This window comes from Stutzerimonas stutzeri, from assembly GCF_051028275.1.
In the GTDB taxonomy this organism is placed as follows: Bacteria; Pseudomonadota; Gammaproteobacteria; order Pseudomonadales; family Pseudomonadaceae; genus Stutzerimonas; species Stutzerimonas stutzeri_AS.
This window is the reverse complement of record NZ_CP069269.1, coordinates 519,045-634,387: the sequence shown is the minus strand read 5'-3', so window position 1 is coordinate 634,387 and position 115,343 is coordinate 519,045. Positions and strand designations below refer to the sequence as shown.

The 115,343-nt window shown below is 60.2% G+C and carries 100 protein-coding genes and 1 riboswitch (2 of these 101 cut by a window edge); of the genes, 34 read left to right on the top strand and 66 right to left on the bottom strand.

Features of this window, described 5'->3' with window-relative positions; all coding sequences use genetic code 11:
• The 4 genes from holA to lipA form a co-directional block, all read left to right on the top strand.
• Window positions 1–82: the 3' portion of a DNA polymerase III subunit delta gene (gene holA, locus JQR87_RS02815; protein WP_407292789.1), read on the top strand. Its footprint begins 947 nt before the window's first position; only the last 82 of its 1,029 coding nucleotides appear in the window; its start codon lies off the left edge, out of view; its stop codon occupies window positions 80–82.
• Between the two features lie 131 nt (window positions 83–213).
• Complete coding sequence (arfA, locus tag JQR87_RS02810; RefSeq protein WP_407292791.1) at window positions 214–372, top strand: alternative ribosome rescue factor ArfA; 159 nt, start codon at window positions 214–216, stop codon at window positions 370–372.
• A 60-nt stretch (window positions 373–432) separates the two neighbouring features.
• A complete protein-coding gene (locus tag JQR87_RS02805; RefSeq protein ID WP_407292793.1) occupies window positions 433–1,734 on the top strand; it encodes a lytic murein transglycosylase in 1,302 nt (433 codons plus the stop codon).
• Window positions 1,735–2,008: 274 nt separating this feature from the next.
• The gene (lipA, locus tag JQR87_RS02800; RefSeq protein ID WP_407292795.1) at window positions 2,009–3,061 is read left to right on the top strand and encodes a lipoyl synthase; all 1,053 of its coding nucleotides are present in this window, start codon (window positions 2,009–2,011) and stop codon (window positions 3,059–3,061) included.
• A gap of 91 nt (window positions 3,062–3,152) precedes the next feature.
• On the opposite strand, the gene lipB is transcribed toward lipA, so the two are convergent.
• The 11 genes from lipB to JQR87_RS02745 all read right to left on the bottom strand — a co-directional run bounded on the left by lipB (window position 3,153) and on the right by JQR87_RS02745 (window position 13,297).
• A complete protein-coding gene (gene lipB, locus JQR87_RS02795) occupies window positions 3,153–3,812 on the bottom strand; it encodes a lipoyl(octanoyl) transferase LipB (protein ID WP_407292797.1) in 660 nt (219 codons plus the stop codon).
• Window positions 3,813–3,873: 61 nt separating this feature from the next.
• Entirely contained in the window at window positions 3,874–4,158 is a 285-nt protein-coding gene (locus tag JQR87_RS02790) for a DUF493 domain-containing protein (protein WP_407292799.1), read from the bottom strand.
• A gap of 61 nt (window positions 4,159–4,219) precedes the next feature.
• Window positions 4,220–5,377 (bottom strand): D-alanyl-D-alanine carboxypeptidase family protein, encoded by a 1,158-nt coding sequence (locus JQR87_RS02785; RefSeq protein WP_407292801.1) that lies wholly within the window; start codon window positions 5,375–5,377, stop codon window positions 4,220–4,222.
• A gap of 73 nt (window positions 5,378–5,450) precedes the next feature.
• Window positions 5,451–6,446 (bottom strand): septal ring lytic transglycosylase RlpA family protein, encoded by a 996-nt coding sequence (locus JQR87_RS02780; protein ID WP_407292803.1) that lies wholly within the window; start codon window positions 6,444–6,446, stop codon window positions 5,451–5,453.
• Window positions 6,443–7,426 (bottom strand): lytic murein transglycosylase B, encoded by a 984-nt coding sequence (gene mltB / locus JQR87_RS02775; protein WP_407297847.1) that lies wholly within the window; start codon window positions 7,424–7,426, stop codon window positions 6,443–6,445. The genes JQR87_RS02780 and mltB overlap by 4 nt, the downstream gene beginning before the upstream one ends.
• Window positions 7,427–7,473: 47 nt before the next feature.
• A complete protein-coding gene (rodA, locus tag JQR87_RS02770; protein ID WP_407292805.1) occupies window positions 7,474–8,619 on the bottom strand; it encodes a rod shape-determining protein RodA in 1,146 nt (381 codons plus the stop codon).
• Complete coding sequence (gene mrdA, locus JQR87_RS02765; RefSeq protein WP_407292807.1) at window positions 8,616–10,505, bottom strand: penicillin-binding protein 2; 1,890 nt, start codon at window positions 10,503–10,505, stop codon at window positions 8,616–8,618. The genes rodA and mrdA overlap by 4 nt, the downstream gene beginning before the upstream one ends.
• A 16-nt stretch (window positions 10,506–10,521) precedes the next feature.
• Window positions 10,522–10,989 (bottom strand): 23S rRNA (pseudouridine(1915)-N(3))-methyltransferase RlmH, encoded by a 468-nt coding sequence (gene rlmH, locus JQR87_RS02760; RefSeq protein ID WP_407292809.1) that lies wholly within the window; start codon window positions 10,987–10,989, stop codon window positions 10,522–10,524.
• 9 nt (window positions 10,990–10,998) lie between these two features.
• Window positions 10,999–11,358, bottom strand: a complete 360-nt coding sequence (rsfS, locus tag JQR87_RS02755; RefSeq protein WP_407292811.1) for a ribosome silencing factor — start codon at window positions 11,356–11,358, stop codon at window positions 10,999–11,001.
• A 14-nt stretch (window positions 11,359–11,372) separates the two neighbouring features.
• Window positions 11,373–12,032 carry a nicotinate-nucleotide adenylyltransferase gene (nadD, locus tag JQR87_RS02750; RefSeq protein ID WP_407292813.1) on the bottom strand — a complete coding sequence of 220 codons (660 nt, stop codon included), beginning with the start codon at window positions 12,030–12,032 and terminating at the stop codon, window positions 11,373–11,375.
• Window positions 12,032–13,297 (bottom strand): glutamate-5-semialdehyde dehydrogenase, encoded by a 1,266-nt coding sequence (locus JQR87_RS02745; RefSeq protein WP_407292815.1) that lies wholly within the window; start codon window positions 13,295–13,297, stop codon window positions 12,032–12,034. The genes nadD and JQR87_RS02745 overlap by 1 nt, the downstream gene beginning before the upstream one ends.
• A gap of 229 nt (window positions 13,298–13,526) precedes the next feature.
• On the opposite strand from JQR87_RS02745, the gene JQR87_RS02740 reads away from it, so the two are divergent.
• A complete protein-coding gene (locus JQR87_RS02740) occupies window positions 13,527–14,846 on the top strand; it encodes a bifunctional DedA family/phosphatase PAP2 family protein (protein ID WP_407292817.1) in 1,320 nt (439 codons plus the stop codon).
• Window positions 14,847–14,859: 13 nt separating this feature from the next.
• On the opposite strand, the gene JQR87_RS02735 is transcribed toward JQR87_RS02740, so the two are convergent.
• From JQR87_RS02735 to JQR87_RS02725, 3 genes are read right to left on the bottom strand one after another with little or no spacing between them, the layout of a single operon-like run.
• A complete protein-coding gene (locus JQR87_RS02735) occupies window positions 14,860–15,450 on the bottom strand; it encodes an LON peptidase substrate-binding domain-containing protein (RefSeq protein WP_407292819.1) in 591 nt (196 codons plus the stop codon).
• Window positions 15,451–15,460: 10 nt separating this feature from the next.
• Window positions 15,461–16,171, bottom strand: coding sequence for an LrgB family protein (locus tag JQR87_RS02730; RefSeq protein WP_407297849.1), 711 nt, complete (start codon window positions 16,169–16,171; stop codon window positions 15,461–15,463).
• Between the two features lie 5 nt (window positions 16,172–16,176).
• Complete coding sequence (locus JQR87_RS02725) at window positions 16,177–16,539, bottom strand: CidA/LrgA family protein (protein ID WP_407292822.1); 363 nt, start codon at window positions 16,537–16,539, stop codon at window positions 16,177–16,179.
• 184 nt (window positions 16,540–16,723) lie between these two features.
• On the opposite strand from JQR87_RS02725, the gene JQR87_RS02720 reads away from it, so the two are divergent.
• From JQR87_RS02720 to JQR87_RS02710, 3 genes are all read left to right on the top strand, one after another.
• Window positions 16,724–17,179, top strand: a complete 456-nt coding sequence (locus tag JQR87_RS02720) for a MaoC family dehydratase (protein WP_407292824.1) — start codon at window positions 16,724–16,726, stop codon at window positions 17,177–17,179.
• A gap of 74 nt (window positions 17,180–17,253) precedes the next feature.
• Window positions 17,254–18,933, top strand: coding sequence for a C13 family peptidase (locus JQR87_RS02715; protein WP_407292825.1), 1,680 nt, complete (start codon window positions 17,254–17,256; stop codon window positions 18,931–18,933).
• 20 nt (window positions 18,934–18,953) lie between these two features.
• Window positions 18,954–19,595, top strand: a complete 642-nt coding sequence (locus JQR87_RS02710; protein ID WP_407292827.1) for an oxidoreductase — start codon at window positions 18,954–18,956, stop codon at window positions 19,593–19,595.
• Window positions 19,596–19,656: 61 nt separating this feature from the next.
• Here the strand turns inward: JQR87_RS02710 and orn are convergent, their stop codons facing one another.
• The gene (gene orn / locus JQR87_RS02705; protein ID WP_407292829.1) at window positions 19,657–20,199 is read right to left on the bottom strand and encodes an oligoribonuclease; all 543 of its coding nucleotides are present in this window, start codon (window positions 20,197–20,199) and stop codon (window positions 19,657–19,659) included.
• Window positions 20,200–20,227: 28 nt separating this feature from the next.
• On the bottom strand, window positions 20,228–21,037 hold the full coding sequence (locus JQR87_RS02700) for a class I SAM-dependent methyltransferase (protein WP_407292832.1): 810 nt from the start codon (window positions 21,035–21,037) through the stop codon (window positions 20,228–20,230).
• Window positions 21,038–21,163: 126 nt separating this feature from the next.
• On the opposite strand from JQR87_RS02700, the gene rsgA reads away from it, so the two are divergent.
• Window positions 21,164–22,195: a small ribosomal subunit biogenesis GTPase RsgA gene (gene rsgA / locus JQR87_RS02695; protein WP_407292834.1), complete on the top strand. Its 1,032-nt coding sequence runs from the start codon at window positions 21,164–21,166 to the stop codon at window positions 22,193–22,195.
• 27 nt (window positions 22,196–22,222) lie between these two features.
• Here the strand turns inward: rsgA and motB are convergent, their stop codons facing one another.
• Both motB and motA read right to left on the bottom strand, forming a co-directional pair.
• On the bottom strand, window positions 22,223–23,281 hold the full coding sequence (gene motB / locus JQR87_RS02690; RefSeq protein WP_407292836.1) for a flagellar motor protein MotB: 1,059 nt from the start codon (window positions 23,279–23,281) through the stop codon (window positions 22,223–22,225).
• Window positions 23,282–23,289: 8 nt separating this feature from the next.
• The gene (gene motA, locus JQR87_RS02685; RefSeq protein ID WP_407292838.1) at window positions 23,290–24,141 is read right to left on the bottom strand and encodes a flagellar motor stator protein MotA; all 852 of its coding nucleotides are present in this window, start codon (window positions 24,139–24,141) and stop codon (window positions 23,290–23,292) included.
• Between the two features lie 170 nt (window positions 24,142–24,311).
• On the opposite strand from motA, the gene JQR87_RS02680 reads away from it, so the two are divergent.
• The 5 genes from JQR87_RS02680 (at window position 24,312) to JQR87_RS02660 (ending at window position 31,695) form a co-directional block, all read left to right on the top strand.
• Window positions 24,312–25,832 (top strand): HDOD domain-containing protein, encoded by a 1,521-nt coding sequence (locus JQR87_RS02680; RefSeq protein ID WP_407292840.1) that lies wholly within the window; start codon window positions 24,312–24,314, stop codon window positions 25,830–25,832.
• 45 nt (window positions 25,833–25,877) lie between these two features.
• Window positions 25,878–26,693 carry a rhodanese-like domain-containing protein gene (locus tag JQR87_RS02675; RefSeq protein WP_407292842.1) on the top strand — a complete coding sequence of 272 codons (816 nt, stop codon included), beginning with the start codon at window positions 25,878–25,880 and terminating at the stop codon, window positions 26,691–26,693.
• Between the two features lie 11 nt (window positions 26,694–26,704).
• Window positions 26,705–27,607: an archaetidylserine decarboxylase gene (gene asd / locus JQR87_RS02670; RefSeq protein ID WP_407292844.1), complete on the top strand. Its 903-nt coding sequence runs from the start codon at window positions 26,705–26,707 to the stop codon at window positions 27,605–27,607.
• A gap of 145 nt (window positions 27,608–27,752) precedes the next feature.
• Window positions 27,753–29,567, top strand: coding sequence for a molecular chaperone (locus JQR87_RS02665; RefSeq protein ID WP_407292846.1), 1,815 nt, complete (start codon window positions 27,753–27,755; stop codon window positions 29,565–29,567).
• Between the two features lie 61 nt (window positions 29,568–29,628).
• Window positions 29,629–31,695, top strand: coding sequence for an EAL domain-containing response regulator (locus JQR87_RS02660; protein ID WP_407292848.1), 2,067 nt, complete (start codon window positions 29,629–29,631; stop codon window positions 31,693–31,695).
• A gap of 234 nt (window positions 31,696–31,929) precedes the next feature.
• On the opposite strand, the gene serB is transcribed toward JQR87_RS02660, so the two are convergent.
• Window positions 31,930–33,144, bottom strand: a complete 1,215-nt coding sequence (gene serB / locus JQR87_RS02655) for a phosphoserine phosphatase SerB (RefSeq protein WP_407292850.1) — start codon at window positions 33,142–33,144, stop codon at window positions 31,930–31,932.
• A 200-nt stretch (window positions 33,145–33,344) separates the two neighbouring features.
• On the opposite strand from serB, the gene JQR87_RS02650 reads away from it, so the two are divergent.
• Complete coding sequence (locus tag JQR87_RS02650; RefSeq protein WP_407292852.1) at window positions 33,345–34,889, top strand: AhpA/YtjB family protein; 1,545 nt, start codon at window positions 33,345–33,347, stop codon at window positions 34,887–34,889.
• 160 nt (window positions 34,890–35,049) lie between these two features.
• Here the strand turns inward: JQR87_RS02650 and JQR87_RS02645 are convergent, their stop codons facing one another.
• The 9 genes from JQR87_RS02645 to JQR87_RS02605 all read right to left on the bottom strand — a co-directional run bounded on the left by JQR87_RS02645 (window position 35,050) and on the right by JQR87_RS02605 (window position 44,366).
• Window positions 35,050–35,739, bottom strand: a complete 690-nt coding sequence (locus JQR87_RS02645) for a PqiC family protein (RefSeq protein ID WP_407292854.1) — start codon at window positions 35,737–35,739, stop codon at window positions 35,050–35,052.
• A 214-nt stretch (window positions 35,740–35,953) separates the two neighbouring features.
• Entirely contained in the window at window positions 35,954–38,212 is a 2,259-nt protein-coding gene (gene parC, locus JQR87_RS02640; RefSeq protein ID WP_407292855.1) for a DNA topoisomerase IV subunit A, read from the bottom strand.
• The gene (locus JQR87_RS02635; protein WP_407292857.1) at window positions 38,209–38,736 is read right to left on the bottom strand and encodes a retropepsin-like aspartic protease family protein; all 528 of its coding nucleotides are present in this window, start codon (window positions 38,734–38,736) and stop codon (window positions 38,209–38,211) included. Before JQR87_RS02635 ends, parC begins: the two co-directional genes overlap by 4 nt.
• Window positions 38,733–39,713, bottom strand: coding sequence for an esterase-like activity of phytase family protein (locus JQR87_RS02630; RefSeq protein ID WP_407292859.1), 981 nt, complete (start codon window positions 39,711–39,713; stop codon window positions 38,733–38,735). The genes JQR87_RS02635 and JQR87_RS02630 overlap by 4 nt, the downstream gene beginning before the upstream one ends.
• A complete protein-coding gene (parE, locus tag JQR87_RS02625; protein ID WP_407292861.1) occupies window positions 39,710–41,596 on the bottom strand; it encodes a DNA topoisomerase IV subunit B in 1,887 nt (628 codons plus the stop codon). The genes JQR87_RS02630 and parE overlap by 4 nt, the downstream gene beginning before the upstream one ends.
• An 18-nt stretch (window positions 41,597–41,614) precedes the next feature.
• Window positions 41,615–42,232 carry a YqiA/YcfP family alpha/beta fold hydrolase gene (locus tag JQR87_RS02620; protein WP_407292862.1) on the bottom strand — a complete coding sequence of 206 codons (618 nt, stop codon included), beginning with the start codon at window positions 42,230–42,232 and terminating at the stop codon, window positions 41,615–41,617.
• Window positions 42,233–42,338: 106 nt separating this feature from the next.
• Complete coding sequence (cpdA, locus tag JQR87_RS02615) at window positions 42,339–43,154, bottom strand: 3',5'-cyclic-AMP phosphodiesterase (RefSeq protein ID WP_407292863.1); 816 nt, start codon at window positions 43,152–43,154, stop codon at window positions 42,339–42,341.
• Between the two features lie 151 nt (window positions 43,155–43,305).
• Window positions 43,306–43,752 carry a DUF1249 domain-containing protein gene (locus tag JQR87_RS02610; RefSeq protein ID WP_407292865.1) on the bottom strand — a complete coding sequence of 149 codons (447 nt, stop codon included), beginning with the start codon at window positions 43,750–43,752 and terminating at the stop codon, window positions 43,306–43,308.
• Window positions 43,749–44,366, bottom strand: coding sequence for an NUDIX domain-containing protein (locus tag JQR87_RS02605; protein WP_407292867.1), 618 nt, complete (start codon window positions 44,364–44,366; stop codon window positions 43,749–43,751). The genes JQR87_RS02610 and JQR87_RS02605 overlap by 4 nt, the downstream gene beginning before the upstream one ends.
• A gap of 226 nt (window positions 44,367–44,592) precedes the next feature.
• Between JQR87_RS02605 and JQR87_RS02600 the strand changes: the two genes are divergently transcribed.
• On the top strand, window positions 44,593–45,321 hold the full coding sequence (locus JQR87_RS02600; protein ID WP_407292869.1) for an RsiV family protein: 729 nt from the start codon (window positions 44,593–44,595) through the stop codon (window positions 45,319–45,321).
• A gap of 247 nt (window positions 45,322–45,568) precedes the next feature.
• On the opposite strand, the gene thiC is transcribed toward JQR87_RS02600, so the two are convergent.
• Window positions 45,569–47,449 (bottom strand): phosphomethylpyrimidine synthase ThiC, encoded by a 1,881-nt coding sequence (gene thiC, locus JQR87_RS02595; RefSeq protein WP_407292871.1) that lies wholly within the window; start codon window positions 47,447–47,449, stop codon window positions 45,569–45,571.
• Window positions 47,450–47,552: 103 nt separating this feature from the next.
• Window positions 47,553–47,659: riboswitch (TPP riboswitch) on the bottom strand.
• 194 nt (window positions 47,660–47,853) lie between these two features.
• On the opposite strand from thiC, the gene JQR87_RS02590 reads away from it, so the two are divergent.
• On the top strand, window positions 47,854–49,305 hold the full coding sequence (locus tag JQR87_RS02590; protein WP_407292873.1) for a TolC family outer membrane protein: 1,452 nt from the start codon (window positions 47,854–47,856) through the stop codon (window positions 49,303–49,305).
• 139 nt (window positions 49,306–49,444) lie between these two features.
• On the opposite strand, the gene waaA is transcribed toward JQR87_RS02590, so the two are convergent.
• On the bottom strand, window positions 49,445–50,713 hold the full coding sequence (waaA, locus tag JQR87_RS02585; protein WP_407292875.1) for a lipid IV(A) 3-deoxy-D-manno-octulosonic acid transferase: 1,269 nt from the start codon (window positions 50,711–50,713) through the stop codon (window positions 49,445–49,447).
• A 144-nt stretch (window positions 50,714–50,857) separates the two neighbouring features.
• On the opposite strand from waaA, the gene JQR87_RS02580 reads away from it, so the two are divergent.
• From JQR87_RS02580 to JQR87_RS02565, 4 genes are all read left to right on the top strand, one after another.
• Window positions 50,858–51,190 (top strand): DMT family transporter, encoded by a 333-nt coding sequence (locus JQR87_RS02580; RefSeq protein WP_407292877.1) that lies wholly within the window; start codon window positions 50,858–50,860, stop codon window positions 51,188–51,190.
• A 68-nt stretch (window positions 51,191–51,258) separates the two neighbouring features.
• A complete protein-coding gene (locus JQR87_RS02575) occupies window positions 51,259–52,431 on the top strand; it encodes an NAD(P)/FAD-dependent oxidoreductase (protein ID WP_407292879.1) in 1,173 nt (390 codons plus the stop codon).
• A complete protein-coding gene (locus JQR87_RS02570) occupies window positions 52,431–53,243 on the top strand; it encodes an aldo/keto reductase (protein ID WP_407292881.1) in 813 nt (270 codons plus the stop codon). Before JQR87_RS02575 ends, JQR87_RS02570 begins: the two co-directional genes overlap by 1 nt.
• Before the next feature lie 38 nt (window positions 53,244–53,281).
• Entirely contained in the window at window positions 53,282–54,166 is an 885-nt protein-coding gene (locus tag JQR87_RS02565; RefSeq protein WP_407292883.1) for a metal ABC transporter ATPase, read from the top strand.
• 48 nt (window positions 54,167–54,214) lie between these two features.
• On the opposite strand, the gene hldE is transcribed toward JQR87_RS02565, so the two are convergent.
• From hldE to msbA, 4 genes are all read right to left on the bottom strand, one after another.
• The gene (gene hldE, locus JQR87_RS02560; protein ID WP_407292885.1) at window positions 54,215–55,636 is read right to left on the bottom strand and encodes a bifunctional D-glycero-beta-D-manno-heptose-7-phosphate kinase/D-glycero-beta-D-manno-heptose 1-phosphate adenylyltransferase HldE; all 1,422 of its coding nucleotides are present in this window, start codon (window positions 55,634–55,636) and stop codon (window positions 54,215–54,217) included.
• A 201-nt stretch (window positions 55,637–55,837) separates the two neighbouring features.
• The gene (locus tag JQR87_RS02555) at window positions 55,838–57,262 is read right to left on the bottom strand and encodes a PIG-L deacetylase family protein (RefSeq protein ID WP_407292887.1); all 1,425 of its coding nucleotides are present in this window, start codon (window positions 57,260–57,262) and stop codon (window positions 55,838–55,840) included.
• A 107-nt stretch (window positions 57,263–57,369) separates the two neighbouring features.
• Window positions 57,370–58,266: a GNAT family N-acetyltransferase gene (locus JQR87_RS02550; protein WP_407292889.1), complete on the bottom strand. Its 897-nt coding sequence runs from the start codon at window positions 58,264–58,266 to the stop codon at window positions 57,370–57,372.
• Window positions 58,263–60,077, bottom strand: a complete 1,815-nt coding sequence (gene msbA, locus JQR87_RS02545; protein ID WP_407292891.1) for a lipid A export permease/ATP-binding protein MsbA — start codon at window positions 60,075–60,077, stop codon at window positions 58,263–58,265. The genes JQR87_RS02550 and msbA overlap by 4 nt, the downstream gene beginning before the upstream one ends.
• Before the next feature lie 434 nt (window positions 60,078–60,511).
• On the opposite strand from msbA, the gene JQR87_RS02540 reads away from it, so the two are divergent.
• Window positions 60,512–62,029 (top strand): O-antigen ligase family protein, encoded by a 1,518-nt coding sequence (locus JQR87_RS02540; RefSeq protein WP_407292893.1) that lies wholly within the window; start codon window positions 60,512–60,514, stop codon window positions 62,027–62,029.
• Between the two features lie 236 nt (window positions 62,030–62,265).
• Here JQR87_RS02540 and JQR87_RS02535 read toward each other — a convergent pair whose 3' ends face one another.
• The 15 genes from JQR87_RS02535 to glnE form a co-directional block, all read right to left on the bottom strand.
• On the bottom strand, window positions 62,266–62,904 hold the full coding sequence (locus JQR87_RS02535; protein WP_407292895.1) for a CatB-related O-acetyltransferase: 639 nt from the start codon (window positions 62,902–62,904) through the stop codon (window positions 62,266–62,268).
• Window positions 62,901–63,791, bottom strand: coding sequence for a glycosyltransferase (locus JQR87_RS02530; RefSeq protein WP_407292897.1), 891 nt, complete (start codon window positions 63,789–63,791; stop codon window positions 62,901–62,903). Before JQR87_RS02530 ends, JQR87_RS02535 begins: the two co-directional genes overlap by 4 nt.
• Window positions 63,784–64,929: a glycosyltransferase gene (locus JQR87_RS02525; RefSeq protein WP_407292899.1), complete on the bottom strand. Its 1,146-nt coding sequence runs from the start codon at window positions 64,927–64,929 to the stop codon at window positions 63,784–63,786. The genes JQR87_RS02530 and JQR87_RS02525 overlap by 8 nt, the downstream gene beginning before the upstream one ends.
• Entirely contained in the window at window positions 64,929–65,834 is a 906-nt protein-coding gene (locus JQR87_RS02520) for a glycosyltransferase family 2 protein (RefSeq protein WP_407292901.1), read from the bottom strand. The genes JQR87_RS02525 and JQR87_RS02520 overlap by 1 nt, the downstream gene beginning before the upstream one ends.
• Window positions 65,831–66,808: a glycosyltransferase family 9 protein gene (locus JQR87_RS02515; protein WP_407292903.1), complete on the bottom strand. Its 978-nt coding sequence runs from the start codon at window positions 66,806–66,808 to the stop codon at window positions 65,831–65,833. The genes JQR87_RS02520 and JQR87_RS02515 overlap by 4 nt, the downstream gene beginning before the upstream one ends.
• Before the next feature lie 86 nt (window positions 66,809–66,894).
• Window positions 66,895–68,628 (bottom strand): carbamoyltransferase family protein, encoded by a 1,734-nt coding sequence (locus tag JQR87_RS02510; RefSeq protein WP_407292905.1) that lies wholly within the window; start codon window positions 68,626–68,628, stop codon window positions 66,895–66,897.
• Between the two features lie 14 nt (window positions 68,629–68,642).
• Window positions 68,643–70,091, bottom strand: coding sequence for a lipopolysaccharide kinase InaA family protein (locus tag JQR87_RS02505; RefSeq protein WP_407292907.1), 1,449 nt, complete (start codon window positions 70,089–70,091; stop codon window positions 68,643–68,645).
• On the bottom strand, window positions 70,088–70,834 hold the full coding sequence (locus JQR87_RS02500) for a lipopolysaccharide kinase InaA family protein (RefSeq protein ID WP_407292909.1): 747 nt from the start codon (window positions 70,832–70,834) through the stop codon (window positions 70,088–70,090). Before JQR87_RS02500 ends, JQR87_RS02505 begins: the two co-directional genes overlap by 4 nt.
• Window positions 70,831–71,565, bottom strand: coding sequence for a lipopolysaccharide kinase InaA family protein (locus JQR87_RS02495; protein WP_407292911.1), 735 nt, complete (start codon window positions 71,563–71,565; stop codon window positions 70,831–70,833). The genes JQR87_RS02500 and JQR87_RS02495 overlap by 4 nt, the downstream gene beginning before the upstream one ends.
• Complete coding sequence (rfaP, locus tag JQR87_RS02490) at window positions 71,565–72,371, bottom strand: lipopolysaccharide core heptose(I) kinase RfaP (RefSeq protein ID WP_407292913.1); 807 nt, start codon at window positions 72,369–72,371, stop codon at window positions 71,565–71,567. Before rfaP ends, JQR87_RS02495 begins: the two co-directional genes overlap by 1 nt.
• Complete coding sequence (locus JQR87_RS02485; protein ID WP_407292915.1) at window positions 72,368–73,489, bottom strand: glycosyltransferase family 4 protein; 1,122 nt, start codon at window positions 73,487–73,489, stop codon at window positions 72,368–72,370. Before JQR87_RS02485 ends, rfaP begins: the two co-directional genes overlap by 4 nt.
• The gene (waaC, locus tag JQR87_RS02480; RefSeq protein ID WP_407292917.1) at window positions 73,489–74,490 is read right to left on the bottom strand and encodes a lipopolysaccharide heptosyltransferase I; all 1,002 of its coding nucleotides are present in this window, start codon (window positions 74,488–74,490) and stop codon (window positions 73,489–73,491) included. The genes JQR87_RS02485 and waaC overlap by 1 nt, the downstream gene beginning before the upstream one ends.
• Window positions 74,491–75,525 carry a lipopolysaccharide heptosyltransferase II gene (waaF, locus tag JQR87_RS02475; RefSeq protein ID WP_407292918.1) on the bottom strand — a complete coding sequence of 345 codons (1,035 nt, stop codon included), beginning with the start codon at window positions 75,523–75,525 and terminating at the stop codon, window positions 74,491–74,493. It lies immediately after the preceding gene.
• 80 nt (window positions 75,526–75,605) lie between these two features.
• Window positions 75,606–76,529, bottom strand: coding sequence for a branched-chain-amino-acid transaminase (gene ilvE / locus JQR87_RS02470; RefSeq protein WP_407292920.1), 924 nt, complete (start codon window positions 76,527–76,529; stop codon window positions 75,606–75,608).
• Window positions 76,530–76,572: 43 nt separating this feature from the next.
• Window positions 76,573–79,518, bottom strand: coding sequence for a bifunctional [glutamate--ammonia ligase]-adenylyl-L-tyrosine phosphorylase/[glutamate--ammonia-ligase] adenylyltransferase (gene glnE / locus JQR87_RS02465; protein ID WP_407292922.1), 2,946 nt, complete (start codon window positions 79,516–79,518; stop codon window positions 76,573–76,575).
• Between the two features lie 274 nt (window positions 79,519–79,792).
• Between glnE and aceE the strand changes: the two genes are divergently transcribed.
• On the top strand, window positions 79,793–82,438 hold the full coding sequence (gene aceE, locus JQR87_RS02460; RefSeq protein WP_407292924.1) for a pyruvate dehydrogenase (acetyl-transferring), homodimeric type: 2,646 nt from the start codon (window positions 79,793–79,795) through the stop codon (window positions 82,436–82,438).
• Between the two features lie 27 nt (window positions 82,439–82,465).
• Complete coding sequence (gene aceF, locus JQR87_RS02455) at window positions 82,466–84,454, top strand: dihydrolipoyllysine-residue acetyltransferase (RefSeq protein WP_407292926.1); 1,989 nt, start codon at window positions 82,466–82,468, stop codon at window positions 84,452–84,454.
• 67 nt (window positions 84,455–84,521) lie between these two features.
• Here aceF and JQR87_RS02450 read toward each other — a convergent pair whose 3' ends face one another.
• On the bottom strand, window positions 84,522–85,010 hold the full coding sequence (locus JQR87_RS02450) for a hypothetical protein (protein ID WP_407292927.1): 489 nt from the start codon (window positions 85,008–85,010) through the stop codon (window positions 84,522–84,524).
• Between the two features lie 149 nt (window positions 85,011–85,159).
• On the opposite strand from JQR87_RS02450, the gene JQR87_RS02445 reads away from it, so the two are divergent.
• Both JQR87_RS02445 and msrA read left to right on the top strand, forming a co-directional pair.
• A complete protein-coding gene (locus JQR87_RS02445; RefSeq protein ID WP_407292929.1) occupies window positions 85,160–87,835 on the top strand; it encodes a sensor domain-containing protein in 2,676 nt (891 codons plus the stop codon).
• A 94-nt stretch (window positions 87,836–87,929) separates the two neighbouring features.
• Entirely contained in the window at window positions 87,930–88,577 is a 648-nt protein-coding gene (msrA, locus tag JQR87_RS02440; RefSeq protein WP_407292931.1) for a peptide-methionine (S)-S-oxide reductase MsrA, read from the top strand.
• Between the two features lie 434 nt (window positions 88,578–89,011).
• On the opposite strand, the gene JQR87_RS02435 is transcribed toward msrA, so the two are convergent.
• The 5 genes from JQR87_RS02435 to JQR87_RS02415 form a co-directional block, all read right to left on the bottom strand.
• Window positions 89,012–90,790: an acyl-CoA dehydrogenase C-terminal domain-containing protein gene (locus JQR87_RS02435; RefSeq protein ID WP_407292932.1), complete on the bottom strand. Its 1,779-nt coding sequence runs from the start codon at window positions 90,788–90,790 to the stop codon at window positions 89,012–89,014.
• Window positions 90,791–91,008: 218 nt separating this feature from the next.
• Window positions 91,009–92,817: an acyl-CoA dehydrogenase C-terminal domain-containing protein gene (locus tag JQR87_RS02430; protein WP_407292934.1), complete on the bottom strand. Its 1,809-nt coding sequence runs from the start codon at window positions 92,815–92,817 to the stop codon at window positions 91,009–91,011.
• Window positions 92,818–92,973: 156 nt separating this feature from the next.
• Window positions 92,974–94,266, bottom strand: coding sequence for a GGDEF domain-containing protein (locus JQR87_RS02425; protein ID WP_407292936.1), 1,293 nt, complete (start codon window positions 94,264–94,266; stop codon window positions 92,974–92,976).
• A gap of 150 nt (window positions 94,267–94,416) precedes the next feature.
• Window positions 94,417–96,222, bottom strand: coding sequence for a phenylacyl-CoA dehydrogenase (locus tag JQR87_RS02420; RefSeq protein WP_407292937.1), 1,806 nt, complete (start codon window positions 96,220–96,222; stop codon window positions 94,417–94,419).
• A gap of 234 nt (window positions 96,223–96,456) precedes the next feature.
• Window positions 96,457–96,711 carry a hypothetical protein gene (locus tag JQR87_RS02415; RefSeq protein ID WP_407292939.1) on the bottom strand — a complete coding sequence of 85 codons (255 nt, stop codon included), beginning with the start codon at window positions 96,709–96,711 and terminating at the stop codon, window positions 96,457–96,459.
• Between the two features lie 195 nt (window positions 96,712–96,906).
• Here JQR87_RS02415 and JQR87_RS02410 point away from each other — a divergent pair, with 195 nt between their 5' ends.
• Together JQR87_RS02410 and JQR87_RS02405 are read left to right on the top strand one after the other, a co-directional pair.
• Window positions 96,907–97,695, top strand: coding sequence for an SRPBCC family protein (locus JQR87_RS02410; protein WP_407292942.1), 789 nt, complete (start codon window positions 96,907–96,909; stop codon window positions 97,693–97,695).
• Complete coding sequence (locus JQR87_RS02405; protein WP_407292944.1) at window positions 97,695–98,864, top strand: zinc-dependent alcohol dehydrogenase; 1,170 nt, start codon at window positions 97,695–97,697, stop codon at window positions 98,862–98,864. The genes JQR87_RS02410 and JQR87_RS02405 overlap by 1 nt, the downstream gene beginning before the upstream one ends.
• Here JQR87_RS02405 and bioD read toward each other — a convergent pair.
• The 5 genes from bioD to bioB all read right to left on the bottom strand — a co-directional run bounded on the left by bioD (window position 98,854) and on the right by bioB (window position 103,397).
• Window positions 98,854–99,537 (bottom strand): dethiobiotin synthase, encoded by a 684-nt coding sequence (gene bioD / locus JQR87_RS02400; RefSeq protein ID WP_407292946.1) that lies wholly within the window; start codon window positions 99,535–99,537, stop codon window positions 98,854–98,856. The two genes, JQR87_RS02405 and bioD, sit on opposite strands and share 11 nt — an antisense overlap.
• Window positions 99,534–100,358 carry a malonyl-ACP O-methyltransferase BioC gene (gene bioC / locus JQR87_RS02395; protein WP_407292947.1) on the bottom strand — a complete coding sequence of 275 codons (825 nt, stop codon included), beginning with the start codon at window positions 100,356–100,358 and terminating at the stop codon, window positions 99,534–99,536. Before bioC ends, bioD begins: the two co-directional genes overlap by 4 nt.
• The gene (locus tag JQR87_RS02390) at window positions 100,355–101,077 is read right to left on the bottom strand and encodes an alpha/beta fold hydrolase (protein ID WP_407292950.1); all 723 of its coding nucleotides are present in this window, start codon (window positions 101,075–101,077) and stop codon (window positions 100,355–100,357) included. Before JQR87_RS02390 ends, bioC begins: the two co-directional genes overlap by 4 nt.
• Window positions 101,070–102,251: an 8-amino-7-oxononanoate synthase gene (gene bioF, locus JQR87_RS02385; protein WP_407292951.1), complete on the bottom strand. Its 1,182-nt coding sequence runs from the start codon at window positions 102,249–102,251 to the stop codon at window positions 101,070–101,072. The genes JQR87_RS02390 and bioF overlap by 8 nt, the downstream gene beginning before the upstream one ends.
• Before the next feature lie 87 nt (window positions 102,252–102,338).
• On the bottom strand, window positions 102,339–103,397 hold the full coding sequence (gene bioB / locus JQR87_RS02380) for a biotin synthase BioB (RefSeq protein ID WP_407292953.1): 1,059 nt from the start codon (window positions 103,395–103,397) through the stop codon (window positions 102,339–102,341).
• 94 nt (window positions 103,398–103,491) lie between these two features.
• Here bioB and JQR87_RS02375 point away from each other — a divergent pair, with 94 nt between their 5' ends.
• Window positions 103,492–104,199 carry a ComF family protein gene (locus tag JQR87_RS02375; protein WP_407292955.1) on the top strand — a complete coding sequence of 236 codons (708 nt, stop codon included), beginning with the start codon at window positions 103,492–103,494 and terminating at the stop codon, window positions 104,197–104,199.
• 66 nt (window positions 104,200–104,265) lie between these two features.
• Complete coding sequence (locus tag JQR87_RS02370) at window positions 104,266–105,240, top strand: serine/threonine protein kinase (protein WP_407292957.1); 975 nt, start codon at window positions 104,266–104,268, stop codon at window positions 105,238–105,240.
• A 239-nt stretch (window positions 105,241–105,479) separates the two neighbouring features.
• On the opposite strand, the gene JQR87_RS02365 is transcribed toward JQR87_RS02370, so the two are convergent.
• Window positions 105,480–106,319 carry a 23S rRNA (adenine(2030)-N(6))-methyltransferase RlmJ gene (locus JQR87_RS02365; protein ID WP_407292959.1) on the bottom strand — a complete coding sequence of 280 codons (840 nt, stop codon included), beginning with the start codon at window positions 106,317–106,319 and terminating at the stop codon, window positions 105,480–105,482.
• Window positions 106,320–106,462: 143 nt separating this feature from the next.
• Here JQR87_RS02365 and JQR87_RS02360 point away from each other — a divergent pair, with 143 nt between their 5' ends.
• Both JQR87_RS02360 and JQR87_RS02355 read left to right on the top strand, forming a co-directional pair.
• Window positions 106,463–107,506, top strand: coding sequence for an NAD(P)H-dependent flavin oxidoreductase (locus tag JQR87_RS02360; RefSeq protein WP_407292961.1), 1,044 nt, complete (start codon window positions 106,463–106,465; stop codon window positions 107,504–107,506).
• A gap of 92 nt (window positions 107,507–107,598) precedes the next feature.
• Window positions 107,599–108,132: a sterol desaturase family protein gene (locus JQR87_RS02355; RefSeq protein WP_407292963.1), complete on the top strand. Its 534-nt coding sequence runs from the start codon at window positions 107,599–107,601 to the stop codon at window positions 108,130–108,132.
• On the opposite strand, the gene JQR87_RS02350 is transcribed toward JQR87_RS02355, so the two are convergent.
• Genes JQR87_RS02350 through fni form a run of 5 tightly spaced genes read right to left on the bottom strand, consistent with a single transcriptional unit; the run spans window position 108,086 to window position 114,073 of the window.
• Window positions 108,086–109,018 carry a phytoene/squalene synthase family protein gene (locus tag JQR87_RS02350; RefSeq protein WP_407292964.1) on the bottom strand — a complete coding sequence of 311 codons (933 nt, stop codon included), beginning with the start codon at window positions 109,016–109,018 and terminating at the stop codon, window positions 108,086–108,088. The genes JQR87_RS02355 and JQR87_RS02350 overlap by 47 nt on opposite strands.
• Window positions 109,015–110,532, bottom strand: coding sequence for a phytoene desaturase (locus JQR87_RS02345; protein WP_407292965.1), 1,518 nt, complete (start codon window positions 110,530–110,532; stop codon window positions 109,015–109,017). Before JQR87_RS02345 ends, JQR87_RS02350 begins: the two co-directional genes overlap by 4 nt.
• Window positions 110,529–111,695 (bottom strand): lycopene beta-cyclase CrtY, encoded by a 1,167-nt coding sequence (crtY, locus tag JQR87_RS02340; protein WP_407292967.1) that lies wholly within the window; start codon window positions 111,693–111,695, stop codon window positions 110,529–110,531. The genes JQR87_RS02345 and crtY overlap by 4 nt, the downstream gene beginning before the upstream one ends.
• Window positions 111,688–112,977: a glycosyltransferase gene (locus JQR87_RS02335; protein ID WP_407292970.1), complete on the bottom strand. Its 1,290-nt coding sequence runs from the start codon at window positions 112,975–112,977 to the stop codon at window positions 111,688–111,690. Before JQR87_RS02335 ends, crtY begins: the two co-directional genes overlap by 8 nt.
• Window positions 112,978–113,023: 46 nt before the next feature.
• Complete coding sequence (gene fni / locus JQR87_RS02330; protein ID WP_407292972.1) at window positions 113,024–114,073, bottom strand: type 2 isopentenyl-diphosphate Delta-isomerase; 1,050 nt, start codon at window positions 114,071–114,073, stop codon at window positions 113,024–113,026.
• A 118-nt stretch (window positions 114,074–114,191) separates the two neighbouring features.
• Between fni and JQR87_RS02325 the strand changes: the two genes are divergently transcribed.
• Window positions 114,192–115,097, top strand: a complete 906-nt coding sequence (locus JQR87_RS02325) for a polyprenyl synthetase family protein (RefSeq protein ID WP_407292974.1) — start codon at window positions 114,192–114,194, stop codon at window positions 115,095–115,097.
• A 119-nt stretch (window positions 115,098–115,216) separates the two neighbouring features.
• Window positions 115,217–115,343 carry the start of an acyl-CoA dehydrogenase gene (locus JQR87_RS02320; RefSeq protein ID WP_407292976.1) on the top strand. 1,676 nt of this gene lie beyond the right edge of the window, so 127 of the gene's 1,803 nt are visible here — the first part of the coding sequence; it begins with the start codon at window positions 115,217–115,219; the stop codon falls past the right edge of the window.

The window sequence follows — 115,343 nt, the reverse complement described above, 5'->3', positions numbered from 1 at the left end:
CAAGGGTCAGGCTGAAGGCGACCCATGGGTCGGATTGTCCAATCTCTGTCTTCAGCTGAGCGGGCAGAGAATCCGTCTGTAGCCACCGCTAGACGACGATAACCGGGTCTTGGAGCGACGCCCCCGTGCTTTCACTCAAGCAGCACATCTGGACATTATTCGTACAAGACTTATGATGCCGTCGCCTGACGACAGGCACTCAGGAGTTAGAAGATGACCAAGCAACGAAAGCGGCCGAACAAGGCCAAATCACTGGTGGCGCAACCGAAGTTCCGCAGTCACTTGGAACAGCCGAAGAAAGGCAAAGGCAGCTACCGCCGTGAAGCCTCCCAGTCCAACAACTGGGAGGCTTCGGTCCTTCTGGCGGCTTGAAAAGCGAAGCCATCCAAAGCGTGATAATGTCACCTGCCGATGACAAGCCGAGAGTGGTGCATGCTTTACACCTTCGTTCCCGTTCTGCTGCTTCGCACCCTGATTGCCGGATCAGCTCTGAGCATCATGGTCGCGTGCGCTGCCGAACCAGTCTCGCAGACTACCCAGGCAGCCCCCAGCCAGCCAATCCCTACCGTCACCCAGGTCGTCTCCGCAGACAAGCCATCCGAAGCCGAGCCTGTACACCAGAGCTTCGAAGCGTGGCGCGAGGCGTTTCGTAGCGAAGCGCTTGAGGCCGGAATCACGGCCACTGTGTTTGACCGCGCCTTTGAAGGTGTTGCCCCCGATCCAAGCATCGTTGCTGCTGATCGCAGCCAGCCCGAATTCACTCGCCCGGTCTGGCAATACCTGGACGGCGCCCTATCGAAACAACGCGTAGATCGCGGCCAGCGCCTGCTGAATCAACATCAGGCAACGCTGGAAGGCATTGAGGCGCGCTACGGCGTCGATCGGAACACACTGGTAGCCATCTGGGGCCTGGAAAGCAGCTATGGGCAGATAATGGGCGACAAGGGCGTCATTCGCTCCCTCGCCACACTGGCTCATGAGGGCCGTCGGCCGGGGTTCGCCAAAAGCCAATTGCTGGCGGCGCTGGAGATCCTGCAGCAGGGCGATGTAAGTGCCGATCAGCTGCGTGGGTCCTGGGCCGGCGCGATGGGCCAAACCCAGTTTATCCCGACCACCTACAATACGCATGCAGTGGATTTTGACGGCGATGGCCGCCGAAACATCTGGAGCAGCGCCGCCGACGCTCTTGCATCGGCGGCGCACTATTTGCAGGCCTCAGGGTGGCAAGCTGGGCAGCCGTGGGGCTTTGAAGTCGAGCTTAAGGAAGGATTCGACTACGCACAGGCTGACAGCAGTATCCGTAGATCGGTAGCCGAATGGCGCCGCTTGGGCGTATCAGGAATCCCTGCCGGCGTGGACGAGGCGAGCGCAAGCCTCTTGCTGCCCGCTGGCTATCGCGGCCCTGCCTTCTTGGTCCTCGACAATTTTCGTTCGATCCTTCGCTACAACAACTCCTCATCCTATGCGCTGGCCATCGGGCTGCTGTCCGAACGTTTCGATGGGGCCGGCACCGTTCGCGCCAGTTGGCCAAGAGGTGAGCAGCCCTTGAGCCGCTCGGAGCGCCTCGAGCTACAGGAACGGCTTGCAAACCAGGGCTTCGACCCCGGCACCGCTGACGGCATCATCGGTGCGAACACACGCAACGCAATCCGTGGTTTCCAGCAGCAGTTGGGCTGGCCCGCTGACGGCCACCCAACCCAGGAGTTACTGGGACGGCTGCGCGCCGAGCCCTAGCGAGCGTGACGAAACGTATAACCATCCCCTGTTCTGCCCCAGCCCACGGCACCCATTGCCGTTTGGCTGGGCGAACAGCTCGATGTGGGCCGAACCACAGCAGGTGACGGGTAAAGAACAGCCGCGCGATCCATCCGGACGACGCTCCGCGCAGCGATCCCGATACCCACGACTGGCATCGCCAGCCGGACTGAACGGTCACCGCCTGTGATAAACTGCCCAGCGGCCGAAAGCCGCCTCGTCCCCGGAGCCTCTAGCGGAGCCCAGATTGCCGATGACCGATAACTCCCAGCCCAAAATCGTCTCCAGCGGCGAAAAATTCCGCACTAGCCAGGGCATCACCGCGATCAAAGACGGGCAAAAGCGCCGCGCCTCAAGCGAACCCCAGGTGTTTGAACCGAAGCCCAAGTGGCTGCGGGTCAAGGCGCCCAGCGGCAGCCGCTTCGAAGCCGTCAAGCGCAATGTCGGCGAACACCGTCTTAGCACCGTGTGCCAAGAGTCTCACTGCCCGAACATGGGCGAATGCTGGTCCAATGGCACTGCCACAATCATGCTGATGGGCTCGGTGTGTACCCGCGCCTGCCGCTTCTGCGCGGTGGATACCGGCAACCCCAACGGCTGGCTGGATCATGAGGAGCCGCAAAACACCGCCAAATCAGTCGAGCTGATGGCGCTGCGCTATATCGTGCTGACTTCGGTGGACCGTGACGATCTGGACGACGGCGGCGCCGCACATTACGCCGCCTGCGTACGCGCCATCAAGGAGCGCACCCCGCAGGTGGTAGTGGAAGCGCTGACCCCGGACTTCGACGGTGATCTGCAAGCCATCGAACGCGTGGCGGACTCTGGTCTGGAAGTCTTCGCGCAGAACGTCGAGACGGTCAAGCGTCTCACCCATGTAGTACGTGACCCCCGCGCTGGCTATGAGAAGACGTTGCGCGTGCTCGAGCACGCCAAGCGCCATCGCCCGGACATGCTGACCAAGACCAGCCTGATGCTGGGCTTGGGCGAAAGCGACGAGGAAGTGCTGGAAACCATGGATGACCTGCGAGCCATCGGCGTGGATATCCTGACGTTAGGCCAGTATCTGCAACCGACTCGCAACCACCTGCCGGTCAAGCGTTGGGTCAGTCCAGAAGAATTTAACCGCTTCCGGGATATCGGCCTGGAAAAAGGGTTCATGGAAGTCGCAGCAGGCCCGTTGGTGCGCTCCAGCTACCGAGCCGACCGGGTGTTCGAGAAGAACAACCTGGGCCTGGCCGCTCCGGTGCCGGTACCAGGACAACCGTTCGACAGTGCCCTGATTCCCGCCCTCAATCTGAGCTGATCGAGGCCGTCCAACGCCTGCTCCTGGCCTCGTCGGGTGCAGGCGTTTCATTTACCGCCATGCCTCGCCGCCAGCCCAGCGCTCGTTGCAACTAGCAGTCTAATACTTGGCCGGTCAGCGTCTGCTGCTGCGCGTAGCCCAGGTGCTTACCTAGTTGTTCAGCCAAGCGCGCACTGACCTCGGCGAACGCTATCGGCTCAGCGACCAGATCGGCCAACTGGGTCATGTTCATACCGGCATAGCCGCACGGATTGATTCGCCCGAAGGGCTCCAGGTCCATATCCACATTGAGCGCCAGGCCATGAAAAGAGCGCCCGTTACGAATGCGCAGCCCGAGTGACGCTATTTTTGCACCATCGACATACACCCCAGGCGCTTCTGGTTTAGCTGAAGCCTGTACATCGTAGCTGGCAAGCAGGTCGATCAGGCTTTGCTCGATTCGGCTGACCAGCTCACGAACACCGAAGCCCAACCGACGGACATCCAGCATCAGGTAGCACACCAGCTGCCCCGGGCCATGGTAGGTCACTTGCCCGCCTCGATCAGCCTGTACTACTGGAATATCGCCAGGCAACAGCAGATGCTCTGGTTTGCCGGCCTGCCCCTGGGTAAACACCCGAGGATGCTGCAGCAGCCAGATCTCGTCGACAGTGTCCGGCCCCCGTTCATTGGTGAAGCGCTGCATGGCTTGCCAGGCGATCGGATAGTCCACCAGACCGAGCTCACGCACCGCCAGCAGCGAGGCACTCATGACCGAGCACCCACCCATGCAGAATCGACCAAAACATGTGCGACGGTGGCTTGCGGGCTCATCACAACACCATGTGCACGCGCCCGGTAGCACGCAGGTCGACGTGGATCGCTTGCAATTGGTCAACGCTGGTAGCGGTGATCAGCACCTGCACGGACAGAAACCGCCCGTTACGACTGTCACGGGTCACAAGGGTGGTTTCGTCGAAATCCGGCGCATGTCGCCGGATCACTTCCACCACCGTATCGATGAAGCCCTCGCCTGCATCTCCGATCACCTTGATCGGATAGCGCTCGCACGGAAATTCGATTTTCGGTGGCTGTGTTTCGCTTTTGGTATCAGTCATGGCAACGGACTCATGATCCGCAAGGGCGGCCAGGCGTTGTGCCTGGACGCGCTCCAGAGGTTCAGTTGAAAAGATTGAAGAAGAACAGCTGAATGCTATCCCACAGACGACTGAACAGCCCACCCTCTTCAACGGCCTGCAAAGCGATGAGATCGGTACTCTGCAATACCTGGCCATCGAGAGTGACCTCGACCTTGCCTACGACATCACCTTGCTGAATGGGCGCCATCAGCTCTGGTTGGAAGCTGAGGCTGGCTTGAAGCTTTTCCATTTGCCCACGCGGCAGAGTCATGGTCAGGTCGTTTGCGAGCCCAGCGCTCACCTGGTCTTGCTGGCCTTTCCAGACGCGGGCCGTCGCAAGCTCCACACCCTTCTGATAGAAGGTGCGAGTCTCGAAAAAGCGGAAGCCGTACGTGAGCAACTTCTGCGTTTCAGCTGCACGTGCCTGCTCACTATTGGTACCGAACACCGCCGTGATCAAACGCATGTCATCACGAACAGCAGAAGCTACCAGGCAATATCCGGCCTCTTCGGTGTGCCCCGTTTTCAGGCCGTCTACAGTCTTGTCACGCCACAGCAGAAGATTGCGGTTGGGTTGCTTGATGTTGTTCCAGAAGAACTCTTTCTGCGCATAGATCCCGTAATGGGCGGGGTCTTCGTGGATGATGGCGCGGGCCAGCTTGGCCATGTCCGCTGCAGAAGAATAGTGATCCGGATGCGGAAGCCCCGTGGCGTTCATGAAGTGGGTATTGGTCATACCCAGTCGCTGGGCCGTGCTGTTCATAAGATCGGCGAACGCGTCTTCACTGCCGGCGATATGCTCAGCCATAGCGACACTGGCATCGTTGCCAGACTGGATGATGATGCCATGTAACAGGTCGTCCACCGAAACCTGAGTATTGACCTGAATGAACATCCGTGAGCCACCGGTACGCCAGGCTTTTTCGCTCACGGTGACCATGTCGCTTTCGGAGATCTGGCCCTTCTTGATCTCCAGAGTGGCGATGTAGGCCGTCATCAGCTTGGTCAGGCTGGCAGGTGGTAGACGCTCGTCACCAGCGCTCTCGACCAGTATCTTTCCGCTGGCCGCATCCATCAGTACGTAGGATTTGGCGGCAAGCTGTGGTGGCGACGGAATGATCGGCTCGGCCCAGGCGGCCGGCGCCACGGCCAGCACGGTGAGAAGGAACAGGCGGTGCACGAAGGTCGTGATAGTCATTGCGCTCTCAGAAATGGTGTGTGGCAAAAACGGTTGTCAATCAGCGTCGCGTGTCATTCAGCAAGATGAAACTTCAGTCGCCTCGCACCCGTCGGGGATTACCGAGATTGGCGAGACGAACGCTCTGCTCCAGTTTCGCGGCTTCATCCGCGGAGTCGATAGGTCCAAGACGAACTCGGTGGAGGATCTGCTCCTGATGCACGACCGAGCTGACGAACACCGGTGCAGCGGTCATGCTGCTGAGCTTGTCTCTCAGTAGCTGAGCCGCATCAGGGTTGGCAAAAGCACCGACCTGCAGGTAGACCCCGGCGCCGGATGCGGCAGGACTGCCCACAGCCGCAACTTCCATCGGCACGGTAGCGCCTGCGTGCTGCGCTGGAGGCGGCGTGTACTGCTCGACAGGTTGTGCCATTGCCGCGGCAGCAGGCTTCTGGGCGACCTTTTGCGGCTGTGCCAGCACCATCGGCGCCGGCCTACCCCGCTCGGCCCACCACTGCTCCGGATCGATGCCCTCGACCTTCACCCGCGCCGTTCCGGTTTCTGCATAACCCAGTCTTTTAGCCGCCGCGAAGGAAAGATCGATGATCCGATCGGAATAGAAGGGTCCGCGGTCATTGACCCGCAGCACCACGGTCTTGCCGTTGTCTAGGTTGGTCACCCGAACATAGCTGGGGAGCGGCAGCGTTTTGTGCGCCGCGCTCATACCGTACAAGTCGTATTTTTCGCCGTTTGCGGTGGGTTGGCCATGAAACTTGGTCCCATACCAGGACGCCGTTCCGGTCTCCCGGTAATTACGCCCGTCGCCGATCGGGTAATAGGTTTTGCCGAGCACGGTGTAGGGGTTCGCCTTGAACGGCCCATAATGCGGCGTAGGCGTCGCGTCCGGAATGCTTGAGACGTCCACATCCCACCAAGGCGCGCCGTCCTTGTGTGGCCGCGCGTAATCTTCCGGGCCACTGATGCCTGCGCTTTTTTTAGTCGGGGCCGGGGCCTGCGAAGGCGTGGGCGCTGACGAGCACCCGACCACCAGCAGAGCGACCGCCGCTATCGCCAGCGAACGATAGGTCATTGTGCCCCCCGCGCCTGGGCCAGCTGCTCGGCGAGTTGGTGCACTGCCATGGCATACATCACGCTACGGTTGTACCGGGTGATGACATAGAAGTTGGGCAAGCCGACCCAGTACTCGTCACCTTCGGCTCCCTCGAGACGAAACGCGGTTACTGCCGTATCCTCCGCCAGCTTCGGTTCGGTTTGCCATTGCCAACCCAATTCGCGCAGCTCAGCGGCAGTCTTGACCGGCTCAAGCCCCTCGGTCAGCCCTTCGCTGTGTCGATCTCCGCTGATCGTCGCCCGTGCGACAACTGGCGCAGCAGCCACCCACCCGTGCTGCTTGAAGTAATTGGCAGCGCTGCCTATCGCATCGACCGGGTTCTTCCAGATGTCGATATGGCCGTCCCCATCGAAATCCACGGCATAGGCCCGGAAACTGCTCGGCATGAATTGAGGCAGCCCCATCGCTCCGGCATAGGAGCCGGTTAGCGTCAGAGGATCGACCTGTTCTTCACGGGCCAGCAGCAAGAATTCCTTAAGCTGCTGTCGAAAGAATGGCTGGCGTGGCGGGTAATCGAAACCCAGTGTGGACAGTGCATCGATTACCCGGTAGTTGCCGGTGTTGCGGCCATAGAAGGTTTCTACGCCAATGATGGCGACGATCACCTCCGCTGGAACGCCAAATTCCTGCTCGGCGCGCGCGAGTGCTGCCTCGTTCTCGCGCCAGAAGTCTACGCCTTGAGCGATGCGCGAGTCGGTAATGAAGATAGGCCGGTATTCCTTCCACGCCTTGACGCGCTCCGCTGGCCGCGAGATCGCGTCGAGAATGACCTGCTTGCGCTCTGCCTGCGCCAGCACATCGGTCAGCTGCTCGCTTGCAAATCCGTAATCCTGCGTCATCTCGCGAACGAAATCGGCAACTTTTTCCCCCTCGTAATCGGCTGCAAGAGCCGCCGGAGCATTACCGAACGCTGCAAAGATACCTGCTCCACAGAGCATTCTTGTCAACCAGCCACGACGAAATGAGCTCAAGAAATTCTCTCTAGTCAAACCTGCGCAATCCACTTGCGATGGGTGTGGATCGACATCAAAACCCCGAACCCTGATAGCAGGGTTACCAATGAAGTGCCACCAAAACTGATAAAGGGCAACGGCACTCCAACTACAGGCAGCAGCCCACTGACCATGCCGATGTTGATGAACACATAGACGAAGAATGTCATCGTCAGCGCACCGGCCAGCAACTTGCCAAACAGCGTCTGCGCCTGAACCGTGATCACCAGCCCACGCGCGATCAACATCAGGTAAACCAGCAGCAGAAGACAGACGCCAACCAGGCCGAACTCTTCGGCCAGGACCGCAATGATAAAGTCCGTATGGCTTTCGGGCAAAAAATCGAGATGAGACTGGGTGCCGAGCAGCCAACCCTTGCCAAACACACCGCCCGAACCAATCGCCGCCTTCGACTGGATGATATTCCAGCCGGTTCCCAGCGGGTCGCTCTCAGGGTCGAGAAAGGTATGCACCCGTTGTTTCTGATAGTTATGCAGCACGAAATACCACATCGCCACGGCGATGGGCACCAACGCAGCGACCGCACTCAGAATCCACCGCCAGCGCAGCCCGGCAATAAACAACACGAACGCGCCAGAGACCAGCACGAGCAGCGAGGTGCCGAGATCCGGTTGCTTCAGGATCAACACGAAAGGCGTGAGGATCAGGCCCAAACTGATCATGGTGTGCTTGATGCTCGGTGGTAACGCACGTGCAGAGAGATACCAGGCGATCGTCATTGGCATGATGATTTTCATGAACTCGGACGGCTGGAAGCGGATCACCCCCGGTATGCTGATCCAGCGGGTGGCCCCCATGGCCGTGTACCCGACGAATTCCACCGCCACCAGCAGCGCGACGACAGCCAGATAACCAAGCGGGACCCAGCGCGCCATGAACCTCGGCTCGAGCTGAGCGATCACCAGCATGGCGCCCAAGCCGATCCCGTAGGAGGATGCCTGTTTCAGCAGTAGATCGACGTTCTTGCCACCGGCGGAATAAAGGACGAACAAGCTGCCTGTCGCCAATAGCAGCAACAGCAACAGCAACCACCCATCGATATGCATGCGCTGCAGCAGCGATGCCCGACGCCTCATCACGTCCGTCGTCGACAGCGTGCGATCAAATGTTCCACTCATTGCTTGGGGGCCTCGGCGGTCAGGGCTGGTGCGTACTCGGCCTTCAGCTCGCCCGCTTCGTTCAATAGCCAGGCATCCATGACCTGCTTTGCAACCGGGGCAGCAACACCGGAGCCGGACTCTCCGTTCTCGACCATTACAGCCACCGCAATCTGAGGATCGTGAACCGGCGCAAAAGCGACAAACAACGCATGGTCACGGTGACGTTCGGCGAGCTTGCCGCTGTCGTATTTTTCGCCCTGCTTGATGGCCACGACCTGCGCAGTACCGCTTTTACCGGCGATGCGGTAAGCGGCGGTATCGCCAACTTTTTTCGCTGTTCCACGGGCGCCGTGCAGCACTTGCACCATCCCGTCGATCGATGCATCCCAGTAACTGGGGTCGCGAAGCTGAATGTCCGGCATCGGTTGCGGATCGACAGGCTTTTCGCCCTCGATGCTTTTGGCCAGGTGCGGTCTGATCCACTTGCCGTGAGTCGCCATGAGCGCGGTTGCCTGGGCCAGCTGCAACGGAGTGGCCTGCATATAGCCCTGCCCGATGCCAAGAATGACCGTTTCGCCGGGATACCAGGCCTGACGATAACGCGACCGCTTCCAGTCGCGCGACGGCATCAAGCCAGCCGTTTCTTCAAACATGTCCAATGCAACACGCTGGCCGAGCCCAAAGCGACTCATGTAGTCATGCATTCGGTCGATGCCCATTTTATGGGCAAGATCGTAAAAATACGTGTCATTCGACCGCATGATGGCGATTTCTAGATCCACCCAGCCGTCGCCACCGCGATTCCAGTTACGGTACTTGTGCTTGACGTTAGGCAACTGAAAGAAGCCGGGGTCGAAAACACGGCTGTTTTCGGTGACTACACCGGTATCCAGGCCAGCCACCGCCATCATGGGTTTGATGGTCGACCCCGGCGGGTAGAGCCCGCGCAGGACACGGTTGAACAGTGGACGGTCTATGGAATCGCGAAGCTCCCCGTAGTCCTTGAAGCTGATACCGGTTACGAAGAGGTTGGGGTCGAAGCTAGGCTGACTGACCATCGCTAGCACTTCGCCGGTTTTCGGCTGCAATGCGACGACCGCACCACGGCGGCCACCCAATGCTGCCTCGGCGGCTTGCTGCAGCTCGAGATCGAGTGTCAGGGTCAAGTCCTTGCCAGGGATCGGATCGGTGCGCTTGAGTACCCGCAACACGCGCCCACGCGCGTTGGTTTCTACTTCTTCGTACCCTACCTGGCCGTGCAGCGAATCCTCGTAGAAGCGCTCGATGCCCGTCTTGCCGATATGGTGGGTACCGCTGTAATTCACCGGGTCAAGCTGCTTGAGTTCAGCCTCGTTGATCCGGCCAACGTACCCCACCGAATGAGCGAAATGCTCACCCTCGGGATAATGCCGGACCAGCTGGGCCGCGACCTCGACGCCCGGCAGACGGAACTGATCGACAGCAATCCGCGCAATCTGCTCTTCCGACAGCTCATACATGATCGGCACCGGCTCGAATGGCCTGCGCCCCTGAAGCACCCGTTTCTCGAATAGCTCGCGCTCTTCGCTCGAAAGCTCCAGAACCTCCACCACCGCGTCGAGCGTCTTGCGCCAGTCGCCGGCGCGCTCGCGCGTCACGGTCAGACTGAAGCTCGGCCGGTTATCGGCAATGATCTTGCCGCTGCGATCAAAGATCAGCCCCCGGGTGGGCGGTATGGGCTGCACATGGACCCGGTTGTTTTCCGAAAGCGTTGAATGATGCTCGTACTGAATGACCTGAAGGTAATACAGACGCGCAACCAGCACGCCGATCAGCAGCAAGACAAGAATCCCGCCCACGATTACGCGCTGACGCACCAGGCGGGCGTCTTTTTCATGGTCCTTGAGGGGAATCGGCTGGGACATCTTCGGTCTGGCTGTACTACTTGTGGTAAGGGTGGCCCGACAGCAACGTCCAGGCGCGATAAATCTGTTCGCCGATCAGGATGCGGACCAGCGGGTGCGGCAAGGTCAGCGGTGACAACGACCAACGTTGCTCACTGCGTGCACATACCTCCGGGGCCAGTCCTTCCGGTCCGCCCACCATGAGGTTGACGTTTCGCGCATCGAGCCGCCAACGTTCCAGCTCGCTAGCCAGCTGCTCGGTGCTCCAGGGGCGCCCCGTCACCTCAAGTGTCACGATTCGCTCACCAGGCTGGACTTTCGCCAGCATGGCTTCGCCTTCCTGGCGAATCAACCGCGCCACGTCGGCATTCTTGCCGCGAGTGTTTAGCGATATTTCATGGAGATCCAGAGGCAGCTCGGAGGGCAGACGCTTGGCATATTCGTGCCAGCCGTCCTCCACCCAGCGCGGCATCTTCGAACCCACCGCAATGAGCTTGATCCGCACGGGTCGGCCTTATTCCTGATCGCCTGCGTGCTGCGCGCGACTCTGTTCGGCGCCCTGCCACAAGCGTTCCAGATCATAGAACTGGCGAGTCGGAACCTGCATGACGTGAACGACCACCTCACCGAGGTCGAGCAGCGCCCACTCACCGCCATCCAACCCTTCGCTGCCGAGCGGACGAACGCCCTGCTCCTTGACCTTTTCCAGCACGTTGTCAGCCAGTGACTTCACGTGACGGCTGGATGTGCCACTGGCAATCACCATGAAATCGGTCACGCTGGTTTTGCCGCGCACGTCGATGGTGGTGATGTCGGCGCCTTTCAGGTCTTCCAGGGCGCTGATGGCCAGATTGACCAAAGAATCGTTTTGCATAGCTTGAAACAACCTCAGTTCGACGCCCGGTAAAGTCCGTGCGCATTGATATAAGCCAGTACAGCGTCAGGTACGAGAAAACGAACCGACCGGCCGCTGGCCAGAAATTGACGAATTCGAGTCGCGGAGACCCCAAGGGGAGCCTGCCAGACGAAGGCAATCTGCCCGCTGCCACCGGCCATGGTCAGCGGATCACTTACACTGCGCGCCGCAAGCAGGTCACGCAGCGCTTCGGGCGCCTCGCTGTCCGCATCCGGACGCTGCATGACCAACAGGTTGCAATGATGGAGCAGCTCATCCCAACGATGCCAACCAGGCAACCCACAAAAGGCATCCCAACCAACGATCAGGAAAAGTTGATCATCCGGAGCCAGCTCGCCCCGCAGCGACTCCAACGTATCGATGGTGTAAGACGGCTCGTCACGCTCCAGCTCACGCGCATCGACACGCAACACAGACAGGTCCTGCACGGCGAGCCGCACCATGGCAAGACGGTCCTGGGCAGAGCTGTTTGGCGTTTCCCGATGCGGTGGTCGAAAGTTCGGAGCCAGGCGAACCTCGTCGAGCCCAAACATCTCGGCCACTTCCAGCGCGCCGCGCAGATGACCTATATGCACCGGATCGAAGGTGCCGCCCAGCACACCGATGCGCCGTGGTCGGGGTGTCGAGGCCATCAGGTACGCACGTGGCCGTCTCCGAACACCACGTATTTCTCACTGGTCAAACCTTCCAGGCCAACGGGCCCACGTGCATGCAGCTTATCGGTCGAAATACCGATTTCTGCACCCAGCCCGTACTCAAAGCCGTCTGCAAAACGGGTGGACGCATTGACCATCACGGATGCCGAGTCCACTTCGGTAATGAAGCGCCGAGCATCGGTAAAGTTTTCAGTGATGATCGCGTCGGTATGCTGCGAGCCGTAGCGATTGATGTGCTCTATGGCATCATCCAGCGAATCGACAATGCGGATCGACAGGATCGGCGCGTTATATTCGGTGGACCAATCCTCTTCGCTCGCAGCTGACACATCGCTGCCGATCAGCTCACAGGTCCGAGCGCAGCCACGCAGCTCGACACCCTTCTCGCGGTAAATCGCAACCAGCGGAGGCAGCACCCGCTCCGCGATCGAGGCATGTACCAGCAGCGTCTCCATGGTGTTGCACGGTGCATAACGCTGCGTCTTGGCGTTGTCTGCGACGCGAATAGCCTTGTCGATATCAGCGGACTGATCGATGAAGACATGGCAAATGCCGTCGAGATGCTTGATCACCGGCACTCTGGCATCCCGGCTGATACGCTCGATCAGCCCCTTGCCCCCACGCGGCACGATGACGTCGACATACTCCGGCATGGTGATGAGCGCACCAACCGCGGCACGATCGGTGGTCTCGACGACCTGCACAGCCGCGGCCGGTAGCTCCGCTTCCGCCAAACCCAGCTGAATGCAGCGGGCAATGGCCTGGTTCGAGTGAATCGCTTCTGACCCGCCACGCAAGATCGTGGCATTTCCGGATTTGAGGCACAGGCTTGCCGCATCAATGGTCACATTGGGCCGCGACTCGTAGATGATGCCGACTACGCCCAACGGGACGCGCATCTTGCCGACCTGGATGCCCGACGGCAGGTAGCGCATATCGCGGATTTCACCAATGGGATCAGGCAGGGTTGCCACCTGTCGCAGGCCTTCGATCATGTCATCGATGCGCGCCGGCGTCAGAGCCAGACGATCGAGCATCGCGTCATCGAGGCCGTTGGCGCGCCCGGCCATGAGATCCTGCTGATTGGCTTCGACCAGCTCACTGCGGGCTGAGTCGAGCGCGGATGCGGCGGCACGCAACGCCCGGTTCTTCTGGGCGGTAGTGGCGCGCGCAAGCACACGCGACGCCTCGCGCGCGGCGCGACCGAGGCGGGTCATGTAATCCTGTACGGACTCGGTCATGGTCTGGACTTGCCTGACTGAAGGGAAAGCGACGGATTATAGCTACCCTGGAGCCTCGCGCACAGCAGCGCCCGGCGAATGGCTGTAACACGCGCCGCCAAAGCGCTTCGTGTATCAATGCCCGATCACTATCCTGTCGCATTTGTGCCGAGCGCTATGATGTCCACGTGAAACCCAGGCGCCGAGCGCCGGGTCGAAAGCCGTCTCGATTCAAGGAAAAACAAACACAATGCCTGAATGGCTCGCTGCACTCACTAGCTGGCTCGCCCATCATCCAGAGTGGCTTGGACTTAGCATCTTCGTGGTTGCCTGCCTCGAGTGCCTGGCCGTAGTCGGCCTCGTGATGCCCGGCACGGTGATGGTGTTCGCGATCTCTGTGCTTGCTGGCAGTGGCGTGCTGACTCTCGGGGAAACCTTGTTGCTCGGTTACGCCGGCGGCCTGCTCGGAGATCTGCTTTCATATGGCCTTGGCCGACGATATCACCAGAACATCAGAAATCTGCGAGCACTGCGCAGCCATCCCGAATGGCTGCTACGCGCCGAGGTCTATTTTGAACGCTACGGCATAGCCAGCCTGCTGGTGGGCCGCTTCATTGGGCCATTGCGGCCAATGCTGCCGCTCACTGCGGGCATGATGGACATGCCGTTCGGGCGCTTCCTGCTGGTCAGCCTGTTTGCCGCAGCCGGCTGGTCAATGGCCTACCTGCTCCCAGGCTGGGCCGCCGGCGCAGCGGTACGCCTGCCACTGCCGGAGGGCTTCTGGGGCGAAACGGGGGTTGTGATCGGCGCCTTGGCGATCCTGGCCGGCGGCATCGTGCACAGCAGCCTGCACCAGGTCCGCTGGGTCACACCAATAGCGGCGGGACTCTGCGCTGCGGTACTGGTCGGACTGTTTGTCGGCTGGCCCTATCTGGTCGCTTTCGACGAGGGACTGATGGAAGTCGTGCAGGGCGAGCGCAGCCCCTTCTTCGATCAATTCATGGTCGTCATTACCCGGGCAGGTGATTTTCATACGCAGCTCTGGGCTGCGGTGCTGCTATGCCTGCTCCTGTTCGCTACCCGCCAGATGCGTGCCGCCGCGTTCGCACTTGCTACCCTGCTCGGCACGGCACTGGCCAATGGTGCGCTCAAGGCCTTGTTTGGCCGAATCAGGCCAGAGATTTTGCTTGAGCCCTTGAGCAGCTACAGCTTCCCTAGCGGCCATAGCTCCGCGGCGTTCGCTTTTTTTCTGACTCTCGGCGTGCTTGCAGGCCGCGGCCAACCGCCGCGCCTCCGCCTGGCCTGGGTATTGCTGGCGGGGTTGCCGGCGACCGCTATCGCCCTCTCGCGTGTCTATTTAGGGGTTCACTGGCCGACCGACGTGATCGCAGGCGCAGTGCTGGCTGCAACCATCTGCGCGCTCAGCCTTACGCTGGCGCAATGGCGCAGCCCAATGCAGGCGATGTCGCCCAAAGTCTGGTGGTTGATCTTGCCCGCAACCCTGGGCCTGATTGGCGCATTCGCGATCTGGGCGCTGCCAGGCGCAATGCTGCTCTACAAATATCAATAGCTGCATCTGACGGCTATTCGCGAGAGTCGCCCTGCAACTGCTCAAGCCATAGCTGGATTCGCTCCAGCTGCTGCTGTGGCTGATCCAGCTGCAGCAGTTCGACTTTCTGCTGGGGCTGGAATGGCAGCAGATAAGCGAGTTGGTACGCCAGTGAACGCTGGCCACGCACGGCACCGGGCATCCCTAATGCCTGAACCAAAGGGTGCTGACCCAGCGCTTCCAGCAGGACGGCCAATTCGGCGTGCTCCTCGCCAAGCGGCGTTTCTTCTTCAGCACTGCGCCAGGCCACGTCAGCCACAGTGAGCTGATCGCGCTGCACTTCGGCCGCTTGAACATCGAAGCGACGACCGCCCTCGACTCGAATTCCCAACAAGCCATTAGGGCGCTGCTGCCAGTCGCGAATCAGCGCTTCACAACCGGTCGAGGCGTATTCGCTTGGCGCCAACCCCACCTCACTGCCCTCGATGAGGCGAACCACACCGAAACCGTGTCCCGCCTTGAGGCAGCTGCTGACCATATCCAGATAACGTGCCTCGAATATCTGCAAATCAAGGATGCACCCAGGGAACAGCACGGTATCAAGTGGAAACAACGGTAGTTTCATTCAGAACTCCTTACGCCAACATCAGCACGGCCAGTGGCAGCAGCACTGCAGTCATGACGCCCATCAGGCTCATCGCCAGCGCAGCGAAGGCTCCGCACTCGTCGCCTTCCTGTAACGCCTGAGCGGTACCCACCGCGTGCGCGGTCAGCCCCAACGCCATGCCTCGCGCAGCGGGATGCTGAACGCCAAACCTGCGCAACAGTTCCGGACCTATGATCGCGCCGATAATGCCTGTGATCATGACAAATACCGCGGCCAGCGCCACCACACCGCCGATCTGCTCGGCCACCAGCATGGCGATGGGCGAGGTGACCGACTTGGGCGCGAGGGTCATCAGGATCATCCGGTCGGCGCCAAAGGCCCAGGCCAGCACCATCCCCAGCGCGGTGGCACCGATACCCGCAACGAGCAAGGTGAGCATGATCGGACTGAATAACTCACGAATCCTGCGCAGGTTGAGATACAGCGGCACCGCCAGCGCCACCGTGGCCGGCCCGAGAAGCACGGTCAGCATCTGGGCGCTTTCGCGGTAATCCTGATAACTCAGCCCGCACAGGACAAGCGTGCCGACCACCACCACCATCGAGACCAGCACTGGCTGCAAAAACACCCAGCGGGTTTTTTCGTAGGCTGCATAAGCCAGCTGGAACGCCGCCAGGGTAATCGTCACACCGAACAGCGGATGGTGAATCACTGCATCCCACGCCGCCTGCCACTGCATCCCGATCATGCGCGGCCTGCCTTGCGCTGCTGACGGCGAATCAGTGTTTGCATCAACCAGCCGGTGAATACCAGCGACACCACCAGCGAGAGCACAAGCACACCGATGATCGCCCAGAAGTCCTCAAGAATCGCTTCGGTGTATGCCATGACGCCCACGGCGGGCGGCACCAGCAACAGCGGTAGATAACGCAACAGACTGCTTGCCGCAACCTGCAGCGACTCGCCGGCCTGTCCACGAGCCAGCAGCGCAACGAACAGCAACAGCAGTCCGATGATCGGGCCGGGCAGCATTGGCAGCACCATCACATTGATCACGGTGCCCATCAGTTGAAAAAGCAGCAGCCAGGTCAATCCGCGCAGCAGCATGTAAGCCTCCAGAACAAAAGGAGCGCAATTATAAGCATCCCGCCACAACGACACTCGTGATAGCTCACGATCAAGCTATAGCCCGCCATTCGCACGGACCATGCTTGGTTGATTCGTCATCAGCCGCGTGCTGATCTAGCGTTTGCGCCACATCCGAACAAAACAACAAGCGCCCGGAGGATATATGCCGCAAGTACCCGTAGCAGAACTCAAGGACTACATTGGCAAGGAGCTTGGTCGCTCCGAATGGTTCACCGTTGACCAACAGCGAGTCGATCAATTCGCCGATTGCACGGGCGACCACCAGTTCATCCACATCGACCCGATAAAGGCTGCGCAGACGCCGTTCGGCGGGACCATCGCCCACGGCTTCCTGTCGCTGTCGCTTTTGCCGATGCTGATGGACGAACTGATGATTCGACCCGAAGGCACCAAGATGGGTGTCAACTACGGACTCGACAGCCTGCGCTTCATTCAGCCAGTCAGAGTAGGCTCGCGAGTCCGTGTAGCAGCAACGCTCCTCGACGCCTACGAGAAAAATCCGGGGCAATGGCTGCTCAAGTCGCGCGCCGTAATGGAAATCGAGGGTGTCGATAAACCCGCCTATATTGCTGAGCCACTGGCGCTCTGCTTCGTCTGACCGGGCAGACCGGGCGGTTGCCGCCTCCCGCCGCGTTTGCGGCATACTGCGGCGTCGCCCTTCCGGATAGCCGCATGCGCCACTTCGCTCCACTCCTGCTCTCCTGTTTCCTGGCCGCGTGCGGTGATGGCGAGCCACTACTGCCTGCTGATGCTGTGCTGCCTGACGGTGGGCGCTACCGGGGCGACGTCATCGATGGGCTGCTGCAGGGCGAAGGACGTATCGACTACCCCAACGGCAGCTATTACCTCGGCTCATTCACGGACGGACAGTGGCACGGCCATGGCGTTTGGCAAGGCGCCAATGGGGATCGTTACGAGGGTGCTTTCAAACACGGATTGTTCGACGGCCAGGGGCGCTTCGGATACGCCGAGGGGGGCGTCTATGAAGGGCATTTCGAACGCGGAAGTTTAAACGGCGCAGGTCGCTATACCGAGCCTGGCCTTAGCTACGAAGGTGAGTTCGAGGACGGCCTCTATCACGGCATCGGCAAGCTGCAGGAGGCCGACGGCGTCGGTTATGAGGGTGCGTTCGTCAAGGGCCAACCCGAGGGCAAGGGCACCCGCAGTGATGCCAGCGGAGCGTTCAGCGGCACCTTCACTGACGGCCGCCTCAGTGGCGAAGGCCAATATCGCGGTAACGACGGCGAACATTACCTGGGCCAGTTCAAGGACGATCAATTTCACGGCCAGGGACGCTACGAAGATGCCGCAGGTAACGTCTGGCAGGGCGAATTCAAACAGGGCGAACTGAGCGGCCAAGGCAGCTACGCCGGCATTGACGGCACGCGTTACAAGGGTGGCTTCAAGCGCTGGCAGTACCACGGCAAAGGCGACCTCCAACACCGCGATGGCGCTCGCTACCAGGGTCGTTTTCAGTCAGGTTTGTACGATGGGCAGGGCACCCTCCTCCTCGCAGACGGCACCAAACAGAGCGGCACCTGGCGGGCGGGCCGGCTCAGCCAGGACGCCCAGGGTAGCCGGCTTGCCGACCCGCTGGAGATCGGCCTGTTGCGTCAAGGCCAGCTGCTCACGGACGCCCTCGATGCGGTGCCGCCATCGACCCCGGAGGCTGAGCTCTACACCCTCACTCTTGCAGGCGATGGTCAACAAAGTGTGTTCCTGCGCGAGGTCGACTACGTGGACGCGCTATTGGGCGAACGCTTCGGTGCCCGCGGCCAGATCAGCCTGGTCAACCACCGTGACCACATCGCCGACCGCCCCCTGGCCACTCGCGAGAATCTCTCACGCGCGATCGCCAGACTGGCCGAGCGAAGCGGCCCTGAAGACCTGATATTCATCTACCTGACCAGCCACGGCTCCGCGGACCATCAGCTGGTACTGGCGCAGCCCCGACTGGCCCTCGAATATCTGCCAGCCGCTGATCTGGCCTCGCTGATGCAGCCACTCGCCGAGCGCAACAAAATCATAGTCATCTCAGCCTGCTATTCCGGCGGCTTCATCGAACCGCTCAAGAGTCCGAACACGGCCGTGATTACTGCAGCGCGCCCGGACCGAGTGTCGTTCGGCTGCTCCGAGGAAAGCGATTTCACTTACTTCGGTCGCGCACTGTTCGCCGAAGCTCTACAGGAGCGTGAGGGCATCGTTCAAGCCTTCATGCTGGCACAGGCGAGGGTTGCCGAACGGGAACAAGCCGACCACTATCAGGCTTCAGAACCGCAGATCTGGGCACCAGAACAGGTGGTCGAACACTGGCTGGCGCTGACAAAAAACAAACCGACACCGACCGACTGATCGTCTCAGGAAGCCAAACCATGTATCTGACGCCACAGCGTATTTTGCTTGCCGGCGCCACCGGGCTAACCGGCGAGCATCTGCTCGACCGCCTGCTCAACGAACCAACGGTGGAGTGCGTGCTCGCCCCAAGCCGCAAAGCACTGGCCGCACATCCCCGGCTGGAGAATCCTGTTGGACCGCTGCAGACGCTGCTACCGCAGCTGTCAGGCAACGTCGACACCGCTTTCTGTTGCCTGGGTAGCACCCTGAAGGAAGCCGGCAGCCAGGACGCCTTCCGCGCCATCGATCATGATCTGGTCGTCGCCTTCGCCAAGCGCGCCAGGGAAATGGGAGCGCGACATCTACTGGTGATCAGCTCGCTTGGAGCCGACCCAGCCAGTTCAATTTTTTACTGTCGTGTCAAAGGCGAAATGGAACATGCACTACGCGCTCAGCACTGGCCACAACTGACCGTCGTGCGGCCTTCGCAGCTGCTGGGGCCACGCATGCAGGTGCGCCCTGTCGAACGGCTGACCGCCCCGCTTTCTTATCTTTTGCCGGGCAAATACCGCGGTATTTCGGCCTGCATCCTGGCGCGCGCGCTCTGGCGCCTAGCGCTCGAAGAAGCCGAAGGTACACGGGTGGTCGAGTCGGACGAGCTGCGCAGACTGGGCCGATAATCGCTTCAAGCTGCGTGGATGCGGCACGCAGCTTGCTGATCCCGTCCGAATCGCGACAGGATCAATACTTGATGAAGTGCTCGCGGTAATGGCGCAGCTCTGCAATCGACTCGCGGATGTCGTCCAGTGCCAGATGCGTGCCGCCTTTCTTGAAACCAGACAGTACCTCCGGTGCCCAGCGCGCCGCCAACTCCTTGAGCGTCGACACGTCCAGATTGCGGTAGTGAAAGTAGGCTTCCAGGCGCGGCATGCGACGGTAGAGAAATCGCCGATCCTGGCAGATGCTGTTTCCACAGATCGGCGACTTGCCTTTCGGCACCCACTGTTCGAGAAAAGCCAGCGTCTGAGCCTCCGCCTCCTCCGTTGAAATCTGACTATCGCGCACTCGCTGAGTGAGGCCGGAGCCGCCATGCTGGCGCGTATTCCACTCATCCATACCGGATAGGATTTCATCGCTCTGATGGATGGCGATAACCGGCCCTTCGGCCAGAACGTTGAGCTGACTGTCGGTAACGATGGTAGCCATCTCAATGATGACATCGTTGTCCGGATCCAGACCGGTCATCTCCAGGTCAATCCAGATAAGATTCTGCGGGTTCTGCATGGTGGGCTCCTTGAACGTAACGCGCAGTTTAGCCGCTTGCGGAACGGCCGTCAGGCTGCGCGACAGCCCCTGGCCGCCAGATCAGCAGACGCGAACGCCGCCAGTCGTCGACGGAGAGGGTTTCAAGCGTTTCGACGCCAGGCACCTCGAAGCTGTTGCTAATCAACAATGCGTCCGGCTTCATCTCGGCCTTGGCTTTCTGCCACAACGCCGGCATGGGCGCTGGAGAGAGGAAGCAGTAGACTACATCGTACTGGCCCAGCGGCTCACGCCAGAAGCTGCGAAAACGCACCCGGCAGTTGCGCTGGAACAAGCAGCGCAGCCAGCACAGCGCAAAGGTGAGCGGCGCCGTCTCGACACCCACAAAATGCGCCGACGGGTGAACCCGCGCCAGCCGCAGCAGCGTGCCGCCGAGCCCACTTCCTAGGTCGATGAAGCTAAATCCGTCCGGCAGCGCCTGCAGCCGTTGCGCCAGCTGTTGCTCGGCGGCGGAGCCGGTGAGATACAACGGGACCCGTTCCGTCAGGGCATTCCAGTTCAACATCAGCAAGATTAGAAAGCCAACCAGCAGCAACCAGGGCGGAAGCGCATGATCCTGCAGCAGAACCAACCCCGGCACGAATGCAAGGTTGATTGGCAGCCACCAGCGCGACAGCCCGAGGCGATGGCCAATCAGAGCGGCGATAGCGCCTTGAATACAGGCAGCGCCTAACAGACTGAAACGCCAGTCACCCAAGCGAGCCAACGCCACCAGCGACAGCCAGCAGATGATCAATGATGACAGCTGACCCAACAGGGCGAGCAAGGCGGGGTAACGCCTAACGGAGGAAACTGGCATGAGCCCGCGTCGCACAAGAGACTGAAGGTGAAGTCTAGCCGGCTTCCACCGGACCATACAGACCCATGATCCCGCCTGATGGCATGCTAGACTCGCCTACCTATCAATCTTGGGCACCGCACGAAAATGGCCAAACGCCAACTCAACCGCCGGCAAAGTTGGCGTATCGAGAAGATTCAGGAAGAGCGCGCCACCCGCGCTGCTCGGCGTGAATCACGTGCTGTGGAAGAATTGGAGGGCGGCGATCTCGGCCCGGAACAGACTGGCCTGGTCATCGCCCACTTCGGTGTACAGGTCGAAGTCGAGGCTCAGGAAGGCAAGCAGTGCGGTCAGGTCTTTCGCTGCCACTTGCGCGCCAACCTGCCCGCATTGGTAACCGGTGATCGCGTAGTCTGGCGCCCTGGTAATCAGGGCATCGGGGTGATCGTTGCGCAACTGCCACGCCAGTCGGAACTCTGCCGGCCTGATACACGGGGCCAGCTCAAGCCCGTTGCGGCCAATGTCGACCTGATCGTGATCGTATTTGCGCCATTGCCGGAGCCGCACGCCAACCTCATCGACCGCTACCTCATCGCGGCCGAGCATGCCGGGATCACGCCCTTGTTGCTGCTGAACAAGGCCGATCTGATCGATGCGCACAATGAAGGCGCGTTGAATGCCCTTCTGAGCGTTTATCGCAAGCTGGGCTATCCGCTGATGGAGGTTTCAGCACACGGCGGCGCCGGTATGGACGCGCTGAAAGCCCGGCTCGATGGGCACGTCAGCGTGTTCGTCGGTCAATCCGGCGTGGGCAAATCTTCGTTGGTCAATAGCCTGTTGCCCGGCGTCGACACCCGAGTCGGCGCGCTTTCGGAGATGACCGGCAAAGGCACACACACTACAACCACAGCACGCCTCTTTCACTTTCCTGGCGGCGGCGAGTTGATCGACTCGCCCGGCATCCGCGAGTTCGGCCTCGGGCACGTCAGCCGCGCCGACGTCGAAGCGGGCTTTATCGAGTTTCAGGAATTACTGGGACACTGCCGCTTCCGCGACTGCAAGCACGACCGCGAGCCGGGGTGCGCACTACTCAAAGCGCTGGAGCAAGGCGAGATCCAGCCGCAGCGGATGAACAGCTATCGTCACATTATCAGCAGCCTGCCGGAGACCGAGTACTAATCGGCGGATCGTCACGTTCAGCTCGGTTCAGTTACCGCCGGGCTGGTCGAAAGTGAGTACCCCTTCCTCGAAGATATTCAATCGCTGGCGCAGCTCCGCAGGCTGGAGCGGATCGGCAACTCCAGCACTCGGTACCGCATTGCTGTTACCGGCTGCAGCCGTACCCGCCGCAGGACCTGAGCCAACAGGCGGGGCGCTGCCGGCAGGGTCCGTTTCCGACGACGGACTGGCCGCATCGGACTGCTCGCCCTCGATATCGCGCTGGGCCTTCTTGGTCAGCACCAATATGTCGATGCGCCGATTCACCGGGTTAAGCGGGTCCTCCCGATCGAACAGTGCTGAAGAGGCGTAGCCCACCACGCGAGCAATCTGCTCTTCGGGATAGCCTCCTGCGACCAGTGCGCGCCGGGCCGCGTTGGCTCGCCCTGCCGAGAGCTCCCAGTTACCGAATTCGCCGCGCCCAGAATAGGGTTTGGCATCGGTGTGACCACTGATACTGGTCTTGTTTGGCACAGCGCGAATCGTGTCGGCCATCGCCAGCAGAATATCTTCGAAGTAAGGTTGCAACTGAGCACTGCCCAGCGCAAACATCGGGCGATTCGCCGCATCCATGATCTGGATGCGTAACCCATCCTGGGTGATTTCAAACAGGATCTGATCCTTGAAGCGGGTCAGCTCGGGGTTCTCGTTGACCTTGTTTTGCAGCTCCTGGAGCAGCAGATCGAGACGTTCACGCTCCAACTGTTCAGCGAAGGTTTCCACCTGTTCGGCATCCAGCGCGGCTGCGCTTTGCTGCACGGCAGGGTCGACTGCCTCGTTGAGCGTGCGATCCGGCGCGGGGGTCGGGGTACCGCCCAGGTCGATCACGTGGGGGCTCGCACTTTCAGTAAAGCCGATGGGATCCTGGAAATAGCCGGAAATGGCACGCTTCTGTTCCGGGGTGGCCGACGACATCAGCCACATCACCAGGAAGAACGCCATCATGGCCGTCGCGAAGTCGGCGAAGGCAATCTTCCAGGCGCCACCGTGATGGCCCGCCGCGGATTTCTTGACCCGCTTGACGATGATTGGTTGGGTATTGTCCATGGTCGCGCTTAACTGCCACGCATGGCTTGTTCAAGCTCGACGAAGCTTGGGCGGTGCGCCGGCAGAAGCACCTTGCGGCCAAACTCCACTGCCAGCGTCGGCGGCATACCGGAAGCGGAGGCGACCAGCGTCGCCTTGATGCTCTCGTACAGATTGAGCTCTTCCTTGGCATCATGCTCGAGCGCCCCGGCCAGCGGGCCGAAAAATCCGTAGGACGCAAGAATGCCGAGGAAGGTGCCCACCAGAGCCGTCGCCACTTTCTCGCCAATCTCGGCGTTGGTCGCGGAGGCCAGAATCGACATGGTGATCACGATTCCCAACACCGCAGCCACGATTCCCATCGCGGGCAAACCATCTGCAATTTTCGCCACGGCATGAGAGGGATGCTCGAGCTCTTCCTTCAAGCCATTGAGCTCCATGTCGAACAAGCCCTCAAGCTCGTGGGGCGCCATGTTGCCCGACGACATGATGCGCAGGTAATCGCAGACGAACGCGGTCATTCGTTCGTCTTTCAGAATCGCCGGGTACTTGCTGAAGATCGGGCTGGCTTTCGGATCTTCAAGGTCGGCTTCGATGGCCATCATCCCTTCGCGACGGCTCTTGTTGAGGATCTCGTAGAGCATCCCCAACACTTCCAGATAATACTTGTGAGTAAAACGGCTGCTGAACATCTGCAGTGACTTCTTGAACACGATCTTGGTCGTGCTCCCGGGGTTCGCCTGCAGGAAGCCGCCAAGCGCGGCACCACCGATGATCATCACCTCGAACGGGTGAATGAGCGCGGCGACCTTGCCGCCGGACAGAATGAAACCGCCGAGGACACTGGCGATTACCACGATGATGCCGATTATCTTTGCCATAGGTAGGTACGTCTAAAACCTGATCTCAGGGCACCTGAAACAAGCTGTGCGATGTTGCACGATCTTGATTGGGGTCAGGCGGAAGTGCAGATGAAAAGAATTGTTCTGGTTATCGGAACTTTTGCGCCAGACTAAAGGCCATCCCGATGAAATGCTAGTTCGGCGACATCATGACCACGACCCCGCTCCCCCGTACGCTACCCGCATGGATCAAGGCCTTGGACGCCGTTGTGCTGCCCGCTTTTGCCGAGCCGTATGCGCGCGTGCAGCGAGCCTTGCGCGACAGCAGCCTGTCCATGCGCCAGATTGCCGAACTGATTCAGGAAAGTCCGGTATTGGCGCTCAGCGTCGTTCGTGAGGCCAACCGGGACGCAGCAGCGGCCAACAAGCCAGCTGAAAGCCTGGAGGTTGCGCTCAGCCGCATCGGACTCAAACGGGCAGAGGTTCTGTTCAAGCAGATTCCGGCCGCTCAGGCCAAGGATATCCCTGCACCTCTGCGGCAGATGGTGCTGATCAGCAAGCACGCGAGCCAGCAGGCCAATGGTCTGTTCGCAGCCCGTCTGGCGCGGCTCTGGCAGGAAATCCACTGGAGCAGCCTGCTGTTTCTCTCGCCAGTCTGGACGCTTGTTGCAGCTTACCCGGACCTGCTCGAAGCCTGGGAGCAGCGCGTGCTGGTCAAAGGCGAGCCAGCACGCCAGGTCGAGCAATCGCTGCTGGGCGTATCGCTGTTGGAACTGTGTGTGGCCCTGACCGAACGGTGGGCGCTGCCCGGCTGGATTCCGCAGGGCTACCGCCTGCTCAGCGAAAACCGCCGAATGCTTATCAAAGCCCTGCACATCGCCCGCGACAATGAGCATCCATTGCATCAGCAACAGCTGCTGGACGCCAACCCGGACCTGCGCCGCTGGCTTACCTTGCCGAGTAATACTGTCGTCCTGGCCAACGGCCTCGCGCTGTCTTCGCATCACAGTTGGAGCGGCATTCACAGCCTGCGATGGCAGCGCCTAGCCGGACTCTATCTTCAGGTGCCATTGGCGGAACTGCAGCAGTTAGTGCACCAGCAGGCAGCCGCCAGCGCCAGATCAATCGGCCGAACCGACCTTTGGCATCCCGCTCAAGGCCTGCTGTGGCCGTGGGAAAGCCTGTTTCAATCAGCCAACATTGCAACTGAGAAGCCGCCCACTGCGCAAGAGCAGAACGAATGGCGTGACCTCTGTCGTGAGCTGTTAAGCGAGCGCAGCCCCTACGACAATGTGTTGCAACTGACAGCGACCGCATGCAACGCCATCGCCAGTACCGGCATGCAGCGCACCCTGCTGATGCTCGTAGATCGCAAGCAGAACCGCCTGGCAGGCCAGCAAAGCCGCGGATTGCCCGAAGGGGCATCCAGGCTAGTCCTCGAACCGGGCCAAAGTCAGGTGCTGCGCCGACTGCTGGAGAAACCGGCGCTGTTGCGGCTGACCCCTGAAAATGTCGCTCAGTTTTCCGCTTTGCTGCCGGGTGGCCTTAAAGCCCTGTTCCCAAGCGAGCATGTGCTGATGCGCTCCGTTGGTCATGAAGGGCGCGTGGTAATGCTCGTGGTCGCAGATCAGCAGAACACCCTTTTCAGCGAAGCCCGCCTGCAAGCGTTCAACAAGACAGTCCAATGCATCGAGCGTGCGCTGACGACGTTCAGCAAGCGCCGACACTGAGCTTTTTCGCTAGACTCTGACCTTTCACACAGACAGAGGCCTGCCGTGCCCGCCTTTTCAAACCTGCCCCTGGTGATCGAGCCGGACGATCTTGCTGCGCGTCTCGACACCCCTGAGCTGATCCTGGTTGATCTGACCAGTGCTGCCCGCTACGCCGAAGGCCATCTGCCCGGTGCCCGCTTCGTCGATCCGAAACAGACCCAATTGGGCCAACCACCCGCTCCAGGCCTGTTGCCCAACCAGGCACAGCTCGAAACCATGTTCGCTGCGCTGGGCCATCGGCCGGATGCGATATACGTGGTTTACGACGACGAAGGCGGCGGCTGGGCCGGGCGTTTCATCTGGCTGCTCGATGTCATCGGCCACTCCCGGTATCACTACCTCAACGGTGGACTGCATGCCTGGCGGAGCGAAGGCCGACCACTGTCGACCGAAACACCGCCGCCTTGTACTCGGCCCGTCAGCCTGCAGCTGCATGAAGCTCCCACAGCGACCCGGGAATATATCGAGAGCCGCCTGGGTGCCGACGATGTTGTGATTTGGGATGCTCGATCGCCAGAGGAGTACCGCGGCGAGAAAGTCCTGGCAGCGCGCGCCGGGCACATCCCCGGCGCGATCAACTTCGAATGGATAGCCGGCATGGACCGGGCGCATGCGCTGCGCATCCGTGAGGACATCGCCGAACAACTGCTGCAGCTGGGCATCAGACCTGAAAAGGAAATCATTACCCACTGCCAGACGCATCACCGCTCTGGCTTCACCTACCTGCTGGCCAAGGCCCTGGGCTATCCGCGCGTCAAAGGGTACGCCGGTTCATGGGGCGAATGGGGCAATTTGCCCGACACGCCGATCCAGCAATGAAAAGGTCCACCATGAAAGATCGCTTGTTTGTATTCAGTCAGTACCTACTGCCACACCACCTTATTTCGCGCCTCGCCGGCTGCCTCGCCGAGTGCCGGCTGCCTTGGGTGAAAAACACCTTCATCAAGGCGTTTATCCGGCATTTCGGCGTACCGATGCATGAAGCGCAAATCGAAGAGCCAACGTCGTTCGAGCATTTCAACGCATTTTTTACCCGCGCCCTGAAAGACGGCGCACGTCCGCTCGACCAGACGCCAGGCGCGATCCTGAACCCTTGCGACGGCGCGATCAGCCAGCTCGGCAGGATCGAGCAGGGCCGGATTTTTCAGGCCAAAGGTCATAGCTACAGCGTCATGGAGCTGCTTGGCGGCGACCATGAGCGCGCTGCGCCATTTATGGGTGGCGATTTCGCTACGGTCTATCTTTCGCCCAAGGACTACCACCGGGTGCACATGCCGCTGTCCGGCACGCTGCGGGAGATGGTCTACGTACCGGGTCGCATATTCTCCGTGAACACAGTGACCGCTGAAGGCGTGCCGGAGCTGTTTGCACGCAACGAACGCGTGGTCTGTCTGTTCGATACAGAACGGGGCCCAATGGCGATGGTGTTGGTAGGCGCAATGATCGTTGCCAGTATCGAAACCGTCTGGGCAGGGCTGGTAACGCCTCCCAAACGCACCCTCAAAACCTTCCGCTACGACGAGGCGGCGCGTGCACCAATTCATCTGGAGAAAGGTGCAGAAATGGGCCGCTTCAAACTTGGCTCAACGGTGATTCTGCTGTTTGGGCCAGATCAGGTCAGTTGGGATGACGAACTGTCAGCGCTGTCGCCGGTCAGCATGGGCGAAGCGTTGGGCAGAGCCAAATTGGCGCCCACAACCACGACGCTGCCCCCAGATGCCACCCAGCTCTAACTAAACCAATGGTCGGTTGCTACTGGCCAATTGAGCCAAGCTGGTTATGATGACGCCTCGACGATTGCAAATTGATATCACGAAGTGACATGTTCGCAACCAGCTGCATCCAGGCGGTTCGCGGATGTGCCATGGAGCTTACCGCTTGGAAAACCTGAGTCAGCCACTGCTGTTGCGTGTACCGACGCCGGATTGCCAGGAGTTGTCTTTCTGCGAACCTAGCGTGCGCGGCATGAAGCGCTGGCTGTCCGGCCTGCCCAAGGCAAACCTTGGCGAGACGGCTCGGCAGCTATACCAGGCTACGCGCGAGCTCAATCAGCTGCGCACCAGTGCGCAGAATCGTCTCCAGCTGCTTGAACTACTGAGGCCGGAGATTCATTTCGTCTGCCGAGAACTGGAACGATACTTCATAAACCAACCGATCGTACTCGGCGAACGCGCGCGCAAAGTGGCCGGCCTGTGTCAGGCTTTACACAACCATCTGGCAATCGGCTACAAGTTGATCTCCGCGGAGCTGGCACCACAAGCCGGGCGCGAACATCTTCAATTGCTTACCGTTGCTCTACAGCGAGCCATCCGAAGCCTGAGCGCAATACTCGTGCGCTCGACGCAGCTGTACAGCCCGACACCCGACGGCCTGTGGCTCGAACTCCATCAGCTGTACGCGATTGCCGCCACGCATGGCGTACAGCGAGCCCTCGTGCGCGATGAACTGGGCTATCAGGTTCAAGGCCTCAGCGCAGAACAGAGCTACATCGTTGCGCTGATGCTGGGCTGTGCCCGCTGCAACCAGATGCGCCAGCAGCGTATCGGGCAACTCGCACAATTGCTCGACCCCTGGAGCGCGCTCGTCCAGCTGCAGACAAGGCTCGGGCCGACCAGCCTGTTCGGCGTACCCGCACGCATCGATGGCCCGCCGCGCTATCGCTCGATGTTTCCCGGCCAGGAACGCGCCCATCTGCTCGGCATTGACCCGCATGGGCTGGTCAATGCCATCCAGGCGTACCTACAGTCGCCCGACGACGCGCCCGAGGCCAAAAGGCTCGCGATACCTGAGGGGCTCAACCCCGACCTTCTACTGCATGTCAGTGCCGCCTGGGGCGACATCTCCGAGCGAAGCTTTCAACGCACCCCAACACAGGGATCGATGACGCTGTGTATTGGCATGAGTGCGCTGCACTACTACGTGGCGAACGAACGTCCGTTCAGCGAGCTACTGCAGCATCCCGACGCGGCTCGATCCGCTGTATTCAAACTGAATAATGCGGCGCCCGACGTCTGGTCCGTGGCGTTCGATGCTCAGATCGTCAAGGAAGACGAACCTTATGCAGATAACGATCACATAGAATTTGTCCGACCTGTCATACCGACAACGGAAAGCGAGCCGCCAAGCTCACCGCCGGACTGCCTGTTCCCCACATTCGAAGTGCAACGGGTCGACCATAGCCCCGGCGGCTACTGCCTGTCCTGGCCCGGCGAGGTTCCGGCGCAACTCCAGGCAGGCGAACTACTAGGCCTTAAGGACGCGACCAGTCAGAGCTGGAGCATCGCGGTGGTTCGCTGGGTGCGCCAGGTTCGCGGTAGTGGGCCGCACATGGGGGTAGAACTCATCGCTCCCCAAGCATACCCCTGTGGGCTTCGCCTGCTCAGCAAGACCAAACAGGGCAGCGAATACTTGCGTGCCCTTCTCCTGCCGGAAATCAGTGTGATTTCCCGACCGGCTACACTGATCGTACCGCGCCTGCCTTTTCAGGAGGGCCAGAAGGTACAGATCAACCAGAACGGAGATGAGCAACGCGCGATGCTGTGCCGCCGACAGGCAGGTACCAGCAGCTATAACCAGTTCGAGTATCAATTGGTCGGCCTCGCCCCCACCGCTCAGGAGACTACGGTCACAGCCCGGGGTACCCAGCCGACTTCCAAGGGCGAAGATTTTGACTCGCTCTGGAACACGCTGTAGATTGCCGGTCACCGTTTTTTAGCCTTCACGTGCCTTTGAGGCGCGTCTCAAAGCTGCTGCCATGGCCCCGCAAAAGAAAACCATCCGCCTGCTGATCCTTGAAGATTCGCAGAATGAAGCTGAGCGACTGGTCAGCCTGTTTCGCAATGCAGGCCAGGCGACGCGCGTTCATCGTCTAACCTCAGACGAAGACTTGGCGGACGTGCTCCAGCAAACCTGGGATCTGCTGATCAACGCACCAACGAGCGCCAATCTGGATCCTAGCGAAACCATCAGCACCATCCGCAAGCAAGGCAAGGATATTCCGATCATCCAAATGATCGACGGCAACGACGTCGACGCCATCACCGAAGCCCTCGCTCTGGGCGCTCAGAGCGCAGTGCCGCAAGGTGAGGACGAATGGTTGATTCTGGTCGCCGCTAGAGAACTGGCCAACCTTGAAGAACGCCGCGCACGCCGCTCTGCGGAACTGGCGCTTCGTGAGGCCGAGAAACGCTGTCAACTGCTACTGGAAAGCTCGGTAGACGCCATCGCCTACGTCCATGACGGCATGCATATCTTCGCCAACCGCGCCTATCTTCAGCTCTTTGGCTACGAAGACGTCGATGAGCTCGAAGGGATGCCTATGATTGACCTGATCGCCTCCTGCGATCAGGGCGAGTTCAAGAGTTTTCTAAAGAACTATCAAAGCCTTCAGGGAAACGCTGAGCTGCAATGTGGCGGAATCCGGGCCGATGGCAGCACTTTCAAGGCGAGCATGCATTTTTCTCCAGCTAGCTACGACGGAGAGCCTTGCATCCAGGCGGTCATTCGCCCAGAAAACGATAATGCCGAACTGGAAAAACTGCGTGAGATCAGTAGCCAGGATATGGTGACAGGTCTGTACAACCGAAACCACTTCCTCGAATCGCTGGATGGCGCGGTCGAGCGCGCCGTAAATGCCGGCGAGGGCTCCAGCCTTGCATACATTCGGATCGACCGCTTTGCCAGTCTCCAGGCAGAAATCGGCCTGGGTGACTCGGATCGTCTACTGGCGGAACTCGCGCAATTGCTGCGCGCACAGTTCCAGGACAAAGCCGAGTTGGCCCGGTTCGGTGACGATGCTTTCGCGGTTCTGATGGCCGAGGCCGCACCACAGCAACTCGAGCAACCGTTGACAGAACTACTGCGCAAGGTCGAAGGACACCTGTTCGACATCGGTGGCCGCACCGTTCAGACAAGCCTGAGCATTGGTGTTGCCGCCCTGGACGAGAAGACTGTGAAAGCTCGGGATGTGGTCGACCGTGCCCACCGTTGCGCCGAAGAACTGACCGACGGGAACGCAATTCGAATCTACGATCCGGCTCGTGAACTGGCAGCGGCTGCAAGCCGCGGCAACGTGCTCGCCATGTTGCAGCAGGCTCTGGAAAAGAACAGCTTTCGCCTGTTGTTTCAACCGATCATCAGCCTGCGCGGCGATAGCCACGAACACTACGAGGTTCTTCTGCGCCTGCTCGATCCAGAAGGCGCGGAAGTACCGCCTGGCGAATTTCTCGACGCAGCGAAGGAGGCGGGGCTGGCCACCAAGATCGATCGCTGGGTACTCCTCAACTCGATCAAGCTCCTCGCCGAACACCGCAGCAAAGGCCACAGCACACGGCTGATGGTCAACCTATCGAGCTCCAGCCTGCAGGATCCGTCACTGCTTGGCTGGCTCGGGGTGGCCTTCAAGGCCTCAAAGCTGCCAACCGATTCGCTGATATTCCAGCTCGACGAGCAGGACGCCGTCGCTTACCTGAGACAGGCAAAGGCGCTCACTCAGGGGCTTGCCGGGCTGGGATGCCGTATCGCGCTAAGCCAGTTCGGCTGCGTCCTGAATCCGCTAAACACGCTCAAGCACCTCAATGCCGACTTCGTGAAGATCGATGGCTCCTACACTCAGGACCTGAGCCGTCAGGAGAACCAAGAGGCGCTGAAGCAAGTGCTAGCGGAGCTCCATGAACAGGCCAAGCAGACCATCGTCCCCTTCGTAGACAGTGCAACCGTATTGGCCACGCTTTGGCAGGCTGGGGTCGGCTATATCCAGGGGCAATATCTGCAAGGCCCGAGCCAGTCCATGGACTACAACTTCTCGTCCGAGGACGATTGACCACTTGTCCAGGCCGACAGCCCTCATCGCATCCCTGTGGACCGCTACACGCACCAGTGCAGCCTAAGCGCCGTATCCGCGGTGATGGTCGGCGACTGGTAACCTCAACAGCCGCCGAAACCGGACTTTGTAACCTACGGACAGCTCAGACATTGCGCTGAACGAATAGCTGACTGCTCGACATGCCGAAGGCCAAGAGCCGCGCCGGGTAGGTCGATCATGCGTCCAGCCAGCCTATTCCGTTCCTTCTCGGTCCCGGAAGCCAAGCAGGTAAAGGATTCCGTCCAAGCCCAAGGTCGAAATCGCTTGTTTGGCTGACTGTTTGACCAGCGGCTTGGCACGGAAGGCGACCCCCAGGCCTGCCAACCCGAGCATCGGCAAGTCATTGGCGCCGTCACCAACGGCAATGGTCTGTTCAAGACGCAAGCCTTCTCGCTCAGCCAGCTCGCGCAGAAGGTCGGCCTTACGTTGCGCGTCGACGATCGGCTCCTGGGCGACCCCCGTAAGCTTGCCATCGACAATTTCCAGCTCATTGGCATAGACGTAATCGATGCCCAGTTTGGCTTGCAGCTGTCTGGCGAAATAGGTGAAGCCGCCCGACAAAATCGCGGTCTTATAACCGAGGCGCTTCAACTCAGCGAAAAGCAGCTCGGCGCCTTCGGTGAGCCTGAGTTGGGCGCCCACCTCCGCCAGCGCCCGCTCTTCCAAGCCTTCGAGCAATGCCAGGCGTTCGCGGAAACTTGCGCGAAAGTCCAGCTCGCCGCGCATCGCTCGCTCGGTGATCTCTGAAACCTGCTCGCCAACACCAGCCACCTTAGCCAGCTCATCGATGACTTCCGCCTCGATCAGTGTTGAATCCATATCGAAAACCGCCAGTCTGCGATTGCGGCGAAATACCGAGTCACGCTGGAAAGCGATGTCGACGTTGAGCTCCTGCGCCACGCTCAAGAATTCGGCACGCAGCGCCGCAGTGTCGGCAGGCTCGCCTCGAACCGAGAACTCGATGCACCCCTTGCCTAGATCGACCGGCACATCCAGTGGCTGGCGACCCGAAAGGCGGTCGATGTGGTCTATGTTCAAGCCATACTTGGCGGTGATCGAGCTGACCCTCTGCAACTGCTCGGCAGTAACCTTGCGGGTCAGCAAGGTGACGATGTGTCGAGGTTTGCCCTGCCCTGCTACCCACTGCTGGTAATCCGCTTCCGCCACAGGCGTGAAGCGAACCTGCTGGTCATGCTTGTACCCCATGAACAACACATCCTTGAGCACGGACGAGGCCCGCTCGGTATCGGGTATCTCCACCAGAATGCCAAACGACAAGGTGTCATGGATCACGGCCTGACCGATATCCAATATATTCACACCACCTTGGGCGAGCACGCCGGTGATTGCCGCGGTCAGCCCAGGGCGGTCTTCCCCAGTAATGTTGATCAGGACGATTTCGCGCAAGGCGCAGCTCCTATGCAAAGACGACGGGCATTCTATAACAGCAGGCCTGCCACTGAACGCTATCGCGATCCACTCGGCTCAGCTCCACATAGCCCTGCCTGCATCTCAGCAATTCGTCTGCAATGACCAAGCGACCTTTAGCCCCCACAGCGCTTTCCGTATACTGCGCGCCACCTTCCTCAAGAGTAGAGCCGCGCTCTGTGAACCGGCCCGCATCCGTCAAGCCCGACAATTTTTTCTTGCTGATCTATCGTGCATTGCGCCAGCGACGTGTTCCGCTGGTTTTGCGAATAGCCAGTCATACCCTGCTGCTCGTCGCTCTGGCGTTGATCATCTACGCCTGGGTCATGGGAATGCAGTTCAAGCATGCGATGCAGCAGCAGGCCGATGCACTTGGCCAGAGCCTTATCACCCAGACCTCTGCCTCAGCCACAGATCTGCTGGTGGCGAATGACATTCTCAGTCTCAATGTACTGCTCAGTAATCTGGTGAAAAACCCTCTGGTGGCGCATGCGGCCATCTATAGCGTTGACAACCGCGTGCTAGCGGAATCAGGCGCACGTCCACAGCGGAATCTGCTGGGCGACGAGGAGGGCCTTTACTCCACGCCGATCAGCTTTCAAGAGGTAATCGCCGGGCATCTGCGTATCAGCCTTGATATGAAGCAGTTCCAGCAGCCCATGACCATCAGCCTGCAGAGCATGGGCCTGCTCAGCCTGATATTGCTCGCCCTTACCTTGACGCTGAGCATGCGGCTGGGGCGCCAGCTTTCGCTTCCCTTGATGCAGTTACGCCTATGGCTGCGCGACCCGGACGACCCGGCGCCCGGTGCCGGCCGGCAAGACGAGATCGGCGATCTGGCGCGCCAGCTTCAGGCGCGCCTAGTCCCTGAAGTAGTCGAGCCGGAGATCGAACTGGACGACAGCATGCAGGACCTCTACTCGGCCCATTTCGATGTGCCTGCCGCTGCGCCGGTGCAAGACTATGACCGCTCTGAAGTTGACCTTGGCGACTATCTCGTCGATACCGAGGACGAGCTGGCCACCACGGACCAGCGCCGCGCGGCATACGATGAAGACGACTTCGATGACGATCCGCCGTTCGAAGAAACCAAGCCGCAGCCAGGCCCGGTGGCGGTGAATGCCAAACCCATAGAGCCGGTCGTCGCAGGTAAAACTGGCGTGCTGGCTATTCAGCTCGGCGCCCAGGAGCAGCTGCGCCGCCTGCCACGCACAAGGCTGACCGAGCTGCTGCAGCGCTACAGCGATTGCTTGCAACAGGCAGCTACCCTGTACCAGGCCGAGCTGCATACACTTAACGACGGCAGCAGCCTGATGCTGTTCCACAGCCAGGACGATGAGCAGAACTACCTGACGCATGCGCTCTGCTGCGGCGAGTTGATGCGCGCACTCGGGCACGCACTGCAGATTGAAGTTGCTGATAGCGGCATCACGCTGCAACTGCAGCTGGGGCTTACGCAGGGCGAAGGATTGTATGACCTCAGCCAAGGCGACCTTCTGCTCAGCGAGCCAGCACAGGCGGCACTGGCAATGTCTCAGCACAGCCGCAACCTGCTGCTGGTTGAGCGCGGAATTGGCGACGACAACCTAATTCGCCAGCGCGCACGCATTCGCCCAATCGCCAGCCCAGCCGGCGCTTGCTGCGTTGAGCGGCTACTCGAGCCCTACCCCTCGCTACTCGAGCGCCAGCTGGCCCGCATGCACGAATTACGCGCCCGCAGCTAAGAGTTGCCAATCGGCACATGACGCCTGCGCGAAGCTCTTATCGCAGGCGCTTGCTGCAGAGAATTGTCTGAGACAGGGCCGACTTGGTAATCAGTTGAACAGCACGCTTAGCCTGCAGGATGCGGCTCGCTGCTCAACGGAGATGGTTACGTCAGCCACCTTAGAAGCGAAACACTTCCAGATCGGTTCTGATGGGGTCCGCTGCAGGAATAGCCGGTGCGGGCTGCGGCTCGCTCGGCCTCTTGCTCACGCTTTGTTTGGTGCGCGTCTTGGCCACCATCATCGGCTCGACCGCGCTCGACATCATTTCGCTTAGCCGTTGCAGTAGCACACTTTGCGCGCGCACTTGATCGGTTGCACTGCCCTGATGTTCTTCCTGCAGACGAACCAGACGGCTGCTCTGACGTTTACCCTGCTTGTCCAATAGGCGCCACTGCGCTTCAAGAACAGCAGGGTGCTGGGGACCGGAATCCAGGCGAGTGATCTCCACCTCGATCTGCACATCCGGCTCGAAACCCTTGCTACCAGGGCTCAACTCCAGACTCTGCGTCTTCAACCGCCACGCCAGTTGGCGCAGCAATAACTGATTGATGTCGCCCTGCAGATCACCCGCCCACCGGGCGCGCTGACCGTCTACAGACAGACTTCCATCAGGTAGGCGCTGGAGCAAACCGTCGCGCTGCAGGTAGTCGGCCAGTTTGACCGGCCGCAGCAGCACAGCGGCCCCATTGGCCGTTTGCTCAGGCATATCCAACGTACCGTTGTCGAGTCGATACATCGGCACGGGCTGGGTGACACAGCCCGTCAAGCTGACACAGGCTAGTAGCAAAACCGTTGTGAAGCGCTGCACGTTCGTCTCTACCTTTGCACGGTACTCAGACGCTGCGGGAAGCCGGTGAGCCTCTGCCCACTACAACCATCGTTTACGCCTGCTCCGTGCCGTTTTGTCTTGGCCAGCGATGCCGCCAAGCAAAAAAGCCCAAGGCATCACCAACCGGATTTTTCGGAGGCCGCTATCTTCCGCGAAACGAACAGCAGAAGCCAGCTTCAGGTCTTCGTCCTGTTCAGTTGCCTGCCTCGACCAGCAGAGCATCGACTCGCTGGAATCCACGAGGCAGCTTGTTACCGCGGCGCCCACGTTCGCCCTTGTAGTGTTCCAGGTCGTCAGCCTTGAGCGACAACGTACGCTTGCCGGCCTGCAAGACCAGCGTTGCTCCTTCTGGCAACACCGCCAGGTCCGTCAGATACTCTTCCCGGCTCGCAACACGATCGCCCGGGATGCCAATGATCTTGTTGCCTTTACCCTTACCCAGCTGCGGCAGGTCGCGCACCGGGAAGACCAGCAGGCGCCCCTCGGTTGTAACCGCTGCCAGCCAGTCCTGGTCTCGGTTTTTCAACGGCCGAGGCAGCACCACCCGTGCACCGGCAGGCAACGACAACAGTGTCTTTCCAGCCTTGCTTTTTGCCTGCAGATCCTCGCCCTTAACGACGAAACCGTAGCCAGCGTCCGATGCAATCACGTACAGCGCCTCATCTTCGGGCAGCAATACACACTCGAAGCTGGCGCCAGGTGGAGGCGTAAGACGCCCAGTCAAGGGTTCGCCCTGCCCGCGAGCCGAGGGCAGAGAATGGGCTGCCAGGGAATAACTTCGTCCGGTGGAGTCGATGAACACGGCGTACTGGTTGGAGCGGCCCACCGCGGCAGCGCGGAAGCCATCTCCTGCTTTGTAAGAGAGACCGGTCGCATCAATATCGTGACCCTTGGCGCAACGCGCCCATCCCTTTTCCGAGATCACGACGGTGACGGGCTCGGAGGGTAGCAGTTCGTTCTCCGACAGGGCGCGAGCTTCGGCGCGCGCTACGATGGGCGAACGGCGGTCGTCACCGTAGGTTTCAGCGTCAGCGATCAGCTCCTTGCGCACCAGCTTCTTCAGCTTCGCTTCGCTGCCGAGCAACGCCAGCAACTTCTCACGCTCCTTGGCCAGCTCATCCTGCTCGCCGCGGATTTTCATCTCCTCCAGCCGCGCCAGCTGACGCAGGCGGGTGTCGAGGATGTAGTCCGCCTGTAGCTCCGACAGCTCGAACCGCGCCATCAGCACCGGTTTCGGCTGATCCTCGGTACGGATGATGTGAATCACCTCGTCGAGATTCAGGAACGCGACCAGCAAACCTTCTAACAAATGAAGGCGTCTTTCCACTTTGTCCAGCCGGAACTGCAGCCTCCGGCGCACCGTGCCGATGCGATAGGTCAACCATTCGCTGAGCAGCACCTGAAGGTTCTTGACCTGCGGGCGACCGTCGAGACCAATAACGTTGGTGTTGACCCTATAGCTCGACTCCAGCTCGGTGGTAGCAAACAGGTGCTGCATCAGCTCGTCCGCATCGACTCGGTTCGAACGTGGAATGATGACGATCCGGCAAGGGTTCTCATGATCAGACTCGTCGCGCAGATCCGCCACCATCGGCAGCTTCTTGGCCTGCATCTGGCTGGCAATTTGCTCCAGCACCTTTGAACCGGATACCTGGTGCGGCAACGCAGTCACGACAATGTCGCCGTCTTCGATACGGTAGACAGCACGCATCCGAACAGAGCCTCGACCGGTCTCGTAGATCTTCAGCAGATCAGCACGCGGCGTGACAATCTCCGCCTCGGTTGGGTAGTCAGGCCCCTGCACGTGCTCACAAAGCTGCTCAACAGTGGTCTTGGGATCGTCCAGCAAGCGCACACATGCCGCCGCGACTTCCCGCAGGTTGTGCGGCGGCACGTCTGTAGCCATCCCTACAGCGATACCGGTAGTGCCGTTGAGCAGCAAGTTAGGCAGGCGAGCCGGCAGAGTTGCTGGCTCGTCGAGTGTGCCATCGAAGTTCGGCACCCAGTCGACCGTACCCTGCCCAAGCTCGGACAGCAGCACCTCGGAGTACCGTGACAACCGTGCCTCGGTGTAACGCATGGCAGCGAAGGACTTGGGATCGTCCGGCGCGCCCCAGTTGCCTTGACCATCGACGAGCGTATAGCGATAGCTGAACGGCTGCGCCATCAGGACCATGGCTTCATAGCAGGCCGAATCCCCGTGCGGGTGAAACTTACCGAGCACGTCGCCGACGGTACGCGCCGACTTCTTGTGCTTGGCATCGGCATTCAAGCCCAGCTCGCTCATGGCATAGATGATGCGGCGCTGAACTGGCTTGAGCCCATCACCGATGTGGGGCAGCGCGCGATCCATGATCACGTACATTGAGTAATTTAGGTAAGCCTGCTCTGTAAAATCGGCAAGCGAACGGCGTTCCACACCGTCCAGGCTCAGGTCGAGAATTTCACTCATGGTCGATCCGTGGCATGTTGGCGCAGCACTAGGGTGCCGGCGCGCTGGGTAAATTCGAGTTGTTTCAAAGCACTCATGCCAAGCAGAACCTGCCCGCCATCAAAGCCGGGCGCCACGATGGCACGCACGTCGTGCAAGAGGATGTCGCCAAGGCTAAGGCTGCCGAGGACGGTTCGGTAGCCAGTGGTCTGGCCATTAGCAGTTTGCAGCGTTATCGGTGCTCCGCGGGGCAAGCCAAGGCGGTCCCCAAGTTCTGCGGGTATAGCGACATCGGTGGCGCCGGTATCCAGCAGAAAGGTCACCTTCTGGTCATTGATGCGACCATCAGCAACGAAATGCCCCTGTACATTGCCCTCGAGCTGCACCTCGATCTGCTCGCCCTTGATGACCGAAACCGGTTCGCGATTGGGATTAAAGCGACTCTGCTCCCACTCTCCAAAGAACTGTGTGGCCAGCAGCAGCCCGGCACCCCAAGCCAGCACGAGCATTACACGCCCGGCGCGACGTCCAGCAGGCTGTGTCACTGCTTCGCACCCCAACCACCCTTGGGTGCAGCAAAGCGCCAGACGACTGGGCGCTTTTCCCCATCGGCGCGCGTGAGCTGGTTGTTGTCGATTCCTATCCAGGCACCCTCAGAATCAACCCACAAGGCTTCAGCATTCCCGAATGGCGTGTCGTAGCGGCGTGAGTCTGCCAGGGCAGTGGCCGCATAGGACCAGCAGGCTTCGCTGTGACCCGAAGAGGCGTTGCGTCGACAGACCTGGTGTGGAACAGGCTCGAGGGTATAGAGCTTATCGTTGTAGAAGGCCAGACCGGAAAACCTGAGAGGCTGATCAAGCCCGCCAAGAGGTGACGGCGGCGACGCCCGCCCTCCTTCGGCCAACAATACGCAGCCGCCGGTACAACGCCAGGCGCTCTGCTTGCGATGCATCACCATCAAACCACGACGACTGTGTTCGGCAGCCAGCCACAGGCGATTGGCCTCAGGATCCACGGTGATGCCTTCGAACATGGCATTGAACTTGAGAAGCATGCCACTCGCGCGAGCCTGTCGGACCAATCCAGCCGGCAAATTCAGCCACTCGGCATTGCCTGCCGGACTCACCTTCAGTACGGCTGCATGCGCCTCGCTGACCAGGTAGCGGTTGCCCAGGCTATCGCAGCTGAGACCTTCGAAGTCCATCTCTCCGCCCCGCAGCATGCCTGTGATAATAGACCGCATCCGAACGCCCCAGGACAGCCCTGTATTCGGAATGGGCGGCAGCTCGAACCGTTCTGCTTCAGCTCGCCAGACCGTCTCGCTGGCATCGAGCCGATACAAGACGTTGTCTTCACGATCCGACACGGCGTACAGGGCGTCGCCACACCAGGCCAGCCCGGATAGATTGCCCGCCGTGATGCCCTCGACCGGGTGTTCGCTGACCAACTTCAGCTCTGGCGCCTCGGCTGCCCACACCGGAGCGGCCAACGCCGCCAGAAGTGCAACCCAACGGACGTTCAAATCAGCACCTCGGCGAGATTACCCTTCGATTCCAGCCAGCTCTTGCGATCACCTGCGCGCTTCTTGGCCAATAACATGTCCATGATTTCTCGCGTGCCGTCGAAGTCGCCCAAGGTCAGCTGCACCAGCCGGCGTGTATTGGGGTCCATGGTCGTTTCACGCAACTGTGGGGGGTTCATTTCGCCAAGCCCCTTGAATCGGGTGACCTGAGGTTTACCGCGACGTTTGTCCGCAGTCAAACGATCCAGAATGCCGTCGCGCTCGGCTTCGTCCAGCGCATAGAAGATATCTTTGCCTAGATCGATGCGGTAAAGCGGTGGCATCGCCACATAGACGTGCCCTGCCTCGACCAACGGGCGGAAATGACGGACAAACAGCGCGCACAGCAGCGTCGCGATATGCAAACCATCGGAGTCAGCGTCAGCGAGAATGCAGATCTTGCCGTAGCGCAGTTGGGTCATGTCGGCAGCCCCAGGATCGACGCCGATCGCGACAGCGATGTCATGCACTTCCTGGCTAGCGAGGACCTCGCCACCGTCTACTTCCCAGGTGTTCAGAATTTTGCCACGCAGCGGCATGATCGCCTGGAATTCCTTGTCGCGCGCTTGCTTGGCCGAACCGCCCGCTGAATCACCCTCTACCAGGAACAGTTCCGAGCGCGCCGGATCTTGCCCCGCGCAATCCGCCAGTTTGCCGGGCAGGGCCGGGCCCTGGGTGATACGCTTGCGCTCGACTTTTTTGCTGGCTTTGAGCCGCCGGCCGGCGTTGCTGATGGCCAACTCGGCCAGCTGCATCCCGAGCTCCGGGTGCGCGTTGAGCCAGAGGCTGAAGGCGTCCTTTGCAACACCCGACACGAATGCGGCCGCCTCGCGCGAGGACAGCCGCTCCTTCGTCTGGCCGGAAAACTGTGGCTCCTGCATTTTCGTCGAAAGCACAAAAGCAATCCGCTCCCAGACGTCTTCCGGTGCCAGCTTGACGCCGCGCGGCAGCAGGTTGCGAAACTCGCAAAACTCGCGCATGGCATCCAGCAACCCCTGACGCAGCCCATTGACGTGAGTGCCGCCCTGGGCTGTCGGGATCAGGTTGACATAGCTTTCCTGCACGCTGTCGCCGCCATCTGGCAGCCACAACAAGGCCCAGTCAACAGCTTCCTTGTTTCCAGCCAGGCTGCCGCAGAAAGGCTCGTCAGGCAGGCGGGCGAATTCACTAACCGCATCGACAAGGTAAGAGCGCAGGCCATCCTCATAGTGCCATTCGACCTTCTCCCCGGTGCTCTTGTCCTCGAAGCTGACATTGAGGCCCGGACACAGTACTGCCTTGGCCTTGAGCACATGCTTGAGGCGGCTAATGGAAAATTTCGGAGTATCAAAATACTTAGGGTCGGCCCAGAAGTGCACGCTGGTGCCGGTGTTGCGCTTGCCGACCGTGCCAATTACGTCCAGTTCGCTAGCCTTGAAGCCATCGACGAAGGCCATGCGGTACTCGTTGCCGTCACGTTTGACCGTCACTTCGACTCGAGTCGATAGCGCGTTGACTACCGAGATACCCACGCCGTGCAAGCCGCCGGAAAACTGGTAGTTCTTGTTCGAGAACTTACCCCCTGCGTGGAGCTTGGTCAGGATCAACTCGACGCCCGACACGCCCTCTTCCGGATGAATGTCGACGGGCATACCGCGACCGTCGTCGATCACCTGGAGGGAATTGTCCTGATGCAGGATAACTTGTACCGAACTGGCATGACCCGCCAAAGCTTCGTCGACACTGTTGTCGATGACTTCCTGCGCAAGATGGTTGGGTCGTGAGGTATCGGTGTACATGCCCGGACGCTTGCGCACCGGATCCAGGCCGGAGAGGACTTCAATGGCTTCTGCGGTGTAAGACATGTGCGTCTCGTGATGTCCTTATAAATCGGAAAAATCGACGTCTGCGAAAAGGTCTGGATCAAACCCGGCAAACGCCAGCAGAGCGGGAAGCCGCTCGGAAAAGCCTTGAAAGCCGTGATCTCCGCCTGCCTGTATCCGCACCGCGCAGCCTTTGTAAAAGTCGGCCGCATCTCGGTAGTCAAGCGTTTCGTCCCCGGTCTGCAACCAGACCTGATAGCGCTCGGGGCTCTGTGGCGGGGGCGTTTCCATCTCAGCCAAGGCCGCGACATGGTCTTGAGTCAGTTGCCAGACTTCACCGGTGTAAAGGTTGGTCTGCTGGCCCAGATAACCGTCGAAACGACGATGAGGCGTAACAGCCGGATTGATCAGCAGCGCCTTGAGCCCATGGCGCTCGGCAAGATGCGTTGCATAGTATCCGCCGAGGGAGCTCCCGACCAGCAATGGCCTGCCTAGCTCCGCGATGTCTTTCTCGAGCTGAGCGATAGCCTGGCGTGGATGGTGGCGCAGCGCAGGCACTCGAAGCGATGCACTCAAGTCGATGCGGGTCAACGCAGCGGTGAGCTGGCTGGCTTTCTGAGACAGCGGCGAGCTGTTGAGGCCGTGCATGTAAACAATGGTGGGCTGTGCGCGGGTCATGCTGAATCGCTGCCTGGCAAAAGACGGAAAGGCTACTAGGCCAGCCGCGCTTGCCGCAAGCCACGCGCTGAGCAGATCCCTACCGCATCAGCCTTAAGCGCCAGTATCAGTAGCCTTTAATCGTGTAATCCACTTCGAAACTGGTCCCGACAACGCGAGAAACACCGGTTTCGAGCGTTCCGTTGCCATGCAGGCGCAGCCAACGATAACCCGGCGCCAGATTGTCTACCTGGAAGTCCTCACTGCCAGGAGCAAACTGCACGCCTGTTGAAGGGGTTGCCAAGAGTCGAACCCCAGCACGGATGGAGTCAAACTCCTGGTGGATATGGCCCCATAGGATGGCCCGAACACAAGTGAAGCGATCGAGAACGCCAAACAGCGCATCACGGTTGTGAAGGCCGATGCTGTCCATCCATTTGCTGCCGATGGTGACCGGGTGATGATGCAAGCAGACGAGATGGTGACGCTCCGGAGCCGCCTGCAACGCCTGTTCGAGCAACGCCAGTTGTTCGTCGGCGAGCATACCGAACACCGCACCAGGCACCAGAGTGTCGAGCATGATGACCCGCCACGCACCGATATCGAGTACCGGACCCATCATCTCGGTGCCCCGGGTCACCTCCTGCATGCTCGGCAGCTCATCATGGTTGCCGGGGCACCAACGTGCCGGCGCATCGATACGCGCGGACAACTGCCGGAAACGTTGATAGGAGGAAAGAGAGCCGTCTTGGGAAAGATCGCCCGTCGCCAGCATCAGGTCGATGCGAGGCTGTTCTTCAAGGACTAGGTCAACGACACGCTGCAGACTCTCAGCCGTATCCATGCCCAACAGCTTGCCGCCCGTTTCGGCAAACAGGTGGCTATCGGTCAGTTGTACGAGCAAAACCGAGTCGTTATCAACAATGTGCGGCGCAGCAGCCAAGACCCGTCTCCTTTGGCGAAATCGCAGAAGAATTATGGTGGCTGAGAGCCGCACGGGTAAACTGCGCGATGCGGGCATGCATCACAGAACTACTTAGGAGCAGTTCACCGCATATAGCGACATGACATCGCTTCCGGCGGCCGCTGCCCCCTCACAGAACGGATTCCAGCTCGTGGCCACATGCCAGGCAATGGCCAAGCCACTCCCCGAGGAACAGATTGAGCTGATTTTTTTCGTCAGGCTGGTGCATCTGAGCGTTGGGATAGCTGTAAATGCCGCGGAACCGACGAGCGTTCTCCGCACCGATCACTTCAGCCATACGCGCATCGTGATACACCCGCACGTCCATTTGCGGCACCGGTAACCAGGGCAGGCAGTCCTGCTGGCTGATATGGACGGTGGTGGTGTACGGGCAACTCTCGGTTACAGTCAGCACAAGCACACCGAGCAGCCGGTCCCCCTGGCTCATGGCGATTCGGCGCGTATCCGGGTGGTTGCGCATGTCCGGCAGCAAGCGCATCAGACGCAGATAGTTCGCTTCACAGGCCGCCTGCAGCTCCAGCAGATCGACGCGGTATCGCTCGCGGGTTCGCCTCATGTCCATGCCTCCCTGATCTCGCTGCGGTTCAAGGCCAGCCACTGCAAGGCGATGATCGTAGCCGCGTTATCGATTCGACCGTCGCGCAGCGCCTCCAATGCACTATCAAGAGACCACACAGCCGCACGGATATCCTCACCCTCCTCTTCCAGCCCGAACACACCGCCCGCCCCGACGCTGCTGCAGCGCCCGACGTAAAGATGGATGCGCTCTGTACTACCACCGGGCGATGGATAATAGACAGACACCGGCCAAAGCTCGCCGAGCTCCAGGCCCGCTTCCTCAATCGATTCCCGGCGTGCCACTTCTTCAGGCTGCTCGTCCTTGTCAATCAAACCAGCCACCGTTTCCACCAACCAGGGATTGTCGCCCTGAGCCATGGCACCCATACGAAACTGCTCGACCAGCACCACCTCGTCGCGCTGCGGATCATAAGGAAGAACGCAGACTGCATCGTGCCTTACGAACAGTTCGCGCTCGATTTCGGCGCCCATGCCGCCTCGAAACAGACGATGGCGGAGCCGAAACCGGTCAAGGTTGTAGAAGCCACTGAAGCAGCGCTCGCGGCTAATGATCTCGACATCGTCTGCGCCGGCTTTGAAAATATCGTTCATGAACTACTCACATATCGGTTTAGTCCCGCACCTGTCGGCGCCGGAAAAGGCTGCAACCGTCACGACGTGAGCGGTTTATCTATTGCCATCCTAGCGCGCCGTTTGCTCAGGCGCAGCCCTTTGCAGACCACTCGCATGATGCATGATGCCCAACTGCCAATCTCGAACTTCGCACCGTTCATGCACTCGAACCCGCACTGAAGCCGCCTCAGGAGCCCATGCATTGATGCCAATCCGCAACTTCATCGCCGTTGCAGCGTTCAGCCTGATCATTAGCGGCTGCCAACACCTCGGCGGCGAGTCACCCGTCAAGGTTCGGCAGATTCTCAGCGAGCAACGCCAGGCCGGCTGCCCTGAACAAGACGATAGCTGCCCATTGGTGAACATAGATACTCAGCTGTTCGAAAACGAGCCCGTGCTGAACGCGCTGATCGACCAGCGGTTGCGTGAGATGACCGTCAACACCCCGGATGCGCAAGTCCCGCCATCACTTGAGGGTTATCAACAGGCATTCCTGCAAGACGCTGAACCGGGATGGATCAGCTACCTGCAAGCCAAGCTGCGCGAACAACATGGTTCGATGCTGGTGGTCGAGCTATCGAGCTATCTCCACACTGGCGGCGCTCACGGTATGCCCGGGCGCGGCTTCATCAACTTTGACCGAGAGCAGGACCGGGAGCTTAAGCTCGCCGATGTACTGCTGCCAGGCAAGGAAGGCGCGTTCTGGCGCGTCGCAGCGAAAGCGCACCAGCAATGGCTACTCGCCAACGAACACGACGCGGCTTTCAGCCGCCAGTGGCCGTTCCAGCAAACATCAAACGTCGCATTGCTGCGCGACAATATCTTGCTCAAATACGACGTTTATAGCATCGCACCATATTCCAGCGGTCATCCAGAGCTGGAAATCCCGTACAACGAGCTCAGTGGGATATTGAAACCGGCGTTTCTGCCCTAGCCGTTAAAAAGCGGCTTAACACCGGCAGCCAGCCGGAGAGGCGGCAAGGTGGGAGGACTCAATGACCGGGAAAGGCTTGGCAATTTTGCCGCCTACGGTTGCCATCTAGGCGAAGCCGGTATGACGGCGCAGCGTTTCCACGATGCGCCGTCATCCTTTGGACGAGAGGAGGATCACGCTGCAGCGCTCCGCCGAGCCCAAACACGGCGGAGCGCCGCCCTCCCTGCGACACTGAAGTCGCCGAACACTACACCTGCTTGTAGATCACCGAACCTTCATCCTTGAACCGCGAGGATTGCTCCTTGAAGCCGGCTTCGATGGCTTTTTGTTCATCGGTCAGGCCATTGTCGGCAGCGTACTCCCGCACTTCCTGCGTGATCTTCATCGAACAGAACTTTGGCCCACACATCGAGCAAAAGTGGGCCACCTTGGCCGAATCCTTCGGCAGGGTCTCGTCATGGAAAGCCCGCGCTGTGTCCGGGTCAAGGCCGAGGTTGAACTGATCCTCCCAGCGGAACTCGAACCGCGCCTTGGACAGCGCGTTGTCACGGATCTGCGCGCCCGGGTGGCCCTTGGCGAGGTCCGCGGCGTGTGCAGCGATCTTGTAGGTGATGATGCCGGTCTTGACGTCATCTTTGTTCGGCAAGCCCAGGTGCTCCTTTGGCGTGACGTAGCAAAGCATGGCGCAACCGAACCAGCCGATCATCGCCGCACCGATGCCACTGGTGATGTGGTCGTAGCCCGGGGCGATGTCGGTGGTCAGCGGCCCAAGGGTGTAGAACGGCGCCTCGTCGCAGCACTCCAGCTGCTTGTCCATGTTTTCCTTGATCATCTGCATCGGCACATGGCCGGGGCCTTCGATCATGCACTGCACGTCATGCTTCCAGGCGATTTTGGTCAGTTCGCCTAGGGTTTCCAGCTCGCCGAATTGGGCGGCGTCGTTGGCATCGGCGATCGAGCCGGGGCGCAGGCCATCGCCGAGCGAGAAGCTGACGTCGTAGGCCTTCATGATTTCGCAGATCTCGTCGAAATGCGTGTAAAGGAAGTTCTCCTGGTGATGCGCCAGGCACCATTTGGCCATGATCGAGCCGCCGCGTGAGACGATGCCGGTGACGCGCTTGGCGGTCAGCGGCACGTAACGCAACAGCACGCCGGCGTGGATAGTGAAATAGTCCACGCCCTGCTCGGCCTGCTCGATCAGCGTGTCGCGGAATAACTCCCAGGTCAGGTCTTCGGCGACGCCGTTGACCTTTTCCAGCGCCTGATAGATCGGCACGGTACCAATCGGAACCGGCGAGTTGCGGATGATCCATTCGCGGGTTTCGTGGATATGCTTGCCGGTGGACAGGTCCATCACGGTATCCGAGCCCCAGCGGATGCCCCAGGTCAGCTTGGCCACTTCCTCTTCAATCGACGAACCCAGCGCCGAGTTGCCGATGTTGCCGTTGATCTTCACCAGGAAGTTGCGGCCGATGATCATCGGCTCCAGCTCGGTGTGGTTGATGTTGGCGGGGATGATGGCGCGGCCGCGGGCCACTTCGTCACGCACGAATTCGGCGGTGATTTCCTTCGGAATCGAGGCACCGAAGCTCTGCCCGCCATGCTGCTCGGTTAGCAGACCCGCCGCGCGCGCTTCCTGCAGCTTCATATTTTCGCGGATGGCGACGAATTCCATCTCGGGCGTAATGATGCCCTGACGCGCGTAGTGCATCTGGCTGACGTTCTTGCCGGGCTTGGCGCGGCGAGGGTTGCGCACGTGGGCGAAGCGCATCTTGGTTAGCTCGGCATCGGCCAGACGCTGCTGGCCGAACTGCGAGGTCAGACCGTCGAGCAGTTCGGTGTCGCCACGGTCGTCGATCCAGGCCGAACGCACATCGGCCAGGCCCTTCCGTACATCTATCTGTACGTTCGGGTCGGTGTAGGGGCCGGATGTGTCGTACACCAGTACGGGCGCGTTGATCTCACCGCCGAAATCGGTTGGGGTCACGTCGAGACTGATCTCCCGCATCGGCACCCGGATGTCGGGGCGTGAACCCTGTACATAGATTTTCTGGGAACGCGGGAAAGGCTGGATCGATTGCTGGTCGACCTGGGCCGATTCACTCAGGTTTTGTTGTTCTGCACGCATCAGGCTGGCTCCTCGAAAGTTGTCGGAGTGAACCTGAAAAACACAGCGGGAAAAGGGCATCGGGGCGCGCCGGGACTGGCGCCGAGAGAGCTGGCCGAACGACTAGCGAGCACATCTTGTTCCCTACGCAGGCCTTAACCTGATCAGGTTCAACGGGATCCGGAACTTTCCGATCTCAGCCTTCGCTTCAAGGCACCCCGACAAGAACGGAGCCGAGTCTAATCAAGAGTGGCGGGGAATACCATGCCGATAGCCATAGTGGCGACCGCCGGGTCACGGCCATCCCACCCGCCCGGTAACCTGATCGCCTTCGGCGAGGCTCCAGACACCGTGCTCATGCGCCTTGACCGCCCGCATGGCCGCGCATAGCCTTGCCCATCACTTTGCTTCAGGGAAAGACGCACATGCTGCGCAGACTCACGCTGGCACTCGCCGTGACCGCCGCCTCGCCCGGGCTGACTTGGGCACAGACAGCGCCTCCGCTTTCCGCTCGAACCGATCTGGTCAGCGTCTACCGACAGGCGGTAGAAAACAACGCCGACCTCGCTGCAGCGCGCGCTCAGTTCAAAGCCATTCAGGAAGTCGTGCCCCAGGCCCGAGCCGGCCTGCTACCGAACCTCAGCGGTGGCGCGGAGCTCAGCGATACGCGCACCGACGTCGATACATCCATGGGTTCACGCTCACTGTCACGCAGCGGCACTGTCTACCAGGCGACCCTCAGCCAACCGATTTTTCGTCCGGAACGCTGGTTCCAGCTACAGGCAGCCGAAGCCATCAGCGAACAGGCCGCGCTGGAGTATTCGATCGCCGAGCAGGACCTGATTCGCCTCACGGCGCAAGCCTACTTCGCCGTATTGCGCGCCCAGGACAATCTGGCCGCGGCCAAGGCCGAGGAGTCGGCTTTCCAGCGTCAGCTCGATCAGGCCAACGAGCGCTTTGAGGTTGGCCTATCCGACCGTACCGATGTACTCGAAGCTCAGGCGGGCTTCGATACGGCGCGTGCCAACCGACTGCTCACGCAACGGCAGGTAGCCGATGCGTTCCAGGCGTTGTCGACGTTGACCAACCGCGAATACCTGGCCCTTGAAGGCATCGAGCACAGCTTGCCGGTGTTGCCGCCCATCCCCAATGACGCCAGCGCCTGGGTCAACACCGCTACGCAGCAGAACCTAGACCTGCTGGCCAGTAACCAGGCAGTCAACGCAGCTGAAGAAACGTTGCGTCAACGCCGTGCCGGGCATGCACCAACCCTCGACGCTGTGGCGCGCTACAGCAAGGGTGACAATGACAGTTTGGGTTTCACCAACACGGGTAGCGAAACCGTGACCGGCATCCCCCGCTACACCGGGGATGTGGAGCAGCGCAGCATTGGACTGCAGCTGAACATCCCGCTTTACAGCGGCGGGCTGATCAGCTCACAACGCCGCGAAGCCTTCCACCAGCTCACCCAGACCGAGCAACAGCGAGAAAGCCTGCGCCGTCAGGTTGTCGAAACCACGCGCAACCTGTATCGGGCTGTAATTACCGATGTCGAGCAGGTACAGGCACGACGGCAGTCGATCGTCTCCAATCAGAGCGCGCTGGAAGCCACCGACATCGGCTACCAGGTCGGAACTCGCAACATCGTCGACGTGCTCGACACGCAGCGCCGCCTGTTCGCTTCGGTGCGTGACTACAACAACGCCCGCTACGACTACATCATCGACAGCCTGCGCCTGAAACAGGCCGCAGGCACCCTCAACCCCGGTGACCTGGAAGACCTGCAGCGTTACCTGAAAACGGACTACAACCCGGACACTGATTTTTTACCGCCGGATCTGTCCGAGAACTTCGCCCGCCCAGTGCGCATCGAGTAGCTGACCCCGGGGAGGCGTTAGACGGAACAGCATCTTTAGAGGGCTCGCCAGGCCTGCAACAAGCCTGGCCGAAATCGACATCAGTCACGACCACAAAGCGTATTCCTGGGGCGCCGGAGCTGATAACAAGCTGATGGCGTCAGGCGAGCAACGCTCCCAGCCCCTGCAGCAGACGCCCTAGTGCGCCCTGATTGTTCTTTAGCACCATCAAGCCTGCGCTGCGGGCTTGCGCAGTGCGCTCGGGATCGGTCCAGAACGCCTCTATCGCAGATGCCAGTTCAGGTGCATTGGTTATTTCGGCAAGCGCACCGGCATCGCGCAGTTGCGCTGCGATATCGAGAAAGTTGAACAGGTGCGGTCCCGTCACGACGGGCTTGCCCAGCGCGGCTGGTTCGAGCAGGTTGTGCCCGCCAGTCGGCACCAGGCTGCCACCAACAAACGCGACGTCGGCTAACGCGAACAGAAACAGCAACTCACCCATGGTGTCGCCAAGCACCACTTGAGTACCAGCCTCCGGCTGCTCCTGTAGCGATCGGCGAACCGTGCTGAAACCCTGCTTGGTGCAAAGCTCATGAACCGAGCGAAAGCGCTCGGGATGGCGCGGTACGAGGATCAACAGCGCATCGGGCTGCTCAGCCAGAATCAGCCGATGCGCTGCAAGCAGAATTTCGTCCTCGCCTGTATGGGTGCTTGCGCCGATCCAGACCGGTCGCGACACGGCACTCCACTGCTGGCGGAGCTGCGAGGCGCGCTCAGGCAGCGCCGGGTCAATACTCAGATCGAACTTGATCGAACCGGTGACCTGCACACATTGGTCACGGGCGCCAAGCTGCCGAAAGCGTGCGGCCTCAGCTTCGGTCTGCGCGGCGATCAGGGCCAGCTCGGCCAGCATTGGCTTGGTCAACCGGGAAAAGCGGCCATAGCCCCGAGCTGAACGTTCAGACAGGCGAGCATTAGCCAGCGCGACCGGGATGCCGCGAAGCGCGCACTGGTGAATGTGGTTCGGCCATAACTCGGTTTCCATCACAACCGCGAGCGTTGGTCGCAAGCATTGCAGAAAGCGCGATGCTGCCCACGGCAGATCGTAGGGCAGGTAGCAGTGCTGTACCGTGTCGCCAAACAGCGCCTTGATGCGCTCGGAGCCGGTCGGCGTCATGCATGTCACGGTAATGGGTAGTTGGGGATAGCGCTCCCTGATCGCTCGAATCATTGGCGCCGCAGCAATACTCTCGCCGACCGACACCGCATGCACCCAGATGCCACCCGGTTTGAAGTCCGGCAGTCCGACAGCAAAACGCTCGCCCATGCGTGTCCGATAAGCCGGTGCTCGACGGGCGCGCCAGAACAGACGAACCACCACCAGCGGCAAAGCGAGATGGAACAGCAAGGTATAGAGGGCACGATTCATGGGCGCGGAGCTTAGCAAAGGGGCGGACGCAACGGCCACAACGAAGCTTGAAGCGAAATCCGTTACCGTTACGCCGAACTTGCCCGCACCGCGGGAGCCGAATGAACGCAGCGTTCGTCGGCACTGCACGCAACCGGAGTCCGTATGATTGGCTATATCTATCTCGCCATCGCCATTACCGCAGAGGTGATCGCCACCACATCCATGAAGTCGCTCGCCGGTTTCAGTCGCCCGCTTCCCCTATTTCTCGTGGTCGCTGGCTACAGCCTTTCATTCTGGATGCTCGCGCTGGTGGTAAAGACCATACCCGTGGGAATCGCCTATGCCATATGGGCTGGCCTTGGCATCGTCCTGGTGAGCATTGCCGCAGCGGTCCTATATCAGCAAAAGCTCGACCTGCCGGCGGTGCTTGGCATGGCGCTGATCGTGGCCGGCGTCGTGGTGATCCAGTTGTTTTCCCACAGCACGGGGCACTGAGCCGGATAGGCTGATGCCGATGGTTGAGCGGTTATACTGCGCGCTCGATTTCACCAAGAGGCCGGCCCATGTCCGATTCACTGAGCACCGATGTCCTGATCGTAGGCGGCGGAGTCGCTGGTCTGTGGCTGAACGCCCGCTTACGCCGGCTGGGCTATTCGACGCTGCTGGTGGACAAGGGTGTGCTTGGCGGCGGTCAAAGCGTCAAGTCACAGGGCATCATCCACGGCGGCACCAAGTACGCCTTGAGCGGCGCCCTCACCGGCGCATCGGAAGCCATCGCCGACATGCCGCGACGTTGGCGCGAGGCGCTTGCCGGCAGCGGCGAGTTGGACCTCTCCGGCGTACGCCTGTTATCGGACGCTCACTATCTCTGGTCGCCAGGCACGCTGACCGGCAACCTCACCAGCTTCTTCGCCAGTAAAGCCGTGCGGTCACGTGTCGGTCAGGTGAAAGGGAGCGATTTGCCCCCAGCGCTTCAGGACCCACGCTTCAAAGGCAGGGTTTATCGCCTTAGCGAACTGGTGCTGGACGTGCCCAGCCTGATCCATCGACTCGCGGAGCTGTCGGGTCCAGGTCTGCTCAAAGCCGATCGAATCGAGCCACTTAGGGAAAATGGCGAGCTGACCGGGCTGACCGTCGACGGTCGCTCAATCCGAGCCCAACGCATTGTGCTGACGGCCGGTGCGGGCAATGCCGAACTGCTGAGCGCGCTGGGTCTCGCCCAGCCGGCCATGCAAAAACGTCCGTTGCACATGGTCATCGCCAAGGCGCCTACATTGAAGCCGCTCTACGCGCATTGCCTGGGCGGCGGCTCCAAACCGCGCATCACCGTGACCAGCCACCCCACTGAAGAAGGCCAATGGGTCTGGTATCTGGGCGGTGAACTGGCAGAAGCAGGCGGGGTCGCACGCGACGAGGCCGCGCAGATTGCCGCAGCGAAGAAAGAGCTGGCCGAACTGGTGCCTTGGATCGACCTGTCCGCTGCGCAATGGGCAACGCTGCGCATCGACCGCGCAGAGCCGGCCCAGTCAGCACTGGCCAGGCCGGATAACGCCTTTCTTGCAGAGCAGGGTCGCCTGCTGGTTGGCTGGCCGACCAAGCTGGCGTTATCGCCGGACTTCGCCGATCGCGTCGAAGCCGCGTTGATCCGAGACGGCATTCAACCGCAACAACTGGTGCAACTGCCTGAACTGCCGCGCCCTGCGATTACCGGGCCGTTCTGGGAAGGATTGGTCTGATGGAAACGACTCTGCACTCTTTGCACCGCCCGCTGGGCAGTACCGGCCTGAATGTGTCGCCACTGGGCCTGGGCACGGTCAAGCTGGGCCGGGATCAGGGCGTGAAATACCCCAACGGCTTCAGCATTCCCGACGACAACCAAGCGCGCCAGTTGCTCGATCTAGCGCGAGACCTCGGTATCAACCTGATCGACACCGCACCCGCCTACGGCGTCAGCGAAGAGCGCTTGGGCCCACTACTGCAAGGGCAGCGCGACCATTGGGTGGTTGTCAGCAAGGTCGGCGAAGAGTTCGTCGACGGTCAATCGCATTTCGATTTTTCGCCTGCTCATACCCGTTCCTCCGTCGAGCGCAGCCTCAGCCGGCTAAGAACCGATCGTATCGAACTGGTGCTGGTGCACTCAGACGGGCGCGACCTGGAGATCCTGCAGCACAGCGGCGTCTACGAAACGCTCGCTGATCTCAAGCGCGAGGGCAAAATTCTTGGCTACGGCCTGTCGGGTAAGACAGTCGATGGCGGATTGTTCGCCCTCGAGAAGGGTGACTGCGCCATGGTGACCTACAACCTCAACGAGCAAGCTGAACGGCCTGTGCTTGACTACGCTCATACCCATGTCAAGGGCATTCTGATCAAGAAGGCGCTCGCCAGCGGCCATGTTTGCCTGAAGCCGGATCAGGACCCCGTCCGACTCAGCTTTGAGCTGCTGTTCGGCCATCCAGGCGTGGGCGCGGCCATCATTGGCACCATCAACCCGCAACACTTGTCAGATAACGTGCGTGTCGCCGCATCCGTTTTAACCCAACAACAATAAACACGGCCAAACGGCCGCCTACTGCCAGGAGGAGCCGAATGCCGCGCGTGCTGATCCGTAAGAATCCGACCTTCAAGACGCTGCCGCTGCTTGTCGAAGCCAGTCCAGAAGGTTTGCGCTACCAGAGCCTGGGGCGTCCGCTGAATTTCAGCGAAATGCTCGAACGTCGCCGACCGGTAGCCGTGACAGATCCGAGCCGCTTCGATGTCGAACTGGCAAACCTGGGCGTCTCGGTGCGCCTGACGCTCTGCTGGCAGGGGCAGGAGTATTGGGTGCTGGTGCGCCAGCAACGTCAGGACCGAGGCGACGTGGTGCTCAAACTGATTTCCGGCTATGTCCCAGCCCATGAGCTAAGCCTGCCCTTGCTGACAGCGATTCAGGAAGTCGCTGAAGAATGCCTGCTGGAAACGCCCGAAGGCTGGCTGGCAGGTCGTTTCGGTGATACCTGGCTGCCAACACCCTATCAAAGCAGCCTGCGCTATCGAGAGGCCGTACACTTCAACCTGACCTCCGTGCCCGGCTCAGCACAGCCGATCCAATGCGGTCAGATGACGTTGATCGAGCAACCCCGGGCCTATGTCCATCTGCCAACGGCGTCCTTGCAACTGGTCTATGACATGCAGCTCGAACTGCCGAAAGAAACCCGAGAGCTCAGCCTGTTCCATGTGGATGAGCGTCTGCAGGACGGCAAGCTGGTCGCCGAGCTGTCACGCAGCCGACCCAACCTCTATCTGGTTCCCCTCTTGCAGGGCCGGCCGACTCCGGCATTGTTCACCTTGCGCAAAGGCCAGCCGGTGCCTGCCAGCACACGCGGGCTATGGCTTTCGGAAAGCTTTGCGGGTCAGGACGAATGGGTCGTGCGAGAGGAGCGGATCAGCTGGCGTGACTGGATCAAAACCATGCCCGTGGCGGAATCAGGTTAGTTGCGCCCGCAGTCGCGCCCAGCCGGATCGGGTGAGCGCGGCTGTGAATCAGCGATTGCGGATTTTTTCGACAATGGCCGTGGTAGAGCTGTTCTCAACGAGTCCCAAGACTCTGACCTCGCCGCCGTAGGCAGTGACCAGGTCCGCACCCACCACCTGATCAACCCCGTAATCCCCACCCTTGACGAGTACGTCCGGTTTGACCTCAGCGAGCAGAGACTCCGGCGTGTCCTCCGCGAAGCATACGACCCAATCAACCGCACCGAGCCCGGCGAGCACCGCCATGCGCCTATCCACCGAATTGATGGGCCGACCCGGCCCCTTCAGGCGACTGACCGATCCGTCATCATTCACCGCGACGATCAAGCGATCTCCTTGAGCGCGGGCCTGCTCTAGATAGGTCACGTGGCCGGCATGAAGAATGTCGAAGCAACCGTTGGTAAAGACGATTTTTTCACCCTCAGCGCGTGCATCCTCGATGGCGGTCAGCAACTGCTCGAGCGTCATCACGCCGCGCTCGGACCCCTCCTCTCTCTGCACCGCACGGCGCAGCTCCGGCGCGCTGATGCAGGCCGTGCCCAGCTTGCCAACCACAATGCCGGCTGCCAGGTTGGCCAGCGCCACTGCCTGGGGCAGCGCTTCTCCGGCTGCAATCGCTGCGGCCAATGTCGAGATAACCGTATCGCCAGCACCGGTGACATCGAAGACCTCGCGCGCGCGCGCCGGCAGATGCAGGGGAGAATGCTCAGGACGCAATAGCGTCATGCCGTGCTCGCCCCGAGTAACCAGCAACGCGCCTAGTTCCAGCTCCTCCATGAGTCTGGCACCCTTGGCGACCAGCTCCGCCTCGTCTGCACAATGACCGACGATAGCCTCGAACTCTCCAAGGTTCGGCGTTATCACCGAAGCGCCGCGGTAGATCTCAAAATCCTTGCCTTTGGGATCGGCCAGCACCGGGATGCCACGCTTACGGGCGGCCTGAATCAGGGCTTGGTGATTGCGCAATGCACCTTTGCCGTAGTCGGAGAGGATCAGCACCTTGACGCCATCCAGCAGCGCCTCGACCTGAGTCAGCAGTGCAGCAGGGTCTGTATCGAAGGGTTCTTCGAAATCCATCCGCAATAGTTGCTGATGACGACTCATGACCCGCAGCTTGATGATCGTCGGCTGATGATCAATCGACTGGAAATGCGCCCCGACGCCTGCTGCGGCCAGGCTGTCAGCCAGACTCTTACGCGCCTCATCGACGCCGGTAACCCCAACCAGCGCCGCGCTCGCACCGAGGGCGGCGATATTCAGTGCAACATTCGCAGCCCCACCTGGCCGATCCTCCACATGATCGACCTTAACCACCGGCACTGGCGCTTCGGGCGAGATCCGGTTAGTACCGCCATGCCAATAACGATCAAGCATGACATCGCCAACCACCAGAACGGAGGCTTGGTCGAATCGGGGCATGGACAGTTTCATCAGCTGACTCCGCACGTTCGAAAAGCGCGCATGATAGCAGCCCGGCATACCGCAAGAAGCGTCAACCGAGGCCGGGAGTTTGCCAGCACACCCGGCGCTGCGAAACGGCACAGATGTGCAGAACGAGCGCGCGCAAGGCCTAGCCAGACGCTACAGAGCATAGTGATCAGGATGCAGCTTTGGACTGCGCGCCAACGAGCGTTAGACGCGCTCGACCCAAAACAGCTCGTGTCGGCGTACAGCTTTGCGGAAGAACTCATCCCCTCCGGTGATCGGCCAGCGCCGGCCCAGAAGTAATGCTTGAATAACGCGGCGAACACGCTTCTTGAGCGGCAGCGGGACCTGCAAGTCATGCTGCATAGTCAGGGCCATGGCCTTGTCCAGCCGCATGTCCGCATCCAATACCGGACTCCAGACCGCAAGTGACGGAAGCGGCTCTATAGCAGGCGGCAAAGCGATACCGCAATCAGCAGGCCCCATCGGCCAGCGATCGTTGTCATGCAGGTGATTGGCGTACAGCAGCTTGGTCTCTGGCTTCCACTGGCTCTTTTCAATAGCCGCGTTGAGCGCCAATGAGGCATGAATATGGTCGGGGTGCGGATCGAGCTGAAGATGAGGGAGCACGACGACCTCCGGCCTGTGGTGCTCGATCAGCGCAGAGAGATCTGCCAGCAAATTGTTCCAGGTGGGCTTGGCATCTGCATCGCCGGGCAGACGTAGCGCGTTGAAGGCGCGTGCTCTACGGATGTCGAGCTCACCGGATTCTTTCGATCCAAAGGGAACATCTGGTTGCTCATGCATGGCCGGAAGCCGCATACAGAAGTATCCCAACTGAATGCATTGCGTCATTGGGACACCGCCCCACAAAGGGACCGCCAAGCTGTTCCACGTTCGGAGGCGCCCTTTGAGACGCGCCGCTTGCTCTTTGTCCAAGCCAAGCCGTTCATAGTGACGCGCTTCGATTTCACCCTGGGTCAGGGTCACGATAGTGGCATTGGTGCATCGATGATAAAGACCAAAGGCAGCCAACTCGGCGTCATCTGCATGGGGTGCAATGATCATTGTGCGCTTTTGAGCGTAATCGGGGTGACTAAAGGCGAAAAGTCGAGTGGGAACCACACGGCAGAAACGGCTACGAACACGTAGTCGATCAGCGAGAAGAGGCTTGCACAGACCCGACAAGTTCACGTATCGACGGCCGGAGACGCGGCGCTCGAAATCCTGACGATCACAACCCTCAGGTGTCTCGATCAACACCCTGGGATCGAAGAGAAATCCCAAGAACGTGGCTTTGACCGTACACTCCAGAACGAGAGTGTCCGCGTCGGCTGGCAGCTCGCCAGAGACGCTCAAACAGTTGTCCGCTCCCAACGCAGCCACACCCTGCCAAGCATTGTCCGGAAAGTCGTGGCGATAGGAATCGCGCGGGGAATAGAACAGATGATCAGCAAACCAGGCTTCGTGAACGACCCAGAACACGAGAGCGAGGACTAGAGCGATCCAAGGAGGACCGAGGTCTACCAGACGTTGATCGACGAAGCTGGCCAATATTAGAACGACCAATGTCAGGCCAATGCGCTTGTTACGGCGATGACGTTTCAAAAGAACTTGCTTGCGGGGTTCCATGTCGGCCTTGTCGATTGTTCCTTGCGCTTGGGAAGCGCAGATTGTTGGCAAATAAAGGTGGTCAGGTTGGCGCGCTGAGGGTCACGATCGCGGTTGACGGAGTCGTCTCAAACTTGGTACACGGCGTGCTTATGGCACCACCGCTCCTTATATTCGCGGTCCGCACGCCCGAACGAATAGCGCAGGGTTTTGCCGAGCGCCCGGGCTTCCGCCCAGGCCTGCAGGACGTTGACGTAGCTCAACACGCTCCCCGGACTGAAATCACGACTGGCAGGGTCCACCCCGCCGTTGATGTATTCGACACTGACCCATTCAGGCGACTCAACCCTATAGAGCACCTGAATCGCTACCGGTACCTGCTCCAGGTAAGCTACGTGGCCGGTCATGTAGGGGTGCATCAGCTCAAGGACGCGTGGTAAGTGAGCAGCGGCCGGAACGGAGAATTGCCAACGGCGTTGAAACAAGTCGGCGTAGATGTGCGCAAGCTCTTCGGGCGAGTGGTCCTGTATCGGTCGCAGTTCGCCACCAGACTCCTCAAGCAACCGCAACTCTCGCCGTTGGTTATATCGAAATTTCTTCGACAGCGCCTCGGGCTCCCGTGCCAGCATCAGCGCCTCGGATTGCAAACCCAACCCGCGAAACCCTCTGATGTTGGGCTCACCTAAATAGCGTGCTCGCTGCCTTAGTATGGCGCCTGCACCTGGCGCCGCCGGCAGGATCACCTCCGCATTGCCAAGGTCGAACAGCCCCTTCTGCCGATGCTTCTTTAGGCCTTCCTTGGACAGTGCTAGATAACGCCCCCAGCAGGGCACCGCTGCGACCAGCATATCCTGGCTGTACCAGCCAAGGTAGCGCACTGGAATACCAGCTAGGCCGGCCAGACGTTCGACGATATCGGGGTGAGTGATAACGCTGCCACCGTGTGTATGCCAGAGCGTTGCGTACTCCGTAGCGGAGATAGACACCCAGCCGCGCTCTCGCCAGAGCCTAGTCAGTCCTTTCACGATGAGATGCCGCTGCTCTCGTCACCCGGCTCGTCACTGAATTGCGTAGCATGCAGGCGGGAGTAGAAGCCACCCAGAGCCAACAGCTCGGAATGGGTGCCACGCTCGACTATCTCGCCCGAATCCATAACCAGAATCTGATCGGCTTTTTCAATTGTCGACAGGCGATGCGCGATAACCAGCGTCGTACGCCCCTGCATCACCTTATCCAGAGCAGCCTGGATATGGCGCTCGGACTCGGTATCCAGCGCTGAAGTGGCTTCATCAAGGATGAGCAACGGGGCGTTTTTCAGCAAGGCGCGAGCGATCGCCAGACGCTGGCGCTGCCCCCCGGACAGCAGCACCCCGTTTTCACCTACAAGGGTGTCGTATTGGAGAGGCAGGCGTTCTATGAACTCGTCAGCGTAGGCGGCTTTCGCCGCTGCGATAACTTGCTCTCGGGGGGCATCAGCGAGATCGCCATAAGCGATATTTGCAATAATCGTATCATTAAACAGCGTAACATTCTGCGTCACGAGGGCCATATGCCGGCGTAGATTCGACAGGCGATAGTGTTGAATTTCCAAATCATCCAGCCGAATCTGGCCTTCGGTGTGCTTATAGAATCGCGGAATAAGATTGGCCAGTGTGGATTTCCCACTACCAGAGCGCCCTACAAGCGCAATCATCTGGCCGGGCTTAGCGCTGAATGACACGTTCCTCAGCACTGCCCGCTCTGCTTGCGGGTACGAGAAGCAAAGGCCACTGACCTCTAATCGGCCTTCTACGCGCTCACGCTCTTCTTTTCCGGAATCCAACTCGGCCTCTTCGTCCAATTGCTGGAATATGCTTTCCGCGCCAGCCACACCCTTCTGGATCGTCGAACTCACCTCTGATAACTGGCGAATGGGCTTGGGCAGTAGGCCTGCCATAGTGATGTAGGCCACCAGATCACCGGCAGAGGCATCACCTCGCAGCAGTAGCACAAGAAACATCAGCACGGCCATTGCCGAGTAGGTAAGGAGCTGCAACATGGGGGTATAGACGGCGCCCGTCTTGACCATCGCGAGCTGCTTGTCGGTATTGCTGTTGCTGGCTTCCAGGAACCGTTGCCTTTCGTACGGCTCGCCACCGAAGCTCCTGACAACCCGATACCCCTGGATAACCTCAGACGTCACGTGCGTAACATCGCCCATTGCGGTTTGGATTTTCTTACTTTGCTTGCGAAATTTTCGGCTGGCACTGGTTACCATCAGAGCGATGATCGGCAGGATAGCCAGCATCACCAATGTCAGTTTCCAGTTCATGTACAGGAGCGACCCGAAGAGGAACACGACTGTCATGCCTTCACGAATGACGACCTTGATCGCGTCGGTCGCGGCCCCCGTGACCATGGTCACGTTGAAGGTGATCCGCGAGATAAGGTGGCCGGAATTGTGAGTGTCAAAGTAGCGGTTCGGCAACACCAACAGGTGATTGAACAGCGCGATGCGCAGGTCGTGCACCAGCCCCAAGGATACGCGCGCAAGAAAATAGTTACCGAGGTAGGAACCTACCCCCTGCCATATCGCAATCGCAATGATGAGCAACGGGACCGCCTGCAGCAGCCGAAGCTCACTAAACACAGGCCAGCCAGGAAACATAACGGCGTCCGGGTTGCTGAGCCCATCGACAAAGTATTTCAGCATCCCCGCTAGCATTGGCTGTGTCGAGGCGAAAATCAGAAAACCGACGATGCTGAGTATGAACATGCCGATATACGGCCTGACGTAACCCAGAAGACGAAAATAGATTTTCAAGCTGGAACTGGAGGCTGGGACGTCGTCGGTCATAAGAGGAAGCGTGACAAAAAATGCATGCTATCACAGGACCCGCGAAGCCAAACCAAGCTTACAGTCGCAACGGGTATCGCCTACAATCGCGTGTTTACTCCGATATCCAGCTAATGCCGATCCAAGCCCAACCTACAACGGCGTCCGAGCGCGCCTACGATCTTATTGCACGCTATCTGTTGCCCCTGGGCGTGGTTATGCTTCTGGCGGGGCTTCCGCTCTTGCCTGACCGCTCGATATATCACAAGGTCTATTACGGATTGGTTTGCCTGCCCGCGCTAATCATGGCCTTAGCGCGTCCGTCCATGCTCAGGCCACTGGTTCGCGACCCAATTTTCATTGCGTTTGCTGCTTTCATCGTGTGGGTTTGGCTCAGTATAGTCTGGACTGATGCGAGCGAAAGCTGGACGAGCCTCGCCAAATGGCCCTTGTACGTGATCTTGCTATTTGTGGCATTTACGCTGCTGCAACGCCACAATCTATCGCGATTCTTCACAGCAGTTCATGTTGCAGCGGTCATTTTTTGCCTTTGCACTCTGTATGCGCTTGTAGAAGGCGCGCCCCTGCTAAGCACAGGGTTCCGCCTGATCGGCACCGGTGCGCTGAGTAATCCGTTGCTCAGTTCGCATCTGTTCGGGTTCTTCACAGTGTTCTGGCTGGTGTCCACAGCGATGAGGAGTTCGCGCGCCTCCAGCTTCTTGTTCAATGGCGCGGCAACAGCCGTGATGCTAGTTGCCGTACTTGCAAGCGGCTCACGCACGCCGCTGCTGGCACTGACTTTCACGTCCCTCTGGCTTTGCCTGCTACGACCGAACCGCCAAACACTGACCTTGATCGCTATGGCCATTTTGGGCTCGGCGATCCTGTTCACATACACGCCCGAGCTACTCTTGAGCCGAGGACTCTCCTACAGACCGGAGATCTGGCAGCAGGCGTTGGGGTTGATTCAGCAACATCCCTGGGTTGGGCATGGCTACAACACGCCAATTGCCATACCCATCGAGGGCATCGGCATGACGTTCAGCGAACCCCATAATTTCGCCTTGAGTGTTCTGCACAATGTTGGGATTGTGGGCTTCTTGCCCTGGGTCCTGATGCAGGCTCTGGCATTGTGGATCGGCTGGTGCAACCGTCATGACTGGCGGTTCGTGCTCGCTTCAGCTTGGATGATGTATGGCATTTTTGCCGCACTGACCGAGGGCGGAAGCATTCTCTCGCGCCCCAAGGAGCATTGGTTCCTGCTCTGGATACCCTTAGCAACGATGGCCGCCCTCAGCGCGGTCAAACGGGCCAGCGAAGCGAGAATTCAACTCACGCCGCTTGGCAAGGCCGAGCTCAACGCATTGATGGACGGCGGGACGATCATCGAGCAGGACGGGCTAGGCCCCAAGGTCGTGAAACTGCGTGACGGCAGCTTCTTGAAACTTTTCCGGCGCAAGCAATGGCTTTCGTCAGCAAGCCTGAGCCCGTACAGCCGACGCTTCGCGTACAACAGCCTGGCGCTGTCTCAACGGCAAGTAGAAACGCCGGAAGTACTCGAATGTTTCCGATTCGATGACGGTTCCACAGGAGTGCATTATCAGCCGCTGCCGGGCATTACGCTTAGGCAGGCCCTGGAACGCGCACCCGACGGCGGTGCTCGCGCACGCATCGTCAGACAGACAGGTCAGTTCATCGGCGAGTTGCATGAGCGCGGTGTTTATTTCCGCTCCCTTCATCTGGGTAATGTCCTGGTCTTGCCAGACGGTAAGCTGGCCCTAATCGATATTGCGGACATGCGTCTGTTCAATAGGCCACTCACCTCGCAGATGCGGCAGCGCAACCTTAAGCACATGCAGCGTTACAAGCAGGATCGATATTGGCTGTTCGAAGAGCAGCGCAGCGCTCTTGCCGAAGGTTACGCCCTAGGCGCCTCGGGCAAGGCAGCCGACACTTTGTTGAGCAGTCTTTGAGCATTAGGCTCGTGTTGACGATCAGCTGCGCAGGGGCGCTGCTTCACCTCGCACAGCTGCGTGGCGCCATGCAGCAGGAACCGCCCTGCCGTACAGCGAATTTCTGTCACCGTTGACACGTGATAGCCAATCCACTGGACGCTTAAAGCGCTATGGGTAGCCTTGTTAGTAACTGTACTGAGCAGCGCTGTTCATCTGTAAGTCCAGCGATAGTCTCAATGCAACACGACCCAGCGCTAGGCTGGCGGCAGCTTATCGAGCCGCCTCTGCCGAACTGACTCAATGAAGGCGCTGATATCGTCGCAGCAGAGCAACGGAATCGCCGCTATGATCTTTTCCTGGGGCCAATCCCACCAGCTGATATCCAGCAGGGCCGAGCGCGTCGCTTCATCGAAACGCCAGCGAACTACTCGCGCCGGATTTCCAGCCACGACGGCATAGGGCGGCACATCTCGCGTGACGACCGCCGCAGCCGCAACGACCGCACCGTGGCCAACTGTTACCCCCGAAAGAATGGTTGCGTTGGAGCATAGCCAGACATCGGAGCCAATTCGAACATCGCCTCGGCTGGTGGCATAACCCTGGATATGCCTGGCTTCTTGGACAAATGCAGGGAACGGATAGGTCGTTACCCAGTCTGGACGATGCCCGCCGCCTAGATAGATATTGACTCCGTCAGCGATCGAACAATAACGGCCAATCTCAAGCGTGGTGCCCTCATCCCAATCGTGCACCATAGGTAGGCCATACGAGCCTATCCCATACCGATACTGAGGATAACGGGCGAGGAATTTGGCTTGACCCCGCAACAGGCGTGGTAGCTTGCGTATGTTCCGTGCGGCACGCTTATCCAGGAAACGTTGAAGCCAGTTCATGGCTTTACATTCCTACTCGACAGCAAGCGCCAGGCGCCTTTCAACGTCTTGAGGTTGCGCTTGCGCCAGGGAATTTGCGCCAGCACCTCACGCGCCAGATGCCTGTCTTCCATCGCTACCTTGGCAAACATGGCGTTGAGATAGCGCAGTCGCGTACGCTCGTAGCCTGGGTGATCCTCGAAATGCTTATATATGGCCAGCTCCGTCTCGATCATAAGACGGCGGTTCTTGTAGGTATTCGTGCCGTGCACGCGATACAGCGCAAGTGGCTCCGCCATGATATCGACGAAATAGCCTAGGTGGGCGATACGCAATTCGATGAAGTAGTCTTCGATACGGATGCTGGGATCATAGCCACCCACGCGCTCTATCGCCTCCCGGCGGAACAGAAGTGTCGGAGCAGGCGGACCTGGCTTACGGTCAAGAAACAAATCCTCGAAATCTAGACGCCTGGCGGGCCGATGGCGCTGCTTTCCCTCGGGAAGCGGAGTGCCCTGCCCATCGATCACGATGATGCCACCAGCGCATATTCCGGTCTCGGGCCGTGCCTCCATAAACGGTATCTGCACCGACAACCGGTGCGGCAACATGGCATCGTCCGAACCCAGCGGTGCGATGTAAGCACCACTGGACCGTGCGATGGCATCGTTAAGCGTGGTACACAGCCCTTTGTTCGCCTGAACGCGGAAATCGAAACCCAGCTCCTGCTGAAGCCGGGAAATAACCTCGACGCTATCATCCGTGGAGCCGTCATCCACCACTAACAGCTCTATGTTGGGATAGGTCTGCGCATAAACGCTTCTAATGCTCTCCTCAATGAAGCGAGCATGGTTGTAGGATGCTATGACTACCGAAACGAGCGGCAACGGGTCCTGGGTGTCAGTCACTGACCGGCTCCTCCTTCCAAGTGCCGCAGATCAATTGGCGATACTTACGCCGATAGTTGTCAATGTCATGTTCCCGTCGCAGGTAGGTATACGCCCTCTCCCCTAGGGCGAAACGCGTCTCGCTCCCCATGGCCAAATAGGTGTTTAGAGCCCGGGCGATTGCCGCCTCGTCGCCGGGCGGAAAGGATATCCCTCCCGCCCCCGCAAGAAGCGGCCGCATCGCCGGTATATCGGACCCCATTACGGGAAGGTGCCCGCACATGCCCTCCAGCAAAGCCAAACCAAGCCCCTCCTGCAGTGAAGGCATGACGAAAAAATCGAAGGCACGAACATAGCGCATGGCGTCAGGAACCGTTCCGCACAACACAACACGGTCAGCGAGGCCGAGCGTTTGGATTTCGGCGCTTAGCGCATCCTCCTCCCGGCCGCCCCCAATAATGGCCAGGTTTGCGCCGGGGTAATCGCCGGCTACGCGCGAAAAAGCGCGTATCAGATGGATGTGTCCCTTGACCGGCACCAGCCGGCCGATCGCGCCGATGATGGTACTCCCCGTTGGTAGCCCCAGTGCGTCGCGCGCCGACTCGCGATCTAGCTGGTGGGATTCGGCCAGAGCGATATCGATCGCATTGGTGATGGCTACGGTGTTGGCGCTGGTGAATCCGCACCGCAACGCGAGCAGGTACTCCCGCACTGCAGGCGATACGCCGACGAAACGCCAATGTCCGTCGATCAAACGCCGGGCCTGCCATCGCCGGTAGAAGCGGTCGTATTCACCGAAGCCATGAGAAACGCCGATACACAAGGGCACTTTCAGCGTCCGATTGATGTGCATGAACAGACTGACGGCCTTGAACCTATGCAGCAATACGACATCGAACTGCTCCTCCCGGCAATAGTCGATCAGCCTTCTGCGTACGCCCAAGCGCATGCCACTCATCTGCTTGGACGAAAAGTTGAAGTATTGTTCGCGCCACGGAACATCCGGCGTGCCATCAGCAGGACACCCCTCCAGATAGCCATTGACCACGTCGAAATCACTAGCTGGCAGCCCGTTTAGTATTTGCACTCCGAGGTCAGAGTTGGTATCCGCGGCGTTATAGCGCGTCTGCAGTTGCAGCACTTTCAGTCGCCGACCCATCAGCTTTTTCCCAGCCAAATCCGCAGTGCCTTTCTGGTGTAGGAGAGTTTCAACAGCGTCCGCCAGTCGCTCGCCATGGCTAACCGGTAGAAACGCATGGCTGCGTCGCGGTCGCCGGACAGATAAGCGCCTCTGAACAACGACAGGCAGCGCTGCATGTAGAAGGATTTCTTTAGATCCTGCATTGCGCTGGGCAACCTTCGAAACACCTCGTCGACCAACTCGACGCCGCCTCGGATGCTGTAGCCCAGGTCGTGGCGAAGGCTATCGCTGTGCTTATGAATTACTGCCAGCGGTTGTGGCAGCGTCGTGACTGAAAAAGCGGCCAGAACCTGAGCGAACACAGGGATGTCCTCGGCGTTCCGAAACTGCTCGGGGTAGTTACCTGGGGTGAAAACAGAGCGATGCATGACACATGCTCCATTCGATATGCTAATGGTCTTGTCGAGCAGATAAGCCTGCACGCGCCCTCGGGCAGTATCAGGCAAGTCCCGCGCCCCATGTTCTCTCGTGCGTCCGCTTTCATCTATCGAACGGTGCCCGCCGATGACCATGCGAGTGTCCGGCTGGCTGACCAAATGATCACGGATCAGCATAAGCGCGCCCTCGGCCTGTTCATCATCTGCATCGAGAAAAATCAGCCAATCGTTGTGCGCGCTCTCAATACCGAGATTGCGAACCGAAGCGAGTCCACCGTTGCTCTTGCGGATCGAGCGGAAGGCACCCGGATATTGCTGATGCAAGGCTTCGACGACCCTCGGTGTATCGTCAGTTGACCCGTCATCAATCACCAGCAGTTCGTCTGCGGGAAGTAGCTGAGGCACTACCGATGCGACAGCCCTGCCAAGAGAGGCGGCATAGTTGTAGGCTGGGATAATGACGGTGATACCGGGACGGGCGCTCATTTACGCACCTGCTCGACTGCGTTTTGTAAGTTGAAGAAGGCACGCTCCACTCGGGACACGCTCATAAACAGAGGCCATGCATCTCGAATGATACCCAGCGTCATCAAAGGCCTCACCACCGCCCCCTGAGCCCAATCTGGTCTCCAACAGAATCCATCACGGCGTTTACGGTAAAGGGTCAGTACTGGCACACCTAACAACGAAGCGAGATGCCCGACGCCGGAATCGTTGCCAATTACATAGCCCGACTCGAAAAGATGTTCCGCAAGGGCAGAAGTGTCGGCGAATAATGGTGCGTCGAAGCCAGACGTGAAATGCGGCCCATGCACAACGCGTTCCTTGGGCGACAGGACGAATTGTGGTTCCCACCCCCTCGCTTCAAGTCGCTTAGCAAGGCGAAGAAATTTATCTCGCGGCCAGTTTTTCTTGGAATTGTGTGAAAGGGGATGAATCATTACGCGCTTTGAAAACTGGCGGAACCTAAGCGGGCCCGGCGGTACGAGGCCGACATCCTTGGACGCGCTGCCGAGGCCGAGCCTTTCCGCACAAAAGCGCACGGCCTGATCGACCATGCTCATTCGGTCATCGTCGATGCATCGCAGCGAGCCAGCCCCTGCGACCAGCGGCGAAAGCAGCAAGTGTTTATCTTGCGAGAGTCGGGCAAGCGCAGCGGCGGCCGGATTTGTCACAAGCTGAGGGTTGATCTTGCACGTACCGACAAACATGTAGCGGTCTGCTAACTCACGAGCAGAGGCATCGTGGCGGGTGACCATGCTGCCGAAATCAGAAATGACCAGATCGAAGCAGTCCAGTACGGCGAAGGTTTGCGCAGGCGCCGGTAGCGGAAGGATGTTGAACCCGGGAAGCCAGGGTGCGAGCGGCGCCAGAGGATTCGAATAAACCGTGACCGCATACCCGGCGCGGGCGAGGTTAGCGGCCAATACCAGATAAACGCAACCGTCGCCGAGCCCCATGGAAGGTACCACAGCGATGCTGCAGCGCTCTGCGCCGGTTCGTTCGCCGACCATTAGCGATCGTTGATACGCTTGAATGTCCCCCATCACCTGTCCTTCACCACCAGCACATCCTCCATGATCAGATATTGAAGATCTGATCCATAGAACATGTTCAACGCGTCGGTTGGCGAACAAATCATCGGTTCGCCACGGCGGTTAAGCGAGGTGTTCAGCGACACGCCATTGCCGGTGAGTTTCTCCAGTTCCAGCATCAGGTCGTACCAACGCGGGTTGAAGCGACGCTCCAGCACTTGAGCACGCGATGTGCCGTCCTCGTGCACCACTTCACCCACACGCTCCTTCCAGCCCTCGTTGACCTCGAAGGTGAACGTCATGAACGGGCTCGGGTGGTCAACCTTGAGCATTTGCTCAGCAACCGTATCGAGCATGGACGGGCAGAAGGGTCTCCAACGCTCGCGAAATTTGATCTGCTCATTGATCCGATCGGCCACACCGGGAATGCTCGGACAGCCAATGATTGAACGGCCGCCAAGCGCGCGCGGGCCGAATTCCATGCGGCCCTGGAACCAGGCGACGGGATTGCCTTCGACCATAATTTGAGCGATGCGCTGAGGCACATCGTCGATCTGCTGCCAGGCAGGCTTGTTCGGGTGCCGAGCACAGGCAGCAATCACGTCCTCGTTCGAGTAGGACGGCCCCAGATAGACGTGCTCCATTTTCTCGACCGGGACGCCGCGCTGATGCGAAACATAGGCAGCCGCGCCAACGGCCGTGCCGGCATCGCCGGACGCAGGCTGGACGAAAAGCTCTTTCACCTCATCGCGGGCGATGATTTTCTGGTTGAGTTTGACGTTCAATGCGCAACCGCCGGCAAAGGCGATCTTGCCGGTCTGCTTGATGATGTCGCCCAGGTAATAATCCATCATGTCTAGCGCAAGCTTCTCGAAGAGGGCCTGCATGCTGGCGGCGTAATGAATGTACGGATCGTCAGCGATATCGCCCTCTCGTTTCGGTCCCAGCCACTCGATCAGCTTGGGCGAAAAGTAATAACCCTTGCCCTTCTCTTTGTACCGGCGGAAACCAATGACATTGGCGTACTCGGTGTTGATGACCAGTTCACCGTTCTCGAATTTGGCCAGGCGTGAAAAATCGTACTTGGCAGCATCGCCATACGGCGCCATACCCATCACCTTGAACTCACCATCGAGCATCTCGAAGCCGAGAAACTCGGTAATCGCACCGTAGAGCCCACCCAGCGAATCGGGATCGTAGAACTCTTTGATCTTGTGGATCTTGCCGTTCTCGCCATAACCGAAGAAGGTGGTGGCGTACTCGCCTTTACCATCAATACCAAGGATCGCGGTCTTCTCTTGAAAACCCGAGCAGTGATATGCACTGGATGCGTGGGCGAGATGATGCTCAACCGGCTCGATCTTTACTTTTTTTAGATCGAAGCCCAGCTGCTGCAGGCACCACTGGATGCGCTTTTTGTAACGGTTATAGCGACGATTGCCAAAGAGGATGGCATCCAGTGCGCGATCCGGCGCGTACCAGTACCGCTTGGCGTAATGCCAGCGAGCCTTCTCGAAAATGCTGATCGGCGCAAACGGAATAGCGACGACATCAACGTCGGACGGTTTGATACCAGCCTGCTCAAGGCAGAACTTGGCCGACTCGTACGGCATGCGGTTCTTGGCATGCTTATCACGCACGAAGCGCTCTTCTTCGACGGCTGCGATCAGCTTGCCATCAATATACAACGCAGCGGAAGGGTCATGACTGAGCGCGCCGGAAAGGCCAAGAATCGTCAATGCCACGGATATTGCCTCACTTAATCTTCGATGCGGATGCCGGGCACCGCGGGTAAACGTTGGTCGAGCAGCTGATACAAAGCGCTCTCAGTTGGCCAGTTGCGCAGTAACCGCGCCCGATCCTTGGCATAGGCACGGACGAAGCTTGCATCGCTTCGATGCTGCTGCACAGCGTCCAGATCGATCAGCGTCCAGCGGCCCTGCTCCCAAAACAGGTTGTGCCCTTTCAGGTCGCCATGGCTGATGCGTTCGCGGATCAAGGTTTGAAATAACTGAACCAAGGCCGATAGCTGCGCCTCGGGCGGCGCGCTGTCCAGGTAAGGCTCGAAACAGCCGATTATATCTTCTCCGGTGAGCAATTCGGTAACCAGCCATGCGCGGCCTCTCAGCCACAGCCAGCGCTGCTCCTTGACCGCCAGTAGGCGCGGCGTAGCGATGCCCAGGAATGTCAGGCGATTGCCCTCGACCCAGCTGTGCCAGGCGCGACTGGGACGCCAGAAGCGCTTGAGCCAATGAACCGGGCTTTTGATGTTGTAGCGTTTGACGATCAGTGGTCGGCCGTTCGTGTCCTCTACTCGGGCAACGGTGGCAGTGCCGCCGTCCTTGTACAACCTTCCGGAGTCAATGACAGCGTCCGGATCGGCGAGCAGCGTTTCAAGCGGCTCCATTTCTTCCCGACGTACCACCTCGGCGCCGAACGCACCGACCGTTGCGCAGAAAAGGCTGCAATCTCTACCAACCTTTTTAAGGAAATCAGCCATTCGCCAAATGCGTACCTTACGGATGCCCTTTTGCAAGGCTTCCATCGGCAGCGAGTGAACACTGTTGACGAGCAGGTAGTGAACTAGCAGCTCTTCAATGTAGGGGTCCAGCGAGGCAGGCAGCTGAGCAAAGAACACACCCAGATTCGCTAGAGCCTGGGGCCGGTCGAGTGGCCGACCTGGTTGCTGCGCCCTGACACCGCCTCCGTCGATTACATGTAGCACACCGGCCTGCACCAGCAGGTTGTCCAGATGCAGATCGTCTTGCCAGAGTCCCCGCATGTGCATGTGAGCAATCAGCTCCAGTGCATTGCCGAGTATCGCCTGTTGAGCGTCAGTCAGCGGGGGGTCACCCTCGACCGCCTGCCAGCGGCTCCAAAGGCTTTGTGCTTCGTTCAGAAAGTCAAACAGCAGCCAACCACCGTCACCCGCCCGCCAGCCCTCCGATAGCAACTCTGGTGTGGGTAGTCCCTGCTCGGCTAGCAGCGCAGCGCCTTCACGCTCCCGGAGATAGTGCCGATGCGCATTGCTGCCGACCGTGAGTTTAGCCAGGACCGTTCGCCCATTCCATTGAGCGCGCCCGACATAGCGCTGACCCGGCAAAACGCGCAACCAGTGCTCCACAACCAGCTCCCCTAGCTCGTCAGTGCGTAGGGTCAGCGGCAATGCAGGCGCTCGCCCACCACGGGCCAACTCGGCGAGCGTCATGTACGCATCTCTTTTTCACGACGGCGGCTATTCAACCGGAGAGCCCAGTTATTAAACTCACTGTCGTCACGGACATAAGCTGCCAGCAGCTTGTCGATATCACCTTGCGACCAGCATGACGCTCGCCGCAACAAAGGCTCCAGGTCCTTGACCCTATCCCGCCGCCCGAGCAGTAATGGCCGCGTCTTTTCCAGATCGATCAAACAGGCACGCCAGCCCTTTGGCTGCTGCTTTAAAAAGATATGTTTGGGATAGAAACAGCCATGCATCTGGCCCGCCCTATGCAATTGGTTAGCCAGCTCACCGGTGGCCCGAAGAATCGCTGCGCGCTGCAGGCCATCGAGCTCATGCCATTGCGCCAGATAGCTTTCCAGATCATCCCAGTCATCGAGCGCTCGCGTCATCAGCACTGCTCGCTGTTCGCTACCCACCCGTCGCCGTCCGAAGAACGTGGCTTCAAGCGTTGGAATGCCAAGTTTGTGATAGCGCCGGATATTGCGAAACTCACGGGCGAAGGTCGGCTCACCGAAGGGGCGCGCCAAGCTCCGAGTCTGATGGTTGCTCTGACGTTTAAGGTAGAAAGACGCCTCGCCCAGATCCAGCCGGAACACACTGCTCCATCCGCCCCGCTCCACGTTGGGCTCGTCAACCGACTGCAACTGCAGCGCCCATAGCGCATCGAAGTTGGCTAGGCCCCTGCTCACGAGTAGGGATCGGTCAGCCTCCGCGATAAAGTCGCTCATTCACGCCCCTGGAAGTAATTCAAGATCTGCCGGATGCGCCCTTTGTCTGCGCGCGTCAGACGATCGCGCTGCGCATATTGCAAGTAGAAGCGCAGGCGCTGGCTGCGGGTCAGCTGATATTTGGCGACTTTGTCCAGGCAGGCGAGATCCTTGATGATCCTCCGCTGCAGAAACGGCCCCCACCAGAATGCGCCGGTGGGACAGTCGATCAGGTACAGATTGCGATGTGGGTCGACCAGTAGGTTGCGCCACTTCAGATCGTTGTGCGCAAACCGACGCATATGCATCGTGCGGGTCGCATCTGCCAACTGCCGCCCCACATGAGTGACCCAGCCGCCATCCTTCAGCCGGTGGTCTTGCGTGGCTGCAAGCAGGGCCAGATCTTCCGTCTGCTCCAGCTCACGCGTGATCAGTGCGCCGCGCTGATAGGTACCGAGCAGGCGTTCATGGCCGTACGCAACGATAGGTGCGGTCGGAATGCCCCAGCGTTGAAATAACTTCAGGTTCTGCCATTCGGCCTTGACTCGTGGCCGCCCCACATATCGACGCAGGCCTTTGCCAGCCCCGGTATAGCGTTTGACGTAGTAGCGCACGCCGTCACGCTCGATACGAATGACCTCGGACAGAGGGTCTTGCGTCAGACGCTCGCCCGACAATTCGAACACTGCGGCAAGACTGCCAAAGTCCGCCGAAAGGCTGCTGTAAGCTGGATCCAGCACCCAGCCGGCCATCAGATCGCATCTCCGTAACGTTCCTTGCGCGCCAGAAGCCTGGCCGCTTTTCGTTGCAATCTCGCCAGCAATTGCGCTTCCTCCCGCAGGATCTCGCGCAACGGTCGCTGAAAATACGTCTGAAGAAAACGCAACGTGTCGCGTTGGGTCAGGCCAACGCCTAATGCAGAAAAGTACAACCCAGCTAGATCCTTGTCGCGCCAGCGTCGAGGCGTTTCGCTGCGTACCTGGGCGCGGTGCAAATCGATTATCGACAGTTTGAAATCGTTAGCCCGCACAGGCTTGTCGGTATGCAGCAGGAAATGACAGATGTAGCAGTCTCGATGGTTCACTCCGGCGCGATGCATGGTGCCTGTCATCCGCGCCACCTCAGCAATCAGTGCTCGCTTGAGTTCAGGTTCAGGCGGATTCTGTAGCCAGTCCGCACTGTAGTCCTCAAGGCTGATCGTGGGGGCCAGCTCTTCAGTGATGATGAACGAGTGCTGTGAGGCGGGATTGCTGCCACGCTCACCATAGGCCACGGCAGTCATTGTCGGCACACCGACTGTTTGCAGGCGCTGTATCGCACGCCATTCCTGTCCTGCTCCGAGCACCGGAAGCTTAGCGGTGCTGAGGTTTTTGATGATCTCGCCCCAGCCAATCCCTCGATGAATCTTGACGAAGTAGCCACGACCGTCGACCTCGGTGCGCAGCGTTCTCCGGCCTTCCAACTCTCGGTAAACCTGGCCCTGCAACTGCTCGACGGCCTCGAACGGGTCACGGCCTGCCCACAGCGTCTTGAACGGCTCAGCAAGGATCAGCTTCATGGGCGCTCCGCCAGGATCACGTCGGCGGCCCGTTCGGGCATGCTGTAGAGATCGGCGCGGTCCGCAAAGGCCAATGCGTTCTGCGCCCAACGGCTACGCTGCGCATCGCTTACGAGCATTTCGGCCAGCAACGCATTGAGTTGGCCTTGGTCGAACGGGCTGGCGACGACCCGCCCACAGTCAGCATCGGCAATATAGTGGGCATAACCGCAGACGTCGGTGACCAGTACAGGCAGCCCCGCGACCAACGCTTCTAACAGTACGGTCCCGGTGTTTTCGTTGTATGCAGGATGAATCAACAGGTCTGCTCCGAGGAGAAAACGCGGGATATCGCTGCGGCCCTTGAGAAATTCTACTTGGCCAGTAATACCCAGCGTTTTGGCCTGTAGTCGAAAGGGCTTCGGATCGTCCTGGCCAATAACGAACAGCCGTGCCCGCTTTCTCAACTCGCGGGGCAGCGAGGCCAGCGCCCTGAGGGTCCGGTCGACGCCCTTGGTCTTGAAGCCGGAGCCGATCTGCACCAGCAGCAATTCGTCTCGGCCCAGTTCGAACTCGTCACGAAATGATTGGCGGATCTCGTCAGCATTAACAGGCGCGCGGCGATCCGGCGAGATACCAGGCGGCAGCAGATGAAAGCGCTCAGACGGCGTCGCGTAATGCTTGACGAAGAGCGGCTGCTGCACCTCGGAGATCATGAGGATTTCGGTCTTGGATTCCGGCTCGAACACCGCGCGCTCGTACTCTGCGAAGTGCTTGTAGCGGCCCCAGCGGCGGTATACCGGATTTCGCAGGGTCTGTGCCTTATCTTCGAAGCATGGGTCCGCGGCGTAGTAAACATCGAGCCCCGGCATTTTATTGAATCCGACCACCCGGTCCACCGGCCGCTTCGACAGGTCCGCTTCCACCCAGGCGGTAAAGCGCTCGTTGCGGGTGTGATTGAAAATCGCCTTCACTGGCGCAATGAGCACCTCGAAACCGTCGGGCGCCTCGCCCTCCCATATCATCGCGTAGACTCGAATGGCATGGCCGCGCCGCTGGCATTCCAGGGCGATGCGCATGAAGTCTCGCTGTAGCCCGCCGAAAGGAAAGTACTTGTAAAGCACAAAGGCCAGCTGCATCAGGTTGTCTCCGACGACCGCAACAGGGCCTTGAGTTCACTGGCGACACGCTCGGGTGGGAGTTCGTCGAAGCAGGGTTTATGACGATCACCTTTGCCAGCGTTTGGCCCAGGCGCGCACAGATGGATTTGCGAACGCCCGTAGGCACCGACGCGGCCGGGCAAAGTAGGGCCATAAAGCGAAATGCTCGGGACGTCCAACGCCGCAGCCAGGTGACCAAGCCCGGTGTCCACCGCCACACAGGCACGGGCGCCGGCGATAACCTTGGCGACGCCACCCAGATTCAGCTTCGGCAACACCGAAGCCCCAGACAGCCCCGTGGCGATTCGCTCTGCGCGAGCCTTCTCTTCTGCATTGCCCCAGGGCAACCGGATCGCCCAACCAAACTCGTTCATCAGCACGGCCAGCTCACGCCAATAGTTTTCCGGCCAATGCTTGCTCGGCCAGGTCGTACCGTGGAGAAACAATAGATAGGGCTGTTCGCCTTGCGTGGCCAGCTGTGTTCGGTCCAGGCCGTAATCTGCAACCGTTTCGGGAGCCGGATAGCCAAGCGATTGAGCGAACAGCTGGCGTACCCGCTCCAGCGCATGCTGTTCGCGGGACACAGCGTAACGGCGACTATAAAAACGCGACGCTAGGGGCTCACGGGCCGAGTCCCGATCCAGGCCTGCAACAGGCGCTTGTACGTAACGAGTCAACCAGGCGCTTTTCAACAAGCCCTGCGCGTCGATCACCAAGTCGTAACGAGCCTCTTGCAGGCGCGCCTTGAAGCGCCGCCATTCGCCGGAAAAAAAGGTATCAAAAGGGTGCTTGCGCCAACGACGAATGGCCACTGGTATCACCTGGGCAACGGCCGGATGCCAGGCGGGGATTTCGGCGAAGCCCTCCTCCACCACCCAATCGAACTGGATAGTGGGGATTAAGCGGCGCGCATCGGTCAACGCGGGAAGCGTGTGCACCACATCACCCAACGAGGAGGTTTTGACCAGCAGGACCCGCACTTAGCGCACCTCGACCGGCTGTGGAACCAGACGATCCAGTGCCTCGATAACGAGGCGGGGTTTCAGTTCGCGCATGCAGTTGTTGTGTCCGAAACGGCAGGTGCGCTCGAAGCAGGGACTGCAGTCGAGTCCCAGACGCACGACCTCGACCTGATCGGACAACGGTGGCGTAAATGCCGGTGACGTCGATCCATAGACGGAAACCAGGGAACGCCCTAGCGCAGCCGCCACATGCATCAGCCCCGAATCGTTTGAGACGACCGCCTCGGCACAGGAAAGCAGATCAATGGCCTCGGCCAGACTGGTCTCACCGGCAAGATTCAGCGCCTCTTCGCGTAGTCCGGGAATCAGCCGCTGCAGGATATCCTGACCCACGGCGTGATCGTTCTTCGAGCCGAACAGCCAGACCTGCCAGCCTTCCCGGATCTTCACTTCCGCGACCTTGGCAAAATGCTCGGCCGGCCAGCGCTTGGACTCGCCGAATTCGGCACCGGGACAGAGCGCCAGCACCGGTCGATCCAGCGTGAGCCCGAAACGCGCCAATGCGGCGTCGCGGGTTTGCTCGTCAATGCGCAGCGAGGGTTTCGGGTACGGCTTGGGCAACTCGGCGCCCGGCTCGTAGGCAAGCGCCATGAATCGCTCGATCATCAACGGATAGCGCTGTTTATCCAGCTTGCGCATGTCGTTGAGCAGACCGAAGCGCATCTCGCCGCGCCAACCAGTACGCTTGGGGATGCCAGCAAAGAAAGGAACCAGTGCCGACTTCAGCGAGTTAGGCAGCAGGATCGCCTGTTGATACTGACCGCGCAGGCTTTGCGCAATGCTGCGCCGGGTCGCCATATCCAATACACCATGGCCCACGGGAAAGCTCAGCGCCTGGCGCACCTCAGGCATCCGCTCAAGAATCGGGCGACTCCACTCCGGCGCGAGCACGTCGATCTGGCAATCTGGATGGCGTTGTTTCAGACAGACGAACAGCGTCTGCGCCATCACCATGTCGCCGACCCAGCTGGGACCCACAATCAGAATATTCATAAAGGCAGCTTCAGGCTTCGGGCCTCATGCCGCAAGCGCGAGCTGCCTGAGCGGCTCGAGTTGCGGCAGCGACCCTGCGCTTACTTGACCAGCGTACGCCACTCGGGGTGCGCTTCGGTCTTGCCGGACACCAGATCGAAGTAGGCTTTCTGCACACGCTCGGTGACCGGACCACGGCGACCGATACCAATGTTGCGGCCATCCACTTCACGGATCGGCGTAACTTCGGCAGCGGTTCCGGTAAAGAAGGCTTCATCAGCGATGTAGACCTCGTCGCGGGTGATGCGCTTTTCAACCACCTTGATACCCAGCTCTTCGGCCAGGGTCAGGACGGTTCCGCGGGTAATGCCGTTAAGGCAAGCGGTGACTTCCGGGGTGTAGATCACGCCATCCTTGATAATGAAGATGTTCTCACCCGAACCCTCGGCGACATAGCCTTCCGGATCCAGCATCAGCGCTTCGTCGGCACCGCCGGAGATCGCCTCCTGCAAGGCCAGCATGGAATTGATGTAGGCACCGTTGGACTTGGCGCGGGTCATGCTGATATTGACGTGATGGCGGGTGAAAGAACTGGTGCGCACCTTGATGCCCTTTTCCAGTGCCTCGTCGCCCATGTAGGCCCCCCAGTGCCAGGCAGCGACGATCACATGCACTTTCAGACCGCTGGCGCGCAGACCCATGCCTTCAGATCCGTAGAAAACCATCGGGCGGATGTAGGCACTTTCCAGATTGTTTTCACGAACAGCGGCGCGGGTCGCCTCGTTAATTTCTTCTTTCGAGTACGGCATCTTCATGTTCATGATGTGTGCCGAATCGAAGAGGCGATCAGTGTGCGCCTGCAGGCGGAAGATCGCAGTACCGGCAGGAGTATCGTAGGCACGCACCCCTTCAAATACACCCATACCGTAATGCAGGGTGTGAGTCAGCACATGGGTGGTCGCGTCGCGCCACTGCACCATCTCACCGTCATACCAGATCACGCCATCACGATCGGCCATCGACATTGTTGCCACCTCGGAATTCGATAAATGCTGTTAGCAGACGAGCTCAGCTGAGCCCCAGCTCGCGCCATATGCGCATCACCGCGCGACGCTCGTCATGAAATTGGTCCCCACTCACCACGCCAGGCAGTTTCTGCAGTGATTGCCGGTGGGCCGCGGCACGGTATGCCTTGTAGGCATCCTGCAGCAACCGAACCTCATCGCCGGTCATCAACCCGGCCTGCTCTAACCCGTCAAGAATGCGGATATTATCGGTATAGCGCAGCAGTTGCGGATGCTGGTGCGACCACGCCAAAGCCGCGTATTGCACCATAAATTCGATATCGACGATACCACCGGCATCCTGCTTGAGATTGAACTCGCTATCGGCCAAGAACGCCTTTTCACCCATACCGGCCTGAGTGGTGCGGGTACCAAGGTTGTCGCGCATCTTGGCGCGCATCTCACTGACCTCGCCGCGCAACTGCTTCAGGTCACGAGGGCGCCCGAGCACCGACGCGCGAACCTGCTCGAAATCGGCACCCAACTGAGGGCAGCCCACCAACACCCGAGCGCGGACCAGTGCCTGATGCTCCCAGGTCCAGGCCTCCTCGCTCTGATAGCGGCTGAAAGCACTCAACGAGCTGACCAGCAGGCCGGAAGCGCCCGATGGACGCAGGCGCATGTCAACCTCATAGAGCTGACCGGATGTGGTCTGAGTGGTTAGCAGATGGATGATGCGCTGCCCCAGACGGGTGAAGAACTGAGCACCGTCGATCGGCTTGGCGCCGTCGGTTTCAGCGTTCGGATCGCCGTCATGGATAAAGACCAGATCAAGGTCTGAACCGTGACCAAACTCGAGACCGCCAACCTTGCCGTAGCCGAGAATGATGAAGGCTGGATCGCAAAGCGAGCCGTCCACGCGCCGGGGTTGACCGTGCCGCGCGACGGTATGCCGCCAGGCCAGGGCAAGTACCTGCTCGAGAATGGCCTCGGCCAGCCAGGTCAGATAATCGCTGACTTTCATAAGCGGCAGCGTTCCCGCGATCTCCGAAGCCGCAACACGCAGGCGGTGCGCTAGCTTGAAATGGCGCAGCGCCTCCATTTGCTGTTCCAGATCGTCTTCCGGAATGCGTGCCAGCCGCTCGCACAGCTCGGCCGCAAGCTCTGGCGCAAGCGGCGGACTGAACAAGCGCCCGGCATTGAGCAGCTCATCGAGCAACAGAGGGAAGCGTGCGATCTGCTCAGCAATCCAGGGGCTGCCTGCACAGAGTTCCAGCAGCCGCTGCAACGCGCCCGGGTTTTCCGTCAGCAGAACCAGATAGGCCGAGCGCCGCGCAACCGCTTCAACGAGCGGCAGCACACGCTCCAGCACCAGATCCGGATCATCCTGCTCCACCGCCTGCGCCAGCAGCCGCGGAATAAACGCATCCAGGCGCTCGCGACCGAGCCGTTGCATGGTGCGCACCTGGTTGCCACCCCGTAGCGCGGCGAGGCGCTGGCAGGCGACCTGCCCGTCGCGGAAACCAGCATCGCTCAACTGGCGGCAGGCGAATTCCTCGTCCCAGTCCTGCTCCCAGAGCGGCAGCCACTCACCGCCCACCATCGTTTCGCCTTCGGCATTTTCATCTTCATCCGGATCGGCGATGACCTGGCGGAAGTGCCAGTCGACTCGGCCGCGCCAATACAAGAGCTGCTGATGAAAGGCTTCCCAATCGGTGAATCCCATGCTGAAAGCAACCCGATCGCAATCGATGGGGTTGTCCGGCAGCATTTGCGTCTGACGGTCATCGATCGCCTGCAACGCATGCTCGGTGTAGCGCAAGAATTGGTAAGCCTCGCGCAACTCATCGACAGCCGCCTCGGGCAGGTAGCCCTGCCCGGCCAGCGTCGCAAGAACCTTCAGCAGGGGGCGCTGCTGCAAACTCAGGTCCCGCCCGCCATGAATCAGCTGGAACGCCTGGGCGATGAATTCCACCTCGCGAATGCCGCCAGACCCCAGCTTGATATTGGCGGCCATTCCCTTGCGCCGGACCTCCTGCTGGATCAGTTGCTTCATGGTGCGCAGCGCCTCGATAGCCGAAAAATCGAGGTAACGGCGATAAACGAAGGGCCTAAGCATTTCCAGCAACTCTTTTCCGGCTGTCTGGCTACCCCCTACGACGCGCGCCTTGATCATGGCGTAGCGCTCCCAGTCGCGGCCCTGATCCTGGTAGTACTGCTCCAAGGCATTAAAGCTCAGCACCAGGGAGCCGGACGAGCCGTAGGGACGCAGGCGCATGTCGACACGGAAGACGAACCCATCCACCGTCGGCGCGTCGAGCGCTTTGATCAGCCGCTGACCCAGGCGGACGAAGAACTCCTGATTATCCAGAGACCGCCTGGCCCCAACGGTTTCTCCACCTTCCGGATAGCCGAAAATCAGGTCAATGTCCGAGGAGAGATTCAACTCTCGCGCACCAAGCTTGCCCATGCCCAGAATGACCATCTGTTGCGCTTCGCCGCTGCGCCGACCGGTCGGAACGCCGAACTGCTCACAGTGGCGTTCATAAAGCCATTGGTAGGCAAGATCGATGCAAGCGTCGGCCATGTCGGACAAGTCGCCACAGGTCTCGGCGAGATCAGCCTGACGAGTCAGGTCGCGCCAGATGATGCGTACTTGCTGCCGATTGCGAAACCGCCGCAGTCGCCTGGCCAAGCTGTCATCGTCAGCGCAGTCGCTCAGCAGCTCGGCGAGCGCCGCGCGCATTTCACCGCTCTGGAAGGATCGCTCGAGCAGCCCGGCTTCCGCCAACTGCAGCAGCATGTCCGGATCTCGGCTAACCTGTTCGCTGACAAAGTCGCTGGCCGCACAGACCCGGCGTAATGATTCGCGGCGCTCCGAGGACCAAGCGGCATAGGCCTGCTCAGCCTGTGCCGATGAGTCGCGTGCCGCTCCGAGGAACGTCTCCTCGGCACGAGTGACCAAAGATTGGAGCGACGGTGGCAACGCAACCAGCGATGGCTGACTCATAAAGTTCCTTAGCGCAGAATGGCTTCAAGGACAGCGGGACCGCCCGGTATAGAGCGCTGGGCGCCAGAGTTAACTCATCAGGCCGACCCGCCGAAATGTAGTTTTACTACCAACAGATATGACAGGGGGCTGATTTAGAGACCGTTTTGTAGTAAAACTACAGAGCCCGGCTCTACCCCCGGCATTACATCCAAGAACATATACGCACCGGCCCACAAAGCCGGCCGCGAAGCAGGCAACCGATTCTGGAAGCCTTTCCGCCCTGGAGCAAGCCATGCAAGATCTCGATCCCGTCGAAACCCAGGAATGGCTGGACGCCCTCGAGTCCGTTATCGACCGCGAAGGCGAAGACCGCGCCCATTATTTAATGACCCGGATGGGGGAGCTGGCCACCCGTAGCGGCACGCCGCTGCCCTACGGCATCACCACACCGTACCGTAATACCATCCCGGTTACCCGCGAAGCCAAGATGCCCGGCGACCTGTTCATGGAGCGCCGAATCCGCTCACTGGTTCGCTGGAACGCGCTTGCTATGGTGATGCGAGCAAACCTGAAAGACCCGGACCTGGGTGGGCACATTTCCACCTTTGCCTCGAGCGCCACGCTCTACGACATCGGCTTCAACTATTTCTTCCAGGCGCCAACCGAGGAGCATGGCGGCGACCTGATCTACTACCAGGGCCACGCCTCCCCCGGCATCTATGCCCGCGCCTTCCTTGAGGGCCGCCTGAGCGAAGACCAGATGCTCAACTTCCGCCAGGAAGTCGACGGCCAAGGTCTGTCGAGCTACCCGCACCCGCACCTGATGCCCGACTTCTGGCAATTCCCGACCGTTTCCATGGGCCTTGGCCCGATTACGGCGATCTACCAGGCGCGCTTCATGAAGTACCTGGAGAACCGAGGCTTCATTCCGAAGGGCAAGCAGCGCGTCTGGTGCTTCATCGGCGACGGTGAGTGTGACGAGCCGGAAACCCTCGGCGCTATCTCCCTGGCCGGCCGCGAGAACCTCGATAACCTGGTGTTCGTCATCAACTGCAACCTGCAGCGGTTGGACGGCCCGGTCCGCGGTAACAGCAAGATCATCCAGGAATTGGAAGGTGTGTTCAAAGGCGCCAACTGGAACGTCAACAAGGTCGTCTGGGGCCGCCTGTGGGATCCGCTGTTCGCCGCCGACGAAGACGGGCGCATGCAACGCCGCATGGACCAGGCCATCGACGGGGAATACCAGAACTACAAAGCCAAAGACGGCGCCTATGTACGCAAGCATTTCTTTGGCGCCGATCCGGAGTTGCTCAAGCGCGTCGAGAGCATGTCCGACGAAGAAGTCTGGAAGCTCAACCGAGGCGGCCACGATCCGTACAAGGTCTATGCGGCTTACCACCAGGCCGTTAACCATAAGGGCCAGCCGACCGTCATTCTGGCCAAGACCATCAAGGGCTACGGCACGGGTGCTGGCGAGGCGAAGAACATTGCCCACAACACCAAGAAAGTCGATATCGACAGCCTGAAGAAATTCCGCGACCGCTTCGATATCCCAGTCAACGACTCGCAGCTCGAAGAGCTGCCGTTCTACCGTCCGGCCGAAGACAGCGCGGAGATGAAGTACCTGCGCAAGTGCAGGGAAAAACTCGGCGGTTCACTGCCGCAGCGTCGCGCCAAGAGTTTCAGCATCCCGACACCGCCGTTGGAGACCCTTAAAGCCGTTCTCGACGGCTCTGGTGACCGCGAAATCTCCACCACCATGGCATTCGGACGGATACTGTCGCAGCTGGTCAAGGACAAGGATCTCGGCAAGCGCATCGTTCCGATCCTTGCTGACGAGGCGCGCACCTTCGGTATGGAAGGTATGTTCCGCCAGCTAGGCATCTATTCCCCCGTGGGGCAGCTGTACGAGCCGGTCGACCGCGATCAGGTGATGTACTACCGCGAAGAAAAGGACGGCCAGATCCTGCAGGAAGGCCTCAACGAGGCCGGCGCGTTCTCCTCGTTCATCGCGGCGGGCACTGCGTACAGCAACTACAACCAGCCGATGCTGCCGGTCTACATCTTCTATTCGATGTTTGGCTTCCAGCGCATCGGCGACCTGGCCTGGGCCGCCGGCGATGCCCAGACCCGCGGCTTCCTCTTGGGCGGCACCTCCGGGCGCACCACGCTCAACGGCGAAGGCCTGCAGCACGAGGACGGTCACAGCCATATCCTGGCCAGCACCATCCCCAACTGCCGCAGCTATGACCCCACCTACGGCTACGAGCTGGCGGTGATCATGCATCACGGCATGCACGAGATGGTGGAGCAGCAGAAGAGCGTCTACTACTACATCACCGTCATGAACGAGAACTATCAGCAGCCGGCCATGCCGCAGGGTGTCGAGGACGGCATCATTAAGGGCATGTACCTGCTCGAAGAAGCCAAGGGCGACTTCAAGCATCGCGTGCAATTGCTGGGCTCGGGCACCATCCTGCGTGAAGTCCGCGCCGCGGTGGACATCCTTGCCAAGATGGGCGTCGGTGCTGACGTCTGGAGCGTCACCAGCTTCAACGAACTGCGCCGCGATGGCCTGGCCGTCGATCACTGGAACCGTCTGCATCCGACCGAAGAGCGCCGCAAGAGCTATGTCGAGCAGTGCCTGGAAGGCCGTGAAGGCCCCGTGGTGGCCTCGACCGACTACATGAAGCTGTTTGCCGACCAGATTCGTCAGTGGGTTCCATCCCGCGAATACCAAGTACTGGGTACCGACGGCTTCGGCCGCAGTGACTCGCGCGCCAAGTTGCGTGACTTCTTCGAAGTCGACCGTCGCTGGGTGGCGGTCGCCGCGTTGCAGGCCCTCGCCGATCGCGGCGCCATCGAGCGTACTGTCGTAGCAAACGCCATCACCGAGTTCGGTATCGACCCCGAGAAGCACAATCCTCTGGATTGCTGATGCTGCGTGCGCACAGGAGAACCTATTGTGAGTGAAACCATACGCGTACCCGACATCGGCAGCGGTGAGGGTGAAGTAATCGAATTGTTCGTCAAGGTCGGTGACCGCATCGAAGCCGACCAGAGCATACTGACGCTGGAGTCCGACAAGGCCAGCATGGAAATACCAGCGCCCAAGGCAGGCGTCGTGAAAGCATTGAAGGTCAAGCTTGGCGACCGCCTGAAAGAAGGTGACGAGCTGCTGGAGCTGGAAACTGAAGAAACAAGCGAGGCGCCAGCGCAAGCGGCCGCCGAGCCTGCCGGTGCGAGCAGTGGCGGCCCGGCCGACGAGACCGAGGAGCCGACACCTCCGGGCGATGAGAACCCGTCAGCGTCCGCCGAGGAAGGCGAATCGCAGGAAATCAAGGTTCCGGACATCGGCTCGTCCGGCAAGGCCAGCATCATCGAGATATCGGTTAAAGCAGGCGACACCATTGCCGCCGAGCAGGCACTGATCACCTTGGAATCCGACAAGGCCAGTATGGAGATTCCCTCCCCCGCCGCCGGCGTGGTCGAGAGCATTTCCGTCAAGGTAGGCGACGAAGTCGGCACGGGCGATCTGATCCTGATCCTCAAAGGCGCAGCAGCGAAGCCGGCAGCGGCCAGCAGCGCGACGCAAGGCCAGCCAAAGGAAAAGCTCACCGAGCAAGCCGCCGAAGCCCCTGCGCAAGCGGCTGGCGAATCCGTGGAAGAGATCCGTATTCCAGACATCGGATCCAGCGGCGGCGCCAACGTAATCGAAGTCATGGTCAAGGCCGGCGACAACGTCCAAGCCGATCAGTCGCTCATTACGCTGGAGTCGGACAAGGCCAGCATGGAGATTCCGGCACCGAAAGCCGGTGTCGTGGAGTCTGTGTCGATCAAGGTCGGTGACGAGGCCAAGACAGGCGATCTCATCCTGACGCTGAAGGTCGCGGGTGCAGCCCCGGCGAAGAAAGCCGAGGCTAAGCCAGAGGAAGCTGCGCCGCAGCAACAGACCGTAGCGCCTAACAAGCAGGGTGTGCCGGAAGCCAAGGCTGCTGCTGCGCCTGCGCCAGTGGTAGCGGGCCCAAGCAACGCTGGCGCCAAGGTGCACGCAGGCCCCGCGGTTCGCATGACCGCCCGCGAATTTGGTGTAGAGCTGGCAGACGTCAAGGGAACGGGCCCCAAGGGCCGGATCCTCAAGGAAGACGTCCAGGCTTACGTCAAGGACATGATGAACAAGGCCAAGCAAGCGCCGGCAGCCGGCGCCGCGAGTGGTTCAGGTATTCCGCCTGTGCCTGAGGTCGACTTCAGCAAGTTTGGCGAAATCGAAGAAGTACCGATGACGCGCCTGATGCAGGTCGGCGCCGCCAACCTGCATCGTAGCTGGCTCAACGTGCCACACGTGACCCAGTTCGAGTCGTCGGATATCACCGAACTGGAAGCCTTCCGCGTTTCGCAAAAAGCGGTGGCCGAAAAGGCTGGCGTCAAGCTGACCGTACTGCCCCTTCTGCTCAAGGCCTGTGCGCACCTGCTCAAGGAGCTGCCAGAGTTCAATGCCTCGCTTGCACCGAGCGGCAAGGCCGTCATCCGCAAGAAGTACGTGCATATCGGTTTTGCCGTGGATACACCGGATGGTCTGCTGGTTCCGGTGATCAAGAACGTCGATCAGAAGAGTCTGTTGCAGCTGGCAGCTGAGGCAGCGGAGCTCGCCGAGAAGGCGCGCACCAAGAAGCTGTCGCCGGATGCCATGCAGGGTGCATGCTTCACGATCTCTAGCCTCGGACACATCGGCGGTACCGGCTTCACGCCGATTGTGAATGCGCCAGAGGTGGCAATTCTGGGCGTTTCAAAGGCAACTATGCAGCCGGTATGGGACGGAAAGGCCTTCCAGCCTCGCCTGATGTTGCCGCTATCGCTGTCCTACGACCATCGTGTTATCAACGGCGCTGCAGCCGCACGCTTTACCAAGCGCCTGTCAGAACTGTTGGCCGATATCCGGACGATGCTGCTGTAATTGCAGGCACACACAAAAAACCCGCCTTTTGGCGGGTTTTTTTATGTTTGCTCACAACGGAGCCTCATCAGCCCTTTTGCAGGTTGCGAAAGAGAAAAGAAAGGGCTTTCGCCAATTCCTCTGCGCCCTTCGGGTCGCGAAGGATCGTCAACCATGGCTCATCGGCCTCGGAGTTTTTGAACACGCACACCAAGCCCTGAGGCGGGCAGCGATAGTTGATATAGGGATCCATACCAAATACCGAAAAGCCCGTGTTACGCACCGCGACGTTGCCGGACGCATCTCGACGCTCTTCACGGATGCGCAACTCACCAGGCGCACCCACGCTAACGCGGTACTCCAGATCCTCCGGGTTCGCCTGGCCAACCTGATACGCAGCACGCAACCCGTAACTTTTTAGCAGGGCATTACTGTGCGCAAGCAGGGCTTTTCGTTCATCCGAGGTAAGATAAAGCGTTTTGAGCTCGCTCAGATACCGGGCTGGTTCATCCGAACCCAAGGTATTGGACTCAGCGGCTCGCAGCTGCCCGCTAGCAAGCAGGAAAAGCGCGATCAACAGTATCTTTGCTAGTCGACTTGTCAGTCCCTGTTGCATGATGCACCCTTGCGTCAATTAATATTATTTAGCCATCGCCAAGCAGCAGAAAGCGTCTAAACTGCGGCTAGCGAAGCGACTCTTGCAGCATACTGGAAGCAAACCGCTCGATGAAAATACATCCCGATGCCGCCACCCGTTTGGCGACCGAGGTTGTGACGCAGTTGCCAGTGCCTTCCAGGCTGGGCATGCTGCGTTTCGAGCGCTTGAATGAATCCAGCTGGGCTTTGCTGTTTCTGGACCCCGCCTGTGAGCGCTATCTGGGGCTACCTGCCCAAGACCTCTGTTCTCTAATCGATTCTCCGTATGCGAGTCTCATGGAGCCGCAGGTTCGGTTGCGACTCCACGATGTCGTACAAAGCCAACTGGCCACGCAAGGCCACTACTCTATCCGCTACTGCCTGCATACGTGCAGCGGGCCGATGGAGATACTCGAAATGGGGGAACTCTGCCAACAGTATGGTCGAGAAGTGGTCCGAGGCTACCTTATCGTTGAGTCAAATTCGACCAGAGCCACGCCGACCCTGGAGTCCCAGAACGCCGAACTCTGGTCGTCGCTGGAATATCAACAGCGAGCCCAGGACGACCATCTCGAGCATCTGATCCGCTCTCGTGCCCAGCAGAGCCTGATCGTGCGCCTTGCCCGGCACCGATACAGCGCAGCAGACCCACAGCTTGAAGCAGCCCAACTGATTACTCAGGCTGCCAGCGAAGCCTACGGAATCGCTCGCGCCTCGATATGGCACTTGAAGGGCCATCACCTGGAGCCTATCGCGGCCTACCGACGAGATAAAGGAAGCCAGGAATACCCTTCGTCACAGGACATGTCGGCGTGCCCTCGCTACTTGGAGGCGCTGCACAAGGGGCGCGTGATTGACGTACCAATCGTGGCCGAAGACGCACGCACACAAGAGCTGATGCAAGTACATTTTATCCCCCGGGATATCACGTCCATTCTTGACGCAACGATCCGCGTCGGAGGCGAGGTGTACGGCGTGCTCCGCCTGGAGCATTCAGGCAGCATCAGACGCTGGCATACCGATGAGATAGCCTTTGCCGGGGAACTGGCGGACCAGTACGCGCAGGTGCTGGCCAACCAACAGCGCGTTAACGCGACCCTCACACTGCACCTCTTTCAACGCGCCGTCGAACAAAGCGCCAGTGCGTTCATCCTGGTCGACCGAGACGGCATCGTCGAGTATGTGAACCCGAGCTTCACCTCCATTACTCAGTTTTCCGCAGACGAGGTTCGGGGTCGCCGTCTCGCCGACCTGACCGCTTTTGAAAACCTCAGCGAATTGCTGTTCGACAGCTCGTCAGCCTTGTCCCAGAGCAATAGCTGGCAGGGCGAGTTTCGCAGCAGACGCAAGAACCTGGAGCCATACTGGGGGCAGCTGTCGATCTCGAAAGTGTACGGCGAGCATAACGAGCTCACGCATTACATCGGCATTTACGAAGACATCACACACACCAAACTAGCGCAGCAGCACATTGAACGTCTGGCCTATACCGACAACCTGACCAGCCTCGGCAACCGGCCATTTTTCATTCGCAGCATCGAAGATCGCTTCGCCAGTCATGAAAACCCGAAGCTGTGCCTGTTGTTGGTAGACATCGATAACTTCAAGCGCATCAATGACAGCCTCGGTCATCAGACCGGCGATAAGCTGCTCGCAAGCCTCGCACGACGATTACGCAACAGCCTCAGCCGCGAAAGCGTTCTCGCGCGCTTCGCCAGCAATGAATTCGCGCTTCTCCTCGATGACATGGAGCTGGAAGAAGGCGTGCATCTGGCACACCAGGTTCTGCGTATTCTGGACAAGCCGCTGTTTGTCGACAAACAGCTGATCAGCATCAGCGCTTCCCTAGGCCTGGCCTGCTCGCCTTTGCATGGTAACGATCCCGAAACGCTGATGAAGCACGCAGGGCAAGCGCTGCACAAAGCCAAGGCCAACGGTAAGAACCAGGTACAGGTGTTTACCGAAGCCCTGCATGCCGAGGCCAACTACAAGCTGTTCGTGGAAAACAACTTGCGGCGGGCATTGGCACAGAACGAGCTGGAGGTGTTCTACCAACCCAAGCTGTGCCTGCGCAGCGGACGCCTGCAGGGACTGGAAGCGCTACTGCGCTGGAATCACCCCGAGAAAGGCATGATTCGCCCTGACCAGTTCATTGGCGTCGCCGAAGAGACCGGGCTGATCATCCCCATCGGCAAATGGGTGGCACGAGAGGCCTGCCGCATGGGACTGCAGCTCGCAGCGCTGGGTATCGGTACACCACAGATCGCAATCAACCTGTCGCCCAAGCAATTTTCGGATCCGGACCTGGTCGGTTCGATAGCGAATATTCTCTCTGAAGAGCGTCTCTGGCCAGGCAGCCTGGAGCTGGAGCTCACAGAAAGCCTGCTGCTAGAGGCAACCGAGGAAACCCGGCAGCAATTGATAGGCCTGAAAGCGCTCGGTGTAACCCTGGCGATGGATGACTTCGGCACCGGCTACTCGTCGCTGAGCTATTTGAAAAAATTCCCCATCGACGTGATCAAGATCGACCGAAGCTTTATCAAGGACATCCCGGGCAACCAGGATGATATCGAGATCACCTCTGCCGTCATCGCTATGGCTCGCAACCTTAATCTCAAGGTCGTTGCCGAAGGCATCGAGACCACCGAGCAGCTGGCCTTTCTGCGCCATCAGCACTGTGATATCGGCCAGGGTTATCTATTCGACAAACCGATACCAGGCAGCGAGCTGCTCGCCTCCCTGCGGCGTTATCCGCATTGGCTTTGAGCCATTCGTCAGCCTGAGGTCGAATCGAATGCGCGTTGGTTTTGTCCGCTTGGTAGCCTAGGCTGTGCTCATGCCACCCGCTTCGAGGATAACCATGACCCTGCGCTCGCAAATCCTTATCCACAAACAGGCGTTGCCTGATGCCCAGCAAGCATTACCGGGACGCGCTACAGCTGTCCCCGTGCCGGCAGCTCACTATGTCAATGGCAACCCTCTACAACCGCCGTTCCCAGCCCACCTGGAGCAAGCCGTCTTTGCCATGGGCTGTTTCTGGGGAGCCGAGCGACGCTTCTGGGAGCAGCCTGGCGTATGGTCCACCGCTGTCATCTATGCGGGAGGGCACACTCCGAACCCCACCTACGAGGAAGTCTGCTCCGGTCTCACCGGGCACACCGAAGCCGTACTGGTGGTATTTGACCCACAACAGGTTTCCTACGAAACACTGCTCAAGCTGTTCTGGGAAGCCCACAACCCAACCCAGGGCATGCGCCAAGGCAACGACATTGGCACGCAATATCGTTCCGCAATCTACTGTTTCGACGTCGCTCAACTAGAAGCGGCCCGGGCCAGCGAGGCACGCTTTCAGGCGGAACTGAACAAGCATGGGCTCGGCGGCATCACCACGGAGATCACCGAGCTGCCGGCCTTCTACTACGCCGAGGCTTACCATCAGCAGTATCTGGCGAAAAATCCGGGTGGATATTGTGGACTGGGAGGCACAGGCGTTTGCATGCCAGCCTGACCAGGCTGCGTCAAATCACCTGACTCATTTGGCCGTATCTCATCTGCGAACCTCGCCTGGATTGCAATTCGCAAGCACTCATCGACGGCACTTTCTTGCTGCAAAAGAAAACCCCGCCGAAGCGGGGCCTTTGCAGACTGAATCCTGACATCCGTGACTTGCGCCTTCCTGGCGTCGTTCCACTACGCGTCCGTCTTTTGATCTGATGCGCTTCCCTACGCGGCGTCCATGGTGGCAAAGACTACTGATCGGCCTGAGAAACCTGTAGTAGCAGTTTGCACCACGGCTTGTAAGCAATGACTTACGCGCGACCCCATCTCGAGATCAACATGTAAGCTATTGACTACAAACGATGCAGAACTATGACTGGAGTCATGGCACATTGTTCCCAAAAGTGGCGAATTAATTTCATTATGCCGCCACGGGTTAAGCCATCAGAACTGCGCGGCGTTAAGCAAGTAAAGCGAATCGCTGCCAGCCCGAACTGAAGCACTCAACGAATGAATGCGTGGCAGCAACCGCGCAAAGTAGAAACGAGCCGTGCCAAGCTTACTGGCATAGAAATCGTCCTGCTCGACCTTGGCTAGCGCCGCTTCAGCCATTCGCGCCCACATGTAGGCGTACGCGGTGTAGCCGAAGACATGCAGATACTCTACCGACGCAGCGCCGATTTCGTTGGGGTTGTTCTTCGCTGCATCCAGGACGAATGCTGTCAGCTCATCGAGATTTTCAAGCGCCGCTTTCAGCGGCGTCACAAACTCGCCGAGCTCACTGTCTGCGGTCGCACAATATCCGCGGATCTCATTGGCAAAGGCGTTATAGAGCTCACCGCCACTGCCGACGACCTTGCGCCCCAGCAGATCCAGCGCCTGGATGCCATTGGTGCCCTCATAGATCTGGGTAATTCGGCAATCACGAACCAGCTGCTCCTGGCCCCACTCACGGATGAATCCATGGCCGCCAAACACCTGCTGCCCATGAACGGTCGTTTCCAGGCCCATGTCAGTGAGGAACGCTTTAGCGACGGGTGTCAGCAACGCAACCTGCGCTTCTGCACGCTGACGTGAATCGGCGTCATCGCTGAACTTAGCGATATCCAGCTGCAGCGCAACATAGCTGGAGAAGGCACGTCCACCTTCGTTCAACGCCTTCATGGTCAGCAACATGCGGCGCACGTCCGGATGCACGATGATCGGGTCGGCGGCCTTGTCTTGCGCGACCGGGCCAGTCGGTGCGCGGCTCTGGATACGCTCCCGAGCGTATTCGATGGCGCTCTGGTAGGAGCGCTCGCCGGTGGCAAGTCCCTGAATGCCTACCCCCAGCCGCTCGTAGTTCATCATGGTGAACATCGCGGCCAGCCCCTTGTTCGGCTCGCCAACCATCCAACCGGTAGCACCGTCGAAGTTCATGACGCAGGTGGCTGAGGCCTGGATGCCCATTTTATGTTCGATCGAGCCGCAGCTCAGGCTGTTGCGTGCGCCCAGGCTGCCGTCGTCATTGACCATCACCTTGGGTACGAGGAACAACGAAATACCCCGCGACCCTGCTGGCGCATCGGGCAGCTTGGCCAATACGAGATGAATGATGTTCTCGGTGAGGTCGTGCTCGCCGCCAGTGATAAAGATTTTGGTGCCGCTGACCTTGTAGGAGCCATCAGCCTGCGGCTCGGCCTTGGTGCGGATGATGCCAAGATCGGTGCCTGCGTGCGGTTCGGTCAGGCACATCGAGCCGGACCAGATACCCGCATACATATTTGGCAGGTACTTCTGTTTCAACGCTTCGCTGGCATGAGCATAGATCGACAAGCAGGCGCCGGAGGTCAACATCGGATACAGACCGAAGGCCAGGCTGGCGGAGTTCATCATCTCCTCGACCTGGGCCGAGATCGCCTTGGGCATGCCCATGCCGCCGTAGGCCGGGTCGCCCCCTACGCCAACCCAACCGCCTTCGGCATACAGACGATAAGCTTCGGGGTAGCCCGCGGGTGTGCTGACGGCGCCATCGGTCCAGCGACAGCCTTCTTCATCACCGCTGCGATTGAGCGGTGCGATCGAGTTGGCGGTGATCTTGCCAGCCTCCTCGAGAATGGCTTCGGCGGTTTCCGCATCGACGACTTCCGCCAGCGCTGGCATCGTCTGCCAGAGCTTCGGGGCATCGAAGACTTCATTCAGGACGAAACGCATATCGCGCAGGGGTGCTTTGTAGTCAGCCATGAAATGGACCTCGCAAACGTATCACCCGGCCGATTGGCCGCAGCAGTTTTGCGAGTCTAACTGAAGACTAATCGTCGCCCGAAGCGTCTTAAAATGACCGATCAGTTCTCATCTAGACGCCGAGGACTCCCGTGACCGTTCAATGGACGCGAGCAGGACAATGAAGCAATCGGACATAAAAAAGCCCGCGCGAGGCGGGCTTCCGGTTTAGCAATGGGTCAAAAAGCGAATTGGTCGGCGCGCAATTTCATCAGGCTGGCACTGCCGGCATCTATCGCTGATTTGTGCGCTGCGGTGCGCGGCAGCAAACGGGCGAAGTAGAACTCTGCAGTCGTTAGCTTCGACTGATAAAAATCGGAATCGTCGCCGTTCCCGTCCAGCTTGCTTTGAGCAACCACGGCCATGCGCAACCAGAAATAGCCGAGGATCAGATAACCACAGTACATGAGATAGTCGACCGACGCCGCGCCCACTTCGTCGGGGTTCTTCATGGCCGCCATACCGATTCGCGTCGTGATCTCGCCCAGCTCTCGGTTGAGGCCTGCAAGCTGCGTGACGTATTGCTGCAGCTGCGGATGTTGCGCATTGGCCTCACAGAACTTATGCACCTGCTTGGTGAAACCCAACATCAGCTTACCCTGGCTGCCGAGCACTTTGCGTCCTAGCAGATCAAGCGCCTGGATACCATTTGTGCCTTCGTAAATCGGTGCGATGCGGCAGTCGCGCACTAGCTGTTCCATGCCCCACTCGCGAATGTAACCGTGGCCGCCAAACACTTGCATACCAAGGTTTGTCACCTCCAATCCCGTATCGGTCATGAAGGCCTTGCAGATCGGCGTAAGAAAGGCGAGCAGGTCCTCGGCTTCCTTGCGCTTGTCCGCATCAGGGCTGTGTATCTGATCGAGCAGTTGTGCAGTGAAATACGCTAATGCTCGGTTGCCTTCGTTGAACGCTTTCATCGTCAGCAGCATGCGACGGACATCAGGATGGACGATGATGGGGTCGGCAGGCTTGTCGGGGTATTTCGCCCCGGTCAGCGCACGCATCTGCAGCCGCTCGTTGGCGTACCGGATGGCGCCCTGAAAGCTCGCCTCACCACTGCACAACCCCTGCATGCCAGTACCCAAACGTGCATGGTTCATCATCGTGAACATGCAGTTCAGGCCTTTGTTTGGCTCACCGATCAGAAAGCCTGTGGCGCCATCGAAGTTGATGACACAGGTCGCCGAGGCTTTGATGCCCATCTTGTGCTCGATGGAACCGCAGGCGACGCCATTGCGCGCGCCAATTTCCCCTGAAGCACCGGTTACGCCGTTTTTTGGCAGGAACTTAGGCACGACAAATAGCGAGATCCCCTTGGTGCCGGCTGGCGCATTAGGGAGTTTGGCCAATACAAGATGCACGATATTCTCACTCATGTCGTGCTCACCGGCCGAGATGAATATCTTCGTGCCAGTAATGGCGTAGCTGCCGTCGTCCTGTGGAACCGCGCGGGTCTTGATGATGCCCAGATCCGTTCCGCAATGGGATTCGGTCAAGCACATGGTGCCGGTCCAACGGCCCTCGGTCATCGGGCTCAGGTAGGTCTGCTTCTGCTCATCGGTACCGTGGGCCGCGATAGCGGCCATTGCGCCATGCGTGAGCCCCGGATACATGCCAAAGGACGTATTGGCAGAACCGATCATCTCCCCGATAACCAGCCCTAGCGAATGCGGCAGGCCTTGACCACCGTAAGTCGGGTCGGAGGCAAGCCCCATCCAGCCACCTTCGGCATACTGAGCGAATGCTTCCTTGAACCCCTTGGGGGTGGTCACGACTCCATTGTCGAAGTGGCAACCTTCTTCGTCACCGCTGCGGTTGAGCGGGGCAAGAACCTGCTCACAGAACTTGGCGCCCTCTTCCAGGATGGCGCTGACCATATCCGGCGTGGCGTCATGCGCGCCATTGGCAGCATAGCTGCTGTGAAAGTCGAATACTTCATCGATCAGGAAGCGCATATCGCGCAGCGGAGCCTTGTAAGCGGGCATAGCGTTCTCCGGTAGGAACTGTGCATTGTTATGCTCGGCACGCTACCGGCAGATCCAAGTGTTCGCCATCACATTGCAGGCGCTGAATGCGCCATCATAATCGTAGATTGCCAGCGGACGCGGTTTGGAAATCGCAGCTGCCTGTTTGATCACGAGCTAGGACTCCGACGAAGCGTCCTGTTTCGTACGCATAGCGCCTCGTCGGTTCTCGCCATATGAGCGGACACAGTTGCGACCCGCTCCCTTGGCGCTGTACAGCGCCTGGTCGGCCCTCTTGATGACTTCCTCAGGCGTCCGTTGTGATGCAAGCCGCTCGGCCACCCCGATACTGACCGTGACAAAGACCGTACTCGTCGAACTGGCACCACGGCGTTGCCTGCCCTGCGCGGCGTCCTTTGGCCGATTGGTCTTGTCGCGCAGCTGCAGCGGATAGCTTTCCACCGCCTGCCGTACAGCCTCCAGATGCGGTAGACAGTGCTCGAGGTCTCGGCCGGGAAAGACCAACGCAAACTCTTCGCCACCGTAGCGATAGGCACGGCCACCGCCACCGACTTTGCGTAACCGACTCGCGACGAGGCGCAGCACCTCGTCCCCAACGTCGTGTCCATGGGTGTCATTGAAGGCCTTGAATCGATCCACGTCGGCCATCGCGATCACATACTGACGACCCAGGCGCTGCAGCCGCTCGTTAAGCGCCCGCCGGCCAGGCAGGCCGGTCAGCTCGTCACGAAAGGCCATTTGATACGCCTCTTGAGCGATCGAGACCACCAGAATGAGCATCATCAAGCTACTCATGACGTTGAGCGCGCCTGGACGACTGAATACCTGGGGCAACATCAGGAGCAAACCGATCAGTGCTATCCATTGGGCCGCATGCACCGGTCGTGGCCGTCGTGTGTACTGGATCAGCACACCCAGCATCGCCAGAAAAAAAGCCGGATAGGCCAGCTGGATCAACTGCAACCAGTTCGCCTGCAGCGACGGCCAGCGGATCTCCGTGAGCCAGTCGAGCATTTCAGCAGGAAACCGCCGCGCCAACGCCAGGGCCAGCACCGATACGGCGAATAAGACCGCCAATCGTGCCAGGCCGTCCTTTAACAGATGCGCCCGCTCCTGCCACAGGGCGTACAGGCCATAAAGGACTGGCAACAGCACACTGCAAAGATGAAAGGTCAATGCAGCCTCGGGCAGGAGCGAGCCTGTCAGCCGATAGTGGTCGACCTGCGTGTCGAGCAGGAAATAGACGATGTAGATCGTCAGCAACAAATACGTCTCGCGAACCCGACTATAGGCGATGCAGAACGCACCGCCGAGTAACAGCAGCACGGTGGGGAGCACATTGAACAGAGAAGTGAAGAACTCGTTCAGACTCGGCTGACGTGCGACTAGCAACCCGCAAACTAATAACGCCAGGGGCACATAGAAGTGACTGAAGCGTGCAGGGCTCATGCGAGACACGATGGCTCCGGCAGACGACCGTTGAGAAAGCAGGCATTCTGCCTGCACTTGGTTACGCAATCATCCAATCCATGATCGCAGTTGAATAAAACGCAAAAAAAAACCGCTGCCGAGGCAGCGGTTTTCTTGTTGCGATGAGCCTTAGTAGGCCAGCTCGAAGTGAGCTTCGTCCATGTCCATCAGGTTGTCAGCACCGGAGAGCATGGCTTCAACATGGGTGCGGGTACGTGGCAGGATGCGTTGGAAGTAGAAGCGCGCGGTTTGCACCTTGGCGGTATAGAAACCGTCCGCATCCTCACCCGCTGCGATCTTCTCCGACGCCAGACGCGCCATGTCGGCCCAGAAGTAGGCCAGGCAGGCGTAACCGCAATACATCAGGTAATCCACCGAGGCGGCGCCGACTTCTTCACGGTTCTTCATCGCGGCCATGCCGACCTTCATGGTCACATCGCCCCATTCCTTGTTCAGCTTGGCCAGCGGCTCGACGAACTGCTTGACCGCCTCATTGCCTTCATTGGCCTGGCAGAACTTGTGCACGACCTTGGTGAAGCCCTTCAGCGCCTCGCCTTGGGTCATCAGTACCTTGCGGCCCAGCAGATCCAACGCCTGGATGCCGGTTGTGCCTTCGTACAGACAGGAGATGCGGCTGTCGCGCACGTTCTGCTCCATGCCCCACTCGGCGATGAAGCCGTGGCCACCATAGATCTGCACGCCATGATTGGCCGCTTCGAAGCCGACTTCGGTCATGAACGCCTTGGCGATCGGCGTCAGGAAGGCCAGCATCGCGTCAGCCGCTTTGCGTTGTTCTTCGTCGGCGCTGCGCTGGACGATATCGACCTGTTTGGCAGCGAAGTACATCATCGCCCGGTTGCCTTCGGCAAAGGCCTTCATAGTCAGGAGCATGCGACGCACGTCCGGATGCACGATGATCGGGTCCGCAGCCTTCTCAGGTGCCTTCGGGCCGGTCAGCGAACGCATCTGCAAACGCTCACGCGCATACTTGATGCCGCCCTGGAAGCCGATTTCGGCATGTGCCAGACCCTGCAAGGCAGTACCCAGGCGCGCCGTGTTCATGAAGGTGAACATGCAGTTCAGGCCCTTGTTCGGCGGGCCGATCAGAAAGCCGGTGGCGCCGTCGAAGTTCATCACGCAGGTGGCGTTGCCGTGGATGCCCATCTTGTGTTCCAGGGAGCCGCAGGACACACCGTTGCGCTCGCCCACACCGCCTTCGGCGTTCGGCAGGAACTTCGGCACGATGAAGAGGGAGATCCCCTTGGTGCCGGCCGGCGCATCGGGCAGACGAGCCAGAACGATATGGACGATGTTCTCGGCCATGTCGTGCTCACCAGCGGAGATGAAAATCTTGGTGCCGGATACCTTGTAGCTGCCATCGGCCTGAGGCTCGGCCTTGGTGCGCAGCATGCCCAGGTCGGTGCCGCAATGCGGCTCGGTCAGACACATTGTGCCGGTCCACTCACCGGAGACGAGCTTGGTCAGATAGGCCTGCTGCTGCTCGGGAGTACCGTGCTCATGCAGCGTGTTCATGGCGCCATGGGACAGACCTGGATACATGCCCCAGGACCAGTTGGCTTCACCGATCATCTCGCTAATGGCCAGGCCCAGCGATTCCGGCAGACCCTGACCGCCGTGCTCGACATCATGAGCCAGGCTCGGCCAACCGCCTTCTACGAACTGCTGGTAAGCCTCTTTGAAACCCGTTGGCGTCTTAACGCCGCTTTCGCTCCAGGTACAGCCTTCGATGTCGCCCACGCGGTTGAGGGGGGCAATCACCTGCTCACAGAACTTGGCGCCTTCGTCGAGAATGGCGTTGACCATATCCGGGGTGGCGTCTTCGCAACCCGGAAGGCTTTGATAGTGCGCTTCGTAGCCGAGCAGTTCGTCACGTACGAAGCGGATATCGCGCAAGGGGGCCTTGTAGTCAGGCATAGCGTAAACCTCAACGGTGGGTTCTGATTCAGGTGACTGCAGATCAGCCACGCTTGATTTCGATTGGCCTTCCGGCATAGCGCCGAGAGGTCAAACAGGTGTTTGAAACATACGTTTAGGCCTGATCGATGTCAAGCAGCGACCGTGACGCCGTTCGTCGGCATCTTGGTCGCTAGAGGCAGATTGAAGGTGCCCAAAAACGGGCGAGGCAGCCGGCCCAACCGGCTGATGTGATCAGGCTTTGGTATTGATCAACGTGCCGAGCATTTCGTCAGCACTTTTCAGCAGTCGGGCACCCGCGTTGGCTTGATGCTCGCCGACTTTCATCTGCACCAGCTGCTCGGTCAGCTCGACCGAGTCGGCCAGGGCTTGAGAATTTGCAACAGCAGGCAAAGCAGTCCCGGCAACGGCGGCGCTGGCCTGGTCGACTCGCTGCTGTCCGGCTTGATAGGCACCAAGGCCGGCAGAAAGAAGGCTGCTAATCTGCATGGTTGAAACCTCACCAAAGTCTCACTTGATAGCTATTGAAGCAGAGCCGTTTCGCTGACGCCACTTCCACGTCGCGATAAGCCGCACTTCTTTATTACCGAACATGATCACGTTCATCGGCAGAGCGAGAGGCACTGGAACGGTGGTGAAGCCGAGGCAGTCAGCTATTCGACAGCAATCACTTCGGAGACAACCATGAACCCGTCGCAGCCGCCCCTCCTCTCCACACGCAATGCCCATGACCGAGCCGGCGGCCCTAATCTTCACGGGGTCGAACGGCTGATATCCGGCTTTCTGGGCGGCTGGTTGGTAGCACGCGGCCTGCGCAAAGGAGGCGTTTTCGGACTGCTGGAGCTGGCCGCAGGTGGAATGGCGATCGCCCGAGGTGGTTCGGGCCAGTGCAACGCCAAGCGCGCCCTGTCGCCCACTGATTATGAGAGCCAACTGGCTGAAGAACACAACTGGGGCCGTGCCCGCGCGTTGTCGAAAAGCATCACGGTGAACCGACCACGTGATGAGATCTACCGCTATTGGCGTGACTTCAGCAACATGCCGACCTTCATGGAATTCATCGAGCGCGTCGAGGCTCGTGACGACCACCATGCACATTGGGTTGCGCGGGTGCCAATGATGGACAAGAGCATCGAGTGGGACACCTACGTCACCGAGGACATCCCCGGCGAGCGTCTGGCTTGGATGTCAGAACCTAACGCGCCCGTCCGTAACCTGGGTTGGGTGACGTTTCGCGATGCGCCCAACGGCAGCGGTACCGAGATACAAGCGGTGGTTGCCCATGAAGTTCCTGGTGGACAGTTGGGGTATGCGCTCGCCCGTGGCGTCAGTAAGTTCAGCGGTTTCAAGGCCGAACAGAATTTACGTCGCTTCAAGCAACTGATGGAGACCGGCGAGATCTCGACCGGCCAGATGAACCGAGAACCGGCTGACAAGCACACCGGCATCGCTGCGACAGGGGAGGCTCGATAATGCGCGCATTGACCTGGCAAGGCCCGAACATGCTGCAAGTCGACACCGTACCGGACCCGGAACTCGTCAATCCCAAGGACGTGATCCTGAAGGTGATCATGTCCTCGGTCTGCGGCTCCGATCTGCACCTGGTCGACGGCTATGTACCGACCATGCACCCCGGCGACATTCTGGGACATGAGTTTCTTGGCGAGGTTGTGGAGACCGGCTCCGCCGTGACGCGATTCAGCAAGGGTGATCGCGTAATCGCCATTTCCATCATCGGCTGTGGTGAATGCAGCCACTGCAAGGCGAGCAATTTCAACTGCTGTGACAATTCCAACCCCAATAGCCGTGAAACGGAAATCGCCTACGGTTACACCTGCTCCGGCATCTTCGGCTACAGCCATGCGTTTGGTGGCTACGCCGGCAGCCACGCCACGTACATCCGTGTGCCCTATGCCGAGGTGAATCTGTTCAAAGTCCCGGAAGGTGTGAGCGACGAGCAGGCGGTTTTCGTATCCGATGCGGTGCCAACGGGATATTTCGGTGCAGACCAGGCCGATATCCAGCGCGGCGAAACCGTCGCGGTCTGGGGCTGCGGCGGCGTCGGTCAGATGGCCATTCGCAGCGCCTATCTGATGGGTGCCGAGCGCGTCATTGCCATTGATCGTTTCACCGATCGCCTGGCGCTGGCTGAACAGAAAGCGGGTGCCATCACTATCAATTACGAAACCACTGACGTGCACGAGGCGCTGTTGGAGCTCACCGGCGGACGTGGCCCGGATCGCTGCATCGACGCGGTTGGCATGGAAGCGCACGGCACCGGCATCGAACACGCCTATGACAAGGTCAAGCAACAACTGCGACTGCACACCGAGCGCGGCGTCGCGCTGCGCCAGGCCATTCATTCATGCCGCAAAGCCGGCACCGTGTCGGTGCTGGGTGTGTACGGCGGCTTGATGGACAAATTTCCAATGGGTGCCATCGTCAACAAGGCGTTGACGCTACGCTCCGGGCAACAGCCAGGGCAGCGCTACGCGGAGCGTATCTTCCAGCACATCCTCAATGGCGAGATGGACCCGTCCTACCTGCTGACGCACCCGATGGATCTGGAGCAGTCGCCCGAGGGCTACAAGCTGTTCAAGCACAAGACCGAACAGTGCATGCGGGCCGTCTTCAAGCCGTGAGCGGCGCCAGGTCGAGGTATCGTGCTACCTCGGCCGGGCTTGCAGTCGGCAGGCGCGGCACCCGACCAAGGCATGGCGCCTCGAGCCGCTCATCCAGCGTCTCGAGATTTTCCTGCAATCGTGAGGTGGCAGGATCAACGATATTGGCGACCCAGCCGGCCAGCCTCAATCCGTCGCGCTCGATGGCCTCTGCGCTGAGCAGCGCATGGTTGATGCAACCCAGGCGCACGCCGACGACCAGAATTACCGGCAGACCGAGCTCGATGGCGAGATCGGATAGCGCTTCGTCTCGTGCCAGCGGCACGCGCCAGCCACCAGCGCCTTCCACCAATGAGAACTGAGCCTGCAATGCCAGCACTTGCCGAACCGGCTCTGCTAGCGTCGCGACCGTCAGCTCGACATCAGCCTCGCGGGCGGCCAGATGCGGCGCGATTGCCGGCTCGAAAGCCAACGGGTTAACCTGCTCGTAGCGCAGCGGCAGCGTGCACTCGCCAAGCAGCGCCAACGCATCGCTGTTGCGCAGGCCTTCGGCTTTGAGTTCGCAACCAGACGCCACAGGCTTGGCCGCCGCCGTACTGAGCCCAGCCAGCCGCGCAGCATGCAGGAGCCCGGCCGCGATGGTGGTCTTGCCGACTTCGGTATCCGTGCCGGTGACGAAATAGGCCGCAGTCATTTCAGTTCCTTGCGCAACACGCCGTACACCACCTGATAGGTCGCTGGGAGTCCGTTTGGCGTACGGAAGCGCTCGTAGGCTTCGATCAGAGCGCGAATACGTGCGCGACCGGTAAGCCCACCCGGACGGCCAGGATTCAGATTATGTGCTCCGAGCGCCTTGAGCTCGCCTGTCAGCTGTCGCAGCTCGGCGAAGTGCAGCACCTGGGGTTCGACCTCCAGGTACTCCAGTCGCAAGCCACTCGCGGCACAGTACTGTCGATAGGCGCTGAGTGTACGGAAGCGATTCACATGGGCAAAACCGTCCACCGCCTGCCAGCTGTCGCGCAGCTCCTGGAGGGTGCCGCTGCACAGGCTGCTGAAGGCCAAGACACCACCAGGACGAAGCACCCGCATTGCCTCGCTCAACACCGAGGAAAAGTCCTCACACCACTGCAGCGCCAGGCTGGAAAAAATCAGATCCACCGACGCATCACGCAACGGCAAGCACTCGGCATCGCCCGCGATGAAACGGCTCGCGCCGCCCTGAGGCCGGGCATGGCGCAACATGCCTTCGGCAATATCAAGCGCGACGCCTTCGCCGGTTGGGAAACGGCTCGCCAGCACTCGCGAGAAATAACCGGTGCCGCAGCCCAGATCCAGCCAGCGCGCGGGCGCAGGCGCGAGGGGCAACCGTTGGATCAGCGCGCTGCCAACCCTGCGCTGCAGCTCGGCCACGGCGTCATAACTGGTTGCCGCACGGGAAAACGACGCGGCCACCTGACGCTTGTCAGGCAGGGCGCTTTCCTTTTCCAGTGTCAGTGCCATGGCCGCATCCGTCATTCCGCCTTGCCCTTGATGAAGGCCGCTATGGTTGTTGCCACGTCGTCCGGGCGCTCCAGCGGCAGGGCGTGGCTTGTAGAGGTGATCAGCTCGGCTTCGATACCGGGCATCCAGCGCTGAAGCGCATCACAGGCCGTCGAGGGCACCAGCGCATCGCCACCGGCAAACAGGTGAAGTTGCGGTCCGAAATAGCCATGCAGCGCGTCGCGCCCGTCCAACTCGGCGAGTAACCGCAGGCCGGCTTGAAGTACGGTCGGAGCCGAATCAGACTGGCTGACCTCCAGCTGGCGGGCCAGCGTGCGAGGATCGTAGCCGCCGCGGCTGCAGAGCAGGCGGAATCGTTTGAGCGTTTCCTCGGGATCAAGCGTGAACGCCTCTTGAAACGCATCGAAGATATCCGGCGCCATGCCCTCTGGCCATTGTGGCCGAGCGCGGAAGCAAGGATTGCTGGCGATGGTGATCAATCCACGACACGAATCCAAACGCCGTGCGGCGAGCTGGGCTGCCAGCATGCCGCCCAGCGACCACCCGGCCAGCCAGCTATTATCAGGTAAACGGCGATCGAGTTCATCGAGCCAGGAATCGGCCTCGGGAAGCTCCGGCAAGGATTCGATGATGACGTCGAGACTCGGCGCGACCTCCGTCAATGCCTCGCACAAAGGCTGCAACGCAGCCGGGCCATACGCCCACCCGGGCAGCAAAATCAGCTGATCACGCATCCGTTTCAGGCTCCTCGGCCATTTGATTCCAGCATTCGGCCAGGATATCCAGCAGTCGTTCCACCTGCGCTTCGCTGTGCGACGCGCTGAAAGTCACCCTCAGCCGAGCGCTACCGGCTGGCACCGTTGGAGGGCGAATTGCACCGACCAGGATTCCACGCGCGCGCAGCGCTGCGGACAGCGCCAACGCCCGCTCGCTGCTGCCGACAAGAATTGGCTGGATCGGCGTCGGGCTATCCATCAGCGTAAGACCGATCTCGCTCGCACCCTGGCGGAAACGCGCAATCAACCGGTTCAGATGCTCTCGGCGCCAGCCTTCGGCTCGCAACAGCTCCAGACTTTTGAGGGTGGCGCAGGCGGTAGCCGGCGGCTGGCTGGTCGTATAGATGTAAGGCCGGGCGAACTGGATCAGCGTTTCGATCAATTCCTCGCTGCCTGCCACGAAGGCACCAGCGGTGCCAAAGGCCTTGCCCAGCGTGCCGACCAGCACCTGTACGTCATCCATGCCCAAACCGAAATGCTCGACAATGCCGCCACCGTTGACGCCCAGCGGGCCGAAGCCATGGGCGTCATCAACCATCACCCACGCCTTGCGCGCCGTCGCCGTGGCGCAGAGGGCCGGAAGGTCCGCCAAATCGCCATCCATACTGAACACGCCGTCAGTGACCACCAGCGTATCGCCGGTTGCTTTGTCCAGGCGTTTGGCCAGGCTCTCGGCATCGTTATGCAGGTAACGGGAGAAGCGAGCGCCACTGAGCAGACCGGCATCAAGTAGCGAGGCATGGTTGATTCGGTCTTCTAGCACCGTATCGCCCTGCCCCACCAGCGCGGTGACTGCAGCGAGATTGGCCATGTAGCCGGTGGAGAACAGCAAGGCTCGCGGCCGACCGGTGAACTCAGCCAAAGCCTCTTCAAGCTGGTGATGCGGCGTGCTGTGCCCCATGACCAGATGCGATGCACCACCGCCTACGCCCCAGCGCTCGGCACCTTGTTGCATGGCACGGATTACGTCGGGGTGGCTGGCGAGCCCCAGGTAGTCATTGGAACAGAACGCCAGCAGCGTCTCACCATCGACCATGACCTCCGGTTGCTGAGGAGTCTCCAGCAAGGGTCGCTGACGATAGAGGTGCGCGGCACGGCGCTCGGCGAGGCGAGACGAGAGATCGAAAGGCATGGCTATCACCGTAGGAGCGTCGGGGACGCCTGGCCCTGCTGGCGATCCGAGCCAGATCGCCAGCAAGCCGGCTCCTACGAAAGAAGGTTAGGCCGAAGCGGCGTTGTAGAACTGGCTCGAGTCGCGCTGCTCGACGAGGGCCTGCTCAATCGCAGCCTGGTGCACCTCGTCATCATGCTCCTCACGCGCTTCGGGCTGAATGCCCAGGCGCTTGAACAACAGCATGTCCTTATCAGCCTGCGGGTTTCCGGTGGTCAGCAGTTTCTCGCCGTAGAAGATCGAGTTGGCACCCGCCAGGAAGGCCAGCGCCTGCATTTGCTCGTTCATCTGCTCGCGACCGGCCGACAGACGCACGTGAGATTTAGGCATCATGATCCGCGCCACGGCGAGCATGCGGATGAAATCGAAGGGGTCGACATCCTGCTCGTCGGCCAGCGGTGTGCCTTTGACCTTGACCAGCATGTTGACGGGCACCGACTCGGGATGCTCGGGCAGATTAGCCAGTTGAATCAGCAGGCCGGCGCGGTCGTTCAGCGACTCACCCATGCCAAGGATGCCGCCGGAGCAGATTTTCATACCGGCGTCGCGCACGTAGCTCAGCGTCTCGAGACGGTCGGCATAGGTGCGGGTAGTGATGATGTTGCCGTAGAACTCCGGCGAGGTGTCCAGGTTGTGGTTGTAGTAGTCCAGCCCCGCATCGGCCAGTGCCTTGGTCTGCTCCTGATCGAGTTTGCCGAGCGTCATGCAAGTCTCCAGCCCCAGCGCCTTCACGCCTTCCACCATCTTGAGAACGTACGGCATGTCTTTGGCGGATGGGTGCTTCCAGGCGGCGCCCATGCAGAAGCGGGTCGAGCCGATGGCCTTGGCTTCAGCGGCGGCCTTGAGCACCTTTTCCACTTCCATCAGCTTTTCTTTGTCCAGACCGGTGTTGTAATGGCCGGACTGCGGGCAGTACTTGCAGTCTTCCGGGCAGGCACCGGTTTTGATCGACAGCAATGTCGAAACCTGGACGCGGTTGGCATCGAAGTGCTGGCGGTGTACGCCCTGAGCCTGGAAGATCAAGTCATTGAACGGTTGTTCGAAGAGCGCCTTGACTTCGGCGAGGCTCCAGTTGTGGCGGATAACGGAAGCGGCAGTGGCGCTCATGGAATTTCCCTTGTAATTAAAAGCGGCTCGGCGGCCTGGCACGGATGCGAAATGGTTAGCCAAGGTCGTAGCGCTGTCAACCTGGAAAGGAATCATGGTTTACAGATGGCTAGATGTTGAACAATATTGCTCGCTGTGCGATGAGCGCTGCGAACCGGATCAGTCGATTTGCGGAGCCTGTGAGACAGAGCTGCCCTGGCTGCGCGAGCATTGCACCGTATGCGCCTTGCCATTGTCGGCGTTCGGCCTGATTTGTGGCGAATGCCTTAAGCGGCCGCCGACGTTCGATCAGGTGACCGTACCGTGGCGCTTCGCCTTCCCCGTAGACACGCTGATCAGCCGTTTCAAACATCAATCGCAGTGGCCGCTCGGCCGGCTACTGGCGGAGCAGCTGTCACACCATCTGAGACACGCGTTCGATGAAGGCTTGCCACGTCCCGATGCGCTGTTGCCGGTGCCCCTGGCGCGAAAACGGTTGCGCCAGCGCGGTTTCAATCAGGCGCAGATGCTCGCTGATTGGCTGAGTGCGGCCCTGGCGATCCCAGTCGATACGAAGATCCTGGCGCGGGTCCAGGACACCCAATCGCAGCAGGAGCTCGATGCGGCCACTCGGCGGCGAAACCTCCGACAGGCGTTTGCCCTGAGAGAAGATTGGAGCCTGACCGGGCGTCACGTGGCGATCATCGACGATGTGCTCACGACCGGCGCAACTGCCGAGGCCCTGGCCCGTCTGCTCAAGCATGCCGGCGCCGCACGTGTGGATGTCTATTGCTTGGCGCGGACGCCCAAGCCCGGCGAGTAGCCGGGCCTGTGCGGTTGTGTAAACACACCAGTGCAATACACTGGCTACCCGACCATGGAGCTGATCATGAGCCACCCCTTCGACACGCTTACGCCTGACCTTGTGCTCGATGCGGTGGAAAGCACCGGTTTCATCAGCGACGCTCGCGTGCTGGCGTTGAACAGCTACGAAAACCGCGTCTATCAGGTGGGCATCGAGGACGAAACGCCGATCGTGGCGAAGTTCTACCGCCCCGGCCGCTGGAGCAACGACTCCATTCTCGAAGAGCACCAGTTCTCCAATGAACTGGCCGATCGCGAAATCCCGGTCGTGGCACCCATCGAACGCGACGGCAGAACTTTGTTCGAACATGCCGGCTTTCGCTTCGCACTCTTTCCACGCCGCGGCGGCCGCGCACCGGAGCCCGGCAATCTGGATCAGCTTTACCGGCTCGGCCAGTTGCTAGGGCGCATGCACGCGGTCAGTGCCAGCCGGCCATTCGAACACCGGGAAACCCTCAATGCGCAGCATCTCGGTCATGAATCGCTGGCGACGCTGCTCGAAGGGGGCTTCGTGCCCAAGAGCCTGCTGCCAGCTTATGAGTCGGTGGCGCGCGACCTGCTGCAACGCGTCGACGAAGTGTTCGCCCGCGCTGAGTTTCAGCCGATCCGCCTACATGGCGACTGTCACCCCGGCAACATCCTCGCCCGTGACGATGCGTTTCACCTGGTCGATCTGGACGACTGTCGCATGGGCCCATCGGTGCAGGACCTCTGGATGATGCTGGCAGGCGAACGTCACGAGCGACTCGGACAGCTGTCCGAGCTGGTGGAAGGCTATAGCGAATTCCATGACTTTGCCCCGCGTGAACTGCCCCTTATCGAAGCGCTGCGCGCGCTGCGCCTGATGCACTACAGCGCCTGGCTGGCCCGCCGCTGGGATGATCCGGCTTTCCCCATGAGCTTTCCCTGGTTCGGCACTGAGCGCTACTGGGGGGATCAGGTGCTGATCTTGCGTGAGCAGATGTCGGCGATGCAGGAAGAGCCGCTGAAACAGTTTTAACGTGCGGGGTGGAGCACGCTCACCGATCCATCGCGGGCGCCACGGTGGATATACGAAGCGACATCCACCCTACCCACTTTTCCGCCTGTAGGAGCCAGCGTGCTGGCGATCCGGACGGCCCGGCTACTCCCAGCCTCGATCAGCCTCTGTCACGAGCAAGCTCGCTCCTACCGAAGACGAGGCGTGCGGCTCTGATTTCACTCGCCGAAGCGAATCTCGCTGGAGCCCGTTTTTCGCCGTTACTTTTCTTCCACCAGCCAATCCAGCCTCCAGCCACCCTTACTCTGGCCGAGCAGCTTGGCCAGCCAGGGCAGCAGCTCGCGCAGTTCCTCTTCGAGCCCCCACGGAGGATTGCTGATCGCAAGGCCGGAGCCATTGAGCCGCAGCGCCTCGTCGGTTGGGTGGACGAACAGCTCGGCGCGTAGCAGTTTGGGTGCCTCGCTGCGTGACAGGTCCTGATAGAAGCGTTTGAGCTGACGCTCGTCCTTGATCGGATACCAGATGACGCCGATGGTCTGGCGCATACGCCCCAGCGCCTCACCCAACGCCTGAACACACCGGCTCAGCTCGTCGACCTTTTCAAACGGCGGGTCGACCAGCAAGACCACGCGTTTCTCCTTGGTGGGCATCAACGCACGCGGCACATGCCACCCCTCACCCAGATGCACGGCTACACGATGGTCGCCGGACATATTGTCTTTAAGCAGACGCCCATCTTCAGGGTGCTTTTCGTTAAGCTGCAGGCGATCCTGCGGCCGCGTCAGCTGCCGCGCCAGCTCCGGTGAACCGGGGTAGTAACGCAGCGTGCCGTCGGGATTGAGTTCACGGATCACGTCGAGATACCCCTGCGCCATCGTTGGCACAGCCTCCGCCTGCCATAGGCGTGAGATGCCCTGCAGCCATTCGCCCGTGCGGCTGGCCTGGTCGCCTGCCAGGTCATACAGACCGACGCCAGCATGACTGTCGAGATAGGCGAACGGCGCCTCCTTGCGGGCCAGCATGGCGAACAGACGGGACAACACGAGGTGTTTGAAGACGTCGGCGTGATTGCCGGCGTGAAAAGCGTGGCGGTAGTTCATCGGGCACTCCTGAAGTGTGCACAGTCTAACTGCGCAACGCGGCGATTCGCAGGGGGGTGGCGAGGCGCACCACACCTTCAGGTGCAAATCCGAGACAAATGGCTGCTACAGTCTGAACCTTGCCTAGCTTACGAGGAGTTCCGATGGACATTCGCGCCCTGTTCGAGATCAGCCTGCCGGTGATTCAGGCCCCGATGGCGGGCTCACAGAACCATCAACTCGCTGCAGCGGTATCCGAGGCCGGCGGACTGGGCTCGATTCCGGCCGGCATGCTCAATGCCGAGACGCTCGAGGCCGAGCTGATGGCGATCACAGCGCTGACGCGCAAACCCTACAACGTCAACTTCTTCTGCCATCAGACACCCGCCGAGGACGCCACGCGTACCGAAGCCTGGCTGGCCTTGCTGTCGCCTTACCTGAAAGAATTCGCGATCGACCCGGCAAGTATCCCCAGTGGCGCCACCCGCCGGCCTTTCGACGCCGCGATGGCCGAGGTGCTGGAGCGGCACCGTCCGCCGGTGGTCAGCTTCCATTTCGGCCTGCCTGAGCCCGCGCTTCTGGAGCGTATCAAAGCGACCGGCGCCAAGATTCTCTCCAGCGCCACGACGCTGGAAGAAGGCCGCTGGTTGCAGAAGCAAGGCGTCGATGCGGTCATTGCTCAGGGTGTCGAAGCCGGGGGTCATCGCGGCATGTTTCTAAGCGAGGACATCAGTGGCCAGGTCGGCACCTTTGCATTGTTGCCACAGCTGGTTGCCGCGCTGGACGTGCCCGTGATCGCTGCAGGCGCGATCGCGGATGCCGGCTGCGTATCCGCTGCGCAGGCGCTTGGCGCAGCGGGGGTGCAGGTCGGCACCGCTTATCTTCTTTGTGACGAAAGCCGCGCCAGCCCGCTTCACCGTCAAGCCTTGCAGAGCACAGCCGCCGAGCACACCGTGTTGACCACACTGCTCTCCGGTCGGCCGGCCCGCGGTATCGTCAATCGCCTAATTCGAGAGCTGGGTGCCCGGCCAGACGCCGTGCCGGCGTTCCCGCTGGCAGGCAATGCCATCGGCAGCTTGCGCGCCGCAGCCGAGCCTCAAGGCCTCGATCACTTCTCACCGCTCTGGGCCGGGCAGAACGTTAGCGGTTGTCAGCCGATACCCGCGGCACGGCTGACTCAAGCGCTCGCGTCCGGCTGGAAAGGTTAAGCGACAAATAGGCAGCGCCAGGCGTCGGTGCGGGGTCCGCTAAAACGGCGTAGCGCGTAAACTGACGCAACCTGCGGATGAGCGGATCGGATATGACGGTGCTGACAAACACACTGGTATTTCTCGCCACCTTGGCCGGCATGGAGCTGTTCGCGTGGTGGGCGCACAAATACGTGATGCATGGTTGGGGCTGGGGCTGGCACAAGTCGCACCATGAGCCGCGCACCGGCTGGTTCGAGAAGAACGATCTGTATGCGGTGGTATTCGCCGGGGTGGCGATCCTGCTGATCGCGCTGGGCACGGCGGGCTACGGCCCGCTGGAATGGATCGGCGCCGGGATGACGGCCTATGGCTTTCTCTATTTCGTCGCCCATGACGGTCTGGTCCATCACCGCTGGCCGCTACGCTATGTGCCGCGCAACGGCTACCTCAAGCGTCTCTATCAGGCGCATCGTCTGCACCATGCGGTAGAGGGTAAGGAGCGCTGCGTGTCCTTCGGTTTCCTCTATGCGCCGCCACTGCCGGTACTCAAGCAGCAACTGCGCGAGCTGCATGATGGACCGTTGCGCAAGACAAACGCTAAGCCCGACGAGGGCGCTTCCAAAGGGAATCAGGACGCGGCGTGATCTGCATCCGACGCGAAGCCAGCGCCAGCAATCCCCCGCCCGCGAGAAACTGCAACTTCTGCGCGCGGGTCGTCGAGACACGCGTGTCCCACGCCGCCGAGCCGCGCGCTTTCACCTCCACGCCGATCTGCCGGTAGACGCCGTGTGCCGTGGCGATCGACCAGGCCGAACGAAGTGGTAGATCGCGCAAACCCTGCGAGGCCGACAGGTAGTAAGGCTCGGCAAGATCGACCAGACGGGCTGCCAGCAGCGCCAGCGTCGGCCGGTTGTGCAACATGCCGATCTCTCCGGCCCGAATACCCACTTCCGCGAGCCAGTCGGCCGGCAGATAGACGCGACCGATCGCTGCATCTTCTACGATGTCGCGAGCGATGTTAGTCAGCTGGAATGCCAGCCCAAGGTCGCACGCGCGATCAAGCGTCGCCTCCGCTTCAGCGCCCATCACCTTCGCCATCATCAGGCCCACCACTCCGGCGACGCGATAGCAGTACAGCAGCGTGTCGTCGAGTGTCTGGTAGCGATAGTCCTGTACATCCATGCGGAAGCCCGCCAGATGCTCCAATGGATACTCTCTTGGTATCTGGTGGCGCTGAACGACCTGCTGAAAGGCAGCGAAGGCCGGATCGCTCATCGGCTCGCCGGCATAGGCGCGCTCCGTGAGGTCCACCAGCTCGGCAAGGCGCGCTTCGCCCGTGGAGCGGTCGCCGTCTACCTGGCCGTATCCCAGGGTCTGCCCGTCGATCACATCATCGCAATGACGGCACCACGCATAGAGCATCACCGCACTTTGGCGGGTGCGCTCGTCGAACAGCTTCGCCGCGGCCGCAAAGCTCTTGGAGCCGACGTTGATTGCCTGCGTTGAGTGATCGATGACCTGGTCGTTCATCCGGCCCGCTCCTCCGACATGACGTCCTCCAGCATCAAGCCAGCCGTGGCCTTGGCCGAACCGACAACACCGGGCACACCTGCGCCGGGATGGGTGCCGGCCCCGACTATGTACAGGTTGGGAATCACATCATCACGGTTGTGGGTGCGAAACCAGGCACTCTGGGTGAGGATCGGCTCAAGCGAGAACGCCGACCCCAGATGCGCGTTGAGCTCATCGCGGAAATCGTGCGGCGTAAAGATCCGATGGGTCACCAGGTCCTCGCGCAGCCCTGGGATGTAGTGACGCTCGAGGTATTCGAAAATGCGGTCGCGGTACTTTGGCCCTTCGACTGCCCAGTCGATATCTGCCGTACCCAGGTGCGGCACAGGAGCCAGCACGTAGTGGCTGGCGCAGCCCTCCGGTGCCAGCGACGGGTCCGTCACGCAGGGCGCATGCAGGTAAAGGGAAAAATCATCGGCCAGGGTTTCGCGCTTGAAGATTTCATCGATCAGCTCGCGGTAGCGCGGCCCAAAGCACACCGTGTGATGTTGCAGATGATCGTGACGACGCTTAAGCCCGAAATGAATGACGAACAATGACATGGAGAAGCGTTTGCCGGAGAGCCGCTTGGCCTCGTCGCGACCACGCTGCTCGTGACCGAGCAGCTGCTTGTATGTGTTCACCACATCGGCATTCGAAGCCACGGCGTCGATGTCGAAGCGACGGCCGTCGCCAGTGATCACCGCGCTCGCCTTGCCCCCGGCCAGTTCGATGCGCGCCACTTCGGCGTTCAGCTCCAGCCTGCCACCCAGGTCTTCAAACAGCCTGACCATTCCCTGCACCAGGGCCCCGGTGCCACCGCGTGGGAACCAGACGCCACCCTGGCGTTCGAGCGCATGGATCAGCGCATAAATCGATGAGGTTTCAAAGGGATTGCCGCCCACCAGCAAGGAGTGAAACGACAAGGCCTGGCGCAGGCGTTCGTCCTCCACAAAGCTCGACACCATGCTGTACACGTTGCGCCAGGCTTGGAGTTTGGCCAGCTGCGGCGCGACGCCGATCATGCTTCGGAACGACAGAAAGGGCACGGTGCCGAGCTTGACGTAGCCTTCTTCGTACACCGCACGGGAATAGGCCAGAAAACGCTGATAGCCGGCAACATCCTTCGGGTTCAGCGCATGGATTTGCCGATCCAGCTCGGCCTGGTCATTGACGTAATCGAAGCTGTAGCCGTCTTCCCAGCACAAGCGATAGAAGGGGCTCACTGGTAACAGCTCGACGTAATCCGCCATGCGCTTGCCAGCGCCGGTGAACAATTCATCCAATGCTGGCGGATCAGTGATGACCGTCGGACCCGCGTCAAAGGTGAAGCCTTGGTCGTGATAGACGTAAGCACGACCGCCCGGCTTGTCGCGCTTCTCCAGTACAGTGGTCTGAATGCCGGCGCGCTGCAGCCGAATGGCCAGCGCCAGCCCGCCGAAGCCAGCCCCAATCACCACTGCCCGTTTCACAGCGCCAGTTGCCTCGTTCATCGTTTGTCCTTGTGATGCAAATTGCCGGCTGCCAGCGCTCGAAGCGCCTCACCCACCGGCACGGGAGGTTTGCCCGAGACGATGCGCAAGCGGTCCCAGGTGGTCAGGTTGGCTGCGTAGAAGCGCTGGATCAGCGGTTCGCGCAAACGGTAGAAACGCTGCATCACTGCCCAGCGGCAACCTGCCGGCCCGGCCATGAACAGCATGCGATTGAGCAATCGGAAAAACCCGCGCTGACGCCACTGCAGTAGTGAGTAGTCGCGAATTGCCGCGAACAGGCTATTGGCGTCCCACCGGTCCAACGCGACCAGGTGATCAGCCAGACGCACCGCATCGGGCAGCGAATAGCCAGTGGTCGGATGAAACAGGGCGGCCGAGAGCCCTGTCTGTGGCACGCCACACGCCTCGTTCCAGAATGTCGGCAGGTCGCCGGACAGCACGATGGGCAGTACACCCTGCTCTTCACGTAGCGTCTCGGTGACGCGCCACCCGCGCGACTCGGCATAGCGACCGATGTTGTAGCGCAGCGTATCCGGTGCAACGGCATCGCCGTCCGCGTAGTAAGTGTCTTCAACCAGGAGAGTGTCGGCGCTGAGCGGCAATACATAGACGAACCGATAGCCATCCTGCTGCGCAACGCTCGCGTCCATAATGATCGGTGCTTGCAGGCCATGGGGTTTCTGCAGTCGCAGCTCCTGCCCCAGGAACTTCTGGAAGCCGAGGGCCAGTTGAGCGGTCTGGCGAACTCCTCGCCCATCGACCACAGCACCGGCCCGCAATACTTGACCGCACGCCAGCCGCACCTTTTGGGGTTCTACCTGGCTGACACGTGTATTCAGACGCACGCCGTCGGCCAGTTCGGACATCAGCAGCTGATGAAACCGATTGGAAAAGATACTGGCGTAGCCACTGCCCAGCCGGCGATGAAGGTCAGGGAAAATCACCTCGTAGCCGGTCCAGCGATTACCCACCAGCGGCCGCAGCCACGCTTGTTGAGCCGGCGTCAGATCGTGCTCGTGAAAGGACCAGGTATGGTTGCCGCCGAGGGTTTCGCCCTGTTCGATGATCAGCAACCGCAAATCCGGACGCGCCTGGCGCAAGCGCAGGGCCAGCAGCCCGTTGGCTAGACCACCGCCAACCAGGATCAGGTCCGCATCAGCCATGCTCAGCCCCCTGTAAAGCGGGCGTTTGTGCTTCGAGCGCCGCCTCAATCAATTGCGCCGCCCGCAGCGTCCCACCGGCACCGCGAACCTCGTTGCCCAATTCTTTAGCCCGCCATGCAAAGCCAGGTTCGCGTAACAGTCGCCGCAGCCCCTGCACGATGCGCCTACGACTGGCCAGGCGTGGATCGATTTTCAAACCCACGCCAGCGTGCACCACCCGAGCGGCGACGCCGGGCTGATCGAAAGCGATTGGCAAGGCCAGACTCGGCACACCTGCTCCCAGCGCGTCGAGTACGGTGTTGAGCCCTGCATGGGTAATTAGGGCATCCGCTCGGGCCAGCACCGCGCGCTGCGGCGCGAAATCAGTGACCCAGCTGGCGCCGGCTTTTAGCAGCCGTCGCTCCTGCGCTGCATCAAGACGACCGCAATGGGCAATCAGGACCTGCACATCCAGCTCGCGGCATGCTTCAGCGATCCTCCGGAACAGGCCGAACCTGTCCCCTTGAAGGGTACCTAGCGAGGCGAACACGAATGGCTGGCCGTTGGCGACCGGAATATCGAACGGCGGCTCGTCCGCCAATGTCGAGCGCAACGGGCCCACACAGTGAAAATACTCAGGCAGCGAGGTACGCGGAAAATCGAAGCCGGGCGTTGTTTGACTCAGCTGCAGCAGCGGTGACAGGCATTCATCGAGGCGCTGGCGAGGCGGCAGACCAAACGCGGCAGCATGGCGTGCAATGACCGCGGCGTGCGCTTGCATAGCCCGGTCATAGACGCCGCTGCTGTGCAAGTTCAGCTGCTCGCCCCAGGGCGTCGGTCGATAGCGCCAGGGCATGACCGGCAGCGGCACCAGCGCTTCGCGATTGACCGGCAGTGCACAGGCCACCGACACGAACGGCAGCCCGAGATGCTCGGCCACAAGCCCACCGGCCGGCTCCATCTGGTCTGCGATGATGCAATCAGCGCCGATCGCGCGAAGCACGGCTGGCGCGTCTCGGCAGAACATATCGGTTGCCGACGCCATATCGGCAATCACGCGGCGTATTCCCCAGGGCCCGCCAGGCCGCGCGGCGCGATCGATCACAGCTTGAAGCGAGCCAGGCGGATGCAACCCCCCACCAACTTGCGCAAAACCCAAGCGCGGATGGCGCAGCATTGCGGCAACATCTGCCTGATGCACAACCGTCACGCGGTGACCGCGGGCCAGCAGCTCACCCGCGACGGCCTCCATCGCCCGCACATGGCTGTGAAAAGCCGGTCCGATGACGGCAAAGTGAGTCATTGGAACGAACCTCGCCGGTCGGTCGGCCGGCAATCCTGACGACACATCACAACCGGGACGGGTCGAAGGGTGCCAGCAACGGCGCTTTGGTCAGCTCCGTCAGACTGGCCGAGCCGGTGCAGAAGCAAGCGATGCGCAGCTGCTCGATCAGCACCTGAAAATGCTCGACCACCGCCTCCGGCCCAATCAGCGCCGCGTCCAGTACACCGGCAGCCTGACCCACCAGATCGGCGCCGAGACGAATTGCCTTGGCCGCATCAATGCCGTCTCGAATGCCGCCTGATGCAATCAGTTGGGCATCAGGGCAGGCCCGGCGAACGGTAGAAATCGCCTGAGCGCTCGGTATGCCCCATCCGGTAAATGCCTTGGCAATGGCGCGCTGCTGCGGGTCCACCGTGCGTTCAGCCTCAACCGCCGCCCAACTGGTGCCGCCAGCACCGGCCACGTCGATCACCGACACACCCACATCGAGCAAACGCTGCGCCACTCTCGGTGAGATACCCGCACCGACCTCCTTGGCCACCAACGGCACCGGCAACCGCAGGGCCAAGGCTTCAAGCGCTGCGTACACGCCTTGCCAGTTACGATCACCGCCAACCTGCACCGCTTCCTGGAGCGGGTTGAGGTGAATGATCAGAGCATCGGCCTGAATCATGTCGACGGCTCGCTGCGCCTCGTCCAACCCGTAGCCGGCGACGAGCTGGGCCGCCCCGAAATTGGCCAGCAATGGAATCGAGGGCGCGAGTTGGCGTAGCTGCCGTGTCAGCCCCTGATCCGCATCGGTTTCCAGCGCGATGCGTTGGGAGCCGACCGCCAGGGCGATGCCGAGCACCTGTGCCGCCTCGGCGAGGTTTCGATTGATTTGGGTGGCCCGCGCTGCGCCGCCTGTCATTGAGCTGATCAGCAACGGTGCCGAAAGGGTTCGGCCAAACAGCGAAGCGCGAATATCGATGTCGTCCAGACGCAACTCCGGAACCGCACAGTGCTCGAAGGTCAGGGCAGCGTAGCCTGAATCGATAACGGAACAGGCGCGGCGCGGGTCGAGAACGATGTCGAGATGGTCGTTCTTACGTTCCGCAATAGTTTCTTTAGTCATGCAGCGCCTCGTTCGATGACCTTATGTGGACGGTAGTGGTCATTAAAAGTGCCAAGACTTATACACTCTGTACAGGTATTGTCACGATATCTAACGAAAAACGATACAGGAGGTCGTCATGGCCATCGCTTTGCCGGACACGCAACTCGACTTCGAAGGGACAGTCAGTAAGCTGCGTGCACAGGTTGACGAACGGCTAGGCCAGTGGCTACCGCTTGCGCCCCCGCAGGACGCGATCGCGACCGCCATGCGCGAAGGCACCCTCGCGCCGGGCAAGCGAGTCCGTCCATTACTGCTGCTGTTGACCCTCAAGGATCTGCAGCAGGAAACAACAGCAGCCAATGCCGGGCTCGACCTGGCCTGCGCTCTGGAGATGGTGCATGCCGCCTCACTGTTTCTTGATGACATGCCGTGCATGGACAACGCCGAGCTGCGCCGTGGCCGGCCGACCATCCACCGTCAGTTCGGCGAAGACGTCGCGGTGCTCGGCTCGGTCGCCCTACTCAGCCACGCATTCAGCATAGCGGCTTCGGCAGCCAGCATTGACGCGTCGAAACGTAATCAACTGGTGTGCCTGCTCTCGCATGCCACCGGCGCGCAGGGCCTGGTTCGCGGTCAGTTTCACGATCTGCGCGAGGGGCAGCGCGCCCGCCCGCTCGAAGCCATTGCCCATACCAACCGCCTGAAGACCTGCCCGCTGTTCACGGCTGCGGCGGAGTCCGCTGCGCTGTTGGCCGACGCCAGCGCGAGCTGCACGCGCCATCTCAACGGTTTTGCCACCGAACTGGGGCTGGCCTTTCAGCTCCTTGACGACTTGGCCGACGGGCTCAGCCCTCAGCAGATTGGCAAGGATTCCGGCAAAGACGCCGGCAAAAGCACCGTTGTAGCCCTGCTCGGCCCTGAGGCGGCTCGCCAGCACGTCGAAGAGCATCTGGCACGTGCCGAACAACACCTGATCGACGCGGGCATCGGCGACGGTCATCTGGCACAGCTGCTTGAGTATTTCTGCGCGAGGCCACACTGAGGCTGGACAGGCAAGCCCTAGAAGACGCTGCTGTGTCGGCCCATCAACCGAATGTATGGTGCTAGGCAGCCATCTTGCAGGCTACTTAGACTCGATCGCATGTAAACGGAGGAATATCCATGCCCGAGACTCTGCTCTGCCCGCGCAACCTGGCGTTCGAACTCTACGAAGTGCTGGACGCTGAAGGCCTGACCCAACGCGAGCGCTTCGCCGATCACAGCCGCGAGACGTTCGATGCGGCTATCG

Bases quoted from the DNA above. Each gene is read 5' to 3' on its own strand.
- JQR87_RS02700 (WP_407292832.1), bottom strand. From the start codon at position 21,037: ATGCCAGTTTCCTCCGTTAGGCGTTACCCCGCCTTGCTCGCCCTGTTG.
- JQR87_RS02425 (WP_407292936.1), bottom strand. From the start codon at position 94,266: ATGAGCCCTGCACGCTTCAGTCACTTCTATGTGCCCCTGGCGTTATTA.
- msbA (WP_407292891.1), bottom strand. From the start codon at position 60,077: ATGACCGACGACGTCCCAGCCTCCAGTTCCAGCTTGAAAATCTATTTT.
- JQR87_RS02735 (WP_407292819.1), bottom strand. From the start codon at position 15,450: ATGAAACTACCGTTGTTTCCACTTGATACCGTGCTGTTCCCTGGGTGC.
- JQR87_RS02740 (WP_407292817.1), top strand. From the start codon at position 13,527: ATGCCTGAATGGCTCGCTGCACTCACTAGCTGGCTCGCCCATCATCCA.
- JQR87_RS02680 (WP_407292840.1), top strand. From the start codon at position 24,312: ATGACCACGACCCCGCTCCCCCGTACGCTACCCGCATGGATCAAGGCC.
- JQR87_RS02435 (WP_407292932.1), bottom strand. From the start codon at position 90,790: ATGGCTGACTACAAAGCACCCCTGCGCGATATGCGTTTCGTCCTGAAT.
- JQR87_RS02515 (WP_407292903.1), bottom strand. From the start codon at position 66,808: ATGGGGCTCGGCGACGGTTGCGTTTATCTGGTATTGGCCGCTAACCTC.
- bioD (WP_407292946.1), bottom strand. From the start codon at position 99,537: ATGACTGCGGCCTATTTCGTCACCGGCACGGATACCGAAGTCGGCAAG.
- motB (WP_407292836.1), bottom strand. From the start codon at position 23,281: ATGGACAATACCCAACCAATCATCGTCAAGCGGGTCAAGAAATCCGCG.
- JQR87_RS02405 (WP_407292944.1), top strand. From the start codon at position 97,695: ATGCGCGCATTGACCTGGCAAGGCCCGAACATGCTGCAAGTCGACACC.
- JQR87_RS02335 (WP_407292970.1), bottom strand. From the start codon at position 112,977: ATGACTCACTTTGCCGTCATCGGACCGGCTTTTCACAGCCATGTGCGG.
- JQR87_RS02575 (WP_407292879.1), top strand. From the start codon at position 51,259: ATGTCCGATTCACTGAGCACCGATGTCCTGATCGTAGGCGGCGGAGTC.
- JQR87_RS02365 (WP_407292959.1), bottom strand. From the start codon at position 106,319: ATGAACTACCGCCACGCTTTTCACGCCGGCAATCACGCCGACGTCTTC.
- JQR87_RS02345 (WP_407292965.1), bottom strand. From the start codon at position 110,532: ATGAACGAGGCAACTGGCGCTGTGAAACGGGCAGTGGTGATTGGGGCT.
- JQR87_RS02570 (WP_407292881.1), top strand. From the start codon at position 52,431: ATGGAAACGACTCTGCACTCTTTGCACCGCCCGCTGGGCAGTACCGGC.
- JQR87_RS02370 (WP_407292957.1), top strand. From the start codon at position 104,266: ATGAGCCACCCCTTCGACACGCTTACGCCTGACCTTGTGCTCGATGCG.
- bioF (WP_407292951.1), bottom strand. From the start codon at position 102,251: ATGCCTTTCGATCTCTCGTCTCGCCTCGCCGAGCGCCGTGCCGCGCAC.
- JQR87_RS02610 (WP_407292865.1), bottom strand. From the start codon at position 43,752: ATGAGGCGAACCCGCGAGCGATACCGCGTCGATCTGCTGGAGCTGCAG.
- JQR87_RS02495 (WP_407292911.1), bottom strand. From the start codon at position 71,565: ATGGCCGGCTGGGTGCTGGATCCAGCTTACAGCAGCCTTTCGGCGGAC.
- JQR87_RS02555 (WP_407292887.1), bottom strand. From the start codon at position 57,262: ATGGAACCCCGCAAGCAAGTTCTTTTGAAACGTCATCGCCGTAACAAG.
- JQR87_RS02325 (WP_407292974.1), top strand. From the start codon at position 114,192: ATGGCCATCGCTTTGCCGGACACGCAACTCGACTTCGAAGGGACAGTC.
- asd (WP_407292844.1), top strand. From the start codon at position 26,705: ATGAAAGATCGCTTGTTTGTATTCAGTCAGTACCTACTGCCACACCAC.
- JQR87_RS02790 (WP_407292799.1), bottom strand. From the start codon at position 4,158: ATGACTGATACCAAAAGCGAAACACAGCCACCGAAAATCGAATTTCCG.
- JQR87_RS02485 (WP_407292915.1), bottom strand. From the start codon at position 73,489: ATGCAGCTGGCCTTTGTGCTTTACAAGTACTTTCCTTTCGGCGGGCTA.
- JQR87_RS02430 (WP_407292934.1), bottom strand. From the start codon at position 92,817: ATGCCCGCTTACAAGGCTCCGCTGCGCGATATGCGCTTCCTGATCGAT.
- JQR87_RS02580 (WP_407292877.1), top strand. From the start codon at position 50,858: ATGATTGGCTATATCTATCTCGCCATCGCCATTACCGCAGAGGTGATC.
- JQR87_RS02780 (WP_407292803.1), bottom strand. From the start codon at position 6,446: ATGACCTATCGTTCGCTGGCGATAGCGGCGGTCGCTCTGCTGGTGGTC.
- JQR87_RS02415 (WP_407292939.1), bottom strand. From the start codon at position 96,711: ATGCAGATTAGCAGCCTTCTTTCTGCCGGCCTTGGTGCCTATCAAGCC.
- nadD (WP_407292813.1), bottom strand. From the start codon at position 12,032: ATGGCCTCGACACCCCGACCACGGCGCATCGGTGTGCTGGGCGGCACC.
- JQR87_RS02350 (WP_407292964.1), bottom strand. From the start codon at position 109,018: ATGAACGACCAGGTCATCGATCACTCAACGCAGGCAATCAACGTCGGC.
- JQR87_RS02525 (WP_407292899.1), bottom strand. From the start codon at position 64,929: ATGGGTCGGCGACTGAAAGTGCTGCAACTGCAGACGCGCTATAACGCC.
- crtY (WP_407292967.1), bottom strand. From the start codon at position 111,695: ATGGCTGATGCGGACCTGATCCTGGTTGGCGGTGGTCTAGCCAACGGG.
- fni (WP_407292972.1), bottom strand. From the start codon at position 114,073: ATGACTAAAGAAACTATTGCGGAACGTAAGAACGACCATCTCGACATC.
- orn (WP_407292829.1), bottom strand. From the start codon at position 20,199: ATGCAGAACCCGCAGAATCTTATCTGGATTGACCTGGAGATGACCGGT.
- rsgA (WP_407292834.1), top strand. From the start codon at position 21,164: ATGGCCAAACGCCAACTCAACCGCCGGCAAAGTTGGCGTATCGAGAAG.
- JQR87_RS02620 (WP_407292862.1), bottom strand. From the start codon at position 42,232: ATGACCCGCGCACAGCCCACCATTGTTTACATGCACGGCCTCAACAGC.
- JQR87_RS02805 (WP_407292793.1), top strand. From the start codon at position 433: ATGCTTTACACCTTCGTTCCCGTTCTGCTGCTTCGCACCCTGATTGCC.
- JQR87_RS02605 (WP_407292867.1), bottom strand. From the start codon at position 44,366: ATGAACGATATTTTCAAAGCCGGCGCAGACGATGTCGAGATCATTAGC.
- JQR87_RS02445 (WP_407292929.1), top strand. From the start codon at position 85,160: ATGAAAATACATCCCGATGCCGCCACCCGTTTGGCGACCGAGGTTGTG.
- JQR87_RS02355 (WP_407292963.1), top strand. From the start codon at position 107,599: ATGACGGTGCTGACAAACACACTGGTATTTCTCGCCACCTTGGCCGGC.
- ilvE (WP_407292920.1), bottom strand. From the start codon at position 76,529: ATGTCGATGGCCGATCGTGATGGCGTGATCTGGTATGACGGTGAGATG.
- JQR87_RS02710 (WP_407292827.1), top strand. From the start codon at position 18,954: ATGTATCTGACGCCACAGCGTATTTTGCTTGCCGGCGCCACCGGGCTA.
- JQR87_RS02420 (WP_407292937.1), bottom strand. From the start codon at position 96,222: ATGCCTGACTACAAGGCCCCCTTGCGCGATATCCGCTTCGTACGTGAC.
- JQR87_RS02590 (WP_407292873.1), top strand. From the start codon at position 47,854: ATGCTGCGCAGACTCACGCTGGCACTCGCCGTGACCGCCGCCTCGCCC.
- hldE (WP_407292885.1), bottom strand. From the start codon at position 55,636: ATGAAACTGTCCATGCCCCGATTCGACCAAGCCTCCGTTCTGGTGGTT.
- JQR87_RS02500 (WP_407292909.1), bottom strand. From the start codon at position 70,834: ATGAGCGACTTTATCGCGGAGGCTGACCGATCCCTACTCGTGAGCAGG.
- arfA (WP_407292791.1), top strand. From the start codon at position 214: ATGACCAAGCAACGAAAGCGGCCGAACAAGGCCAAATCACTGGTGGCG.
- JQR87_RS02410 (WP_407292942.1), top strand. From the start codon at position 96,907: ATGAACCCGTCGCAGCCGCCCCTCCTCTCCACACGCAATGCCCATGAC.
- JQR87_RS02660 (WP_407292848.1), top strand. From the start codon at position 29,629: ATGGCCCCGCAAAAGAAAACCATCCGCCTGCTGATCCTTGAAGATTCG.
- parE (WP_407292861.1), bottom strand. From the start codon at position 41,596: ATGTCTTACACCGCAGAAGCCATTGAAGTCCTCTCCGGCCTGGATCCG.
- bioC (WP_407292947.1), bottom strand. From the start codon at position 100,358: ATGACGGATGCGGCCATGGCACTGACACTGGAAAAGGAAAGCGCCCTG.
- JQR87_RS02720 (WP_407292824.1), top strand. From the start codon at position 16,724: ATGCCGCAAGTACCCGTAGCAGAACTCAAGGACTACATTGGCAAGGAG.
- JQR87_RS02715 (WP_407292825.1), top strand. From the start codon at position 17,254: ATGCGCCACTTCGCTCCACTCCTGCTCTCCTGTTTCCTGGCCGCGTGC.
- JQR87_RS02375 (WP_407292955.1), top strand. From the start codon at position 103,492: ATGGTTTACAGATGGCTAGATGTTGAACAATATTGCTCGCTGTGCGAT.
- waaF (WP_407292918.1), bottom strand. From the start codon at position 75,525: ATGAATATTCTGATTGTGGGTCCCAGCTGGGTCGGCGACATGGTGATG.
- glnE (WP_407292922.1), bottom strand. From the start codon at position 79,518: ATGAGTCAGCCATCGCTGGTTGCGTTGCCACCGTCGCTCCAATCTTTG.
- JQR87_RS02520 (WP_407292901.1), bottom strand. From the start codon at position 65,834: ATGAGCGCCCGTCCCGGTATCACCGTCATTATCCCAGCCTACAACTAT.
- JQR87_RS02390 (WP_407292950.1), bottom strand. From the start codon at position 101,077: ATGCGTGATCAGCTGATTTTGCTGCCCGGGTGGGCGTATGGCCCGGCT.
- rsfS (WP_407292811.1), bottom strand. From the start codon at position 11,358: ATGCAAAACGATTCTTTGGTCAATCTGGCCATCAGCGCCCTGGAAGAC.
- rodA (WP_407292805.1), bottom strand. From the start codon at position 8,619: ATGAGTGGAACATTTGATCGCACGCTGTCGACGACGGACGTGATGAGG.
- aceE (WP_407292924.1), top strand. From the start codon at position 79,793: ATGCAAGATCTCGATCCCGTCGAAACCCAGGAATGGCTGGACGCCCTC.
- thiC (WP_407292871.1), bottom strand. From the start codon at position 47,449: ATGCGTGCAGAACAACAAAACCTGAGTGAATCGGCCCAGGTCGACCAG.
- JQR87_RS02745 (WP_407292815.1), bottom strand. From the start codon at position 13,297: ATGACCGAGTCCGTACAGGATTACATGACCCGCCTCGGTCGCGCCGCG.
- motA (WP_407292838.1), bottom strand. From the start codon at position 24,141: ATGGCAAAGATAATCGGCATCATCGTGGTAATCGCCAGTGTCCTCGGC.
- parC (WP_407292855.1), bottom strand. From the start codon at position 38,212: ATGAGTGAAATTCTCGACCTGAGCCTGGACGGTGTGGAACGCCGTTCG.
- waaA (WP_407292875.1), bottom strand. From the start codon at position 50,713: ATGAATCGTGCCCTCTATACCTTGCTGTTCCATCTCGCTTTGCCGCTG.
- bioB (WP_407292953.1), bottom strand. From the start codon at position 103,397: ATGAGCGCCACTGCCGCTTCCGTTATCCGCCACAACTGGAGCCTCGCC.
- JQR87_RS02730 (WP_407297849.1), bottom strand. From the start codon at position 16,171: ATGCAGTGGCAGGCGGCGTGGGATGCAGTGATTCACCATCCGCTGTTC.
- JQR87_RS02725 (WP_407292822.1), bottom strand. From the start codon at position 16,539: ATGCTGCTGCGCGGATTGACCTGGCTGCTGCTTTTTCAACTGATGGGC.
- JQR87_RS02600 (WP_407292869.1), top strand. From the start codon at position 44,593: ATGCCAATCCGCAACTTCATCGCCGTTGCAGCGTTCAGCCTGATCATT.
- JQR87_RS02785 (WP_407292801.1), bottom strand. From the start codon at position 5,377: ATGACTATCACGACCTTCGTGCACCGCCTGTTCCTTCTCACCGTGCTG.
- JQR87_RS02360 (WP_407292961.1), top strand. From the start codon at position 106,463: ATGGACATTCGCGCCCTGTTCGAGATCAGCCTGCCGGTGATTCAGGCC.
- msrA (WP_407292931.1), top strand. From the start codon at position 87,930: ATGACCCTGCGCTCGCAAATCCTTATCCACAAACAGGCGTTGCCTGAT.
- rfaP (WP_407292913.1), bottom strand. From the start codon at position 72,371: ATGAAGCTGATCCTTGCTGAGCCGTTCAAGACGCTGTGGGCAGGCCGT.
- lipA (WP_407292795.1), top strand. From the start codon at position 2,009: ATGACCGATAACTCCCAGCCCAAAATCGTCTCCAGCGGCGAAAAATTC.
- lipB (WP_407292797.1), bottom strand. From the start codon at position 3,812: ATGAGTGCCTCGCTGCTGGCGGTGCGTGAGCTCGGTCTGGTGGACTAT.
- mrdA (WP_407292807.1), bottom strand. From the start codon at position 10,505: ATGTCCCAGCCGATTCCCCTCAAGGACCATGAAAAAGACGCCCGCCTG.
- JQR87_RS02505 (WP_407292907.1), bottom strand. From the start codon at position 70,091: ATGACGCTCGCCGAGTTGGCCCGTGGTGGGCGAGCGCCTGCATTGCCG.
- mltB (WP_407297847.1), bottom strand. From the start codon at position 7,426: ATGCTCTGTGGAGCAGGTATCTTTGCAGCGTTCGGTAATGCTCCGGCG.
- JQR87_RS02535 (WP_407292895.1), bottom strand. From the start codon at position 62,904: ATGAACTGGCTTCAACGTTTCCTGGATAAGCGTGCCGCACGGAACATA.
- JQR87_RS02565 (WP_407292883.1), top strand. From the start codon at position 53,282: ATGCCGCGCGTGCTGATCCGTAAGAATCCGACCTTCAAGACGCTGCCG.